Here is a 112,072-nt window from a genome sequence, read left to right as displayed (position 1 = left end):
TGTATTTTAGTATAAATTTGCGGGAAATGCAATGTAGGGGAGAACGGGTAAAAGTAAACAAAAAATAAGAGTAAAATTAGACGCTTTGCCAATAGATTTTTAAAAAGGAAAGTTTTATACTCTACTTACAGTTAAGACATAAACATAAGTAAAAGACATAAATAACGAAATGAACGAAAAAAAGGAGGTTCTATCATGAAATTAACAAGAGAAGGAATCAAAGAGCGTGAAGCATGGGAGAAAGCAGGCATCAATCTTCCAGGATACGATGTAGAGGCAGTTACTGAGAAAGCGAAGAAGGAGCCAGGCTGGGTACATTTCGGAATCGGAAATATCTTCCGTGTATTTATCGGAGGTATTGCAGATGGTCTTCTGGAAGGGGGAGTTCTTGACAGAGGCATCACATGTGTAGAGACCTTTGATTATGATGTAGTAGATAAGATTTACGCGCCATATGACAACCTTGGCTTAAATGTCATTCTCCACGGTGATGGAACCCGTGAATACAAAGTTCTTGGGGCGCTTGCAGAAGCAGTGAAAGCACAGTCATCTGATGCTGGACAATGGGACCGCCTGAAAGAAATTTTTGCGGCTAAATCCCTGCAGCTGGTTTCCTTCACTATCACAGAAAAGGGTTATGCACTCCAGAAAGCAGACGGAACATGGTTCCCGTTTGTGGAAGCAGATATTAAGAACGGACCGGATAAGGCAACGGGAGCAATGGCAGTTCTTGTGGCTATGCTGAATGAGAGATATAAAGCAGGGAAATATCCGATCGCCCTGGTATCCATGGACAACTGCTCACAGAACGGCGCCAAGCTTCGTGAGTCCGTGCTGACTATGACAGAGGAATGGCATAAAGCGGGCTTCGTAGATGATGGCTTCGTAGATTATGTAACGGACGAGAAGGTGGTTGCATTCCCGTGGACCATGATCGACAAGATCACACCTCGTCCAAGCGAGCAGATCGCAGCAGACCTTGAGAAGCTTGGCGTTGAAGACATGCAGCCGGTGATCACAGGAAAGAAGACATACATAGCACCATTTGTTAATGCTGAGAAGCCACAGTATCTTGTTATCGAGGACAGCTTCCCTAACGGACGCCCTGCTCTGGAAAAAGGCTTCGGCGTATACATGGCGGACAGAAATACCGTCAATCTTTCCGAGAGAATGAAAGTAACCGTATGCCTGAATCCTGTACATTCCGCAACCGGCCCTCTTGGTGTGGTACTTGGCTATGATCTGTTTGCACATATGCTGAACACCAACGAAGATATGATGAAAATGGCCCGTATGGTTGCTTATGACGAGGGACTTCCGGTAGTTGCAGATCCTGGAATCCTTTCCCCACAGGCATTTGTGGATGAGCTTTTTAATGACCGTTTCCCGAATGAGTATCTTGGAGATACCAACCTTCGTCTGGCTGTAGATGTGTCCCAGATGGTAGGTATCCGTTTCGGTGAGACTGTAAAAGCATATGTGAAGAAATTTGGAGATGCTTCCAGGCTGACAGCAATCCCGCTTGGAATCGCAGGATGGCTGAGATACATGCTGGCTGTAGATGATGAAGGAAACAAATTTGAGCTTGCACCGGACCCGATGAATGAGGAACTTCAGGAGCAGCTTGGAGATATCGTGATCGGAAAACCGGAGACCTTTAAGAATCAGCTGAAGCCGATCCTTTCCAATGAGAGACTGTTCTTCACAGACCTCTATAAAGATGGTGTCGGAGAGAAGATCGAGGACATGTTCCGTGAGATGATCGTCGGCCCCGGAGCTGTAAAGGCAACTATTCATAAATATGTAAAATAAAACCAGGGTTACGAGAACAGTTTATGTAAATATTGAATAAAGAGAAATGAGGTAAATGGAAAGATGACAGAACCGGTATTTGCGGCAGACCCGGCAAGACTGTTGATCGCGGCAGCAGCAGGAATTTTATTATTATTGTTACTTATCATAAAATTTAAGATCCACCCGGTTTTATCCCTGCTGATCGCTGCACTGGTTATCGGGCTTGGCGCCGGAATGCCGGTTCCAACGCTGGTAAGCACTGTGGAAAACGGCGCAGGAGAAACCTTACAGGGAATCATACTCCTGATCGGACTGGGCTCTCTGTTCGGTGGGATATTGGAAGTGTCCGGCGGCGCACAGTGCGTTGCTCAGACACTGATAAACAAATTTGGTGAGAAAAAAGCGGGAATCGCTCTTGGGATCACAGGACTTGTGGTAGGAACTACGGTATTCTTTGAGGCTGGCGTTGTGATCCTGATCCCTCTGGCATTCGGACTTGCGAAGAAAACAAAGAAATCTACTTTATATTATGTGATTCCTCTTCTCGCCGGACTTGCCACCGGATTTGCATTTATACCGCCATCAGCAGGATCTGTTCTGGTGGCAAATATGCTGAATGTGGATCTCGGAGTGATGATCGCGGTAGGTGTGCCTGTGGGCATTTTATCATTGATCTTTGCAGGAATCTTATGGTCCAAATTTATCGGCAAAAAGATCAATACAGGGCTGCCCTCCAATATCCAGGAGGTACGTGAGGAAGAAGAAGCCAATCTGCCGAAATTTTCTACAGTATTATGTATCATTCTTGTTCCGCTGGTACTGATCCTGTGCAATACAGTTTCTGAATACATTCCGGGAATCGACGCGGCACGTCCTGTTCTGGAATTTCTGGGAACACCATTTGTGGCACTGATCATAGCAGTATTGCTTGCCATGTATTTTCTTGGAAAGAAGCAGGGCTATAATGGAGAGCAGCTTAAGAAAATCCTGGATCGTTCTCTGAAGCCTACCGGACAGATTCTTCTGGTCATCACTGGTGGAGGTATCATCCGCTGGGTGCTGCAGGACTGCGGTATGGGAAATATTATAGGACCAGCCCTGGAAAAAAGCGGACTTCCGCTTGTACTGGTTGCATTCCTTATTGCAGCTCTGATCCGTGCATCGGTTGGTGCGGCAGTTGTGGCTATGACAATGGCAGCAGGAATTATGGCGGCTATGCCCGGAGTTGCAGACCTGTCACCGGTTTATCTGGCAGCAATGGTCTGTGCCATCAACGGAGGCGCAACGGCATTCAGCCATGTAAATGACTCCGGATTCTGGCTGGTAGGTTCCCTTCTTGAGATTGATGAGAAAACAACCCTGAAATCCTGGACAATGATGGAAACCATCGTAGGAGTAACAGGTCTGGTCTGTGCTGTTGTGATCAGCCTGTTTGCATAGGAGAGTAGACAAAAATGATAGTAAAAGTAATTTTAGGCACAATGCAGAATGCAAGAAAGCTGGTAAGTATTGCAGAATCCATCCCCTGTGATGTAGAATTATGTTATGGCCGTTATGTTGTAAATGCGAAGTCTATGCTTGGTGTCTTAAGTATGCCTGAGTTTGACGAGGGAGAGCTTCATATACATACAGATAATGAGAAAGAATGCGAGAAGATCTTTTTTCAGCTGCTTGATCAGAACCTTATTATGGACACAGGAGATGCTGTGAAAAGATCCATCTATGATATCACAACCTTTGGTGAGATCCTGATCGATTTTACATCTCAGGATATCAATGAGGATGGACAGATGCTGTATGCCAGAAATCCGGGCGGTGCACCAGCCAATGTTGCAGTTGCAGCCAGCAGACTGGGAGCTCATACTGCATTTATCGGTAAAGCAGGAAAAGATATGCACGGAAAGTTCCTGAAATCTGTTCTTGAGAAAGAAAACGTGGATACCAAGGGTATGCTCCTGGATGAAAATTATTTTACTACACTGGCTTTTGTGGAAGTCAGCGAGACTGGAGAGAGGACTTTCTCTTTTGCAAGAAAACCGGGAGCGGATACGAAGATCCAGAAGGAAGAAGTGGATGTGGATGTGCTGGATCATACCCATATTTTTCATGTTGGATCCCTGTCCCTGACGGATCAGCCTGCAAGAGATACCACGTTTTATGCGGTAAAAAGAGCAAAAAACAAGGGCAGCGTGATTTCTTACGATCCCAATTACCGTGCATCTCTGTGGCCGGATGAAAAGACAGCGAAGAAGCATATGAGAAGCCTGGTTCCCTATGTGGATCTTATGAAGATTTCGGATGAAGAGACAGAACTTCTGACAGATCATAAGGATGTCCGGGAAGCAGCAGAAGCACTGTACAGCCAGGGCGTGAAAGTTGTGGCAGTTACACTTGGCGGCGAAGGAGCCTATCTTTACGGCAAGGATGGCGGCTGTATGGTACCGGGATTTGCAGTGAAACAGATCGCAGACACGAACGGAGCCGGAGATTCTTTCTGGGGCGGTTTCCTGTACAAAGTCAGCACAGCAGAGAAACATCTGGACGAGCTGACCCAGGAGGATCTGAAGGAATTTGCCCGTTTCGGCAATGCAGTGGCCAGTCTCTGCGTGGAGAAAAAAGGTGCGATCCCGGCAATGCCGGAGCTTGCACAGGTGGAACGCAGAATTGCAAAGTGATCGTATTCATAAAACTGTAGCAGAGTTGAATCTAAATTGCGAAGCGATTGTGTTTATGAGTATGTCAGATTTATGAAAGGATGGGGTTTTGAAATGAATTTAAAAGATCAGATGAACGGAGTTCAGCACGTAGGTGTGCCAACCAATGATATTGAGACAACCATTAAATTTTATGAGGCACTGGGATTTAAGATCGCTTTCCAGACGGTGAACGAGGCTGCCAATGAGAAGGTTGCTTTCCTGAAGCTTGGAAATCTTGTGATCGAGACTTACGAGAACAAAGCAGCAAAAATGGAATCCGGCGCCATTGACCATGTTGCCATTGATGTGAAGGATGTGGAGAAAGTCCACGAGCTGGTGACAGCAGCAGGACTGAATACCACCAATGACGAGGTGCATTTTCTGCCGTTCTGGGAGAATGGTGTGAAGTTCTTTACTATTGAGGGACCGAATAAGGAGAAGGTGGAGTTCAGCCAGTATTTATAAAATGTGTAAGTCAGTTAAGTCTCCTGCAAGAATGTGGGTACCTGTCTTAATGGGAATTTACAATACAGTAAAAATACGCTAGAATAGAATACTGTTAATATTCATCTAAATAAAAAGATCTATAAGAACAGGAGTATATACATGCTGGGACTTAAACCAATAAAGACTTTACCCATAAGAGAAAAGATTGCGGCGAATCTCAGAGAGGCAATTCTTTCAAAAAAATTCCGGCGGGGGAAATTCTGACACTGGAAAGTACTGCGCAGGAACTTGGAGTGTCCATTACACCTACAAGAGAAGCCTTTCAGATTCTGGCAAGAGATGGACTTCTGGAACTGGAGCGAAATAAACGTGCAGTAGTTCTTGGAGTGAATGAAAAAACGATCCGCGAACATTTTCAGGTGCGGGCGGCACTGGAAAGTGAAGCCTGTGTTTTGTGTTGTGAAAATAAGATCGATCTTCAGAGGATTGATCAGATCCTCAAGGTTTCCAGAGAAGAGATAGAAAAAGGTGATTTTGAAAGTTATTCAAGTCTCAATCAGACTTTGCACATGGAATTATGGACAGCAGCAGGAAATGATAAACTTAAAAATATGCTGTCAGAACTGTGGAACGGACTGTCCAGAGGCGTACTGGTAAATGAAGAAGAGTACGTAAGAAAATCTCTGAAAGAGCATGAGGAAATTGTAGAAAGTATTCGAAAAGGTGATGCTATGGAATGTTATCTGCGTATGCAGAAACATATAAAAAGCAGTTGTGAGAACTTTGTGCAACGGTATAATTAGGCTGTAGAAATCACCATTTTTCTGTAAAAAGTATACAAAAACAGAACAGATAATTTTTACAAAACGCCGAAATTGTTAATTGTTATTGACAGTTACGGCGTTTTTCACTATTCTTTATGTATACAATATAAAAAATAAAAATAAAAAGTAAAAAAGTAAAGAAAGGCGCAATGAAATGAACGACAAGAACATAATTGTGAACAAGCCGGAACCGAAACCGGGTATACTTGAGCGTAGTGATCTTTTTGCGATCGCAGTAGGAATGGTAATCGGCTCCGGAATGGTAACTCTGATCGGATCGGCAATGGCTTATACCGGTTATTCTGTATGGCTTGCTTATCTGACAGCGATTGTCATGGGATTCTTTATGGTTTTTCCGTATATTATTCTTGGTGGGACCATGCGCGTGGCAGGAGGCCCGTATTCCATCGTAACGAACCTTTCCGGAGTCAGCACCGGAGGTCTGGTAGCTTATACGAAACTGGTAACGCCGATCCTCAACAGTTCTTTTGCGTTGGCACTGGGATTGTATTTGAATAATCTCCTCCCGGGAATTACAGTGAAAGCACTGGCAATCGCAGGTGTTGTTATCCTGTTTGTTCTGAATCTTCTGGGAATGGATATTTTTGCAAAGGTAAGCAAGATATTATCAACGGTTCTTCTGATCACAATGGTTCTGTATGTTGTTTTCGGACTTACACAGATCAGACAGCCGATCTTTAATTTTTCAGGAGATAAGATGTTTACCGGCGGCTTTAAAGGCTTTATGCTGGCGGCACTTCTTCTTATCAATTCCGCAAATGGTTACTACAATGTTCTGTGGTATGGTAAAGACGCGAAAAGAGCAACGAAAGATGTTCCGTTTGCGGCAATGTCCTGCGTGCCATGTCTGCTTTTTATTTATGTGGGCCTTGCGATGGTTACAGGTGGGGTGCTTCCTCACGATGAGGTTGCAGGTGTGGAAACAATCCTTCCGGCAGCACAGGAGATCCTTCCTGGTATTGTGTATAAACTTTTTATGATCGGCGGACCGATCATGGCAATCATCACTACTTTGAATGGTGTATTTAATGATGTACGATATCCGATCGCTCAGGCTGCCAAGGATGGATGGCTGCCGAAAGGAATTCTGAAGGAAAACCGTTTCGGAGCACCGTACCTGATCTATACCTACACACTGATCGTAGTGTTGCTTCCGATCATTTTTGATATGAGTATCGTGACGATCACAAATATTTTCCAGGTGATCACATTTTTTATGAATGTTACAGTTGTGTATGCAATTTCACGTCTTCCGAAGAAATATCCGGATACCTGGAAGAAGAACAAATTTCACCTTTCCAGTGCAGGACTTTACGTATTCTGTACCATCAGTATCATCATTTACACGATTATTTTTATAAAAGGAATTTTCAGTATTAAACTTGTATATGCAGTATCTGCTGTTATAGTTATGGTTGCATTGATCCTGATTGGTGTATATCTCACCAGAAAAGGTGGAATCCGTATCGAGACATCCATATGGCAGCCTGCAGAGGAGGAAAAAAATGAATGAATTAAATCCGTTCAAGCTGGCAAAAATGCTTGAGGAACTTGAGAACACCGTAGAATTACACAGTATTTCTGTACGGTATAAAGGAGAAAAGGTTGTTGAAGGAGCCTGGGCACCTTTCTCAATGGAAGAGCCGCAGATGCTGCATTCTTTATCAAAGATCGGAACAAGTATCTGTGTTGGATTTGCGGTGGATGAGGGAAAACTTCATCTGGAGGATAAATTTCTGGATTATGTGAGAGAAGATCTTCCGGATGAATATGATGAAGCCCTGGAAAATATTACCGTATATGATCTTCTTACCATGCAGGCCGGTTCCCCGGAATGCTGTAATAATGTATGGTTTTCCAGACTGGAAAAAGACTGGGAGAAGAACTGGCTTGGACAGCCTAAGCTGAAAGAAGATATCGGAAAAGTTTTTCATTATGATTCCGGATGCAGCTATACACTTTCCAGGATCGTGACCAAAGTTATGGGTGAAAACTGTCTGTCCATTATGCAGAAACGTGTTTTTGACAAACTTGGTTTTGGAAAGATCAACTGGCTTACAAGTCCTGAGGGACATAATACTGGCGGCTGGGGCATGTATCTGACCGCAGATCAGATTTCCACACTGGCACAGCTCCTTCTCCAGAAAGGAAACTGGAAGGGTGAGCAGCTGGTGCCACAGTGGTGGATCGAAGAGATGGGACAGTCAAGAGTCGTAATTCCCGGAGATGAGAAAAAAGCACTGACTCATTATGCATATCACATCAAAGCAGGAAAAGAGATCTTTGCGGCAGAAGGAGCATTTGGACAGTATTTGGTGTGCTTCCGGGAACTTCCGGTTGCCATTGGCATTACCGCAGGTGCGAGAGAATATCTTGCGGCAGATATCTGCCTTAAATATATGAAGGAAGCAGTTTCCATACCTTGCCCGGAAGAAAAACGGGAAGAAGGAGAGAAATATCTGGAAGCAAAAATAAAAAGCCTTTCTCTGCCACAGCCGGAAGGCAGACTGAAAACTGCGGAAAAAGAACTCAGTGGATTATTTAACCGGGAGATTATTTTTACAGAAAATCCGAGAAACATTGAAAGTGCAAAGATCATTCCGGAAGGATGTAAACTGCGTCTGGAAATGATAGTCCAGGGTGAGAAAAAGATTGCTTATGCAGGATTTAAGAGCTGGAAACAGAACGATCTTTATCCGGATGATTTTACAAAGAGATATCACAGCATTGCTTATGGAATGGATCAGGAAACGTTATATCTGTCTGTGGGACTGCTCAACACTTCCTACAGGGAAGAGTATTCCTTCTGGGTCAATTCTAAAGATACCGTGATCGCGACCTGGAGACCTAACGTTACCTATCTTCCGGAACAGCCGGATATGGTATGGAAGTTTACAGGAAACTTTAAATCCTGAAGAGAAAAAACTCAAAGTATAGACCGATAAAAATATAGCAATTCCTCCAACCTTATGATAAAAGAAACGAACAACCCGCAGGATACTGACTTGCCATCAGTGGTCCGATGGGTTGTTTTTGTTTGGAATAAGTCTACAATAGGAAACAGAAATTTTTATTATTGTGACATAGGGAAGAAAGTGTACGATGAAAATACATTACAGAATTAAAAATAATGCAATAGAGATCGTTCGGTGTTATGGTACCGATGACCGGATCGTGCTGCCGGAAGAGATCAATGGTCTTCCGGTAGTCAGTGCGGCGCCGTATGCGTTTTCTGCACATAAGGATGGAGAAGAAGATGCAGAAACCTGGGAGAGCGAAGATGTAATTTCGTTCGGAGAAGAGAGACTTCTTGCCGGAGAGGAAGTGCAAGAGATCGTTTTTCCCGATACACTGAAGGAAATCGGAAGATATATTTTTTATGGATGCAAAAAACTGGAACGGCTGGAATTTTCGGATACGCTGATGCAGGTGGGAACCGGGGCGTTTACGGGCTGCAGCGGGCTGAAGGAGCTTGTGATCCATCAGAAAAAAGGGCTCAAGTCCTGTGCAAAGGAGATCCTCGGTGAGCTGTGGCAGAAGATCGATGTGGATTTTTTGTATGAAAATGGTGAGGCAGGTGGAAAACGTGCGCATATGGTTTTTCCGGAGCATTATGATGAGGCGGTGGAGAATACGCCTGCGAGAATTCTGTTTACGGAGTATCATGGCTCAGGGACCAATTACCGGCAATGCTTCTACAGCAAAGAACTGGATTTCGCAGAGTATGACAGCCTGTTTGATATGGCAGTGGTAATGGATAAGCTGGAGGTTCTGGTTGATATGAGCTTTGGGCGGCTTCGTTATCCGTGGCAGCTGAGCGAAAAGGCGAAGAAACAGTATGAGGATTATATCCGGGGAAACCTTAAGGATATCGGGGAATTTCTGGTGGAAAGCGGAAGCTTAAATGGTCTGGAGCTGCTTTCTCGGGAAAAACTCTGGAACAGAGAGGGCCTGGAACATAGTATTGATGTGGCGGCCAGGAAGAAGGATATGGAGATTTCCGCATTTCTGATGAATGAACGCAGCCGGATGCTGAAGGAAGAGCAGAAGGTGGCCGGGGAGACAGAAAATGATGGGCGGCCAGCGAGACGGAGGAAGAAATTTCAGCTGTAAGTTGGAAGAGCCTGATGACAAATTGAGGAGATCTTGCGTAGAATGGTATACGAACATTTGCTTTATGCAGAAAAATTAAGTTTATAGAGTGTCTGAGAGAATATGAGAAAAATAAGCTACAAGTGAATTATGAGATTATGTGTAAACAATAATGGTAAATTAATGAAAAAAGAATTGCAACAGCAGATCAGAGGAGGTGGAAATCCTGAATGGCATAGAAACAACTGAAAACAATAAAAATAACTTCCTGCCCGGTCAGGGATCCAATCCCCAGGAGGCGGCCCAGCGTCTCCAGGACATCGGCAGCAGCATCCTCCGGGCGGCAAGAGACGAGCTGTATCTTGGCATGCGTTTTCTGGATGTGGCGCTGAGCAGCTTTATTTATCAGATGGATGGTTCGGTCAGTCCGTTTGGAACAGACGGGGCTGTGATGTACTTCCATCCGGCACAGCTTGGCGGGCTTTATAAAGAAAACAGGATTCTTGTGAATCGAGGATATCTCCATATGGTATTTCACTGCATTTTCCGGCACTTTGGGAAGCCGGGAATAGAGAAGCGTTTGTGGAATTTAAGCTGCGATATTGCAGTGGAGCATATGATCGACGGGATCTACCACCGCTCAGTCCGATATTCCAGAAGTCTTCTCCGGAGGGAAACCTACCGTCTTCTGGAAAAGGAAAAGAAGACGCTGAATGCAGAGAGAATCTACAAGATTCTGAAAGAAGAATTTCTGAAGGAAAAAGAACTGGCACAGCTTGAAAAAGAGTTCTACGTGGACGACCATAAATACTGGGCAAACCAGCAGCCCGACCGGAAACCCAATCCCCTGATGAGCAAAAAATGGGGAGATATCAGCGAAGGAATTGAGACAGATCTGGAGACCTTTTCCAGGGAGGCAGGAGCGCAGGACGGAGATTTTCTGGATCAGCTGAAAATAGAGAACCGGGAACGATATGATTATCGGGAATTTCTGCGGAAGTTTGCAGTATTTCGGGAAGAACTGACTGTAGATCCGGACAGCTTTGATTATAATTTTTATACCTACGGGCTTTCCCTTTACGGGAATATGCCGCTGATCGAACCCCTGGAAACCAGAGAAGTGAAAAAAGTTTCGGAATTTGTCATGGTGATCGATACCTCCATGTCCTGTTCAGGAGAACTGGTACAGAGATTTCTGGAGGAAACCTATGGGATCTTAAGCGACAGCGGGAATTTTTTCCAGAAGGTAAATATACACATTATCCAGTGTGATGAGAAGGTGCATTCGGATGTAAAGATCACCGGTGCAGAGGAATTGCAGGAGTATATGAACAGCCTGGAACTTTATGGTGATGGAGGTACAGATTTCCGTCCGGCTTTTGCTTATGTGGAAGAGCTGATGGAAAAACGTGAGTTTGAAAATCTGAAGGGACTGGTGTATTTTACAGACGGTTACGGTATTTTTCCGGCAAAGATGCCGCCATACCGGACAGCATTTGTATTTATGGAGCAGGAGCCTGAGGATGTGGATATCCCGGCCTGGGCCATGAAGCTGGTGATCACGGAGGAAGAATTGTAAAGAATTATATCCATATCTTATGTCATGAATCTGATATTTTAATCTTTTATTTTGTATATTGCTATCTGCATATCAGTTATAGTGTAGAAAATAGGTAACAGCAGACAATGTTACGGAAAATATACAGAACAGGAGATTGTATGGCATGAGATATGGGTATTTTGATGAAGAAAAAAAGGAATATGTGATTACCAGGCCGGACACACCTGCTCCGTGGGTGAATTATTTGGGATCGCCGGAATACGGAGCAATCGTTTCCAATAATGCAGGGGGATACAGCTTTGCAAAATCCGGGGCGAACGGCAGAATCCTGAGATATATTTTTAATCAGTTTGATCAGCCGGGAAGATATATTTATCTCAGGGATAATGACACAAAAGATTATTGGTCAGCATCCTGGCAGCCGGTTGGCAAAGATCTCAGTGAGTATAAAAGTGAATGTCATCATGGCACAGCCTATACTAAAATGATGGCAGATTACAGCGAGATACATTCAGAGGTGAGATACTATGTACCGCTTGGGCAGTCCTACGAGGTATGGAATCTGAAAGTTACCAACTGCTCAGACAGAAAACGTGAGATCAGTGTGACTGGATATGCAGAGTTTACAAATAACAGCAATTATGAACAGGATCAGGTGAATCTGCAGTATTCCCAGTATATTACAAGAACAGTATTCTGTGGAGATCGTGTACGTCAGATGATCCATGCGAATCTGGACGGCCTTAAGGATGGGGAAGAGGTTGATAACAAGAACGTGTTCAACCGATTTTTCGGCCTGGCTGGAGAGAAGGTTTCTTCCTGGTGTGGTGACAGGGAAAAATTCCTTGGAAGATATCACGGATACAACAATCCAGCAGGGGTTGAAGCTGGTGTATTATGTAATGAGGGAAATTATAATGAAAACAGCTGTGGAGCTCTTTCAGCTGTAATTACTCTGGAACCGGGAGAAAGTCGGGAAATGGCTTTTCTGGCAGGAATGAAGGAGGATAATGAAGCAGCGGAGATTATAGCACATTATGCAGACTGTGAAAAAACATGCGCGGTGGAGCTTGAAGAACTGATCAGTTACTGGCACGGACAGCTTGCACATTTTCAGATCAGAACACCAAGTCCGGAATTCGATACCATGATCAATACATGGAACGCATATAACTGTTTTATGACATTTATCTGGTCACGTGCAGCATCTTTTACTTATTGCGGACTTCGTAACGGATATGGATACCGTGATACTGTACAGGATATCCAGGGTGTGATCCATCTTGCACCCCAAATGGCACTGGATAAGATCCGTTTCATGTTGTCAGCACAGGTAGATAACGGCGGCGGTCTTCCACTTGTGAAATTCACACATAATCCGGGACATGAGGATACACCGGATGATGCATCCTATGTACAGGAAACCGGTCATCCGGCATACCGCGCAGATGATGCACTCTGGCTGTTCCCTACTGTATACAAATATATTTCAGAGACAGGAAATTTTGCATTCATCGATGAAGTGATCCCGTTTGCAAACAAGGATGAAGGAACTGTATACGAGCATCTGAAAAGAGCTATTGACTTCTCCATGAACCATCTTGGCAGACATGGAATGCCGGCCGGACTTTATGCAGACTGGAATGATTGTCTGAGACTTGGAAAGGATGGGGAATCTACTTTCGTTGCATTACAGTTCTATTATGCAATGACTATCCTGAAAGAGTTTGCAAAATACAAAAAAGATGAAAAATATATAAAATACCTGGAAGAAAAACAAGAGCAGCTTGGAAAATTGATCCAGGAACTCTGTTGGAATGAAGATCGTTTTATCCGTGGGTTTACGGAGCGGGGAGAGGTTATCGGAAAGAGAACTGACCCGGAGGCAAACATGTGGCTGAATCCACAGAGCTGGGCTGTGATCAGCGGCCTTGCAACAGAGCGGCAGGCAGATCTGGCTCTTCAAATGGTTTATGAAAGATTGAATACAGAATACGGTGCAATCCTTATGGATCCTCCATATCATGCAAATGCTTTCGACGGAGCACTTGCGGTTATCTACAATGCAGGAACAAAGGAAAATGCGGGAATCTTTTCACAGTCACAGGGATGGCTCATTCTGGCAGAAGCACTTTGCGGACATGGTGAGCGTGCATTTAATTATTTCCTGGAGAATGCTCCGGCAGCGCAGAATGACAGGGCTGAGATCAGACAGCTGGAGCCATACTGCTATGGACAGTTTACAGAAGGAAAAGCAAGCCCGAATTTCGGACGATCTCATGTGCACTGGCTGACAGGAACAGCATCTACTGTGATGGTAGGATGTGTAGAAGGAATTCTTGGCATGCGTCCGGATTTCTATGGCTTACGTATAGCACCATCGATTCCAAAAGAATGGGAGAAGTTTGAGATAAGCAAGGATTTCCGTGGATGTCATCTCCATATCACTGTGAAGAATCCGGGACATGTGGAAGCCGGATGTAAAAAACTCTATGTAAATGGAGAAGAACTTCCGGGTAATTATATTCCGCAGGAGAAACTTACCGGTGAGACAGAAATTGAATTCTATATGTCATGACATAATGGATATAAATTGCGAGGAGATCACATTTATGAATACAAAGTAAAATGGAATATAAATACCGTTTTATTTTGGCAGGAAGGAGATCACAGAATGAAATATATAAAATTTCAGGATAAAAATGGAAGCTTTTCCATAGAAAATCCGGAGAATTACAGCGGTTTATATATACCTCTGGCCGGAGAAAACGGATTGAAATCCGCGATCACCCCTTCTCTGGGAGGAGACAGCAAACTGGATCAGAATCATTTTCTGCTGGAACCGGTAAGCATTGAGAATCTTCATAATAATCGAAACACCAGAAATTTCTGGTGCAAGATAAAAGGAAAGGTTACTGGTCAGCATGCGGAGTTTCGGCAGAACAGGAATTTCAGAAATATACTGATAAACAGGATAAAAGCAGCCTGGAAGCCGGATTTATGTGGCAGAAGCTGCACAGAACTTCTGAGAAATACGGACTTCAGTCAGAGATTTTGTCTTTTGTGACAGTGAAAGGTGATGCGGAGGTCCATCTTGTAAAGATTACCAATATTGAAGAGGAAGAACAGGAGATCACACCGGTTGCTGTAATACCTGTATATGGAAGAAGTGCAGACAATCTCAGAGATCACAGGCATGTGACTTCCCTTTTGCACAGGATAAGAACAACGGAGTACGGTGTTGAAGTAAAACCGGTGCTTTCTTTTGATGAAAGAGGTCATCAGAAGAATAATACTGCATATTTTGTATATGGATCTGAAGGCGAGGGAACGGAACCGGAAAGCTTTTATCCTGATGTGGAAATGTTTATCGGAGAAGGCGGTTCTTTCCTGATTCCGGAGGTGGTCAGAGAAGAGAAAAAAGGTGTTCCGGCAGGAACAGAAATTGAAGGAAAGGAATCTGTCGGTGGTATTCGTTTTGCATCCAGGGTTCTGAGACCACATGAAACAGCTGTATATGTTGTGACAGCGGGAATATCTGAAAAAAATCAGCTGCCGGAGGAGACTGCACGGTTTTACAGAACTGAAAAACAGGTTGCAAGAGAATTTGAACATGTAAAAAAACACTGGACAGAAAAAGTGAACGTTTCTTTTGAGACAGGTGATGAGGACAGAGATAATTATCTGAAATGGATCTGTTTCCAGCCGATATTAAGAAGAATTTACGGTTGTTCATTCCTCCCGTATCATGATTATGGAAAAGGTGGAAGAGGCTGGCGTGATCTTTGGCAAGACTGTCTGGCACTTCTGATCATGGATCCTTCTGTTGTACGTCAGATGATCGTCGATAATTACGGTGGAGTACGCATCGATGGAACCAATGCCACGATCATCGGAAACAGACAGGGTGAATTTATCGCAGACCGTAACAACATTGCCCGCGTGTGGATGGATCATGCTTTCTGGCCATTTGTGACAACGCAGCTTTATATGGATCAGACCGGGGATATGAATGTCCTTTTTGAGAAGATTCCATATTTCAAGGATCTTCAGACAAAAAGAGGAACTGCGCATGATGAAAAATGGAGCAGTGCCTATGGAGAAAATCAGAAAACAGAATCCGGTGAGATTTATTACGGAACGGTTCTGGAACACATTTTGCTGGAAAATCTCTGTGCTTTTTATGATGTAGGAGAGCACAACGAGATGAAACTTCACGGGGCAGACTGGAACGATGCCATGGATATGGCATGGGAAAATGGTGAGAGTGTGGCATTTACCTGTGCATATGCTGGAAATATGAAGAACATCGCAGAATATCTGAGAAAACTTCAGGAAAAGGAAATGTTTGACAGGATTGAAGTTGCGGAAGAAATGGAAATCCTGTTTACCGGAGACCGTGAGCTTTATGAAAGCCCGGAGAAAAAACAGCAGCTTCTGAGACAGTACACAGAAAAATGTGCACATGATATCAGCGGAAATACTATTGTGATCCGTCTGGACCAGCTTAGCCGGAATCTGGATGAAAAGGCAGATTGGATGATGGAAAACATCCGCAGAAGAGAATGGGTAAAAGACGGAGAAAACGGCTGGTTCAACGGATATTATGATGATCATAAACGTCCTGTGGAAAGGGCAGAAAACAGCCAGGTACGTATGATGCTTACCAGTCAGGTATTTGCGATCATGAGTAAAACCGCACAGAAAGATCAGATTGAGTCTATCTGTAAAAGTGCGGATAAATATCTTTTTGACCGTCAGGCAGGAGGATATCGCCTGAATACCAATTTCCATGAAGAAAAATTTGATCTGGGAAGAATGTTCGGGTTTGCTTATGGAGAAAAGGAAAACGGAGCGGTATTTTCCCATATGGCTGTTATGTATGGCAATGCACTGTATAAAAACGGCTATGCAAAAGAAGGACATAAGGTTCTGGAAACGCTTCTGGACGCTGCCATGGATTTTGAGAACAGCAGGATGTATCCTGGAATTCCGGAATATTTTGATAATCAGGGAAGAGGATTGTATGCATATCTTACCGGTGCTGCAAGCTGGTATATGCTGACTATGATCACAGAGGTATTTGGCGTCAGAGGAGATCTTGGAGATCTGGTGATCGCGCCGGCACTGATGCCGGAGCAGTATAATGAGAATGGACAGGCATCTCTTACTATGGAATTTGCCGGAAGAAAGCTGGAGATCTGTATCTGCAATCTGGAGAAAAAACTTCCTTCAGAATATAAAATAAAAACAGTATGGTGCGATGAAAAGGAAATGAAAAACAAACAGAGTACCTGTGTACGTATAGATCGGGAACTGCTCGAAAAGCTTTCTGTAAAAGAAACACACAGGATCAAAGTGGAACTGATGTAACCGAAATCGGTTATACATAATTGTTAAATTACAGAAACAGAAGTATCAATAGGAAAACGGCATCCCACAGTTGTAAAAAGCTGCGGGATGTCGTTTTTGGTGCTGATAAAAAATATCAGCCATAATAATAAAGAGGTTTACCACATTGATTTGTAATATTTGTCACGGTACTTCTTTGGGGTAAGGCCGGTGAAGTTTTCAAAGATCTGGATAAAATGACTCTGTGAAGAGAAATTCAGATAATTGGCGATATCAACTACTGCTTTATCAGAGTATCGGAGCAGGTGAGTGGCTTTTTCGATTTTTTTCTCGCGGATGTAATCACTTATGGATACTCCAAGATTCTGTTTGAATACTCTGGACAGATAACTGGGAGAAAGCCCGGTATGTTCTGACAGATCCTGAATGGTGATACGCTCCTTAATGTGACCGTAAATATAGTCCACGCATTGCATGACCGGTCTGGAAAGAATAGAGCTTTTTTTCTGGAGGATCATTTTTTCGGTAAAATCTCTGGCCATAATATGATGCAGATCTGCAATCTGGCGTACAGTGGTGCAGGAATCCATTTTCAGAATGTAAAAATCGCTGAGACGATATGCCTGTTCAGGCTCCAGTCCACCGTCAATACAGTAACGGGTGAGCATGGCAGTAGTGACAACGAAATGATACTTCAGGTTGGTCAGAGGATTTTTGGAGAGGATACCGGTTCCCTTCAGATGAAGAAAAGAGTCTTCCTCGCAGTTTTTGTTTACAGCTTCCATATCACCGGCTCTTACGGCATTGTAAAAAGAATATTCCACAGAGGGAGAGCGATGAAGAGCTTCCAGTTCTGTATCTTCCAGTTCATTAGTAATCCAGTCTTGGGAAATGGACATATTGATATCCTCCTTATATGTTGATGTTTAAGGAATGCGTTGGTTTTTTATATTATGACATGAATTTGACATTTTGTTAAGATTAATAATATAATCGCAGATAAAAAAATGGTATATTTTTATCATCAAAGGTAAAGCATCGGGGATGCTACAGAAAAAGGAGGATTTATACTATGAAGAAAAGAGCGGTATCTATGATCCTTGCAGCAGCAATGGTTTGTGGAATGATGGCAGCAAATGTAAGCTGTGTATCTGCAAAAGGATCGGATGAGGGAAAAGTGATCAATATTTATTCCTGGAATGATGAGTTCCGTCAGAGACTGGAAGCTATTTATCCGGAAGTAGAGTCCACTTCCAAAGATGGTACAGTTACAAAACTGAAAGATGGTACAGAGATCCACTGGATCGTAAATCCGAACCAGGATGGCGTATATCAGCAGAAACTGGATGAGGCACTTCTCAACCAGGCTGATGCAAGTGCAGATGATAAGGTAGACATGTTCCTTTCTGAGACAGATTATGTATTCAAATATACAGACAAAGATGCAGATGTTGCAATGCCTCTTACTGATCTTGGCATTGATCCGGACAAGGATCTTGCAGATCAGTATGATTTCACGAAAACAACAGCTTCTGATGCGGATGGAGTACAGAGAGGCGCCACATGGCAGTGCTGCCCGGGTGTCCTTGTATATCGTCGTGACATTGCGAAAGATGTTTTCGGTACTGATGACCCGAAAGAAGTTGGCGAGAAGATGAAAGACTGGGATACAGCCAAAGAAACAGCAGCTCAGCTGAAAGAAAAAGGATATTATACATTTGCTTCTTATGCAGACACTTTTCGTTTATATGGAAACAGCATTGAGAATCCGTGGGTAGAGTCCGGTGATTCTGTGATCAAAGTAGATTCAAAGATCATGGACTGGGTAAAAGATTCCAAAGAGTGGCTGGATGCAGGTTATCTTAACAAAACTGTAAAAGGTCAGTGGAACGATGACTGGAACAAGGCAATGAGTTCTGAGTCCAAGGTATTCGCATTCCTCTTCCCGGCATGGGGTATCGACTTTACTCTGAAACCAAACTGGGATGGAGCAGAAGGTGACTGGGCTGTTACAAATCCTCCGCAGGAATACAACTGGGGTGGTTCTTACATTCAGGCTGCAACAGGAACAGATAATCCGGAACATGTCAAAGATATTATCCTGGCAATGACGGGAAATCAGGATAATCTTCTTAAGATTTCCAAAGAATACTCTGATTTTACAAATACAAAATCCGGTATGAAAGATGCAGCTACAAATGCAGATTTCGCATCTGATTTCCTTGGTGGACAGAACCCGTTTGAGTATTTTGCACCGGTTGCAGAGAATATCAAGATCGCACCGCTTTCCGCATATGACCAGGGTTGTGTAGAGCTGATCCAGAACGCTTTCAGTGATTACTTCCAGGGTAAAGTAGACTTTGACAAAGCAAAAGCCAACTTTGAGACAGCTATTCAGGAGCGTTATCCGGAGATCACAGAGATCCAGTGGCCGGAATAAATACCACATGAGGATAATTGTTGATGCTGCAGGATCTTTGGATCCTGCAGCTTGCTGGAAAGGAAGAGCATTATGAAGAAAAAGAGCGTTAATTACGGAAAATGGGGATACATATTTATTCTTCCGTTTTTTGTGATCTATTTTATCTTTTCGCTGATTCCGCTGTTTGATACAGTGAGATACAGCTTTTTTGAATATTTCCGTTCTGGAATCAAGCAGATTGGTCCTAATTTTATAGGACTTGCCAATTATGTCAGTCTTCTGCATTCTGACATGCTGAAATACGGACTGAATACACTGATCCTTTGGGTGATCGGATTTGTTCCGCAGATCGTTATTGCACTGGTGCTTGCATGCTGGTTTACTGATGCCAGGCTGAAGCTTCATGGCAAGCAGTTTTTTAAGGTTGTAATTTATCTGCCGAATCTGATCATGGCATCAGCATTTGCACTTCTGTTTTTTACCATGTTTTCCACAAACGGACCTGTAAACTCCATTTTGTGTTCACTGGGCTGGATAAAGGAACCGATTGATTTTCTGGGCTCTGTTCTGGGAACAAGATCATTAGTAGGTTTCATGAATTTCCTGATGTGGTTCGGAAACACGACCATCATGCTGATGGCAGCAGTAATGGGAATCAGTATGGATATTTTTGAAGCATCGGATCTGGACGGATGCAACAGCATTCAGCGTTTCGTCTATATTACGCTTCCACTGATTCGTCCGATTCTTTCCTATACTCTGATCACTTCCATCATCGGTGGCCTTCAGATGTTTGATGTACCGCAGATCCTCACAAACGGACAGGGTAATCCGGACAGAACATCCATGACACTGATTATGTTCCTGAACAGCCATCTGAAGAGCAAGAATTATGGTATGGCCGGAGCATTGTCTGTATACCTGTTTATTATCAGTGCAATCCTCTGCTTCTTTGTATATCGTATGACTAACGACAATGATCCGGACGGATCTAAGAAAGCAGCGAAAAAGAGAGCAAGAGCAGAAAGGAGAAAAACAAAATGATGAAAGATAAGACAGCCAGCAGGATCAGAAGTATCGTGGCACATGTGGTACTTATTATTCTTTCCTTTATGTGTCTCTTTTCTTTTATGTACTGATCGTGAATGCGTCTCATTCTCATGCAGAGCTTCAGAAGGGATTTTCTGCTCTTCCTGGAAAATATTTCTGGAAAAACCTGATGAATGTTGCAAATGACGGAAGCTTTCCGATGTTCAGGGGAATTCTTAACAGTATTATCGTGTCCGGATGCAGTGCAGTATTATGTACATATTTTTCCTCACTGACAGCATATGGTCTTTATGCCTATGATTTCAAGGCAAGGAATGTAGCGTTTACATTTATCATGGCGATCCTCGTCATGCCGACACAGGTAACTGCAATGGGCTTCCTTCGTCTGATCACAAAGATGGGATTATATGATTCCCTGCTTCCGTTGATCATTCCGTCTGTTGCGTCACCGGCCGTATTCTATTTTATGTACAGCTATCTGCAGTCCTCACTGCCGATGTCACTGGTAGAAGCAGCCAGAATTGACGGCTCCGGAGAATTCCGTACTTTCAACAGTATTGTCCTGCCAATCATGAAGCCGGCAATCGCTGTACAGGCGATTTTTACATTTGTAGGCTCCTGGAACAATTATTTCGTTCCTGCTCTGGTTATCCAGTCTAAAAGCAAGATGACTGTTCCAATCCTGATTGCAACACTTCGTGGAGCAGATTATATGAATTTTGATATGGGTAAGATTTACATGATGATCACAGTTGCCATTGTGCCGATCATTATCGTATATCTCCTTCTTTCCAAGTTTATCATCGCAGGAGTGACACTTGGAGGTGTAAAAGAATAACAAAAGGTAGCAGGTAAGATATGACAGTTAAGAAATGGAAACACAGCGGAACAAAGAAACACAGCATGTCAGACCGTGAAATACGAAACGGTCTTCTTTCGGAAAAAGCAGCAGAGGAGGGTATTGTACTGCTGAAAAATGATAAAAAAATACTCCCTCTGAATATTTCCACGAAAATAGGTTTATACGGCGCCGGTGCGGGAAAGACAGTGAAAGGCGGAACAGGTTCCGGTGATGTGAATAACAGAAGTAACATTTCTATTTATCAGGGACTGAAAGAAAACGGTATTCAGATCGTAAGCGAGAAATGGCTAGCCAATTATGAGTCAATATACGCAGAAGCACGCCGGGCATGGAAAGAAAAAATACTGGAAGAAGCAAAGTTTGTGGAAAATCCTTTTGATGCCTATGCGGAAAATCCTTTTGCAATGCCGGAAGGCCGTGCAGTCACAGCAGAAGATACTGTCGATGCCCAGACAGCAATCTATGTGGTAAGCAGGATTTCCGGTGAGGGAAAGGATAGGCGCAGGGTCGAGGGAGATTATTATCTGAGCAGACGGGAGCGGGAGGATCTCCGGTTCCTTGATGCACAGAAGATTCCTACAGTACTTATCCTGAATTCCGGCGGTCCGGTAGAACTGACAGATATTTTGGAAGAAACAGAAAATATCTGTGCTGTCCTGAATATTTCTCAGCTTGGACAAAGAGGCGGACTTGCCCTCGCCAATGTCCTTCTGGGAAAGGTAACTCCAGGCGGCAAGCTGACTGCAACATGGGCCAGAAGGTATGAGGATTATCCGTGTGCAGAGGAATACAGCTATCTTAATGGCAAGCTTGAAAGAGAAGAGTACAAGGAAGGAATTTATACAGGATATCGTTATTTTGATACTTTTGGTGTAAAACCGCTGTTTCCGTTTGGATATGGACTTTCTTACACAGAAATGCAGATACGCTTCCATGGGATGAAAACATCAGGGGATGGCGTTGAAGTTGAAGCAGAGGTAACGAATACAGGAGAAACTTTTTCGGGAAAAGAGGTCGTGCAGGTCTATGTGTCTCTTCCACAGAATGAATCAGGGAAGGAATACCGTCGACTGGCTGGCTTTGCAAAAACAAAACTTCTGAAGCCGGGGGAAAAAGAACTGCTGAAAATCAGGATCGACAGAAAGACACTGGCATATTTTTCCGAAGAGCAGCATGCCTGGATTGCTGAAAAAGGTTATTATGCTGTCTGGGTCGGAAACAGCATTGCATCGCTTACGCTGGCTGCAATGCTTGAAGTGCCGGAGAGTGTGATCCTGGATAAAACGAATATCCTTGAGAACCAGACTGATATTACTGAAGAAGTTTATGACCGCCAGAATCTTTCTGCCAGAACTCTGAAATGGAAAGAGAAGGCAGAGAATGAGAAGATTGGAAGATATATCTATTATCCTGAACCAGAGAAGAGAACAGAATGCACCTGCCAACCGGAAAATAAGATTCCTGCAAAGGATCTGCTCCCACTGTTTTATGGGAATATTGCTGGAATCTCCAGTAATCTGGGGGCGGCAGGAATCCGTGTTCCTGGCTCTGCCGGTGAGACCACGGCTGCTCTTTATGAGCAATATGGTGTTTCCTCACTGATCATGGCCGATGGGCCGGCAGGACTGAGACTTCAGCAGAATTATGAAGTAGACAGAGAAACAGACACAGTATATGGAATCGGTGTCCTTGGATCTCTGGAAAACGGATACCTGAGAACAGATGAGACTCACGAAAACGCAGACAGATATTATCAGTTCTGTACGGCATTTCCGGTTGGAACTGCACTGGCTCAGACCTGGGATACTGCCCTTGTGGAAAAAGTTGGAATAGCAGTGGCAGAAGAAATGGAAGAATTCCACATAGATCTCTGGCTAGCACCTGGTCTTAATATTCAGAGAAACCCTCTGTGCGGCAGAAATTTTGAGTATTATTCCGAAGATCCGCTGCTTTCCGGAACTATGGCAGCAGCCATGACAAAAGGAGTGCAGAGCAGACCTGGCTGCGGTGTTACCGTTAAGCATTTTGCCTGCAACAATCAGGAAGATAATCGTATGGGCGTAGATGCACAGGTATCAGAACGTGCCCTGAGGGAAATTTACCTGCGTGGTTTTGAGATTGCAGTTAAAGAAAGCAGACCAGTGGCAATCATGTCTTCCTATAATTTACTGAATGGTGTCCATGCTGCAAACAGTGTTGATCTCTGTACAGCCATTGCCCGAAAAGAGTGGGGATTTGACGGTGTGATCATGTCAGACTGGAATACAACGGTTCCGGAAGATGGAAGTATTCCGTGGAAATGCGTGACAGCAGGAAATGATATTATCATGCCTGGTAATGCAGCCGACGCAGAAAATATCCGAAAAGCTTTTGAAGACGGAAAGCTTTCGGAAGAAGTTGTCAGAATGTGTGCGGGACGTATTCTGAACCTGATACACACACTGACAGCAGAATAAAAAATATATATAGTAGTGAAAAACTTGCCTGAATTCAATTTTCGATTTATCATTGGATTCAGGCATATTTTTTGCAGATGTCGCGCAAGGCAACCCGTTTTAGGCGGAGGATCCTGCAGGCAGTTTTTTATATGCCGTGAAAAGGAGAATACCATGAACATAAAACGAGCAAAGCAGGAGATCAGAGATTCCATAGAAGCATATCTTTCAAAGGACGAATTCGGTGAGTACCGGATCCCGGCGATCCGACAGAGACCGATCCTTCTTATGGGCCCTCCGGGAATCGGAAAGACACAGATTATGGAACAGATAGCAAGGGAATGCGGGATTGCTCTTGTTTCCTATACCATTACCCACCACACCAGGCAGAGTGCTGTGGGACTTCCTTTTATTGTAAAAAAGAATTATGGTGAGGAAGAATTTTCTGTCACGGAATATACCATGAGTGAGATCATTTCGTCCGTTTACGACAAAATGGAAAAAACAGGTCTGAAAGAAGGCATCCTGTTCATTGATGAGATCAACTGCGTATCTGAAACACTAGCGCCGATGATGCTGCAGTTCCTTCAGGGAAAAACCTTCGGAAACCAGAAGGTGCCGGAAGGCTGGGTGATCGTCACAGCAGGCAACCCGCCAGAATATAACAAATCCGTCCGGGAATTCGATGTGGTCACTCTGGACCGTATCAAGAAGATCGATGTGGAGGCAGACTTTGATGTGTGGAAGGAATACGCCTATCAGCAGGGAATTCATCCGGCGGTGATCTCCTATCTGGAGCTTCGCAGAAAAAATTTCTACAGGGTGGAGAATACCGTAGACGGAAAGATCTTTGCCACAGCCAGAGGCTGGGAGGATCTTTCCCGTCTGATCCAGGTTTATGAGATCCTTGGAAAAACCGTAGACCGTGAGGTGGTCAGTCAGTACATTCAGCACAGGATGATCGCGAAGGATTTTGCAGGCTATCTGGCTCTTTATTATAAGTACAGAACGGACTATAAAGTGGAGGACATCCTGAAAGGAAAGTGGGATCCCATTACTCTGGGTAAGATCCGCACAGCCTCTCTGGACGAGCATTTGAGCATTGTAAGCCTTCTCAACGGAAAGCTCAGCGAGCTTTTTACAGAATGCTATCTTACCGATGCCTACATCACGAAACTGTATGATTATATGGTGTACTTCAGAGAAGATCAGGACAGCCTCACAGCAAAAAATCTCATGGAAAAAGCAGAGGCGGATCTTGAAAAGGACAAAAAGAGTGAGCTTCTTACAAAACAGCAGGAGCGTATACAGAAACGTGTTGTGTCATTTTTTGAAAATGCGTCCGGATCGAAATCAACCTCGGGATCAATTGGATCGAAATCAACCGGATCAGATAAAACCAGATCAGGCTCATATCCGGCAGGAGGCAGAAGTGCTGCAGCAGAATCGAAAGATCCATCGTCAAACAGGAACTATGAGTTTGTGAAAGTCCTCTTCGAATCCGAAACCGAAGCCTACGAAAACCGAACCGATGAAATATCTCTTACTCTTCAGAACGTCTTCGACTTCATGGAAGCTGCTTTTGGGGACAGCCAGGAAATGGTGGCATTTATCACAGAACTGAATGCCAACTATTATAGTCTCTGGTTCATTCGGGAGAACGGTTCTGACCAGTATTACAGGCATAATAAAGGTCTTCTTTTTGACGACCGCCAGAAAATGCTTCTGGGACAGATGGAGGAAGTGGAAAACATTCTCAATAATGGAATAAAATAATATTACTGTTCACTCCGTTCTCAGTAACACGCTTCGCGATGCACAGAATTTATGCTAATCGCATAAATTCGCGCGGTATGTCTCGGGTTTTCTGTGACCTTCGTTCACAAAAAACACCTCGCGGAATATTACCAGTGGACAGTAACAAAATAATATGTCTTACCAATTTATTATTTACTATTGATTAAATTGGGGAATTATCGTATAATATTTACTATAAAAGTCCGGAAAATAGAGAGGGCAAATAGTCAAAATGCACAGACTGGCTGAATGGCTGCAGAGCGATCATCTGGTGCAGAACTGCATGATGACTGAGAATGGTAAATATCCACTTGTCTATATTCCGGGATTTTTATGTAAAGGAAGGCAACACAATAATAAAGGAAGGCGGCCGAAACGGACGACATGTTTACAAAGATTACAGAAGAACGAGCATTTGACGGAATATTAGCGCAGATCATAGAAAATATCCGGCGGGGAGAACTGAAGCCGGGGGACACTTTACCTGCGGAACGTGTTATGGCAGAATCACTGGGAGTTTCCAGACCTGCTGTCCGTGAAGTCCTGCGGGCACTGGAGCTGATGGGAATTGTCACAACGGTCCGCGGCGGAGCCAACTATATTACCGAGAATATGGATCAGTGGCTTTCTGCACCACTGGCCCTTCTTTTTCAGCTGAATAACAGCCATGTACAGCAGGTACAGGAACTTCGTTCTGCGTTGGAGCAGGAGGCTGCGCTTCTTGCAGCCGGGAATTGTACGGAGAAGGATGCATTAGATCTGCGTTCCATCCTGGCACAGTTGGAGAGCTCAGAGGACGAGAAAGCCCGTGCAGGTCTTGATAAGAAGCTTCATACGAAGATTGGCAGGATCGCAGGGAATCCTATGATCTACAATGTCCTGGATGCGGCAGCGCAGCTGACTGAGGAGATCATTTCCGGCACCCGAGCCTATATTATGCAGAAACATAATTCCGCTCTGGAGGTGGATGAGCAGCACAGAAGGCTGGTGGAAGCCATTATTTCCGGAGACCGGAACCAGGCGGAGAAGCTGATGCGCGAACATATGGAAACCATTGAGAAATATATACTGGAGATTGCGCAGCAGCAGGGGGAGAACAGCCTTGTATTTCATCGCTGATCCACCTGAAAAAATTAAATAAAATTTCAGTAAAAATCCCGTTGATTTGGTAAGACCACTATTGATTTTGGTAAGACCGAGTGCTATAATAGGGACTGTATTGGTAATACCAAAAAGTTTGATATTATGGCAGCATCCTGAAGGCTTCATGACGAGACAGCGTAAGACGAGACAGCATAAGTTGAGACAGCATGAGATGAGACAGCATAAGTTGAGACAGCATGAGTTGAGACAGCATGAGATGAGGCAGCATAAGTTGAGACAGCATGAGATGAGACAGCATAAGTTGAAGCAGCGTTAGGTAGGACAGCGTAAGACGAGACAGCACAGGATGAAGGTTACTGTATCCCTGCGGTATTATATAAAGTATGCAGCAGGCCACAGCGTGGGCGGTAACCTGCCGGAAATATCAGGAGAAAGGACTTGCGATTATGGGATATGTAAAATGGAGTTATGACACACTGAACCATTTCTGCGGAGACGTTTTTAAAGCGTTTGGCTTTTCTGAGGAAGAAGGAAGCATCATTAAAGATGTTCTTCTGACTGCTGATCTGTATGGGATCGAGAGCCACGGAATGCAGAGGATGGTTCGTTACCATAAAGGAATCGAGAAGGGGACTATTCATCCCCAGGCGAAACCGGAAGTTGTTTTTGAAACACCGATTTCTGCTGTGATAGACGGACATAACGGAATGGGCCAGCTGATCAGCCATTTTGCCATGGAAAAGGCAATTGAGAAGGCAAAGACAACTGGTGTGGGAATCGTAAGTGTACGAAATTCCAACCATTTCGGTATTGCAGGATATTATGCGAACATGGCCTGCCATGAAGGCCTTCTTGGAATGGCATGTACCAACTCCGAGGCGATCATGGTACCGACTTTTGGAAGAAAGGCTATGCTGGGCTCCAACCCGATCGCAGTCGCTATGCCTGCAGACCCGTATCCGTTTTTCTTTGACTGTTCCACAACAGTTGTAACCAGAGGTAAACTGGAAATGTATAATAAGATGGGTAAGCCTCTTCCGGATGGCTGGGCACTTGACAAAAACGGTCATGCCAGCAATAATGCACCGGATGTACTTGCAAACATCGTAGCCAAGAAGGGCGGCGGAATCATGCCTCTTGGTGGAAACGAGGAAGTCAGCGGAAGCCATAAGGGATATGGCTATGGAATGCTCTGTGAGCTGTTCAGCTCCATTCTTTCCATGGGCGTTACCTCCGACAAATGCTGTACATTCCCGGACAAGACCGGTATCTGCCATGGATTTATGGCGATCAACCCGGCGGCATTCGGAGATCCGGATGCGATCCGCAAGCATTTTTCAGAATATCTTGAGGCGCTTCGGGAGAGTCCGAAGGCAGACGGTCAGGACAGGATCTATACACACGGCGAGAAAGAGGTAGCTGCTGAAAAAGACAGAAAAGAGAATGGCATTCCGGTCAACGACAATACCATGGTAGAGCTTGCTGATCTCTGCAGTTATCTGAAGCTTGATTTTGGCTCTTATTTTGAAGGCTATGAGCTTCCGAAGGACAGTAAATTCTTCAATGGTAATTATTAATTCAGGTAATCCTTTTGAAATGAAATATATCATAATTATCCAAGGAGGAAAAGAAAATGGATTATGCAAAAGAGTCATTAAGACTGCACGGAGATTGGAAAGGTAAGATCGAGGTTGTTACAAGAGTGCCGGTTGAGAATAAAGACGACCTTTCTCTTGCATATACACCAGGTGTAGCTCAGCCTTGCCTTGAGATCCAGAAAGATATCAATAAATCCTACGAGCTTACAAGAAGATGGAATATGTGTCTTGTTGTAACAGACGGTTCCGCAGTTCTTGGTCTTGGTGACATCGGACCGGAAGCCGGTATGCCTGTAATGGAAGGTAAATGTGTACTGTTCAAGGCATTCGGCGATGTAGACGCATTCCCGCTTTGCATTAAGAGCCATGATGTAGACGAGATCGTAAATACTATTTACATGATCTCCGGATCCTTCGGTGGTGTTAACCTTGAGGATATCTCCGCTCCGAGATGCTTTGAGATCGAGAAAAAACTGAAAGAGAAATGTGATATTCCGATCTTCCACGATGATCAGCACGGAACTGCAGTTATCACACTTGCAGGTCTGACAAACGCTCTGAAGGTTGTCGGAAAGAAGAAAGAGGATGTTCGTATCGTTATGAACGGTGCAGGTGCAGCTGCTATCTCTATCTGCAGACTTCTTCTGAAAGCAGGCTTCAAGGATGTTACACTCTGCGATAGAAAGGGTGCCATCTATGAGGGACGTACAGAAGGAATGAACCCGGTTAAGGAAGAGATGAGCAAGCTCACAAACCTTCAGAAGAAACAGGGATCTCTTGCAGAGATGCTGGTTGGCGCGGATGTATTTATCGGTGTTTCCGCTCCTGGAGCAGTTACAACAGAGATGGTTAAGACCATGAACAAAGATGCCATCATCTTCGCATGCGCAAACCCGACACCGGAGATCTTCCCGGATGACGCAAAAGCAGGCGGAGCAAAGGTTATCTCCACAGGAAGAAGTGACTTCCCGAACCAGATCAACAACGTTCTTGCATTCCCTGGAATCTTCCGTGGTGCATTTGATGTAAGAGCAAGTGATATCAACGATGAGATGAAGATCGCAGCTTCCAAGGCGCTTGCAGATCTGATCACAGATGAGGAGCTTTCTCCGGAGTATATCATTCCGAAGGCATTCGACAAGAGAGTCGGACCGGCTGTCGCAAAAGCAGTAGCAGAGGCAGCAAAAGCAACAGGCGTAGCACGTATCTGATCTTAAGCGCCTGATACGAACCAAAACAGCCCTTCATTAAGAAGAATATATCAGACACCCGTACTCTGTAACCCGGTACGGGTGTCTTTTTGTTTCCCGGCAGGTGGTATTACCCTTTGACAAATGTCCTCTCAGTGAGTACAATAGCAAAAGAATATGATAGGAGGTTAAGCACAGCATGAAACCATGGGAAGCTAATATACGAAAAGTAGTGCCGTATACTCCTGGCGAGCAGCCAAATGAGAGCGGCATGATCAAACTGAATACAAACGAGAATCCATATTCACCGGCTCCGGGTGTGGAGAAGGCGCTGAAGGCCCTTGATGCCGATACCCTGAGACTTTATCCGGATCCGACAGCAGGAGACCTGGTACACAGTATTGCCGCGTTCTACGGCCTGAAGGACGAGCAGGTATTTACAGGCGTTGGTTCCGATGACGTACTGGCTATGTGTTTTCTCACATTTTTTAATTCAGAGAAACCGATCCTGTTCCCGGACATCACTTATTCTTTCTATGATGTATGGGCAGATCTTTTAAGGATCCCATATGAGCGCCCGGCATTAGATGAGGAGTTCCATATCCGTAAGGAAGATTATTTCCGTGAAAACGGCGGAATCGTATTCCCTAATCCCAATGCACCGACCGGCGTGGAAATGCCTCTTTCTGAGATCGAGGAGATCGTGGCAAAGAATCCGGAGAGTATCGTGATCGTAGATGAGGCGTACGTGGATTTCGGAGCAGCATCCGCACTGCCGCTGATCGAAAAATATGATAATCTGCTTGTTGTACAGACCTTCTCCAAGTCCAGATCCCTGGCAGGAATGCGTATCGGATATGCTTTCGGAAATCCGGAGCTGATCAAATATCTCAATGATGTGAAATATTCCTTTAACTCCTATACCATGGATCGTACAACCATCGCGGCTGGTGTGGCATCTATGGAGGATAAGGTATATTTTGAGGAATGCTGCCATAAGATCATTACAACAAGAGAGTGGACAAAGGCAGAGCTCAGGAAGCTTGGATTTTCCTTCCAGGATTCCAGATCCAACTTTATCTTTGCCACACATGAGAGCTGTCCGGCCAAAGAGCTTTTCGCAGCACTGAGGGAGAAACATATCTATGTAAGATATTTCCCGAAGGACAGGATCGACAATCATCTCCGTATCTCCATCGGTACCGATGAGGAGATGAAAAAGCTGGTAGAATTCCTGACGGAATATCTGCAGAAATAACAGTTAAGGAGGTACTATGGAAGTACTGGTACAATGGTTTTCACACCACCTTGCACAGTTTATCTCTCCCGAGGGAGCTGTGTTCATCATTTCTATGATCCCGATACTGGAGCTTCGCGGCGGCCTTCTGGCAGCTTCTTTGCTGAAGATATCGGCTGCGAAGGCACTGCCGATCTGTATCGTGGGAAATATTATTCCGATTCCGTTTATCCTGCTTTTTATCCGGCAGATCTTTAAATGGATGAAAAAACAAAGACGTTCAGAGGTCTGATCACAAAGCTGGAAAACAGAGCTATGGGAAAGAGTGACCAGATCAAGAGATATGAATTTCTTGGACTTTTGCTGTTTGTGGGAATCCCTCTTCCGGGCACAGGAGCCTGGACAGGTGCACTGATCGCCTCTCTTCTTGAGGTGGATATCAAAAAATCCTCCATTGCGATCCTGTGCGGACTTTTTATGGCAAGTGCCATTATGTATATTGTTTCTTATGGAATTGTAGGAAATGTAGTGCATTGATCGATCGCAGAGAAGGAATGTCTTTTTGGTCGAAATCGGATTGAAAATAAAGAAATCCCTTACCGGATCTGTAAAATGATATGTGTTCTGTATTCAGGAAACATATCAGAGATCGGTAAGGGATTTCTTTATGTGTTTTTACATATCAGGCAGAAGTATACCGAGAAGATCCTTACATAAGTCTGCGCTTCAGCATGTCCGCGTTTAAAGCGTATTTCAGAGCTGTATCCCTGGTGATACGGCCTTTTTTATATAATTCCAGAAGGCTCTGGTCCATAGAACGCATCTGCTCCTGACCGGATGTGGAGATCACGCCTTCGATCTGGTGTACTTTATTGTCGCGGATCATATTGCGGATGGCAGGAGTCAGGCGCATGATCTCGAAAACAGGAATGTTGCGTCCGTCCACATCCGGGATCAGCTGCTGGGAGATTACAGCCTGAAGGACCATGGAAAGCTGGAGGGCAATCTGATGCTGCTGGGATGGTTCAAACACGTCCATGATGCGTTCGATGGTGTTGGCTGCTCCCAGAGTGTGCAGGCTGGAAAAGACAAGATGGCCGGTTTCCGCAGCGGTCATGGCAGTCTGGATGGTTTCATGATCACGCATCTCTCCAAGAAGGATCACATCCGGGCTCTGACGTAGTGTGGCACGAAGAGATGTCAGATAGCTTTCGGTGTCGGTACAGATCTCGCGCTGGCTGACGATACAGCGATCATGGCGGTGGAGATATTCCAGAGGATCCTCCAGAGTGATGATGTGGCCTTCCCGGGTATGGTTGATCCTGTCGATCAGACAGGCCATGGTGGTGGATTTACCGCTTCCAGCAGAACCGGTAACAAGGACCATGCCACGGGTATATTCGGAGATGTTCATCACATCCTCGGGAATGGAAAGCTCTGCAGGATCCGGCAGCCGGAAGGCGATCACGCGGATCACGGCAGCCAGGGAACCACGCTGCTTGTAGGCATTGACACGAAATCTGGAAACACCGGGAATGGAAAAAGAAAAGTCATCATCACCGGTTTCCATAAGACGGGATATATCGCGGTTTTCCGCAAGGCCGTAAATGGTGCGGAGTAAATTTTCTGTCTGATCAGGCATCAGCCTGTCACCACGGTCCAAAAGATGACCGTCGATCTTTTCGGCCAGGGGGCGGCCTGCGATGATAAAGATATCAGAGACACGCCGGTTGGCAGCTTCTGCTAAAAATTCAGGAATAGGGGTATCCATAGGTTTATTCTCCTTTAAATACATTCTGGTGGTTGTCAGGTTGCCAGGATCCGGTAAGCTCTGTGTTCCATTGCAGGATCTGATAAGCGGAAGAGCTTTTTTCCTGCGGGTAAAAAATCTCAAGCACTACAGAAAGCTGTTGTGTCTCGGAAATTCCAACGGAGAAGGAAAGGGTGTGGCTGTGGGAATCCCAGCTGAGATCGTTCCTTGTGTACGCAAGCTTTTGTATCATGGAAAAATATCTGGTCTCATCGGAAGCTTTTTCCCTGTATTGCTCCAGATCATCACGGATTTCTGAAACGGTTTCCGTGGCGCTTGCGCAGCCGGTGTAATAATTTTCGGTCTGTTCCATAGAATGTCTGGCTGTGTTAAGACTGGATCTGGAGCTTCCAAGAGTAAGCAGAGCAAGTACACAGAGACACAGCACAGAGAAGATAAGAAACAGGGAAGGAATGCCGACAGTTACAAAAAACGTATGCTTCTGTTTCAATGTACAGCCTCCCTTCTGTAGTCATCGACAGGAAAACGCAGGGTGATCCGGTAAAGCTCACTGCAGTTGGAAAGCTGCCGGAAAGAAAGCTCGCCGGATTTTTCTGAAGAAGAAATATCTGTTTCCAGGATCATTTCACAGGCGGCTTCTCCGGAAGAGCAGCTCTGCCAGTTACGGTCATAATACCAGATCAGGTTGGTGTTCTTTTTGATGCCCCCCGGAAGCAGAGAGAGGAACTGTTCATCGGTTCCGTCAGTGCCTTCCAGTATCTCGCCCACGGAGGTTGTGAGAGCCTGGATCTGGTTCCACTGTTCTGCCTGGAGCCGGTTTTTCCGTGCTGCCGCGAAGATCTGGATGCAGGCAGCTGAGGAAAGTGACAGAAACAAAAGGGCAAGGATCATTTCCATCAGAAAAAGGCTGGTACCGGAATTATGTCTTGATTCTTTCATGATGCCTCCTTTTTGTCAATGCGATGAAGCAGGAATTCCGAGCGGACTCCCGTGGTACTTTCCAGAGAAAAGTGGTAAAAACCATTTTCCATTTCCGAAAACCGGAAATCGGAAAGCTGTGAGATGACGGTTCCTGCATCGGAACTGGCCTGAGAGCCTTTTGCAGTGAAAAGCTCCATCAGACTGTCATTCTTCAGGTAAATATACGTGATATATTCTTTTCCTTTGATATCGTCCCGGAAACAAAGGGCAGGAATATCATCCAGAGAACCGGAAAAGATCTCATCGCCGCGGTCATGCTGCCGGAATTTGGTAGTCAGATAAGTTGCTGCGGTCCCAAGCTCGGAATCGGAGTCAGTCTGTTTCACAGTCTGCTGGTAAATCCGGGCGGAAAATAGCAGCATCAGTATAAGGAACAAAACAAAAACACCGAAAAGAAGAAGCGAAAAAAGAGAAGAAACGGAATGTCCGGTGTTCTTCCGGTGATTCATGAGGCATTCCCTCCTTTCGCACTGCCGGACAGAGCGATCACGCTGATAGACGGCAGGAGATTGGAACCGTTAGGAACATACTCTACTACGAATTTGGTTTTGTCATAAGTGATATGATAATCCGAGAGAAGCTGGGACAGGCTTTCGGGATATGTGCCTGTGAGGGCATAGGTGCGGATGGCACCGTTTTTCAGTGCCTGTTCCAGAGTATCCTGTTCTTTGTGTACGGCCTGGTCGGAGGTGCTGCTGACACCTGCCACAAACAAGGTGCAGGATAAAACCAGAAGCAGCGCCGGAAAGAGAAGAAAAAATGCTCTGAGAAATTTTGTTCTGCGGCTTTCAAAAAGTTCCATGCGGTCACCACCTTACATTGCAAAATCTGAGAGGATCCCCAGAAGCGGCATCATGACGGATAAAAGGACCAACCCCACAAGAAGAGACAGCAGGATCACGATGGTAGGCTCCACAATGGAGACTGCCTGTGAGATCAGATCTATGGATCTTTCGGTGTACTGCCGGGAAAGCCTGCGGAAGGTTTCGTCACTGGAACCGGAATAGAAGGATATCGTGATGAGACGGCCTTCCATGCCGCCGAACAGACCGGATTCTGTAAGGGCCCTGGAAAAAGTTTCTCCGCTATCCAGGATAGAGGAAGCCTTCCGGAGTCTTTCGAGTATCACCGGCTGTGAGATCAGATCCTTTGTAAGCTCCAGGCTGGTTTCCGGGGAAAGTCCGCTCCGAAGCCCCAGGGAAAGGCCCTGGGTCAGACGACTGTAATCCATGGCAACCGGGATCTCACGGAAAAACGGGAGATGGATGACCATTTTTCGCAGCTGGCTGTGACCTTTTTCCGTAAGACTGAAAAACAGGATGCAGCCAATGAGGGCTGCGGCGAGGATCAGAAAAACAGAGGAATACCGGCTGATTACGTTGCCTGCATTCAGAAGTCCCCGGGAAACCCCGTTCATTTCCATTCCCATCTGGTTAAATACCTGTTGAAATACCGGCAGGACTTTTATCAGAAGGACCAGGATCACAACAGCCATCATGCCAAGCATGAGCAGCGGGTAAGTGACTGCAGACCGTATCTGTCCTGAGATTTCTTCCTCCTGTTCATAGTGGGAACTGAGACTTTCCATGATCTCATCCAGGCAGCCGGTTTCCTCACCGGTCCGGACATAGGCGGTCATGGATGTGGGAAAGATCCCGGATTCGTCAAGAGCCCGGGAAAGAGAACCGTTTTCTTCCACGGAACGGATCAGGGGTGTGAGGATCTGCCGGTCTGCATCGGTCTTGCTTTCGTCACAGAGGATGTGAAGTCCTTCCGCTGTGGATATGCCGGAATGCAGAAGCATTCCCATCTGCCCGCAGAAACTGGATAATTCCCGGGCTGTCAGTTTGTTTTTCATAATAAGGTCTCCTTTAGTGGGTCAGCGCGTGAACTGTACCGTATAATTGCTTTCATCACCGATATATTCCTGGATCGCTTCATCACCATCACTGTTGGCGTCAAAGGTGGGATCCATCAGCTTCCAGGTGTCGCCGTCAAAAGATACTGCCTTTGTCACCCAGCCTCTGCCACGGATATAAACATCGATCCATGCATGCTTTACATCACCGGAATAGCCGATCTGAAGCTTGCAGGGAATGTCCTGGCTACGGAGCATTGCAGTAGTCAGTGCAGCGTAATCAAAACAGATCCCCGTGCCGGTGCTTAAAGTATCATCTACATCAGGAAGATAACCGGCTTCGACAGAATCAGCTTTGTCATAATCGTAGGAAATATGACTGGTAACATATGCATAGAAGGTTTTCAGGATGTCGATATCGGTCATGTCTTCTTTGACAAGAGAGGCTGCCAGTTTGCAGGCTTTACTTTTGGAAGAAAAGTCCACGTACTGGTTTGGATACAGAAACGGAAGAAATTCATTCTGAAGTTTTATTGTGAGCGTTTCCGTGTAAAGGGCGGCATACTGGTTTCCATCAACCTGCTGATAGCAGGTGATGAGATACTCACCGGAGCCTTCGGAAAAAGGAAGTACCGTCTGTTCATCAGGTTCCAGAAAATAGGAATAGACCACACCGGAGGGAGCAGTAAGCTGAATGTTCATGCGGGAATCATCGGAATCGGATTCTGCGGTCAGATACCCCTGATCCTGATTGGAAATATCCAGGATCAGAGGGGAACTGCCCAGTGTTTTTTGCCGGGGGCCTCCGGGGTGAGGACTCTGGTCGGAGAATATACCGGAGGTTCTTCATCGGAGGAAGGAGAATTTCCACAGCCTGCCAGCAGGATTCCGAAAAGCAGCCATACAAAAAAGAGACGGACTGGTAAAAATTTTGACATTGTTTCCGTTCTCCTGTTATATCATGCTTTCTTTTTGAACAGTATAGCAGATTCCGTGAAAAAAAGACAGGAGTAGGGCTCAAAATGCAGTGGAAAATGTTGACATTTCAGGGAAAAAAACATATACTCTATATATAAAGGCAAACCTGTTGAAAGACAGGGACGCAAAGCCATGGGTCTAAGGTCCGAAGGATGACTATGACAGCCGGTTGCCGCATTAAATTCCGATTTAATGACGTATTCAGATAACATCTATGAACAAGAATCTGTGTGTTAATGCGGCCGTTTATTTCGTTAGAATAAGCGGCTTTTTTGATGCCTAAAATCCGGTTTAGGTTGGAAACTGAAACGTCGGCTTTCAGAAAGGTGTGAATGATATGAAAAGAACAGATATCCGTAAAATTTTTACAGGCAGGAAAAAAGCTTTAGCAGGATGCCTTGCAGCTGTTATTGTACTGGCAGGTGGCTTTAATGTCTGGCAGTCGTCACAGGTTCCGGAATTTCCGGATTTTACAGATCCGGTAGTGGAGACTACCATCACAGAGGACGACACTCCACTTGCTTCAAAACCGAAGGTGACTACCAAAACGACTTCAAATACCAAGACAACCAGAAAAAAGTTAAGCTGAAAAAAGCGGCGACCAAGACTTATACCAAGAAGCTTCCGACTACCAATAAGAAGAGTACGACCACAAAGAAAACAAACAGAAATACAACCGTAAAAACATTAAAGACAGTTAAGACTGCAACAACACAGAAATACACAAAGAAATCAAAAACAGCCGTTCAGACACGGAAAGTAACTACAACCATTCAGACGACCACAACAGTCATGGCGGCTTCAGCTACTGCCGGCAAAGCGAATGCAGCTTCCACAAAAAAGTAGAAAGCATCAGCATGGACAGCAAATATTCAGTAAGCAATATTGCTTCCATTGCACCGAAGATGGACAGCAGGGTGCTCAAAGCCTACAAGAAGCTTGGATTTACTGTAACGATCGATCCGTCTGTTAACTACGGAGGCTGCTTTAACGCACATTCAAGAAGCATCATCCTTCGTTTTGAGAATGAGACAATCTACCATGAGCTGGGACATTTCCTTGCTTTTGTTGCGGGAAACGTAGACAGAACAAGTGATTTTGCCGCAGTTTATAACAGCGAAAAATCCAAATTTACAGGTATTAACAGAAGCTATGCAACGCAGAACAGTTCAGAATATTTTGCAGAATCAGTGCTTGAGTATGTAACAAGTCCGTCAATACTTAAGAGACAGAGACCAAAAACGTATGCAGCGATCGTGGCGGCTCTGAATAAAATTACCGATGAACGTATCCAGAGGGTCATGGATATATACGGACCGTTCTGGAGCTAAAAAAGAAGCATACAGGAACGTTGGATCTGTCCGGGAAGAGATCTCCCGGGCAGATTTTTTCTTTTTTGTGAGAAAAGTATAAAAAAATGTCGATAAATATTTCTTGCAATAGACTCTATAAGGTGTGTATAATGAAACATAAGCTGAAAACACGCTTTCATTCAAAAAAAGTGCAGCCATGTCAGGTTGTATCTGATTCCATAAACAACAAATATATAATTTATCAGATTTAAGAATAGAGGATTTAATATGAGAGAAAAGTATGAATCATTATCTCTGGCGGTGCTGAAGGATCTGGCAAAGGCGAGAGGGATGAAGGGAATTTCTACTCTGAGAAAACCGGCACTGATCGAGCGGATGCTGGAGGAGGACGTCAAAGAGTCCGACAGAGGAAATCCCGAAGAAGTACACAAAAGTACACCGGCAGAAAATACTGTAAAAGAAAAAAGCTATGATTCGGAAAAAACAGAATATCGTACCCGTCCGGCAGGGGAAGGACTTCAGGAGCAGCGGAAGGAATATCGTAGTGATAAGAATGAGCAGGAACACAGAAACACAAATCTCCGCAGAGAGTACAACCGTGAATATAACCGGGAAGCTACAAGGGAGAACGGGAATGTCCCGTCAGAATCCACCCAGCTGGACAGTGGCGAAAAGGCTAACGGGATCCTGGAGGTCCTTCCGGATGGATATGGCTTTATCCGATGTGAGAATTATATGCCGGGTGAGAACGACATTTATGTTTCTCCTTCCCAGATCCGCCGCTTTAATTTAAAGACAGGTGATATCATCCAGGGAAATATCCGCATCAAGACCCAGGGAGAGAAGTTCAGTGCCCTTCTCTACGTATCTTCCATTAACGGTTTCCATCCGAGTGAGGGACAGAGACGGTATAATTTTGAAGATATGACACCGATCTTTCCGAATGAGAGACTTGTCATGGAGCGTGCAGGCGGTACAACGGCCATGCGTATCGTGGATCTGATCAGTCCTATAGGAAAGGGCCAGCGAGGAATGATCGTATCTCCGCCAAAGGCAGGTAAGACAACCCTTCTGAAAGATGTTGCCAAGTCTATCCTCAGGAATAACAGAGATATGCATCTGATCATTCTTCTGATCGATGAGCGCCCTGAGGAGGTTACCGATATCAGAGAGGCGATCCAGGGACCGAATGTGGAAGTGATCTATTCTACATTTGATGAGCTTCCGGAACATCATAAGAGAGTTTCCGAGATGGTTGTGGAGCGTGCGCGCCGTCTTGTAGAGCATAAACAGGATGTGATCATTCTTCTGGATTCGATCACACGACTTGCTAGAGCCTATAATCTGATCATCCCGCCAAGCGGAAGAACCTTATCCGGTGGTCTTGACCCGGCGGCTCTCCATATGCCCAAAAGATTTTTTGGCGCAGCCCGTAATATGCGCGAGGGCGGAAGCCTGACGATTCTGGCAACCGCACTTGTGGATACCGGAAGCAAGATGGACGATGTTATTTATGAGGAGTTCAAGGGAACCGGTAATATGGAGCTTGTCCTGGATCGTAAATTACAGGAGAAACGGGTATTCCCGGCCATTGATATCCAGAAATCCGGAACCAGAAGAGAGGATCTGCTTCTCAGCAAGGATGAACAGGAAGCGGTTTATATTATGCGAAAAGCTCTCAACGGAATGAAAGCGGATGAGGCAGTAGAACAGATCCTGAATACCTTTGCCAGAACCAGGAACAATGCAGAACTGGTACAGACTGTAAAGAAACAGAAATTTTTATAAAGTCCTTGCATTTTACGGAAAGCTATGTTATACTTAGCAAGCTGTTTAAAATGGAATTCGTCAATTGAATACGAATAATATTAAATATATAGAGAGGTGAAAATCATGAGAGAAGGAATCCATCCGAACTACTATCAGGCAACTGTAACCTGCAACTGCGGAAACACTTTCGTAACAGGTTCTACTAAAGAGGACATCCATGTTGAGATCTGTTCCAAATGCCATCCGTTCTACACAGGACAGCAGAAGGCTACACAGGCTCGTGGACGTATCGATAAGTTCAACAAGAAATACGGCCTGAATAAGTAATTATTGCGAATACAGGAAATGAGAAGGTTGAGGTTGGGAAATCTCAACCTTTCTTTAACTGAAAAATTTTAAATTTGCACAGGAGAGAATGAATGAGATCATCGAATATCGGCGGACAGGCGGTCATGGAAGGCATCATGATGCGCCACAAGGACAAATATTCTATCGCAGTGCGCCGCCCGGACCAGGAGATCGAGCTGAAGGTAGAGGATTATAAATGTATCTTCGGAAATCACGCATTTCTGAAGAAACCGATCATCCGTGGTGTGGTAAGCTTTGTGGATTCTCTTGTGGTAGGCACGAAATGCCTGATGTATTCTGCGGAGATCGCAGGAGACGAGGAAGATGAGGAAACAGCCAGGAAGAATGAGCAGCTTACAGAAGAAGAGCGTTCTGCAAAGAAAGCCAAAGAGGATAAGCAGTTCAAGTGGCTTCTTTACATTACGGTAGCTATCTCCATGGTGGTTTCTGTGGCTGCTTTTATGTTTCTTCCGTATGTACTGGCCAGTCTGATCCGAGGGGTAGGTGCTTCGGAATTTCTGGTCACCATAGTGGAAGCCTTTGTGAAGCTGGCACTGTTTATGGGATATATGTTCCTGATCTCCAGAATGAAGGATATCCAGAGGACATTTATGTATCACGGTGCGGAGCACAAATGTATCAACTGTGTGGAGCATGGTCTGCCTCTGACGGTAGAGAATGTGTTAAAGAGCTCCAGGCTTCATAAGCGCTGTGGAACAAGCTTTCTGTTTCTGGTCATGCTGGTAAGTATTGTGCTGCATTTTATGTTTGTGGCGGTGCCGTTTTATTGGGTGAGACTGCTGGGAAGACTTCTCATGGTACCGGTAGTTGCGGGGATTTCCTTTGAAATCATCCAGTGGGCAGGAAGAACAGATAGTAAATTTGCGGACATTATGAGTAAACCAGGTCTTGCCATGCAGAAATTCACCACAAAGGAGCCTGCTGCAGATATGGCAGAGGTAGCCATTAAAGCAGTTGAGGCTGTTTTTGATTGGAGAGCTTATCTGAAAGAGGAATTTGACCTAGACATCCCATATGAGACAGAGGAGACAGAAAATGCAGACTCTTGAGTCCCTTCTGAAAAAAGGTACAACAATACTGAAAGATAACGGATTGGAAGAAGCCGGGCTGGATGCCTGGCTCCTTCTGGAATTTAAGACCGGAAAGAATCGGGCATATTATTTTGCGCATGGAGATGAACCGGTGTCTGATGAGACCGCAGCAGAGTATCTTACGCTGATCGACAGGCGGGCAGGACATATTCCTGTACAGCAGCTGACTCATCAGGCTTTTTTTATGGGCTATGAGTTTTATGTAAACGAAAACGTGCTGATTCCTAGACAGGATACGGAGACTCTGGTGGAAGAGGCATTGAAACACCTTGGGAATGTGGAAAAACCGGAGATCCTGGATATGTGTACCGGCTCCGGCTGCATCCTGCTCAGCCTTCTTCTGGAACGGCAGGATGCCTGTGGGACCGGTGTGGATGTTTCACCGGAAGCACTGGAAGTGGCAAAAAAGAATGCAGGTATTCTAAAGGTGGAGAACCGGGCGGATTTTGTGGAAAGCGATCTGTTCTCAGCACCGTATTTTTGTGAAAAAGGTGGAAAAGATAGTGGGAAATATGATATCCTTATTTCAAATCCGCCTTATATCGCAACAGAAGAAATTGAAACACTGATGGAAGAAGTCCGCCTTCATGATCCGAGGAAGGCCCTTGACGGAATGGAAGACGGGCTCTATTTTTACAGAAAGATCACCGCAGAGGCCGGAAGGTACCTGAAACCGGGCGGATGGCTTCTGTATGAGATCGGCTGCACCCAGGGTGAGGCAGTCAGTACAATGATGAAAGCAGCCGGTTTTACCGGGGTTCAGATCGTAAAGGATCTGCCGGGCCTTGACCGTGTGGTGCTTGGACAGAAACAGGAGGAAATACATGTTTGATAAACTGGATGATCTGCTGGTACGTTTTGAAGAGCTTCTCAATGAGCTGGGAGAACCGGGAGTAACCGACGATCCGGCACATTTTCAGAAGCTGATGAAGGAGCAGAGCGACCTGCAGCCAATCGTTGACGCATATAAAGAATATAAGAAAAATAAGGAAACCATCGAGGACAGTCTTTCCATGCTGGAGAGCGAGAAGGACGAAGAGATGCGTGAAATGCTGAAGGAAGAGCTTTCCGATGCAAAAAAGAGAGTGGAGGAGCTGGAGCATGAGTTGAAGATCCTTCTTCTTCCGAAGGACCCTAACGACAGCAAGAACGTTATCGTTGAGATCCGTGGAGGTGCAGGCGGTGATGAGGCAGCGCTTTTTGCAGCAGAGATTTATCGTATGTATGTGAAATACGCGGAGTCCCGCCGCTGGAAAACCGAGATGCTCAGCCTCAATGAGAACGGCATCGGCGGCTTTAAGGAGGTTACCTTCATGATCAAGGGTGAGGGTGCATATTCCAGACTGAAATACGAAAGCGGTGTTCACCGTGTACAGCGAGTACCGGAGACAGAGTCCGGCGGAAGGATCCATACCTCTACCTGTACGGTAGCGATCATGCCGGAGGCGGAAGAAATTGATTTCCATCTGGATCTCAATGAGTGTAAATTCGATGTGTTCCGTGCATCCGGAAACGGTGGTCAGTGTGTCAACACCACAGACTCCGCAGTACGTCTTACTCATATCCCTACAGGAATCGTGATTTCCTGCCAGGATGAGAAGTCTCAGCTTAAGAACAAGGATAAAGCACTTCGTGTGCTTCGTTCCCGTCTGTATGAGATGGAGCTTGCCAAGCAGCATGACGCTGAGGCAGAGGCAAGGAGAAGCCAGATCGGTACAGGTGACCGCTCCGAGAAGATCCGTACCTACAACTTCCCTCAGGGACGTGTAACAGACCACAGGATCAAGCTTACCCTTCATCGTCTTGAGAATATCCTTAACGGAGATCTGGATGAGATCATTGACAGTCTGATCGCAGCAGACCAGGCAGTAAAGCTGACAAAGCTGAATGAACAGGAGTAAGCGCTGATTACAGCTACAGAGTTCAAAAAATTATAATAAATCAGGAGGAAACGAAAATGAAAAAGACAGCACTGGTGATTATGGCAGCCGGTATCGGCAGCCGTTTTGGAAAAGGAATCAAGCAGCTTGCACCGGTAGGCCCGAAGGGCGAGATCATTATGGACTATTCCATCCATGATGCACTGGAGGCAGGATTCAACAAGGTCGTATTTATCATCCGCAAAGACCTTGAAGATGAATTCAAAAAAGTGATCGGAGACCGTATCTCCAACATTACAGAAGTTGCTTATGCATTCCAGGAGATCGACGATCTTCCGGGCAATTTCACAAAACCGGCGGACCGTACCAAGCCATGGGGAACCGGACACGCTGTACTGGCAGCAAAGAAAGTCCTTTCCGAGCCATTCGCTGTTATCAATGCAGATGACTACTACGGAAAAGAAGCCTACGTAAAGGTACATGACTACCTGGTACAGGATCATCCGCAGGATGGCCCGATGCACATCTGCATGGCAGGTTTCCGCCTTGGAAATACATTAAGTGACAACGGAAGCGTCACAAGAGGAGTGTGCCATATTGAGGACGGCAAGCTTGTGGGTGTTACAGAGACACATAACATCTTCAAGACAGCAGATGGCGCAGAGACAAGAAATGACGATGGTACAGCAGAAACACTGGATACAAAGAGCCTTGTTTCCATGAATATGTGGGGACTGACACCGGAATTTATGGAGATCCTTGAGAAAGGCTTCGTTGAGTTTCTTGGCGGGATCAAAGAGGGAGACATCAAAAAAGAGTATCTTCTTCCTGAGCTTATCGACCAGCTGATCCATTCCGGAAAAGCAGCGGTAGATGTTCTTGAGACAAAGGACGAGTGGTTCGGTGTTACCTATCAGGAGGATAAGGCATCTGTACAGGCTGCATTCAAAAAACTTACAGATGACGGCGTTTATCCGGAAGGACTGTATCAGTAATAAAGGAGAACATTATGGGTAAATATTTCGGAACAGATGGTTTTCGTGGTGAAGCAAATGTAAAACTTACAGCAGATCATGCATTTCGTGTGGGACGTTATCTCGGCTGGTATTACGGCAGAGATCACAAGGCGAAGATCGTGATCGGCAAGGATACAAGAAGAAGCAGTTACATGTTTGAGTATGCCCTTGCGGCAGGACTTACCGCATCCGGAGCAGATGCCTATCTGCTTCATGTAACCACAACTCCAAGTGTATCCTATGTGGTACGTACAGAAGATTTTGACTGCGGTATCATGATTTCCGCAAGCCATAATCCGTTTAATGATAATGGGATCAAGGTCCTTAATGAGAACGGACAGAAGATTTCCGCAGATATTGAAGCACGTATCGAGGCATATCTGGACGGCGAGATCGAGGAGCTTCCGCTGGCAACCGGAGAAGATATCGGCTGTACTGTGGATTTTGCATCCGGAAGAAACCGTTATATCGGACATCTGATCTCTATCCCATGCCATGATTTCAAAAATATCAAGGTTGGGCTGGATTGTTCCAACGGAAGCTCATCCGCCATTGCTAAGAGCGTTTTTGACGCACTTCGTGCAAAAACCTATGTGATCAACAATGAGCCAAACGGAACCAACATCAACCGTGGCTGCGGTTCCACACACATTGAAGTTCTGAGACAGTTCGTGGTAGATAAAGGCCTGGATATCGGTTTTGCATATGATGGTGACGCAGACCGCTGTATCGCCGTAGACCACCGCGGAAACATCATTGACGGTGATAAGATCATGTATGTGTGCGGCAAATATTTAAGAGAGAAAGGCCAGCTCAACGGAAATACAGTTGTAACAACCGTTATGTCCAATCTTGGTCTTTACAAGTCTCTGGAGCGTGAAGGCATCGACTATGAGCAGACTGCAGTTGGTGACAAATACGTTGCTGAGAACATGATGGAAAACAATTACAGTATCGGTGGTGAACAGTCCGGACATATCATCTTTAGCCGCTATTCCGCTACCGGTGACGGGATCCTGACTTCTCTTATGATCATGGAGGCATGTGTGGATCAGAAGGCCACACTCTGCGACCTTGCAAAGGAGATGAAGGTTTATCCGCAGCTTCTCCGGAATGTGCGTGTTTCCGACAAGAAAACAGCACTGGAGAACGAAAAGGTAAAAGCAGCCATTGAGGCAGCCGCAGAGGCACTTGGCGATGACGGACGTATCCTGGTACGTGAGAGTGGTACAGAGCCGCTGATCCGTGTTATGGTAGAAGCGGGAACGGATGATCTCTGCCATAAATATGTAGATAGTGTTGTTGATGTGATGGAAGCCGAAGGGCTTGTTGTAGAATAAGGAATTCCATGAAAAAAACAAAGACCGTATTGATTCTTGCAGCCGTTACAGGAGCCTTGCTTCTGGGCGGCTGCGGCAGTGAAAAAACAAAAATATATGAACAGGCCGGAAAGGATCTTTCCCAGGGAAGCTACAAGTATGCCCTGGAGGAGTACCAGAGCTCGATCCAGAACGGAGTGAAGCTGGCACAGTCCTATCGCGGGGCAGGTATCGCAAGCCTGCGTCTTGGCAAATATGAGGATGCGGTGAATAGCTTCACGGAAGCTCTGAACTGCGATAAAGTAAGCAAAAGCCTTCGTAAGGATATCCTGTCCTACCGGGCTACTGCAGAGCTGAAGTCTGGAAAATACGAGGATGCCATGGCAGACTGCCAGACACTTGGAGAAGATTTTTCCATGGATGCAGGCAGTTATTTTCTCACCGGAAAGGTTGCCCTTGCCATGGATTCCTACGAAGAAGCCGCATCTAACTTCAAACAGGCCTATGGAGAAGATTCCACCTATGATATGGCGATCGAGATCTATGAGGCATATCTGGACAAGGATATGGAAGCGGACGGAACCAGATATCTGGAAGCTGCTCTTTCTTCTGAGGCCAAGGATGCCCAGGACCACTGTGACAGAGGCCGTGTCTACTACTATATGGAAGACTACAGCAACGCAAAAAAGAGCTTCTGGAAGCAACCAAGAAGGATAATACGGAAGCATTGCTTCTTCTGGGAATGGTATATCTGGCCCAGGATGATGTGGAAAATGCTCAGGCAATGTACAAGCAGTATATTTCCGCAGTGGGTGATTCCGCCAAGGGCTATAATGGTCTGGCACTGTGCGATATCCGAAGCGGAGATTATGATTCCGCTCTTGATAACATCACAAAAGGCCTTCCGACAGCTACCACAGACGAGATGCAGAGTCTTCTGTTCAATGAGATCGTAGCCTATGAAAAAAAGCTGGATTTTGCTACTGCACTGACCAAGGTCCAGGAATATATTGAGATGTTCCCTGAAGATTCCGCTGCAAAAAAAGAGCGGGCTTTCCTGAAAACCAGAACGTCTTCGGAGGGCTGATATGGAATATTTTGAGGAAATACAGGACAGGGTTATCCTGATCGGTGTCCAGGCAGATCGGGGGGATGACATGGAGGAATCCCTGGATGAGCTTGGAGAACTTGCGGTTACGGCAGGTGCGGCGGTTGCAGGCAGGATCATTCAGAATCGTGAGGCCGTACATCCGGGCACCTATATCGGAAAAGGCAAGATCGAAGAGGTAAAAGGTCTTCTCTATGCCCTGGATGCCAATGGTGTGATCTGTGACGATGAGCTTTCTCCTGCCCAGATGAATAATCTGGAGCGGGAGCTGGAGTGCAAGGTTATGGATCGTACCCTGCTGATCCTTGACATTTTTGCGAAGCGTGCCGTCACAAGTGAAGGCAAGATCCAGGTAGAGCTTGCACAGCTTCGTTACCGGTCTGCACGTCTTGTGGGACTACGTTCTTCTCTTTCGCGACTTGGAGGAGGAATCGGAACCAGAGGCCCTGGTGAGAAAAAGCTGGAGACAGACCGTCGTCTGATCCGGAACAGGATATCCGCACTGAAGCAGGAGCTTTCCCAGGTAGAAAAGCACAGAGAGCTGATCCGTTCCAGAAGAGCTGTGGGAAATCTGAAGACAGCAGCCATTGTTGGCTATACCAATGCAGGAAAGTCAACGCTTCTGAATACACTGACAGGCGCTTCGGTGCTTTCGGAGGATAAGCTGTTTGCCACACTGGATCCGACTACCCGTCTTCTGACACTGGATGACGGACAGCAGCTTCTTCTTACGGATACCGTAGGCTTTATCCGCAAGCTTCCCCACAATCTGGTGGAAGCCTTCAAAAGTACTCTGGAGGAAGCCAAATATGCGGATTATATCATTCATGTGGTAGATGCATCCAATCCTCAGGCGGAGATACAGATGCATATCGTATATGAAACCCTGAAAGAGCTTGGGGCCCTTGGAAAAAAGACGATCACACTTTTTAACAAGCAGGACCGTGTTTCCGGGGAGAGCTTTCGGGATCTCCGAGCAGACCATACGCTGAAGATTTCCGCACGGACAGGAGAGGGGCTTGAGGAATTTAAGCAGCTTCTTTCTGAGATACTGGCAGAAGGACAGATTTATATGGAACGGCTTTTTCCTTATTCGGAGGCCGGTCAGATCCAGCTGATCCGTGAGTATGGACAGCTTCTTTCGGAAGAGTATACCGAAGGAGGGATTGCTGTAAAAGCAAGAGTTCCGCGGGAAATCTATCCGAAAGTCACATAATGTTAAAATATCTACTCAGTACCATATATAGTACCGTGAACAAAACGGGCACTATATATGGTACTTTTTATGTTGACGCAAAGAGGCGTGTCTGATACAATAAGCCTACAGCGCTTTGAACACAGATCGTGAAACGGAGTGTGTTCGTAAGCAGGCAAGTGAGGCGGAATGAAATATCCGCTTATAAATAAATGCATGAGGGAGGCATTTTCTTATGTTTCAGGTAGTAAAAAGAGACGGTGAATTAGACGAATTTAAAATGGGGAAGATCACTGCGGCAATTGATAAGGCATTTGATGCCAAAGGTAAGAATTACAGTTCGGATATGATCGATCTTCTGGGACTTCGTGTTACAGCGGATTTTCAGAATAAGATCGAGAACAACCGGATTTCTGTTGAGGATATCCAGGACAGTGTGGAGAACGTACTGATCCAGGCCGGATATTCTGATGTTGCCAAGGCGTATATCCTTTATCGTAAGCAGCGTGAGAAGATCCGCAATATGAAATCCACCATCCTTGACTATAAAGAAATCGTAAACAGCTATGTAAAGGTTGAGGACTGGCGTGTAAAGGAGAACTCAACGGTTACTTATTCTGTAGGAGGTCTGATCTTAAGCAACTCCGGAGCAGTTACCGCAAACTACTGGCTGTCTGAGATCTACGACAACGAGATCGCAGATGCACACAGAAATGCAGATATCCATATCCATGATCTGTCCATGCTGACCGGTTACTGTGCAGGCTGGTCCCTGAAGCAACTGATTCGAGAGGGACTTGGTGGTATTGAGGGTAAGATCACTTCTGCACCTGCAAAGCATTTAAGTGTACTCTGCAACCAGATGGTGAATTTCCTGGGTATCATGCAGAACGAATGGGCGGGCGCACAGGCATTTTCATCCTTTGATACTTATCTGGCACCTTTTGTAAAGGCAGACAACCTTTCCTATCCGGAGGTTAAGAAATGCATTGAGTCCTTTGTATATGGCGTAAATACTCCAAGCCGCTGGGGCACTCAGGCACCATTTTCCAACATTACACTGGACTGGACCGTTCCGGACGACCTTGCAGAGCTTCCGGCTATCGTAGGCGGCAAGGACATGGATTTCAAATACAAAGACTGTAAGAAAGAAATGGATATGGTCAATAAGGCATTTATCGAGACCATGATCGAGGGAGATGCCAACGGACGTGGATTTCAGTATCCGATCCCGACCTACTCCATCACAAAGGAATTCGACTGGTCTGATACCGAGAACAACCGTCTTCTCTTTGAGATGACTTCCAAGTACGGTACTCCGTATTTTTCCAATTATATCAACAGTGATATGAAGCCAAGCGACATCCGCAGCATGTGCTGTCGCCTCCGTCTGGATCTCCGTGAGCTCCGCAAAAAGAGTGGTGGATTCTTTGGCTCCGGTGAGAGTACAGGTTCTGTAGGCGTTGTTACCATCAATATGCCGCGTATCGCATACCTTTCCAGAACGCCGAAGGAATTTTATCAGCGCCTGGACCACATGATGGATATCTCCGCAAGATCTCTTCACATCAAGAGAGATGTGATCAGCAGGCTTCTGGATGAGGGACTGTATCCGTACACGAAGAGATATCTTGGAAGCTTTGACAATCATTTTTCCACCATCGGTCTTGTGGGAATGAACGAAGCGGGCTTAAATGCCTGCTGGCTGAAAAAAGACATGACAGATCCGAAAACCCAGAAGTTTACAAAAGAGGTTCTGGAGCATATGAGAAGCCGTCTTTCAGACTATCAGGAGCAGTATCCGGGAGAGCTTTTCAACCTGGAGGCAACACCGGCAGAGTCCACTGCATACCGTCTTGCCAAACACGACAGAAGCCGTTATCCGGATATCAAAACAGCAGGAAAAGAGGGCGACACTCCGTATTACACAAACAGCTCTCATCTGCCGGTTGATTACACTGCGGATATTTTTGACGCACTGGATATTCAGGACGATCTGCAGACTCTGTATACTTCAGGAACCGTATTCCATGCATTCCTTGGGGAGAAGCTTCCGGACTGGAAGGCAGCGGCAGCGCTGGTACGTAAGATCGCAGAGAATTATCGCCTGCCCTATTACACCATCTCACCGACCTATTCTGTATGTCAGGAGCATGGCTACATCAGCGGCGAGCATTTCACCTGCCCGAAATGTGGAAAGAAGGCTGAGGTTTACAGCCGTATCACAGGATATTACCGTCCTGTACAGAACTGGAACGATGGTAAGACCCAGGAGTACAAGAACCGTACCCTCTATGATATTACCCATTCCCATCTGAAAAAGGTCCATACCAGTGTGATGACCATGAAGGGTGACGAGTTGGAGATCCAGCCTGTGGAATCTCATAAATATCTTTTTACGACCAGCACTTGTCCGAACTGCCGTATGGCAAAGAAAATGCTGGAAGGCGAAGAACTGGAGATCATCGATGCTGAGCAGAATCCCGAGCTTGTCAAGCAGTATGGGATCCGTCAGGCCCCGACGCTTGTCATTACTGACGGGGCGAAGGTTAGGAAGTATGTGAATGCTTCTAATATACAGAAGTATGTAGACGAAGAGTTGGATTGAGTTTTTTGCCAAAATAACTGTAAGTAAAAAATGGATGGCTGGACGCATGTCTGTTGGATGTGTGTCTGGCCTTTTTTATATTGGGAATTTTATGTTATGATATTTTATGTTTGAGATTTGGGGCCTGGAAAAGATGGTTGACATTTCATGTCGAGATGGGTATACTTATACCTGAATTTAATGATTAAAAGCGTTACGCTTTAATGTATGAATGTATACGCAAAACGCTCCATCCCGGAAGGGCCCCGCTGGGGAAGGGATTCACTTCCACCAAATTTCATGCTAAAATAAAAAAGAAAATAAAAAGAATAACAGAAAAGAGGAAAATTATTATGGTAAAACAGAACATCGTCTTCGTAGAAAACACTCCAGGCAGTCTTCAGAAAGTTACAAAGATTCTTGCAGAGAATCAGATCGATATCTACGGTTTCGGCTGCTTTGACGCACCGGAGTTTGCAAACTTCCGTATGGTATGCGACAATCCGGAAAGAGCAGATGAGATCATGGCTGAGCATGGATACATGACTCGTATCACACAGGCTATCCTGGTAGACCTTCAGGATGAGATCGGTGGGTTAGACAAGCTTCTTAGTGTCATGGGCGACAGCAACGTAAACCTTCATTACATCTACACCTTCTTCCACAGAGGCCTGAAAGTTCCGGTAGCGATCATGCACTGTGAGGATCTTCTGGTTGCAGAGAGTGTTCTCCGTAACAATGGATTCCAGGTTCTGAACCGCCTGGTAGATCCGGATGGAGAAGCAGAGGCGTAATCAATCGCATAAAAGGGACAAACAGGAATGAAGTATCGTATTTTTATTGTAGAAGATGACGAAACAATCGCGAATCTTCTGAAAAAGCATCTCAGTTCCTGGGGATATGACGTTTTTCTGGCTGAGGATTTTTCCAATATACTGCAGGAATTTGCGGGGAAAGATCCTCAGCTTGTTCTTCTGGATCTGAAACTTCCATTTTATAATGGCTTTCACTGGTGTGAGGAAATCCGAAAGGTTTCCCAGGTGCCGGTGATCTTCATCTCCTCCGCAGCGGATAACATGAACATGGTCATGGCCATGAGCCGTGTAGCCGATGACTTTATTGCCAAGCCTTTTGATATGGACGTACTGGTGGCCAAGATCCAGGCAATCCTCCGCAGAACCTATTCCTTCGGAAACCCGGGAAATGTCCTGGAACATAAAGGCGCGGTTCTCAATCTTTCCAGAGCGACACTGACCTGGAACGGGGAGGAGACGGAACTGACCAGAAATGAACTGCGTATCCTGGAACTGCTTTTTTCCCAGGCAGGGAAACCGGTATCCAGAGATGCCATTATGACAAAACTGTGGGAAAGTGACAGCTTTGTGGATGACAACACCCTGACCGTAAACATTACACGCCTTCGCAAAAAACTGGAGGCGGCAGGCCTTGTGGATTTTATCATCACGCGAAAAGGTCTTGGATATATGGTGTGAGGTTTTTATGGAATCATTTCGAGCATATTTAAAACAGACAAAAATTTTTTCATCGCCTGTGTTTTTATGGCGGCTGTGTCGACAGCAGTGATCTGCCTGTACCAGCTTCCCCTGGAGGCGGCGGTCTATCTGGCAGTTCTGTGGCTGGGAGCAGGAGCTGCCGTTTTTTTATACGGTTATGCCTGTTACAGACAGAAGGTGCAGAACTTAATCCTGGTGGAAAAAGCTCCGGAGATTAATCTGGACCGGCTGGGCGAGACCACCGATGAGGTGGAGCTTCTTTACAGGGATATCATCCGGAAACTGGACGGCATGCGGATGGGTGCGGAGACAGAACGGCAGCGTTCTCTGGAAGAAATGACCGATTACTACACTATGTGGGCACATCAGATCAAGACGCCGATCTTTGCTCTACGCCTGCTGCTTCGGGAGGAGCCGGAGGAGAACCGGGAGTCCGGGGCACAGCTTTTTCGCATTGAACAGTATGTGGAGATGGTGTTGGGCTACCTTCGCACGGAGGACATGTCCGCCGATCTGAAGCTGACCCGATGCTCGCTGGATCGGATCATCCGGGAGCAGATCCATAAATACGCAGGGATCTTTGTGTCAAAAAAGCTTTCGTTATCATATGAGGGGACAGATGCGATCGTTCTTACCGATGAAAAATGGCTTGGTTTTGTCATTGGACAGATTCTTTCCAATGCGTTGAAATATACAAGAACGGGCGGCATTGAAATCTGGCTGGAGGATGAGCGTGGAAACAGGGTATCTGAGAATCCAAATTTGAAGCAGAATACGGCTCCGGGGATTTGTAATACGGCCCCGGCAACTCTGGTCATCGCAGACTCCGGCATCGGAATCCAGCCGGAGGATCTTCCGCGCATCTTCGAAAAAGGCTACACAGGCGTCAATGGACGGGAGGACAACCGTGCTACCGGGATCGGTCTGTATTTAAGCCGGAAGATCCTGAGAAAACTGGGTCACGAGATCACTGTGGATTCCCAGGTGGATAAAGGCACGGAAGTTCGGATGAGCCTGTGGAAAAAAGATCTGGAGATGTATTAACCTTACACAAATGTAAGCTTCCTCCGTAAAATGTAAGCCACTTCGATGGCAGCCGCCGGAGAATTTTCTTATACTGAAACCATAACATAGCGTTTCGGGTAATTCTTACATCAGGTTCGATCGCTTTAGAACATGATGCACGACTCCCTGGATCGCTGTAAATACAGATAAGAAAGGAATTAGCGTATGGCATTACTGGAAGTAACAAATGTAAAAAAGATATACAGCACCCGCTTCGGCGGAAATAAAGTGCAGGCACTTTTCAATGTGACATTTTCGGTGGAAGAAGGAGAATATGTGGCGATCATGGGAGAGTCCGGTTCCGGAAAAACAACACTTCTGAATATTCTGGCAGCCCTGGACCGCCCCACATCCGGCGAAGTGCTTCTGGAAGGAAAAAGCATTACTCACCTGACAGAAAAAGAAATTTCCGCATTCCGTCGGAAGAACTTAGGCTTCGTGTTCCAGGATTTCAATCTTCTGGACACCTTCAGCCTCCGGGACAATATTTATCTTCCTCTCGTGCTGGCAGGGGAAGATTATCAGGAGATGGAGCAGAAGATCCGTCCCATTGCAAAAGCCCTTCACATCAACCAGCTTCTGGAAAAATTCCCCTACGAGGTTTCCGGCGGACAGAAGCAGAGAGCAGCAGTTGCAAGGGCACTGATCACAGATCCGAAGCTGATCCTTGCGGACGAACCGACCGGAGCCCTGGATTCCCGTGCAGCCTCCGATCTTCTTTCCATGTTCAATGAGGTAAATCGGGAAGGCCAGACCATTCTCATGGTAACTCACAGCGCGCAGGCCGCCAGCCACGCATCCAGAGTACTTTTTATCAAGGATGGCGAAGTGTTCCACCAGATCTACCGTGGCACAAAAACAAGACAGGAAATGTACCAGATGATTGCAGATACCCTGACGATCCTTACGACAGGCGGTGAGACCTATGCGTAAAGGAATGTTTGGAAAACTGGCAGTGCAGAACATCCGGAATAACCGGAGCACCTATGTTCCCTATATGCTTACCTGCATTTTCTGCATTGCCATGATGTATATGATGGAATTTCTGCGGGACTGTCCCACATTGGAGAAAGCAGTGCCCCAGGCAGCAGAAGTGAGGATGATCGTAGGAACCGGTGAAGTGGTTGTTGGAATTTTCTGCGTTATCTTTCTGATCTACAGCAACAGTTTTCTCATGAAACACAGACAGAAAGAAATCGGGCTTTACAACATTCTGGGACTGGAAAAAGGCCATATCGGAAAAGTGATGTTTCTGGAAACAAGCATGACTTCGCTGCTTTCTCTGACGGCAGGGATCGGGATTGGCATCCTTGGAAGCAAGCTCTCCCTGCTTTTGCTTTTCCGTTTTCTTCATGTTCCGGCAGTGCTGGGATTTTATGTTTCCATTACAGGAATCCTGTTTTGCATCGCAGGATTTGGAGGGATTTTTCTTGTTATTCTGGCACTGAATCTTACCAGAGTAAGGATGAATAACCCCATAGAACTTCTGAGAGGCGGAAACACAGGAGAGAAGGAGCCCCGGGCAAAATGGCTCATGGCACTTCTGGGGATGATTTCTCTTGGAGTGGGATATTATCTGGCAGTAACCACGGAATCCCCAATCCAGGCAATTTTCATTTTTCTTCTGGCAGTGATTCTGGTTATGGCAGGAACGTATCTTCTTTTTACCGCAGGAAGCATTGTAATCCTGAAACTTTTGCGAAAGAACAAAAAGTTCTACTATAAAACCGGCAACTTTATCAGTGTCTCCGGCATGATCTATCGTATGAAACAAAATGCGGCAGGCCTGGCCAGCATCTGTATTTTAAGTACAGGAGTGCTCCTGCTTCTTTCTATGACTGTGTCGCTGTATTTTGGAATGGGTGACATCATGGTGAACCGGTATCCTTTTGATACGGATGCCAGGATTTCGGGCATCAGCCAGGAACAGAGTGAACAGATTCAGAAAGTTTTTGCACAGGCAATCAAAAATGATCAGGTGCCGGCAGAAAAAACAGTGGACGAAACTTATCTCGAGATCGGCTGCAGGCAGGAAAAAAACGGTATTATGATCGGACAGGCTTACAGTTACTCAGAAGATGGAAAATCCGTAGATCTGTATACGATCCGTCAGTCTGAGTATGAGAAACTTACCGGTGAAAAAACAGATCTTCACGACGGCGAGATCTTTGCCTGGTATCCGTCTGAAAAGGAAAAAGACATATTAAAAATTGATGACCGGGATTTTGCAGTAAAAAATGGCTGGAAAAAGCACCTTTAAGTGCCATGAACAATCTGGTATCCAATATGGCGGCAATTGTTGTGACGGATTCCGATTTCGAGTATATTGACGGGCTTCGGACAAAGATGTATGAAGGTCTTGATGCCTACGAGGCTGGAAAAGATCTCACAGTTCATTTGGGTGTAGATATCCGTGGCAGCGGGGAGGAAAAGATCCGGTATGGCCAGGCTGTTTATCAGGCACTGAAAGATTACTGCAGAAGCGGTGGCTTTTCAGAGAATACCATCGTGATCGGTGGTGTCCGCCAGAGTGAGTACGAAACGTATTATGTAGATAATGGAACGATCCTGTTTATTGGAATCTTTTTGGGAGCACTGTTCCTTATGGGAACGGCGATGATCATTTACTACAAACAGATCTCAGAGGGCTACGAAGATCAGGGAAGGTTCCAGATCATGCAGAAAGTAGGTATGAGCCGCAGAGAGGTGAAAGGAGCTATCCGCAGACAGATCCTTCTGGTATTTTTTATCCCGCTTGTGATGGCAATGGTGCATATTTCCATGGCATTTCCGCTGATCCGCCGGCTCCTGCTGCTGTTCGGAATGGCCAATACAAAATTGTACGTGGGCTGCACTGCGGGAACGGTTCTGGCCTTTGCGCTGGTCTATGGACTGATCTACTCCATGACAGCCAGATCTTACTATAAAATAGTGGAAAAAGCATAAAATCGGTGAAAAAGCACAGCTGTGTTTGCTGTGAAGTATTGAAGTTTTGATATGGCAATGCTACAATAAAGGGGCGTGTCAGGAAGCAGAAAAGTTTCCGGACACGCTCTTATTTACATGTACAACGAACTATAGCGATGCACTAATTTATTGGATCGCTGTAAGACGAGACGCTGGTGATCGCTGCACAGATCGGAGAAGCCTGCAAAGGTGCTTTTCATAGTTGCGTTTTATAACGGAATGTACATACAATGGAGGAAATCGATGAAAAGAGAAAGTTTCAGAAAAGGTATGAAGGATGGAGTTCCCATCGCTCTTGGATATTTTGCGGTATCCTTTACCTTTGGCATGATGGCTGTTGCCGGCGGCTTGCGTATCTGGCAGGCAGTTCTGATCTCCCTGACCAACCTGACATCGGCCGGTCAGTTTGCGGGACTGGACATTATTTTTGCGGGAGGCTCCATGTGGGAGATGGCAATGACCCAGCTGATCATCAACCTGAGATACTGCCTGATGTCATTTTCCCTGTCCCAGAAATTCCGGCGTGAGGAGTCCGGTATCCTGAAATACATCGCTGCTTTTGGTATCACCGATGAAATTTTCGGGATCAGTGCGGCCCAGGAGGGAAAGGTCAGCGTATTTTATAATTACGGAGCCATGTGCGTGGCAATTCCCGGATGGACTCTTGGAACTCTGGCAGGAGGAATCTCCGGAAGCCTTTTGCCGGATTTTATGCTTAGTGCGTTGAGCGTTGCCATTTACGGAATGTTCCTGGCCATCATCATCCCGCCGTCCAAAAAGAGCAGACCGGTTCTTGGGGTGGTTGTGGCATCCATGGCAGTCAGTACTGTTTTTGCGGTGACACCGGTGTTAAAACAGGTATCATCCGGATTTATGATCATTATCACAACACTTCTGGTAGCAGGCCTGGCAGCTTATTTCTGCCCGCTGGAAGAGAAAGGGGAAGCCGTTCATGAGTCATAATGTATATCTTTATATCCTGGTGATGGCAATTGTCACCTATCTCATCCGTATGCTGCCCCTTGCTCTTGCAAAAAACGAGATCAGAAGCCCGTTTATCAAGTCCTTTCTGTATTATGTGCCATATGCCTGTCTGGCAGCCATGACCTTCCCGGCCATCCTGAAGGCCACAGACAGCATCATCTCCGGTGCAGCAGGTTTCCTGGTAGCACTTATTGCTGCATATAAGGAAAAAAGCCTGATCACAGTAGCCCTGCTGGCGTGTGCGGCGGTGTTTATCGTGGAGAGGGTTCTGGTATTTATCTGAAAAGTATAATATGCAGGAGGGAGCTTCGAAAAGCTCCCTCCTTTTTCATTTATTCACCTAAAAATCCAAGATCGATCTCTCCGTCAAACACCGTAGTTGCAGGTCCTGTCATATATACAAGGTTTTCATCTCTTTCCCAGGAGATGTTTAAGTCTCCGCCAAGAAGCTGTACAGTAACCGGTTTGCTGCCGTCAACCTTGTCATTGAGGATGGAAGCTACCGTAACTGCGCAGGCGCCTGTGCCGCAGGCAAGGGTTTCTCCGGAGCCACGCTCCCATACACGCATCTTTACGGTGTGGCGGTCGATCACCTGAACAAACTCAGTGTTGACTCTGTCCGGGAAGCATACGTGATTTTCAAAGGACGGGCCGATCTTTTCCAGGTCAAGGCTGTTCACATCGTCTACGTAGATGATGGCATGAGGATTACCCATGGAAACTGCGGTCATGTGATATTCTTTTCCGTCGACGGTGATGGGAGCGTCGATCACCTGCTCGGTTTCGGCAACCACCGGGATCTCTTTTGCAGTGAGAATCGGGGAGCCCATGTTGACTTTTACCATGGAGGCCTTGCCGTCGCGGATAGTAAGATCCACATATTTGATACCGCTTCTTGTGGCGATGCTTAAAGAAGTTTTGTCCACAATGCCGTGGTCATAGACATATTTGGCAACGCAGCGGATACCGTTTCCGCACATGGCACCCTGAGAGCCGTCCAGATTGTACATATCCATCTCGCAGTCTGCAATCTCAGACGGGCGGATCAGGATCAGACCATCGGAACCAATGCCAAAATGACGGTCGCTGACAAATTTTGCCACTGCGGCCGGATCCTTAACAGTTTCCTCGAAACAGTTTACATATACATAATCGTTTCCAATGCCGTGCATTTTCGTGAATTTCATAATAGTAACCTCCTCTTGTTTCTGAATATTATACTTGTTTTTTCTGTTGGAACACAAGACCCCATGGAAAAAACACGCAGGTTTTTTCCATTTGTTGCCTTTAATAGTATAGTATATTGGACAATTGTTATCGAAAAGTGAATTTTCCCTGTGGAATTCCGGTAAATTAGAAGTGGATTTTCGTATTTATGGATTTTATGTGCTTGCATTTTGTCAGAAACATGGTATCATAAAACAAAGTAATATGCATGGAGATGTATAATTATGCTGTACATTACGAATTGGACTGACACAAGCAGAGAGACAGTTAACGTAAAGTACATAGAATTCAGGAGGAAGAAAAAATGAAGAGAAAATTTATGGCACTTGCACTTGCAGCAGCTATGACAGTTTCTATGACATCCGCTGTTTTTGCAGCAGATGAGATCAAGAGCGCAGATGATCTGGAGGGTAAGAAGATCGGTGTTCAGCTTGGAACAACCGGTGATGCAGACGCTACAGAGGTTAAAGACGCAACAGTAGAGAGATACAACAAAGGTAATGACGCTGTTATGGCTCTGAAACAGGGTAAGATTGACTGCGTAGTGATCGACAGCGAGCCTGCTAAGAAATTTGTTGAGAAAAACGATGATCTTGAGATCGTTGAGGATATTTTTGATAAAGAGGAGTATGCAATCTGTCTTTCCAAAGATAATGCAGACCTTACCAAAGAGTTCAACGAAGCGCTGAAGGAGCTGAAGGATGACGGAACTCTGGATTCCATCAGAGATAACTACATCGGTGATGATGCAGGTAAGACACCGTATGAGACTCCTAAGGATGCAGATCACTCCAAGGGAACTCTTACCATGGCAACAAACGCAACCTTCCAGCCATACGAATACTATGACGGAGATAAGATCGTAGGTATTGATGTTGATATCGCTCAGGCTGTCTGCGACAAGCTTGGATATGAGCTGAAGGTCGAGGATATGGAGTTTGATGCGATCGTAAATTCTGTTAAATCCGGAAAAGCTGATTTCGGTGCTGCAGGAATGACAGTAACAGAGGATCGTAAAAAGAGCGTTGATTTCACTGATCCGTACACAACTGCAGAGCAGGTTGTTATTGTAAAGAAATAATTTTGCACAGAGAAATCAGAGGATTCTGAACGGATAAGCTGAGAAACAGATATTCGTTGCAGGGTTCAGTAGCGAATGATCAGGTTCCGGATATCCGGGTATGTTTTCCGGATTTCGGAACCTGTAGTTTTGGAAAGGGTGGAAATTTTGAGTCTTATTGAACAGTTTCAGTTTAACTTTCTGGACGACAATCGCTGGCAGTTCATTTTGTCCGGTCTGAAAAATACCATCATCATTACTTTTTTGCTGTACTTCTTGGTATTTTTCTGGGATTTGTCATTGCTATTGTCCGTTCTACACATGATAAGACAGGTAAGCTTAAGATCCTTAATGTGATCTGTCGTGTTTATCTGACTGTGATCCGTGGCACCCCAACGATGGTACAGCTGCTGATCGTATTTTATGTTATTTTTGCAACCATAGATCCGGGTAAGATAGTTGTTGCCATTATCGCCTTTGGTATGAACTCTGCTGCATACGTGGCTGAGATCGTCCGTTCCGGTATCATGTCTATTGATCAGGGACAGTTTGAGGCAGGACGGAGCCTGGGTCTTAACTATACACAGACTATGATCAAGATCATTCTTCCGCAGGCGGTCAAGAACATCCTGCCGGCCCTTGGAAACGAGCTGATCGTACTTTTGAAGGAGACATCCATCAGTGGTTATATCGGACTTATGGATCTGACCCGTGGCGGAGACATTATCCGAAGCCAGACCTACAGTGCACTGTTCCCGCTGCTGGTAGTAGCTGCGATCTATCTTGTGATCGTTTGCTTCCTTACCTATCTGGTAGGAAGACTTGAAAGGAGGCTGAGAACCAATGAGCGTAAGTAATGAAGTGCTTCTGGATGTACAGGGACTTGAAAAGGCCTATGGCGGCAATCAGGTTCTCAACGGGATCACCACACAGATCCGCAGAGGTGAAGTAGTAGCCATTATCGGACCATCCGGCTGTGGTAAATCTACATTCCTCCGTTCCCTGAATCTCCTTGAGGAGCCGACCGGGGGAAAAATCCTCTTTGAGGGAACCGACATCACAGATTCCAAGGTGGATATCAACCGTCATCGTCAGAAGATCGGAATGGTATTCCAGCAGTTTAATCTTTTCCACATAAGACAGTAAAAGAGAACATTATGCTCGCACCTGTGACTCTGAATCTTATGAGTAAGGAAGAGGCTGAAAAAACGGCACTGGAGCTTCTGGAGCGAGTAGGTCTTCCGGATAAGGCAGATTCCTATCCGGACATGCTTTCCGGCGGTCAGAAGCAGCGTATCGCCATTGCAAGATCTCTTGCCATGAACCCGGACGTGATGCTATTTGATGAGCCTACATCTGCTCTTGATCCGGAGATGGTAGGAGAGGTTCTGGAACTGATGCAGGAGCTTGCAAGATCCGGCATGACCATGGTTGTGGTAACTCATGAGATGGGCTTTGCCCGCGAGGTGGCAACCAGAGTCCTCTTCATTGATGAAGGAAAGATCCAGGAAGAAAATTCTCCTAAGGAATTCTTTGCAAATCCAAAGAATAAGAGACTTCGAGAGTTTCTTTCAAAGACATTATAATGACATTATAAATATAAGAATATTAAAAACGGATGCTTTATCCTCCTGTGGAAATGCTGCAGGAGATAAAGCATCCGTTTTTTGTAGTGCTAGTTGCAAAAAAATCCTTTTTCTTTCCGCTGCTCAGTGGATTTCTTCACCGGCAGTTTTTTGTGCGGCTTTTATTTCGTTGTAACAGTATTTGATGATAGATTTTCTGGTTATGATCCCGATGAAGGAGCCCTGGTCATCTACCACCGGTACGAAGTTCTGATTAATGGCACGATCCAGGAGATCTTCCATATTGGAATCTGCATGGACCGGTTTGTAGGTGGCACGGCGTGGGATCGCCATGATCGGGATTCCCTCTGTTTCCTTGATGTCGTGGATATCTGCACGGCGCATGCCCCAGAGGAGATCTCCCTCTGAGATGGTGCCGAGATATTTGCCGTCCATGGTGAGGATAGGAATGCAGGAGTACTTGCGGTGCTCCATTTTTTCGAGGGTCTGGCGAAGAGTTTCATCCTCAAAGATGTAGGCTACTTCGCTTTTGGGAATCAGAAAAAACAGAATGTTCACGTTATTACCTCATTTCCGCGAAAATTATAAATAAATCTGTAGGCTGTTTTAGAGAAGCTGAAGTCCGTGTGTCTCTGCAGCATCTGTGATCTCCTTCGGCCAGAGAGAGACATGTACTTCTCCGATGTGTGCTTTACGAAGGAAGAACATACAGATCCTGGACTGTCCGATACCACCACCGATGGTGTACGGAAGCTCTTTGTTCAGGATTGCTTTCTGGAATGGAAGCTCTCTTCGGTCATCACAGCCTGCTTCGGTAAGCTGGCGGTCAAGTGCGTCCTCGTCAACACGGATTCCCATTGAGGAAAGCTCAAGGGCAATGTCAAGTACCGGATAGTATACGAGGATATCACCGTTCAGTTCCCAGTCATCATAGTCCGGGGCACGTCCGTCGTGGCGCTCGCCGTTGGTGAGGGTTTTGCCGACTTTCATAAGGAAGACAGCGCCCTTTTCACGGGTGATCCGATATTCACGTTCCTTCGGTGTGCAGTCCGGATACATGTCAAGAAGTTCCTGAGTTGTGATAAAGAAGATATCCTTCGGAAGGATCTCCTCGATGTAGTCATACTGTACAGCCATGTATTTCTCAGTTTTACGAAGGACACTGTAAATGGTGCGTACGGTTTCCTTGAGAGTCTCCATGGAACGTTCTTCTTTGGAGATGATCTTTTCCCAGTCCCACTGGTCTACGTAAACAGAGTGGATATTGTCCAGATCTTCATCCCGGCGGATGGCTACCATATCTGTGTAAAGACCTTCTCCGTGAGAAAATCCGTATTTTTTCAGTGCGTAGCGTTTCCATTTGGCAAGGGAGTGTACGATTTCGGCGTTGCTTCCTTCGATAGCCTTGATATCAAAGCTTACCGGGCGCTCTACACCATTAAGGTTGTCATTAAGGCCGGATTCCGGTGCTACAAATGTTGGAGCGGATACTCGAAGAAGGTTCAGCTTCTGTGAGAGTGTCTGCTGGAAGAAATCTTTTACTGTTTTGATCGCAATCTGTGTGTCATGGAGGTTCAGGTCTGCATGATAGGTTGCGGGGATTGTGATTGTATTCATTATCGGCTCCTCCTGATGATTTTTAGGCTTATTGCTCTGTGGGGTATTATAGCAGAAAATGGGTGGAGTGGCAATATAATGAGAGGGGAAGTCTTTTGGGGTATCGTAGAAAAATGCTGGGTATTAAATGCCTGGTGTGATATACTGAAAAAAGAATGCTTATGTTTACGACGGAAATATAAATATCCGTTTTGACGGATAGAATGGAGGGAGCTTATGGCAGGTCAAAGGTGTCAGGTTTGTGGGGGTAAGGTTGTAAATGGCAGGTGTTCATTATGTGGGATGCCTTACAGAAATGATGAAGTGTTATATCATTTGAATGAGCCCCGGGAGATACATTATAAACATGCTTCCGCCAAAGTGCGGGATATGATGCGGCAGTATGGACAGGATGCTGATCAAACAACACAACATAACGGAAACGTAAACCGGAATACGAACGTAAACCGGAATACGAACGCAAACCGGAATACAAACATAAATCGGAATACGAATGCAAGCCGCAATACCGATTTGAATCGGAATCTAACCAGAAGCCGGAATACAGGTGCAGCAGCCGGACGTAAGACTGCAGCGGCAGTTAATACCAGGAATAAAACAACGGTGGGCAGAAATCGTGCAGAAGTTTTAGATCAGGGAAAAAACAGCAAAAAAAGATCAGAAAAGCAGCGGGGCAGGCTGGATCATATGGTTTATAGTGACACTGGCCATTCTGCTTCCGAAATTATGGGATTTTCTTGCAGACTGGATCGGAACAAATTTGTGAGAATATTTCTGCAGTGAGATCAGGCAGTGCTAAGTGTCTGTATTTTCGTGTATACAGAAATATCCCTTTTCTTTTCTCCTCAGCTGTGTTATACTCATGCCTAGCACAACATATAGATGAAAAACAATATATAGAAGATATAGGTACTATATATAGTATTTTGCATAGCGACTTATATATAGCACAGGGAGGGATGAGCAATGTTATATGTGATCAAGAAAGACGGGACAAGAGAGGAGTTTAATCCGCAGAAGATCGTGGCTGCCGTGAACAAATCCGCAGAGCGTATTCTTTATACTTTTTCAGACGAGGAGAAGGATTTTATCTGCCGTTTTGCCCAGGAGCATGCGGATTCCCTTGGAAAGAATGAGATTGAGATCCAGGAGATGCACAATATCGTGGAGGGGGCTCTGGAGCGTGTGAATCCGGCAGTTGCCAAGAGCTACCGTGATTATCGGAATTACAAGCTGGATTTTATCCATATGATGGATGATGTCTATACCAAGAGTCAGGCGATCCGTTATATCGGTGATAAAAGTAATGCCAATACAGACAGCGCCCTTGTTGCCACGAAACGAAGCCTGATCTTTAATGAGCTGAACAAGGAACTCTATCGGAAGTTTTTTATGAACCGTAATGAGCTTCAGGCATGTAAGGACGGCTACATTTATATTCATGACCAGTCTGCACGTCTGGATACCATGAATTGCTGTCTGTTCGATGTGGCAGCTGTTTTAAGTGGCGGTTTTGAGATGGGTAATGTCTGGTATAACGAGCCGAAGACTCTGGATACAGCCTTTGATGTTATGGGGGATATCATTCTCAGTACAGCAGCACAGCAGTATGGTGGCTTTACAGTGCCGGAGGTTGATAAGATCCTGGCACCGTATGCAAAGAAGAGCTATGATAAATATATTTCCGAATTTATGAAATACTCGGACGAGAGCTGGAGTGGCCGTGAGGAGAGAGCTATTGAGTATGCTCTTGATAAGGTCCGCAGGGATTATGACCAGGGCTGGCAGGGAATTGAGTACAAGCTGAATACCGTCGGTTCTTCCAGAGGTGATTATCCGTTTGTTACGGTGACACTTGGTCTCGGAACCGAGCAGTTTGAGAAGATGTGTACGATTTCCCTTCTTGAGGTCCATCAGGGAGGACAGGGTAAGGCCGGACACAAGAAACCGGTACTTTTCCCGAAGATCGTATTCCTTTATGACAAAGAGATCCATGGTCCAGGAAAGTGCTGTGAGGATATTTTTGAGGCTGGTGTGGAGTGTTCCTCCAAAACCATGTATCCGGACTGGCTGTCTATGTCCGGCGCAGGCTATATTTCCAGTATGTACAGGAAATACAAGAAGGTCATCAGCCCGATGGGATGCCGTGCTTTCTTAAGTCCGTGGTATGAGCGTGGCGGTATGGAGCCGGCGGATGAGAATGATACGCCTGTTTTTGTGGGACGTTTTAACATTGGTGCGGTAAGCCTTCATCTTCCGATGATCCTTGCAAAAGCCAGAGCGGAGAGCAGAGATTTTTATGAGGTTCTGGATTTCTATCTGGAAATGATCCGTAACCTGCATATTCGCACTTACGAATATCTGGGACAGATGCGTGCATCCACCAACCCGCTTGCATATTGTGAAGGCGGTTTCTACGGCGGACATCTGAAACCGAATGAAAAGATTGGCAAGATCCTGAAGCCTATGACAGCTTCCTTCGGTATCACAGCGTTAAATGAGCTTCAGGAACTTTACAATGGCAAATCCATTGCCGAGGATGGGGCGTTTGCTCTGGAGGTCTTGAAATATATCAATGACAAGGTAAATCAGTACAAGAAGGAAGATGGTTATCTTTATGCGATCTACGGAACACCGGCAGAGAGTCTTTGTGGCCTGCAGGTAGAGCAGTTCCGTAAGATGTATGGAATCATTGAGGGCGTTTCTGACAGACCATATGTGAGCAACAGCTTCCACTGCCATGTAACAGAGGATGTGACTCCGATCGAGAAACAGGATCTGGAGGGACGTTTCTGGGAGCTCTGCAATGGCGGTAAGATTCAGTATGTACGTTATCCGATCGGCTACAATAAGGAAGCTATCCGTACACTGATCCGCAGAGCCATGGATCTGGGATATTATGAGGGAGTGAACCTTTCTCTTGCATACTGTGACGATTGTGGTCATGAGGAACTGGAGATGGATGTATGCCCTGTCTGCGGTTCCAGAAACCTGACCAAGATCGACCGTATGAACGGATATCTTTCCTACAGCCGTGTCCATGGAGATACCCGCCTGAATGAGGCGAAGATGGCTGAGATCGCTGAGCGAAAATCTATGTAAATGCTAGCTGTCCGATCAACTGTGGAACAGTGATCGGACAGCCAGATAATATAAAAATATCCCGCAGAGCTGCCGGTAAGACCAGCAGCTGTCTGCGGGATATTTTTATGTAAAGTGAAGTTTTATAGTTCACTTTGTATTCTGAGTCCGTAAAATGATCATTTAATGATAGTTCCGGTCTTCTCACGGTAGCCGTCTTTTGCATGGGCCATGTCTGTGATGATGGTACGGCGTCCGGTTCCCTTCTCCACGAAGGAAACACCTGCTTCGATCTTAGGAAGCATGGAGCCTGCCGCAAACTGTTTGCCGGCAATATATTTCTTGGCATCTTCTGTGGAAATAGTATCCAGATAAGATTCGTGATCCGTATTATGGTCAAGGCTTACTTTCTCGACGCTTGTAAGGATCATCAGAGTGTCAGCGTTCAGTTCTTCTGCAAGAAGTCCTGCTGCCAGGTCTTTCTCGATGATGGCGCTGGCACCATTCAGCTGAGTTCCCTGCTCAAGAACCGGGATTCCGCCACCGCCTGCGGCAATGACGATCTGCTCTGCTGCAGAGAGGACCTTTACGGTTTCAATCTCTACGATCTTCTGTGGCTTCGGTGCTGCAAGGATACGTCTGTACTGGCCCTCGCCCACCTTTGTGACAAAGTTTCCTTTTTCTTCTTCAGCTTCGGCCTCTTCTGCGTTAAGAACACGTCCAATGATCTTCTCCGGCTCTGCAAATGCTTCATCGTATGGATCGATGACAACCTGTGTCAGAACTGTGCTGACCGGTTTGTAGATCCCTCTGGAGATAAGCTCAGCACGGATGGCGTTCTGAAGGTCATAGCCGATATAACCCTGGCTCATGGCGGAACATACGGACATTGGTGCAAATGTATAATCAGGATGTGCCTTACCGAATTCATTCATTGCGGTGTGGATCATCCCTACCTGCGGACCGTTGCTGTGGGAGATCACTACGCGGGTTCCCTCCTCTACCAGATCTGCGATTACCTTCGCTGCGAGTTTTGTAGCTGTTTTTTGCTCTGGAAGTGTGGTGCCAAGTGCCCGGTGGCCTAATGCAACTACTACGGTTTTTTCGCTCATAGGAAATACCTCGTTTCTCTTAAAAATTGGAATGAAATCAGTTACTGTATCCAGTAACGAGTACATCGAAAACGACGTACGAGTATTATATTTTATTATAAAAGACCTATGTGGGAAATGCAATAGAAAATCGAGTGTTTTCCGAGACAGGAAAAACCGCCTGATCCAGTCAGACGGTTTGCTTCCTACTATTTTTTGAGGGGGGAGATAGAGAGTGGTTTTTCATCTATCCAACACCTATTATATAGAGAAAATATGTTTAAAATATGTCGTTAATCTAAAAGAAATGGAAAATTTATAAAGAAAGTTTAAACAAACTTTATAATTTTTATATCCGGTTGCGCATGGCCTGAAAATGTGATACATTGAAAAAGTCTTGATCCTGCATTCTGCGGGATCTGTTCACGCATCGTTTCGATGCAGAAATCCATTTTATTTTATCGAAAAAAATATTGATCATGCATCATTTGCCGGGGAGGGATGCCTTTGTCTGTGGAAAAGTAAGTTTCTGTAAAAAACATGTGTATAAGAAATGCCAGATCAGGCAGAAATGAGGAAGAGCCATGAAAAACAGAATATGGAAACAGATGAAGAAAGCCGGAATTGTGACAGTGCTGGCAGGAGCCATGCTGGGAGGAACAATAGAACCGGAGCTGACTCTGGGAGCAGATTTTTTGCCGGGACAGGCACCGTTTATCGATCAGAGTGTGTTCTGGAAAGACATAGAATCCGGACAGGCGGAGCTTGGGATCCGGATTCGCGGCCTGAATGAATGGCTGTCCGGGAGAAGGTTTTCGGAGGATAAGGAGAAAAATGAGAAGTGGGACGATGAACTTCAGAAGATTGAAGATCCATCGGTGGAGCAGGAAGAAGAGATAGAACAGGAGCTGCCAGAGAATGACTTGCAGCAGGAAAAGGAGTCAGAACAGGAGCTGCCAGAGGATGATTGGCAGCAGGAAGAAGAGCCAGAACAGGAACTTTCAAAGGATGAGGATGACTTGCAGCAGGAAGAGAAGGCAGAACAGGAATTGCCGGTGGATAAGGTTGTGGAAGGAATCGGAATAGAAATGGAGGAAGCATATGAGCACGTGGAGCAGCTGGCATCCGGGGAAACAGTACAGCCGGAGGATGAAGAGCAGGAGAAAACGGGTCCGCTCACACCGGAAGGAACGTCGACCGGAGGGGAAAATGTAGGGAATGAAGAGGAAAGTGAGTCTGAGGAGACGCAAAAGCTGACGCTGGTCACGTATATTTCGGAGTATTTTGTTCCGGAAACGGATTCTGTCCCGAAAAATATGGCTGCACAGCAGATTTCTGTAAGGAGCCAGAGCGGTGAAGCTACAGAGATCACAAAGCTGGAAAGCGTGCTGAACGTGGAGCAGAACGGGCAGGATGAGATCTTTTTCCGTATCCCGCTGATTCTGCGGCAGGAATACCGTTTTCCGGCAGAGAAAAGCAGTTATCCTGTGACTCAGGAGGAACCGCTCCAGAAGGACTGTACCGGTGCGGGAACCTTTCTCATGACAGAAGAAAACGGGGAAGAGCTGGTGATCGCAGAGGGAATCTCGCCTATGCTGGACGTGGAGGCTGCTGAGGCTGATATGGAATTGTCGGTAACTGCACAGAATGAAAAAATGAAAGCAGGGCAGACCATCCGTTATCAGGTAGAGATCGCTAATACCGGAAAGCTGGATCTTGCAGATATCCGTCTGACCAGCAGCCTTTCCTGCCCTAAGATCCGGCAGCTGTGGGAAGATGCAGAAGGCCTTCTGACAGAAGGAACTGTGGCGGAATTTGCAGAATTAAAAGCCGGAGAGAGCAGGAGCTTTTATATACAGGCGCCGCTTCTGGATGAACAGGAAAAAGATCTGGAGCACCAGGTGGAAGCAGAGGCCAGGGTGAAGGACAGAGCGGATGAAGTGATCCGGAAGAACGCCTCCACTATAAATGGTCTGGAGGCACTGAAGGCGGATCTTTCTGTAAAGAAAACTGCAGACAAAGAAACCGCTGCACCGGGTGAGACTGTGACCTATCAGATCTGTATCGTGAATACCGGTGAAAAAACGCTTCATTCGGTTGTGGGAACGGAGCGCTTTCAGGCAGCAGGGATCCATGCACAGTTTCTGGAGCAGGAAGGTGTAACGCTCAACAGCAGCCGTACAAAGGCAATGATCCAACAGATCCCGCCGGGAGAGGCAGTTTCTCTTCAGGCTGTGGTGAAGATCCCGGGAAAAACAGCGGATCAGAAGCTTTTTAACCAGGTGACGGTCACAAGCCAGGAAACCGGAGAGCGATTGATGGAGGCCTCCGCTTCTGTCATGGTAAAAGGAGAGGTGGCTATTACGCCGGAAGAAGGGCTGCCTTTGCAGGGAGATGACCAGGGTCCGGCTTCCGGTCAGATACAGATGGCAAGAACTGCGTCCACACATCCGAAGACCGGAGATGATACCAGGAGGGATTTGTGGACGCTTCTGGCAGTGACAGCTTTGGTGACTGTGCTGGGCGGCATCTGGTTCCGGAAAAAATATGCGGATATTTATGGAAAAAGCTGATGTTACTGAGAACGGAGTGAACAGTAACAAGCTGATATTTTACAAGGCGGCCGTACCTCAAAGAAACGTTGAAAACAGGGGGGAGGTGTGCTATTCTATATGGTATGTACAGAAAATAAGAACAGTATATTTCCCGCCTCCGGTGTGCTGCCCGTCAGACCGGAAAAAGGGAAGATGGAGGAGAAAAATGAATCTTTTATCCTTATTGGAACATCTTGAATACAAATGCCTTCAGGGAAGTACAGAGCAGGAGGTTTCTTCTGTTGTATATGATTCCCGCAAAGTAGAAGAAGGGAGCCTTTTTATCTGCATCAGAGGTGCGGTTGTGGATGGACATAAATTTATACCTGATGTTGTGGCAAAGGGTGCGAAGACACTCATCGTGGAAGAAGCGGTGGAGGCACCGGAGGATGTGACAGTGATCCAGGTAGAGGATACCCGTTACGCCATGGCCTTTATTTCAGCAGCATGGTTCGGACATCCGGCAGAAAAGCTCAAAACCATCGGTATCACCGGAACCAAAGGAAAAACAACTACAACCTATATGGTGAAATCAATCCTTGAGAATGCCGGATATAAGGTTGGTCTGATCGGAACCATCGAGGCTGTTATCGGGGAGAAGCATATCCCGGCAGCCAACACGACACCGGAATCCTATATGGTACAGAAATATTTTCATGATATGGTAGAAGCAGGCTGCGATGCGGTCGTTATGGAGGTTTCCTCACAGGGACTGATGCTTCACAGGACCCAGGGATTTGTGTTTGATTTTGGAATTTTCACAAATATTGAACCAGATCATATCGGACCGAATGAGCATAAGGACTTTGATGATTATCTGCACTGCAAATCCATGCTTCTCAGACAGTGTAAGGTTGGTATCGTAAATCGTGACGATGAACACTTTGACCGCATTATCGAAGGCCACACCTGTAAACTTGAAACCTATGGATTTTCCGAAAAAGCAGATCTCCGTGCAGAGGACGCCAGACTCGTTGGAAGAAAGGGCTATCTGGGAATTTCCTATCATGTTAAGGGACTTATGGATTTTCCTGTGGAGATCGATATTCCAGGTAAGTTCAGCATTTACAATTCTCTGACTGCCATTGCCATCTGCCGTCATTTTAAGGTATCCGAGGAGAATATCATCAAAGCTCTGAAGGTGGCCAGGGTCAAAGGCCGTATTGAGATGATCAAGGTATCTGACGAATTCACACTGATGATCGATTACGCACATAATGCCATGGCGCTGGAGAGCCTTCTCGGAACACTGAAGGAATATGATCCGCACAGACTGGTATGCCTGTTTGGCTGTGGCGGAAACCGTTCCAAGCTGCGCCGTTATGAGATGGGTGAGGTTTCAGGAAAGATGGCAGATCTGACCATCATTACTTCAGATAATCCGCGAGATGAGGATCCACAGGCCATCATCGATGATATTAAGATCGGAATGGCAAAAACAGATGGAAAATATGTAGAGATCCCGGATCGTAAAGAGGCGATCGCCTACGCGATCCATCATGGTGAGCCGGGAGATATCATCGTCCTTGCCGGAAAGGGCCATGAGGATTATCAGGAGATCAAGGGTAAGAAATATCCCATGGATGAGCGTGTACTGATCCGGGAGATCCTGGAAGAAGATCAGAAAGCGTAAATGGATGATCTATGCAGATGTGATCATTGATATTTCTCATGAAAAGCTGGACCGGGATTTTCAGTATCGTGTACCTGAGGAACTGGTGCAGGCAATAAAACCCGGAGTTGTGGTCACAGTGCCCTTCGGAAAGGGAAATACCCTTCGGAAAGGCTATGTGACCGGGATTTCCGGAACGGCAAAATATGATGCGTCAAAGCTCAAGGAGATCCGGGGAGTATCCACAGACAGTGAGACAACAGAATCCCGGCTGATCGCACTTGCGGCCTGGATGAAGGAGACCTATGGCTCCACCATGATCCAGGCGCTGAAAACAGTTCTGCCTGTAAAAGACAAGGTCCGTGCAAAAGAGAAAAGGCTGATTTTTTTTACAGGAAAAAGGAAGAGGGTCAGGCACTTCTTGGCAAGCTGGAAGGCAGCCGCTTTAAAGCACGTGAGCGGTTCCTTCGGGCAATCCTGGAGGCCGGGAGCCTGGATTATACCTATGCCTCTAAAGAGCTTGGAGCCGGCATTTCCGTTCTTGATTTTTTTGAAAAAAAAGGTCTGATAACTATTGAAAGTCAGGAAATGTATCGCATTCCCGAGGGGCTCGGCCTGGTGAAGGAGAACATGGAGCTGAGTCTGAACCAGGAACAGCTTTTGGCGGCAGAGCAGATCTTTCGGGAATGGCAGGAGCCGGACCCAAGGCCTGCACTTCTTTTCGGAGTGACCGGAAGCGGAAAGACCCAGGTTTATATGCGCCTGATCCAGAAGGTACTGGAGGAGGGAAAACAGGCGATCGTGCTGATCCCTGAGATCGCGCTTACTTATCAGACAGTCAGGCGCTTTTATGCCATGTTCGGAGATAAGGTTTCGGTTCTGAACTCCAGACTTTCCCAGGGAGAACGTTATGATCAGTTCAAAAGAGCAAAACGTGGTGAGATCCAGGTGATGGTAGGACCCAGATCCGCACTGTTCACACCGTTTTCAGATCTGGGACTGATCGTTATCGACGAAGAGCATGAACCCACCTACAAAAGTGAGAATACGCCAAGGTACCATGCACGTGAGACTGCCATTGAGAGGGCACGAATGGAACATGCCCGTGTGGTCATGGGATCAGCCACTCCGTCATTGGAAGCCTACAGTCATGCCTGTGACGGAGAATATCTTCTGGTAAAGTTAAACGCACGTTATGAGGAAAGGCCTCTTCCACAGGTATCAATCGTGGATCTTCGGGAAGAATTAAAGAAAGGAAACCGCTCGGTACTGAGTCTGGAGCTGAAGAGGGATCTGGAGCAGGTCCTTGAAAGAAGAGAACAGGCCATGCTGTTTCTGAACCGGAGAGGATATGCGGGCTTTGTTTCCTGCAGAGCCTGCGGTCACGTTATGAAATGTCCCCACTGTGATGTATCTCTAAGTGAACACAATGGCAATCGTCTGATCTGTCATTATTGCGGCTATGAGACTGTGAAACCGGAAATCTGTCCGTCCTGTGGTTCACCGCACATTGGTGGATTTAAGGCAGGAACCCAGCAGATCGAGAAGGTCATTGAAAAAGAATTCCCGAAAGCCAGGGTACTTCGAATGGATTTTGATACCACAAGGACCAAGGACAGCTATGAGAAGATCCTGGCTTCTTTTGCAAAGCATGAGGCAGATATTCTGGTGGGGACCCAGATGATCGTCAAGGGACATGATTTTCCGAATGTGACTCTGGTAGGAGTGATTGCAGCAGATCTTTCGCTGAATATGGATGACTATCACTGCGGGGAGCGTACATTCCAGCTTCTGACTCAGGCAGTTGGACGTTCCGGCAGAGGGAATCGGCCGGGGCAGGCGGTGATCCAGACATATCAGCCGGAGCATTACAGTATCCAGGCTGCGGCTATTCAGGATTATAAGAAATTTTATAAAGAAGAAATGGGGTATCGGATGCTTCTGGACTATCCGCCGGCAGCCCATATGATGACTGTTTTTGGCGCCTGCCAGGATGAAGAACTTCTGAAAAATGCCATGTATTATATAGAAGTTTTTATCCGCAGGGTAAGTCCGAAGGAAGAGCTTCACATGATCGGACCTGCAGCTGCATCGGTAGGTAAGGTAAAGGATGTTTATCGTCAGGTGATCCATCTGAAGCACAGGGATATCTGCTTTCTCACAGCAGTCAGAGAGAAGCTGGAGAAATATATAGAGATAAATTCCGGATTCCGGAAAATATACATTCAATTTGATATGAATTAAAGGAGAAGAAAAATGGCACTTAGAACAATCCGTGTACAGGGGGATTCTGTACTGACAAAAAAATCCCGGACAGTAGACAAAATGACACCGAGGATCGGGGAACTGATCACAGATATGCTGGATACCATGTATGATGCAATGGGTGTTGGCCTCGCTGCACCACAGGTAGGAATCCTGAAACGTATCGTTGTCATCGATGTAGGTGAGGGCCCGATCGTGCTGATCAATCCGGAGATCCTTGAGACAAGCGGCGAGCAGACCGGTGACGAGGGATGCCTGAGCGTTCCGGGAATGGCAGGACAGGTAACACGTCCGAACTATGTGAAGGTAAAAGCATTTGATGTAAATATGAACGAACAGATCTACGAGGGAGAGGGCCTTCTGGCAAGAGCGTTCTGTCATGAGATTGACCATCTGGATGGAAAAATGTATACAGAACTTGTGGAGGGAGAACTTCACAAGGTAACTTATGATGAAGAAGACTAAAGGCGGATACTATGAAGATTATTTATATGGGAACTCCGGACTTTGCGGTGGCGCCTCTTGCAGCACTGGCAGAGAACGGATATGAAGTGGAGGCTGTGATCACACAGCCGGACAAACCGAAGGGCAGAGGCAAAACTATGATGCCTACTCCTGTAAAAGAAGAAGCACTGAAACACGGGATCCCGGTACTGCAGCCGGTGAAGGTAAGAGATCCTGAATTTGTGGAAGAACTGAAAAATCTTGCACCGGACATCATCATTGTTGCGGCATTCGGGCAGATCATTCCAAAGAGCATCCTGGATATGCCGAGATTCGGATGTATCAATATCCATGCGTCTCTGCTTCCTAAATATCGTGGAGCTGCACCAATCCAGCAGGCGGTGATCGACGGTGAAAAAGAATCCGGCGTTACCATTATGCAGATGGGAACCGGTCTGGATACCGGTGATATGATTTCCAAGATCGTGGTTCCGCTTGCCAAAGATGAGACAGGTGGAAGCTTGTTTGATAAGCTCGCACAGGCAGGTGCAGAGCTTCTGGTACAGACTTTACCGTCCATTTTTGACGGAACTGCAACCCGCGAGAAACAGCCGGAGGAGAGTCCAACACCATATGCTGCCATGATCTCAAAAAAAATGGGGCTTCTGGATTTCAGCAAAAATGCGGAAGAACTGGAGCGTCTGGTAAGAGGCCTTGATCCATGGCCAAGCGCTTTTACCTTTATCAATGGAAAAACATTGAAGGTCTGGAAGAGCTCTGTTCTGGAAAAACAGGCACAGGAAGCACCGGGAACTGTGATAGCCGCTGACAAAGGAGGAATCCAGGTAGCATGCGGCCAGAAGGTACTCGTGCTTCATGAAGTGCAGCTGGAAGGCAAAAAACGCATGGAAGCGGATGCGTTCCTTCGGGGATATCAGTTGAAACCAGGAGACATGTTCAGAGATTCCAGGGAGTGATGAGTTATGTACGGATATGGTTATTACGGATGGGGAATGGACCCCACGATTCTTTTGCTCGTGATCGGAATGCTTCTTTCTCTTGCGGCATCTGCGAAGCTGCGCAGTACCTTTGCAGTCTATAAAAAGGTCCGGAGTCATTCAGGTATCACCGGTGCGGAAGCTGCACAGAGGATCCTGAGAGCGGCTGGGATCACAGACGTACAGGTGGTTCCGATCCGCGGAAGTCTTACGGATCACTATGATCCGAGAACGAAAACGGTTTCCCTTTCAGAAGATATTTATGGAAGAAATTCTCTGGCGGCTGTGGGGGTGGCAGCACATGAATGTGGCCATGCGATCCAGGATGCGATCAATTATGCACCACTGAATATCCGTTCAGCCATTGTACCTGCCGCAAATATTGGTTCCCAGCTTTCATGGCCGCTGTTTATCGCAGGACTGATCTTTTCCATTGATCCGCTGGTAACTCTGGGAATTGTTTTGTTTTCACTGGCAGTACTGTTTCAGCTGGTGACACTTCCGGTTGAGATCAATGCGTCTTCCAGAGCGCTTAAAATGCTGGAAAGTACAGGTATCTTAGGTGCAGATGAAAAAAAGGGTGCAAGAAAAGTACTTACAGCGGCAGCGCTTACCTATGTAGCAGCTCTGGCGGCATCTATTCTGCAGCTTCTGAGACTGATTATCCTTGCAGGAGGTAGAGATCGTGATTAGCAGCGGAGTAAATACCAGAGAACTGATCCTTGAGATCCTGTTACAGATCGAGGAGGAGGGTGAGCACAGCCATATTGCGATCCGGAATGCGCTTTCCAAATATCAGTTTCTTCCGAAACAGGAACGTAGCTTTATTACAAGAGTATGTGAGGGAACCCTGGAATACAGGATCTATATTGATTATGTCATCGATTCTTTTTCCAAGGTTTCTGTAAACAAGATGAAACCGCAGATCCGTGAGATCCTGAGAAGTGCGGTATATCAGCTGAAATTTATGGACAGTGTTCCGGACAGTGCAGTATGCAATGAAGCGGTAAAGCTGGCACAGCGAAAAGGCTTTTATAATCTAAAGCCCTTTGTCAACGGGGTGCTCCGTACGATCGCAAGAGAGATCGGTGATCTGGAGCTTCCTTCCAGGGAAGAAAACGAAGTTCGTTATCTTTCTGTGAAATATTCCATGCCGGAATATCTGGTAGAAAAATGGAAAGCAGCCTACGGAGTGAAGACTACGGAGAAGATCCTGGAGGATTTTCTGACAGAAAGACCGATCACAGTACGGTGCCGTACTCATAAGGCGTCTCTGAGAGAAATCGTCACCAGTTTGAAGTCTCAGGGAGTGACAGTAGAACAGGCTCCTTATCTTCCCTATGCACTGAAGATTTCCGATTACAATCATATTTTGACACTTGAGACCTTCCTTCAGGGAAAGATCCTGGTGCAGGATGTAAGCTCTATGCTTGTAGCGGAAGCTGCAAGTCCGAAAAAAGGTGACCATATCATCGACATGTGCGCTGCACCAGGTGGAAAAAGCATCCATGCGGCAGACAAAATGGGGGATTACGGAAATGTGGATGCCAGAGATGTAAGTCAGTATAAGGCAGATCTTATCAAAGAAAACATCCACAGGACCGGAGTGATCAATGTGGAAGCCAGAGTTCAGGATGCAACGGTATATGATCCGGATTCCGAACAGGCTGCGGATATTGTGATCGCGGATGTACCGTGCTCCGGTTATGGAGTTATCGGCAAGAAACCGGAAATCAAATACCGGGCAACTCCGCAGAAACAGGAAGAGATCGTAATGCTCCAGAGAATGATCCTGGATAAGGCTGCAAAGTATGTGAAACCGGATGGAACGCTGATCTTCAGCACATGTACCATTGCCCGGGAAGAAAACGAAGAAAATGTATTATGGTTTTTAAAGAATTATCCGTACCGGCTGGAAAGCCTGGATCCGTATATTCCGGAGGAACTGCACTGTAAGTCCACGAAGCTTGGCTATCTGCAGCTTCTGCCGGGAATACATAAGACAGATGGATTCTTTATTGCCAGATTCAGAAGGAAATAACAGAAAATGACAGATGTAAAATCCATGACCATGGAGGAATTGAAGGAATTCATGACAAAGATCGGTGAAAAGCCTTTCCGGGCGAAACAGATCTATGCATGGCTTCACCAGCAGCTGGTTACCTCCTGGGATGAAATGACAAATCTTTCCAAAAGCCTCAGGGAAAAGCTTTCGGCTTATCCGATCACAGCACTGACCCAGGCAGATGTAAGGATCTCAAAAATTGACGGAACCAGAAAATATCTGTTCCAGCTGGAAGATGGAAATGTGATCGAGAGTGTTCTCATGCGGTATCACCACGGAAATTCTGTGTGCATTTCTTCTCAGGTGGGTTGCCGTATGGGATGCAGATTCTGTGCATCTACCATCGGAGGACTGACCAGATGCCTGAAACCGTCCGAGATGCTGGATCAGATTTACCGTATCCAGGCAGATACCGGTGAACGTGTGGCCAATGTAGTTGTGATGGGAACCGGTGAGCCGATGGATAATTATGACAATCTTGTCCGTTTTGTCCGGATCCTTACCGACGAAAACGGTCTTGGGATCAGTCAGAGAAATGTGACGGTTTCTACCTGTGGGATCGTGCCGAAGATGTATGATCTGGCTGAAGAAAAGCTTCAGATCACTCTGGCACTTTCCCTTCATGCTCCAAATGATGAAAAACGACAGGAACTGATGCCGATCGCGAATAAGTATTCTATGGATGAGGTTCTGGATGCCTGCAGAAATTATTTTGACAAAACAGGCCGAAGGATCACCTTTGAGTACAGTCTTGTAGCCGGCGTCAACGACAGTGAAGAAGATGCGAGACAGCTGGCAGGCCGTATAAAAGGCATTAATTGCCATGTAAATCTGATTCCGGTCAATCCCATCAAGGAACGCTCCTATGTGAGGTCTACTCGACAGGCTGTGGAGAATTTCAAAATAAAACTTGAAAAATACGGAATTAATGTTACTATTAGAAGGGAAATGGGCAGCGATATCGACGGTGCCTGTGGACAGCTAAGAAAAAGTTACATGGAAAAAACAGAAAGCGAGAAGTGACATGAGGATATACTCAGCTACTGATGTAGGGCAGAAGCGGAAGATGAATCAGGATTACGTGTTTGCATCTGAAGGTCCGGTTGGAAATCTGCCTAATCTTTTCACAGTCGCGGACGGAATGGGCGGACATAACGCCGGTGACTATGCATCCTCACATGCAGTACGGATCCTTGTGGATGAAATCCGTGAAGATGCGGATTACAATCCTGTGAAGGTTATTCGTCATGCGATCGAAGCTGCGAACACGGAGATCAGAAACCGTGCGCAGGAAGACGAAAACCTCCGGGGCATGGGAACCACTATGGTGGTGGCGACTATTGTAGATCAGTATGCCTATGTAGCCAATGTGGGTGACAGCCGTTTATATGTGATCCAGGACGGGATCCGCCAGGTCACCAGAGATCATTCCCTGGTACAGGAAATGGTGAGAATGGGCGAGATCAGCGAAGCGGAAGCACGGAATCATCCGGATAAGAACATCATTACAAGGGCACTTGGCGCGGAGAAAACGGTGGATGTGGATTTCTTTGATCTGAAACTTGAAAAAGGATGTACGATCCTGATGTGTTCAGACGGTCTCAGCAATATGGTTGAAGATGAGAAGATCCAGGAGATCATATCCGATCCGGAAGCAGATATTGATCAGAAGGGCAGTGCGCTCCTTCGGGAAGCAAATCAGAATGGTGGTAAGGATAATATTGCAGTCGTACTGGTAGAGCCATTCACGAATGAGGTGGAAGCATGTTGAAGACGGGAATGATCATAGCCGAGCGCTATGAGATCGTAGGAAAAATCGGAACTGGCGGAATGGCAGATGTCTATAAGGCTATGGACCATAAGCTGAACCGTTTTGTTGCAGTGAAGGTCCTGAAACCGGAGTTTCGGGAAGACACCACGTTTATAAAGAAATTCAGAAGTGAGGCCCAGGCGGCAGCTGGTCTTACACATCCGAATATCGTCAATGTATTTGACGTAGGAGATGACGGCGGTATTTATTACATTGTTATGGAACTGATCGAGGGTATCACTCTGAAGGAATACATCTCCAAGAAGGGAAAGCTTTCCATTAAAGAGGCTACAAGTATCGCAATCCAGGTTTCTATGGGTCTGGAGGCGGCACACAGCCATGGTATCGTTCACAGAGATGTGAAACCCCAGAATATCATTATCTCCACAGATGGTAAAGTAAAGGTGACAGACTTTGGAATTGCCAGAGCTGCATCTTCCAATACGATCAGCTCCAATGTAATGGGATCTGTACATTACAGCTCACCTGAGCAGGTGAGAGGCGGATACAGCGATGAGAAGAGCGATATCTATTCTCTTGGAATCACACTGTATGAGATGGTCACAGGAAGAGTTCCTTTTGACGGAGATACCACTGTGGCGATCGCTATCAAGCATCTGCAGGAAGAGATGGTTCCGCCAAGTGTTTATACACCGGACCTTCCGTACAGTCTGGAGCAGATCATTCTGAAATGTACACAGAAAAGTGTAGATCGTCGTTACAGCCGTATGGAGGATGTGATCGCAGATCTGAAGCATTCTCTGATCGATCCCCAGGGTGATTTTGTAAAGCTTACTACAGTTGACAACGATGCCAAGACGGTTGTGATCTCAGAAGAAGAGCTTGGTGAGATCAAACATACACCGAAGCAGATCACAAAACCGGAGATCACCGCACTTGAGGAAGAAAAATACGACGATAACGATTACGATGATGCAGAGGAAGAATACAGACCGAGATCCGAGCATAGATCCGGAAAGAAAAAGAAGCATCATGGTTCCGGAAGAGGCCTGACGATTGCGGCATTGATCGGCGGGGCAGCCCTTCTGATCGTTCTTGTGGTAGTGCTTGGACGTGCCGCAGGACTGTTTGGAACCGGCAGCAGCGGAGCGGCAGACAGCAGCAAGGCAGAAGCGAAGCAGGAATCATCAGCTGACGGTCTGGCAACCGTTCCTGATCTTGTAGGCAAGACAGAGGAAGAGGCTAAAACACTTGCAAACGATGCACATCTGGGTGTCCAGATGGCTGGTGAGGAGGCATCCGATCAGGAAAAAGGCAGGATCTCCCGTCAGGAGACAGCTGCGGGAACACAGGTTGAAGCCAATACAACTGTGAAATACTGGGTAAGCACCGGAACAGCACAGGTTACGATCCCAGATCTGGATGGACGTACAGGAATCGATGCACAGCAGACTCTGGAAGATCTTGGACTTCAGGTAAATGTCCAGAAAGAATACAGCGACACAGATGACAACGGATATGCACTGGTAGATCCGGGATATGTTTACAATGTCGAGCCGGCAGCAGGTACTTCTGTGCAGGCAGGCTCTTCTGTAACACTGACAGTCAGTCGAGGGGTTGATTATGGCGATAATGCTGAGGTCCCGAGTGTTGTGGGAATGACCAAGGATGATGCGCTTACTACTTTAGGTAAATTTATTGATATCCAGATAACAGAACAGCAGAGTACAGAAGCTGCAGGTACAGTTATCGCACAGGATCCGGAAGCCTATGCGGCAGCAGACCCGGATCAGCCGATCAGCATTACCATCAGCTCCGGTGACAAGGCTCCATCCACAGATAGCGCAGCATCTGCAGATAGTACAGCATCTACAGACAGTACAGCATCTACAGATAGCACAGCATCTGCGGACAGCACAGTATCCACAACTACATCTACAGCAGATGTCAATGCAAACACAGGCTGGAAATGTACACAGACACTGGATACCCCGTCCGGCTACAATGGAGGCGCGATCCGTCTGGAACTGATCCAGGACGTAAACGGTGAGCCTAAGGCATCCACCATCATTGATGGACAGAATATCAGTTTCCCGTATCAGCTTGATATCTCAGGTGCTGAGGGCGTTACCTCAGGAACCATCTATCTCTATGAAGAGGTAGACGGGGATTATCAGCAGCTTGGAACCTACACGGTTACATTCAAGAAAGCTGAGTGATCATGCAGGGAAAGATAATCAAAGGTATTGCCGGATTCTACTACGTATATGCAGAAGACGGCAATACATATGAATGCAGAGCCAAGGGAATTTTCCGTAAGGATAAATTCAAGCCTCTGGTAGGTGACAATGTGGACATTACAGTTCTGGATGAAAAGGAACTGGAGGGAAGTGTGACGGAGATCCACAAGCGGAAGAATTCTCTGATCCGTCCGGCTGTGGCCAATGTAGATCAGGCACTGGTGATCTTTGCCATGGATAATCCGAAGCCGAACTTCATGCTTCTGGATCGTTTCCTCATTATGATGGAGAGGGAAGGTGTTCCGGCAGTCATCTGTTTTAACAAAAAGATCTGGCAACAACGGAAGAGCTGGAATTTCTCTATGAAACATACCAGAGCTGCGGCTATCAGGTGATCCTGTCAAGTGCCCTGAAGAGAGAAGGACTCGACGAGATCGAAGAAGTGCTTCAGGGCATGACAACTGTGGTTGCCGGCCCATCCGGCGTGGGAAAATCTTCTCTTACAAATTCCCTTCAGGAAGAAGTGGAGATGGAAACCGGTGAGATCAGCCGTAAGCTGAAACGGGGAAAACATACTACGCGCCATGCACAGATCATACCGGTGGCACAGGATACATTCCTTGTGGATACGCCGGGATTTTCCTCCTTATATATTGAAAATATGGAGGAGCAGGAACTGAAGGATTACTTTCCAGAGTTCCGAAGATATGAAGGACAGTGCCGCTTTCAGGGGTGCCGTCACATACATGAACCGGGCTGCGCTGTTAAGGAAGCCCTTGAGAACAATGAGATCAGCAGACTCCGATATGAAGATTATCTGGAGCTGCACCAGGAATTAAAAGAGAAAAGGAGATACTGAGTCATGGAATACCGATTGTGCCCGTCGATCTTATCAGCAGATTTTAACAGACTGGGAGAACAGATCAAAATTCTGGAAAAGGAAGGCGTTGAATATCTGCATATTGATGTTATGGATGGAGATTTTGTTCCCAGCATTTCTTTTGGAATGCCGGTGATCAAATCGATCCGGAAAGAATCCAACATGTTTTTCGACGTACATTTGATGGTAACAGAACCGGAAAGATATATCCGCGATTTTGTAGAATGCGGAGCAGATTCCATTACTGTACATGCGGAGGCATGTGAGGATCTGGAGCGTACACTGGAGCAGATCAGGGCAGCAGGGGTAAAGGCGGCAGTTTCAATCAAGCCATCCACACCGGTAAATGACATCAGCCATCTTCTTGAAGATGTGGATATGGTGCTGATAATGACTGTTCAGCCAGGATTTGGCGGACAGAAATACATGGACGAATGCACGGAGAAGATCCAGGAGCTTCGTGAGCTTATTGATGAAGAAGAGCTGGATGTTGATATCCAGGTAGATGGTGGTATCAATGATGATACACTGGAGACGGTTATGCGTGCCGGTGCAAACCTCATGGTCGCAGGTTCCTGGGTATTTAAGGGCGATGTGGCAGCCAATGTAAGACACATTACAGAAAAAATCCACAATATCAAAAAAGAGCTGGACTGAAAATGATCGATACAATAATAATCAGCGGGGGCAATATCCAGAATGGTTTTGCCCTCGATTTTTTAAAAAAGAATAGAAGAAAGCCGAGGAGAGAAAATCACTCTTGTTGCTGCAGATAAGGGGATGGAATGGTTTATGAAAAACCGGGAATTTATTCCGGATCTTGCAATTGGGGATTTTGACAGTCTTTCCGAAGAAGGCCAAAAATATATGGAAAGCCTGAAGGGACCGGAGATCATCAGGCTGAAGCCAGAGAAGGATGATTCGGATACACAGTCTGCGGTAAACCAGATGATCCGCAAGGGTGCAAAGGATATCCTGATCCTGGGAGCTACCGGCACAAGGCTGGATCATGTGCTGGCGAATCTGGGACTGCTTTCCATGGGTAAGGAACAGGGCGTTCGTATTGCGATCGCAGATCAGTGGAATTATATCACACTTGCAGAAAGCGGAACCATACTGCACAGAGAGGAGCAGTTTGGAAAATATGTTTCATTCTTTACTGTGGGAGGTGATGTGACAGGCCTCACTCTGAAGGGATTTAAGTATCCGCTGAACGGATATCATCTGACAGTAGAAGACAGTGGCCTGACCGTCAGCAATGAAATTTCGGAAGAAACCGCAGAGATCCTGTATGAAAGCGGGCAGCTTCTGATGATCATGTCCAGGGACTGACAGTAACAATAAATGCCTCACAGTTGCGATTTCAGGCTGTGTATGGTAATATGGGACAGGAATGGCCTGAAAAACGGAAAGGCCTGTTTAAAGAGTATCTGAAAAATACTGTAAATAAATATATTGAAAGGACGTATATAGAGAGATGAAATTAGGAATCGTAGGTCTTCCTAACGTAGGAAAAGTACATTATTCAATTCACTGACAAAAGCCGGAGCAGAATCCGCAAACTATCCGTTCTGTACTATCGACCCCAATGTGGGGGTTGTAACCGTTCCGGATGAGAGACTGAATCTTCTCGGAGATTTTTATAAATCAAAAAAGTAACACCGGCAGTGATCGAATTCGTCGATATTGCAGGTCTTGTAAAAGGCGCATCTAAGGGAGAGGGACTTGGAAACCAGTTCCTTGCAAATATCCGTGAGGTAGATGCTATCGTTCACGTGGTACGCTGCTTTGAGGATTCCAATGTTGTTCATGTAGATGGAAGCATTGATCCGCTCCGCGATATCGAGACTATTAATCTGGAGCTTGTTTTCTCTGATCTTGAGATCCTCGAGAGAAGAATTGCCAAGGTTACCAAGACTGCACGTATGGATAAGGAAGCTGCCAAAGAGCTTGCATTCCTTGAAAAAGTAAAGGCGCATCTGGAAGAGGGACAGCTTGCCATTACTCTGGAAACAGAGAACGAAGATGAGGATGCATGGCTTGCAACCTATAATCTTCTTACTGCAAAACCGGTGATCTATGCGGCTAACGTTGCAGAGGATGATATCGCAGATGATGGGGCGAACAATCAGTATGTACAGGCAGTACGTGAATACGCTGCCAAACAGAACAGCGAGGTATTTGTGATCTGTGCGCAGATCGAGGAGGAGATCTCCGAGCTGGATGAGGATGAGAGAAAGATGTTCCTTGAGGATCTGGGACTGACAGAATCCGGCCTGGAGAAGTTGGTGCGCGCAAGCTATCACCTTCTTGGCCTTATGAGCTTCCTGACAGCAGGAGAGGATGAGACAAGAGCATGGACTATCAAGATCGGAACCAAGGCACCGCAGGCAGCAGGTAAGATCCACACAGACTTTGAACGTGGATTTATCAAAGCAGAGGTTGTGAATTATCAGGATCTTCTGGATTGCGGTTCCTATGCAGGTGCCAGAGAGAAGGGCCTTGTACGTATGGAAGGAAAAGAGTACGTTGTACAGGACGGAGATGTGATCTTATTCAGATTTAACGTGTGATCACCAACGTCTGTGAAATACCGGCTGTAAGCTGAAAAATTATAACAGGTGATTTTATGGATATGTCAATTCGGTTTCCCGGATTAAATCTGGTTTTGGATCATGTGCCGAGATCCTTTGAGATCTTTGGCTTTGAGATCACGATCTATGGCGTCCTGATCGCGATAGGAATGCTTCTGGGAATCTTTTTTGTGGTACTGGAAGCCAGAAGAAATCATGAAGATCCGGATGCATATCTGGATCTGGCCATCATAACGCTGCTTTCCGGTGTGGCAGGGGCAAGGCTGCTTTATGCGGCTTTTTCCTGGAGTCTTTATAAAAATGATCCGGGACAGCTTCTGAATATACGGTCCGGAGGACTTATGTTTTATGGCGGACTTCTGGGCGGTGTGCTGGGTGGTGCGGTCTACTGCAGGATCCGAAAGAAATCCTTCTGGCAGATGGCAGATCTTGCCTGCATGGGACTTCTGATCGGGCAGATAATAGGAAAGTGGGGAAGCTTTTTTAACAGAGAATCTTTCGGGGAATATGCAGACAACATTTTTTCCATGCAGCTGCCGCTGACTGCGGTACGGGCAGGAGAGGTCACCACGGCTATGCGTGAAAAGCTTCAAACCGTGGACGGTGGTACCTGGATTTTGGTACAGCCCTTGTTTTTCTATGAAAGTCTCTGGTGTCTGCTTGTGCTTTTGATGCTTATGATGCTGCTTCGCAAAAAAGTATTTCAGGGAGAGATCTTTCTGAGATATCTGGCAGGCTATGGTCTTGGAAGAGCAGTGATCCAGTGGTTCCGCACAGATAAAATACTGTTTCCGGGAACCGGTGTGGATGTTTCACTGGTGATCTCGGTAATACTTTTTGTTCTTTGCACCGTGGTAGTTGCAGTGAAACGCGTGATGTCCAGAAAGCGGGCAAAAGTACGGATGAGAAGGATCGAGAAAGATCAGCAAGCAGAGAAAGAAGCGGAACAGCAACGGGAAAATGTAGCAGAGAATCTGGAAACAGAGACTGTACAGGGAGAAAAAAATGGATCAGAACGAGATACAGAAGAAAGAGGAATCTCTTCGGAAAGCGTCACTTTTGCGGCAGCTGCAGGAGGAACGGAAGAAGCTGGACAGCCAGATCAGGAGCAGGAGCGATCTTCTGAAGAATCTGGAGGCCAGCCAAAGAGTTGACCGTATTCTGGAATTATATTACGGAAACTGAGAGCAAACAGATATAGGATACAGATGCTTTTGTCTGATGGATCAGAATATAGGATACCGGCATTTGGCTGATAAGAGCAGCAGAAAACTGCCCTGCAGGAAAACGTCTTCTACGACGTTTCCGGCAGGGCAGTTTTTGTGCTGTGCAGTAGGAATATATCAGTACATCTTTCGGAAATCCAGAGGAGTTGTGCCTGTGACTTTACGGAACATGGCGATAAAGTGGCTGGCATCGGAAAATCCGGAAGCGCCGGCAACATCCTGGATCTTCATATCCGGTCTGGAAAGCAGAAGCTCACGTGCGCGGCTGATGCGGTACATGGTAACGTACTCGTAAACCGAGCAGCCCATAAAACGGCGGAACAGACGGGAAAGATACTGCGGAGAGACAAAAACGCTCCGGCTCAGCTGCGCTGCAGTGATATCCTGCTGATAACCGGTTTCGATTTCTTTTATTACCGGAATCACATATCTCTGGTAGAGAGGATTATCCTGTATCTTCGGAGAAGCTGCACAGTCTGTAAAATTCATAAGAAAATTATAGCAGTCGGAAGAAAGAGATTTCATATCCGGTGTGGGCTGATGATATTTACGCAAGGTAGAAGAAATCATTTTCCGGATACTGGCTCCTTGTTCCTTTTCGATAAGGATCACTTCCTGGTTGTCTGTCATGGAAGGAATGCTGCCTGCCAATGTTCCTGTGAAGGTGGCAAACATCGTGGTCCAGGAAGTAGACTCCCTGTGATAGGAATGAGGGACACCGGGGGCGATGAGGATGCCCTCGTTGGCTCCGAGAGTATAAAATTTTCCACGGACTTCAATGCGTCCGGTACCCTTTTCAGTCTGGAGGTAATGATAATACGGATATCCGTCCGGACGGAAGATATTAACCTGATTCCAGTGGTTCCCAAGAGACTCAAACATGAAGGGAGCACTGACCGGAGTGTTTCTGAAATAGATCGACATGATATTCACCTGTTTCTAAATGTTATATATTTTGGCGAAACATATTATACCATAATCCGGTGGATTATACTATAATGATCATAGCATAAAAAACGAAGGATCCGGCAGAAAAACAGAATCTGCCGGGCAGGAGGAAAAAATGAAAAAATTTGATCATTCTCTGTTAAAAGATCCCCGGTATTTCAGCGACGGAAGAATGGATGCCCACTCAGATCATACATATTATCGCTGTGAGGAAGAGAGAGAAGATGGGAAAACTTCTTTCCGTCACAGTCTGAATGGTCTCTGGAAGTTCCATTATGCACGGAATTATGCATCTGCTATCCCAGGCTTTGAGGAAGAAGCATATTCCTGTAAGGACTGGGAGGACATTTATGTGCCGGCACATATCCAGATGGAAGGATATGATGCACCGCAGTATGCCAATGTCCAGTATCCGTGGGAAGGCCATGAAGAACTTCATCCGGGACAGATCCCGGAACGTTTTAACCCGGTGGCAAGCTATGTGAGATATTTCCATGTGCCGGAGAGCATGAAAGGAAAAGAGTATTTGTTTCATTCCAGGGAGCAGAGAGCGGCCTGGCTCTGTGGCTCAATGGAAAATTTGTGGGATACAGTGAAGATTCTTTTACTCCGTCAGAATTCGAGCTTACGGAATATCTGAAGGACGGCGAGAACAAGCTGGCGGCACAGGTGTTTAAATGGACAGCCAGCAGCTGGTGCGAGGATCAGGATTTTTACCGTTTTTCCGGAATTTACAGAGATGTTTATCTGTTTACGGTACCGGATGTCCATGTATATGATCTCAGGATCCGTGCCATTCCGGATGAAACTCTCAAAAAAGCCGAGCTTGAGATCGTGACCAGTACCTGGGGAAAAGGAAAAATGAAGCTTACACTTTCCGGAAAGGGAGAGATCCTTTTGCAGGAGGAAAGATCTCTGAACGGAGAGGATACCTGTACCTGGGAGATTCAGGAGCCCCTTCTCTGGAGTGCAGAAGAGCCGAATCTCTATGATCTGGAGCTGGAAATCAGTGATGAAAGCGGAAAGCTCCAGGAGATCATCCCGGAGAAAGTCGGTTTCCGCCGTTTTGAAATGAAGGATGGTATCATGACCCTTAACGGAAAACGTATCGTATTCAAGGGTGTGAACCGCCATGAGTTCAGCTCTGTCACAGGAAGACATGTGTCCCGGGAGGAACTGCTCAAAGACATCGTGACCATGAAACAGAACAACATCAATGCGATCCGTACCTGTCATTATCCGGATGCATCTCCGATCTACCGTCTCTGTGATGAATATGGTATTTACATGATCGCAGAAAACAATCTGGAATCTCACGGAACCTGGGATATAGCAGAATTTACCGGAGATCACACGGATATCGTTCCGCACAACAAACCGGAATGGCTGGGCATGATGCTGGACCGTGTAAATTCCATGTATCAGCGTGACAAGAACCACCCGGCGATCCTGATCTGGTCCTGTGGAAATGAATCCTTTGGTGGAAAAGATATCTTTGAGATGTCTGAGTTCTACCACAAGAATGATCCTACAAGACTGGTACATTATGAGGGGGTTTTCCATGACCGCAGCTACAATGCCACCAGTGACATGGAAAGCCAGATGTATCCTTCCGTAGAAGCGATCCGGGAGTTCCTTGCAAAGGATGACAGCAAGCCGTTTATTTGCTGTGAGTATACCCATGCAATGGGAAATTCCTGCGGCGCAATGCATAAATATACAGATCTTACAGATACAGAACCGAAATATCAGGGTGGCTTTATCTGGGATTACATTGATCAGTCTATTTACAAAAAAGACCGTTACGGTAAAGAATTCCAGGCATACGGCGGAGACTTCGGTGAACGTCCTACAGATTATAATTTCAGTGGAAACGGTATCGCATACGGCGGAGACAGAGATGCTTCACCAAAGATGCAGGAGGTAAAATTCAACTACCAGAATATCACTGCGCAGGTAAGTGAGGATTCTGTTAAGATCATCAACAAAAATCTTTTTGTAAATACGGACACATTCCGATGTGAAGTGACTCTTGCAAAGAACGGTCATGTTCTCCGCACAGAGACACTGGATACAGCGGTGGAGCCTTTAAGCCAACAGACCTACAGACTTCCATTTGGAAAACAGCAGCGCCCGGGCGAATATACGGTAACCGTAGCCTTCCTTCTCAGAGAAAAAACACTTTGGGCAGAGGCAGGACATGAGGTTGCTTTCGGCCAGTATGTTTATCAGGTGGAAGGAACACCGGAAGCTCCTACGTGTGGCGTGGAGTTTGTGAGAAGCCTTCATAACATCGGCGTCCGCGGGGAAAATTTCGAAGTGCTGTTTTCTGTTCTCAATGGTGGTCTGGTTTCGTATAAATATGCAGGAAGAGAAATGATCGAAGCGATTCCGAAGCCCAACTTCTGGAGAGCACCTACAGATAATGATTGCGGAAGTCTGATGCAGATGCGCTATGCACAGTGGAAGATCGCCAGTATGTACGCAAGTCATAAGGATTACCGAAAAGGCATGTATGGTCCGGCCAATGCTCCGGAGACAACGGTTCACGAAAACAGCGTGGAGGTTGCTTTTACCTACATCCTGCCAACTACGCCTGCCAGTGAATGCCGTCTTGCCTATGAGGTAACCGGAGATGGAAGAGTAAAGACAACGCTGACCTATGATCCTGTAAAAGAGCTGGGCGATATGCCGGAGTTCGGAGTACTCTTTAAATTCAATGCGGATTATGATCATGTTCAGTGGTACGGCCTGGGACCGGCAGAGACTTATGCAGACCGGAAGCATGGCGCAAAGCTCGGCATTTATGAGAATCTCGTGACAGACAATATGGCACGCTATCTTGTGCCGCAGGAATGCGGAAACAAAGAGGAAGTACGCTGGGCAAAGATCACAGACAGAAAGGGTAGAGGAATGCTCTTTGAGATGGATAAAGAAAACGGCCCGATGATGTTCTCGGCACTTCCATATACTCCTCATGAAATGGAAAATGCCATGCATCCCTATGAGCTTCCGGCAATCCATTATACCGTTGTCCGTGCCGCAAAGGCGCAGATGGGTGTTGGAGGAGATGACAGCTGGGGTGCCCGCACCCATCCGGAATACCTTCTGGATACCAATGGAAAGATGAAATTTTCCTTTGCGTTCAAAGGCCTTTAAAATGTCATAAAATAACAGAACATAAAGTCAGAAAAAAGCTTCCGGCGACTGTCCGGAAGCTTTTTCATTTCATAATAATGCACAGAAAATAAACAGGTTGAAAAAAACCTGTGGATATTTCATGAAATGAAAAAACTTGGATATGCACTTGTTTTTCATGGTAAATAGTTTAGAATGATTACATAAGTGGTAGAAAGTGGTGAATAGTGGTAGCGAATGGGGATGAGTGGCAGAACACACCATTTGCACCCTGGAAGCACGAAGGGGAGAATCGTGTTTCACGAGAGTAGGTGGGTTTCATGTTCATGGGCGAGTATAATCATACGATCGACGCGAAGGGGCGTCTGATCATCCCTTCCAGGTTCAGGGAACTCTTAGGGGAAGAGTTCGTACTGACAAGAGGGTTGGATGGTTGCCTTTCTATTTATCCGATGGATGAATGGGTTGCTTTTGAAGAGAAACTCCGAGCATTACCACTTACAAATAAAGACGCAAGAACCTTTTCACGTTTCTTTGTAGCCGGAGCTACAACATGTCAGCTGGATAAGCAGGGAAGAATCCTGGTGCCGCAGACGCTGCGCCAGTTCGCTGGTCTGGATAAGGATGTGGTGCTTACGGGTAATCTGAACCGGATCGAGGTTTGGAGCAAAGAGAAGTGGAGCGAGAACTGCAATTATGATGATATGGACAGCATTGCGGAAAGCATGCAGAACATAGGAATCGTCATTTGAGCATAACGCAGGTAGAAATCCCACAGGAGACGGATATGGAATTTAAGCATAAATCTGTATTACTCAATGAGACCATTGACGGCTTAAGGGTAAAGCCGGATGGAATCTATGTGGATGGCACTTTAGGAGGAGCGGGACACGCCACAGAGGTGTGTAAGAAACTTTCTGCCAAGGGGAGATTTATTGGCATAGATCAAGACCAGGATGCGATAATTGCTGCGAGTGAACGGCTGTCAGCCTTTAATCAGGTGACAATCATTCGCAGCAATTATTGTTACATGGCAGATGAGCTGAGATCCCGTGGCATTGAGAAGGTGGACGGGATCCTGCTGGATTTGGGAGTGTCATCTTATCAGCTGGATAATGAAGAGAGAGGTTTTTCCTATCGGTACGATTCTCCTCTGGACATGCGAATGGACAGAAGACAGAGCCGTACAGCCGGTGATATAGTCAACGGTTATGAGGAACGGGAGCTGTATCGGATTATCCGCGATTACGGCGAAGATAAATTTGCCAAAAATATAGCGAAACACATTGTGGCTGCCAGAGAGCAGGCACCGATCCGGACAACCGGAGAACTGACAGAGATCATACGGGGTGCGATCCCCATGAAAATACAAGCTACAGGAGGACATCCGGCCAAGAGGACTTTTCAGGCAATACGTATTGAGCTCAACCGGGAGCTTGACGTGCTCCGGGATTCCCTGGACGGCATGATCGATCTCCTGGATGACGGAGGAAGGATCTGTATCATTACATTCCATTCTCTGGAAGACAGGATCGTTAAGACCATTTTCCGAAAAAATGAAAATCCCTGTACCTGCCCGCCGGATTTTCCGGTCTGCGTATGCGGAAAGAAATCCAAGGGTAAGGTGATCACAAGGAAACCGATCTTACCGGGAAAAGAGGAAATGGAAGAGAATCCGAGATCCAAAAGTGCGAAGCTTCGTATTTTTGAACGGAAAATGTAGTTGAGAGATGGAAGGTAGGCAAATGGCGAAGACAGGAAGAGGGACTACAGCCAGAAGAAATCGAAATACCGTCAGGAACAGCAGAGAAATGTATGTTCAGGGAAATGCGGTAAAACGGCTGCAGGAAGTTCCTCAGAGGACTGATCTGCCCGAGATACAGGAAAGGCGACGGCTGGCTCAGAAAAGAAAACAGAAATCCGCAGTACCTGTGACACCGGCAAAACAGGTGGTAAGCAGACAGGCACAGCGGAACCGGGAAAAGGCAATGGCCATGAACAAGGGGTTCGTTCTGTTTCTTACGGCAGTTTCCATCGCGGTACTTTTTACCTGTATCAATTATCTTCAGGTAAAATCCGAAATCACGGCGAGTATGAAAAATGTTGCAAATCTGGAATCTGAGCTTGCACAGCTGAAAGAAGATAACGATGCATATTACAGTCAGGTCACTTCTGCAGTGGATATCAGCGAGATCAAGAAAAAAGCTATCGGCGAGCTTGGAATGAAATATCCTTCGGAGGATCAGATACAGACCTATACCACGGAAGGAAACAGTTATGTGAGACAGTATCAGGATGTGGACACGCACAAGTAACAGAAGTACAGTTTTTAAGCAGGTGATCGATTGAGTACAAGAAGGCGCAGGCCGGTAAAAAAATAAATTACAGTATGAAGAAAAAGCTGGCAGTACTATTTTCCTTAGTATTGCTGGCTTTAGTCGGTTTGGTGGCAAGAATTACCTATATCAATGCCACCAGCGGAAGCAAATATCGAAAGCAGGTGCTGAGTCAGGCTCAGCAGAAATATGAAAATCAGACACTTCCGGCAAAAAGAGGAGATATCTATGACCGGAACGGGAATATCCTGGCAACCAGCAACAAGGTCTATAATGTGGTCCTTGACTGTCTGGAGGTCAATAAGGATCAGGATTCCGTGGAGCCTACCATAAAGGCTCTTGTGGAAGTCCTGGGATTGGATGAAGATGAGATGCGGAAGCTTCTCACCGACAGCAGTACAAAAAAAGTCAGTATCAGATCGTAAAGAAACAGATTTCCATGGACGACAAAAAAGCCTTCGAAAAATACGAAGATCCGGGAGACGACAGTGAACTGACTGCCACGCAGCTGAAAGAACGTTCCAGGATCACAGGTGTATGGTTTGAAGAAGATTATCTCAGATCTTATCCGTTTAATGAGACTGCCTGTGATACCGTTGGATTTACACTTTCCAGAGATGTGGCGGATGCCGGACTGGAAGGATATTACAATGCGACACTTACCGGCGTGGATGGAAGACAGTACGGATACATCAACAACAATTCCGACGTAGAACAGACGATCATCGAACCGACGGATGGCAAAAGCATTGAGACCTCGCTGGATCTGGGACTTCAGCAGATCGTGGAAAAATACGTAAATACCTTTGAAGAAAAGATGGGAGCCAAAAATGTAGGCGTGATCATCGAGGATCCGAAAACAGGAGAGATCCTGGCAATGGACGGCGGTGACCGTTATGACCTGAATAACCCGAGAGATCTTTCAAATGTGTATTCCCAGAGTGAGATCGCTGCCATGAACGATGAGGAAACCGTGGAAGCGCTGAACGGGATGTGGAGTAATTTCTGTGTGACAGATGCCTACGAGCCTGGATCGGTTGTAAAGCCTATCGTTATGGGCTCCGCACTTGAAATGGGAGCGATTTCCGAGAGCGATAATTTTGTCTGTGACGGCGGACAGTCTTTTGGAGCGGAAGGTGCGACTACTTTTATCAAATGTGCGGTATGGCCGGATGCTCACGGGACAGAAGCTCTTTCCGATGTCATTGCCAATTCCTGCAACGATGGTATGATGCAGATCGCAGCAAAGATGGGAAAAGATAATTTTCTTAAGACACAGAGCGTTTTCAATTTCGGAACAAGAACCGGTATCGATCTTCCCAATGAGGGAAGCGGTGTGATCCATACCAGCGATACCATGGGAGAAACGGAGCTTGCATGCTCTGCTTTCGGACAGGGCTATACACTGACCATGATACAGGAGATCAATGCAATGTGTTCTGTGATCAATGGAGGATACTACTATCAGCCTCATCTGGTGACGAAGATCAAGGACAGCAGCGGCGGAATCGTAAAAACGATCTCTCCGACACTGATGAAGCAGACGATTTCCGAGAAGATATCTGCAGATATCCGCTCCTACATGGCTGCCAGCGTAGACCATGGTACCAGCCGTACCTCCAAGGTGCAGGGCTACAGCTCCGGTGGTAAAACCGGTACTGCCGAGAAGCTTCCGCGAGGCAATGGCAAGTATCTGGTATCCTTTATCGGATTTGCACCGGTAGATGATCCGGCGCTTGTGATTTATGTAGTTGTGGATGAGCCGAAGGTAGATGATCAGGCAAGCAGTACGTACGCACAGTACATTGCACAGGGAATCCTTTCCGAAGCACTTCCGTATCTGAATGTACAGCCGGATGAGGCAGAGGATGGAGAAGTTCCGACTACAGAGCTGTGGGAACTTTTTAAGGGAATCAGCGATTCTGCAACAGGAACCGGCGCGGACGGGCAGAAGGAGGCAATTTCCGATGAGAATGTACCAAGTCCGCCGGAAGATGAGTCGGAGGACAGTGATACCGAAGATAATAACGATATGCAGAGCGAAGGTCTTACCAACGAGGAGGCCGGTCTGGAATAGATAAAAAGAATACCCTCTCAGAGGAACGTCATATATTACAGTGACGACCTCTGAGAGGGATTTTTTATGATCCGGACCATGGTTTATCACAGGAAAAAATATGGATGGTTTTTCTGATCTGCATAATGCTTCTTCTGGGACTTGTGGGAAGACTCTGGTATCTTATGAACGTTCGGGCAGAATATTATTCAAAAAAGGCGGAGGATCTTCATGAGAGGGAACGTGACATAAAAGCAGCCAGGGGAAAGATCCTGGACATCAGGGGAAATATTCTGGCAGATAACCGGACAGTCTGCACAGTATCGGTGATACACAGCCAGATCAAAGATCCTGAAAAAGTGATCCGTGTACTGTCCGGAGCATTGTCTGTAAAAGAAGAGGAAATCCGAAAAAAGTTGAAAAAATTTCTTCTATTGAAAGAATACAGACAAACGTGGAAAAAAGCATTGGAGACAGGATCCGGGAATATGACCTTGAGGGAGTGAAGATAGATGAGGATTATCGGAGATATTATCCTTATGGATCTCTCGCTTCAAAAGTACTGGGATTTACCGGAGGTGATAATCAGGGGATCATTGGTCTTGAAGTGAAATACGATGAGATCCTGAAAGGAGAGCCTGGAAAGATCCTCACAGTTACGGATGCACGTGGTGTGGAGATCGACGGAACCGGAGAACGGAGGAAGGAACCGGTGTCAGGAAATACTCTGCGTACCAGTCTGGATGTTAATATCCAGGAATATGTGCAGCAGGCAGCCGGTAAAGTCATGGAAGAAAAACAGGCGGAGAGAGTTTCCATACTGCTTATGAACCCTCAGAACGGAGAAATCTATGCCTGTGTCAATGTGCCTGAATTTGATCTGAACGATCCGTTTACTCTGAATACAGAAGAAACAGCAGCAGAGGGAGAAAAGAAGCAGGATCTTCTGAACCGGATGTGGAGAAACCCCTGCCTGAATGATACCTATGAACCTGGCTCGACTTTTAAGATCATCACTATGGCAGCAGGGCTGGAGGAAGGAGTGGTGTCAACAGAGGATCGCTTTTTCTGTCCGGGCTATAAGGTGGTGGAGGACCGGCGGATCCACTGTGCAAAGAGAACAGGACATGGTGCGCAGAGTTTTGTAGAAGGTGCTCAGAACTCCTGCAACCCGGTATTTATTGAGGTGGGCCTGCGGCTTGGAGCAGACCGTTATTACAAATATTTTAAACAGTTCGGACTTTTGAAAAAACAGGGATAGATCTTCCGGGAGAGGCAGGAACGATCATGCATAACCCCAAAAATATGGGAGAGGTGGAGCTTGCCACGGTATCCTTTGGCCAGTCGTTTCAGATCACACCGATCCAGCTTGCAACAACCGTCAGTGGGATCATCAATGGCGGAAACCGGATCACACCTCATTTTGGGATCAGCGTGGAAAGTGCGGACGGAACAAAGGTGCGGACACTGGAATATCCGGTGGAAAGAGGGATCGTGTCCGGTGAGACTTCCCGTACAGTACGTACAATCCTGGAAACTGTAGTTTCAGAAGGCTCCGGAAAAAATGCCGGGATCCAGGGGTTTTCCATTGGGGGAAAAACAGCTACCTCTCAGACACTGCCCAGAGGCTCCGGCAGATATATTTCTTCATTCCTGGGGTTTGCCCCGGCAGAGGATCCGAAGGTCCTGGCTCTTTGTATCATCTATGTACCTCAGGGTATGTATTATGGTGGGATTATTGCCGCACCGGTGGTACGCAGTATTTTTGAAAATGTACTTCCCTATCTTGGGATCGAGAGGACAGTTACGGAAACTCCATCCGGGGAAAACCGGGCAGATGGGGTTGATTAATGAGGATAAAAGCCTTATACTGTTGAAGAAGTATAAAAAACGAAAGAATTAGAGGTGTGAGGATGGAGTTTCATGTTGTGATCCCTGTGCTGATCTCATTTGCGATCAGCCTTGTATTAGGACCGATTGTTATCCCTTTTCTAAGAAGACTTAAAATGGGACAGACAGAGAGAGAGCTGGGTGTGCAGTCCCACCTGAAAAAGAACGGTACCCCTACTATGGGTGGAGTGATCTTTCTCATTGCAACAACTGTAACATCACTGTTTTATATCAGAGATTATCCGATGATCATCCCGGTACTTTTCCTGACACTGGGATTTGGACTGATCGGATTTCTGGATGATTATCTGAAGGTAGTTCTGAAGCGTTCTGACGGACTTCTGCCATGGCAGAAAATGGCACTGCAGATCGTTGTGACAGCTGTATTTGCTTTTTATCTTGTAAATTATTCCAACGTATCCCTGACTATGAAGATCCCGTTCTGGAGCGGACATTATCTGAACCTGGGATGGTTTGCGGTTCCGGTACTGTTCTTTGCGGTGATCGGTACAGTAAACGGAGTCAATTTTACGGATGGACTTGACGGACTGGCTTCCAGTGTTACCCTGATTGTGGCAGTATTCTTTACGGTGGTTTCCCTTGGAATGAACAGTGGTGTGGAACCGATCACCTGTGCAGTTGTGGGCAGTCTGATGGGATTTCTTCTGTTTAATGTATATCCTGCCAAGGTATTTATGGGAGACACCGGTTCTCTGGCATTGGGTGGCTTTGTGGCTGGTGTGGCTTATGCCATGCAGATGCCGCTGTTTATCATCCTGGTCGGACTGATCTACCTTGTGGAGGTATTGTCTGTTATGCTCCAGGTATCCTATTTCAAGGCAACACACGGAAAAAGAATCTTCAAGATGGCGCCTATCCACCATCATTTTGAGCTTTGTGGGTGGTCTGAGACACGAGTTGTTGCAGTGTTCTCTGTTGTAACTGCTATTATGTGCCTGATCGCTCTCCTGGCATTATAAGGAGGAACAGAAAAATGGATTTAAAAGGAAAAAAAGTTCTCGTTTTCGGAGCAGGAAAAAGCGGCATTGGAGCAGCTGATCTGCTTGGGAGTGCAGGAGCACAGCCGGTGATCTATGACGGAAACGCAGATCTTGATAAAGAGGCAGTTTTACATAAAACAAACGGAAAATACACCCCGGAGATCTGGGCCGGAGATTTTCCGGAGAGAGCGCTGGACAGTCTTGATCTTATAGTGCTAAGTCCGGGAGTTCCCACAGACCTGCCGCTGGTAAAGAGCTTCTATGAAAAGGGCCTTCCGGTATGGAGCGAGGTGGAGCTTGCCTATCGTACAGGCAAGGGAGAGGTTCTTGCGATCACAGGAACCAACGGTAAGACAACAACAACAGCACTTCTCGGAAAGATCATGGGAGATGCCCGTGAATCTGTATTTGTTGTAGGAAATATCGGAACTGCATATACATCCAAATCATTGGAGATGAGGGAGGATTCCGTAACTGTTGCGGAGATCAGCAGCTTTCAGCTGGAGACTATTGACCAGTTCCGCCCGAAGGTAAGTGCGATCCTCAACATCACAGAGGACCATCTGAATCGTCATCATACCATGGAGGAATACATCCGTGTAAAAGAGCTGATCACCAAAAATCAGGGACCGGAAGATGTATGTGTTCTGAATTACGAGGATGAAGTCCTTCGTAAATTCGGTGAAAATATCGTTCCGAAGGTGGTATATTTCTCAAGTCTTCGCAAACTGGATCAGGGAATCTATCTGGACGGAGACCAGATCATTCTCAAAACAGAAAAAGAAGAGATACCGATCGTAAAAACCGAAGAGCTTAAGATCCTGGGACGTCATAATCACGAGAATGTAATGGCCGCCGCCGCCATGGCATATTATGCGGGCGTTTCTGTGGAGAGTATCCGCAAGAGTGTCTGTGAGTTTGTGGCAGTTCCACACAGGATCGAGTATGTGACAGAGAAAAACGGTGTTGCATATTACAACGATTCCAAGGGAACCAATCCGGATGCGGCCATCAAGGGGATTCAGGCAATGAACCGTCCGACTCTTCTGATCGGCGGTGGCTATGACAAGGAATCCAGCTATGATGAGTGGATAGAATCCTTCGACGGAAAAGTCCGTTATCTTGTTCTCATCGGTCAGACGAAAGAGAAGATCAAAGCAGCAGCAGAACGTCTTGGATTTACAGATATCATCCTCTGCGAGGATCTGAAGGAAGCTGTCCGGGTCTGTGCGGAAAAAGCCAATCCCGGAGATGCGGTTCTGCTTTCACCGGCATGTGCGAGCTGGGGACAGTTTGATAATTATGAGCAGCGCGGCGACATGTTCAAGGAATACGTGAAAGCACTGTAATAATCCGAAAAATACATACATAAGCTGAAATAAAGACCACTGTGGAGGCCATGCATGAAGGCAGGACAGAAACAGACCGGAAAGACAGATACCGTTCTCTGGGTACTGGTTCTGATTCTGGTGGTATTGGGACTCGGGGCACTTTTTTCGGCAAGTGAATATAATGGCAGAGTACGTTTCCACGACTCTGCCTATTATTTTAAGAAGCAGCTCTTTGCCACGGCACTGGGGCTGCTTGTTATGTATCTGGCATCACGGGTAGATTACCGGCTGTCTGTAAAGCTGGCGCCGGCTGCCTATATTTTTTCGCTTTTTCTATCTGCTGCAGTCCTGCTTTTCGGACAGGAGATCAATGGATCGAAGAGGTGGCTGAACCTGGGGCCGCTTTCCTTTCAGCCGTCGGAGTTTTCCAAGGTGGCAGTGATATTGTTTCTGGTGTGGCAGATCAGCAATACAAAAAGCAAAACAACCGGATTCTGGTTTATCTGCAGGACTATGATGACGTTGCTTCCGGTAGCAGGTCTGGTGGGCTCCAATAACTTAAGCACAGCGGTGATCATTCTGGGGATCGGTGTGCTGCTGATCTTTGTGGCCAATCCCAGGTATCTGCAGTTTCTCGCACTTGGAGGTGCGGGGATAGGATTTATTGCGGTTTTTCTTGCCGCGGAGAGTTATCGTCTGGAACGCCTGGCAATCTGGCGGGATCCGGAAAAATATGAAAAAGGATTTCAGACCATACAGGGCCTGTATGCAATCGGAAGCGGAGGGATCTTCGGCAAGGGGTTCGGGAACAGTCTGCAGAAGCTGGGATTTGTCCCGGAAGCCCAGAATGATATGATATTTTCTATTGTGTGTGAGGAAACGGGGATACTGGGAGCCTTTCTGACACTTTTTCTGTTTGGTATTCTGATCTGGAGGCTTTGTATTCTGGCATTAAACTGCCGGGATCTGCAGGGAACGCTGCTGTGCGCCGGGATCATGGCACATATGGCGATCCAGGTAGTCCTGAATGTTGCAGTAGTAACGAATACGATTCCCAACACCGGGATCACTCTGCCCTTTGTAAGCTATGGCGGAACTTCTGTTGTTTTTCTTCTGGGGGAAATGGGGCTGGCCTTAAGTGTCAGCAGTCACAGACATGGAAGGATCACATAGAATAACAAGTAAGAGGCCCTTTTAGGAGTGGAATACTTGAATGAGATCGATGAGATCATCGTGACCGGAGGCAGGCCGCTACATGGAAGCGTCCGGATCCAGGGGTCAAAAAATGCGGCACTTCCGGTTATGGCAGCAGCACTCTTAAGCACCGGGACCAGTGTACTGCGGGGATGCCCGAGAATCAGTGATGTATATTTGATGGAAAAGATCCTGAAATATCTGGGGGCAGAAACCTGGTGGGAAGGTCAAGATCTTTATCTGGACTGCAGTCATGCGGACGGCACCATGATACCGGAGTGTTATTCCGGAAAAATGCGTTCTTCCGTGATCTTAATGGGAGCAATGCTGGGGCGGAGCAAAAAAGGCACAGACAGGATATCCCGGAGGCTGTGTGATCGGGAAGCGGCCGGTGGATCTTCATATCCAGGTTTTGCGCCGCCTTGGGGCAGCTGTGGTGGAAAACGGCGGGATGATCCGGGCATCCTGTGGAAAACTCCGAGGCGCAGAGATGTTTTTTCAAAAAAGAAGTGTAGGCGCTACAGAACAGGGCATTCTGGCAGCGGTCCTTGCAGAGGGGAAAACAGTCCTTAACGGCTGCGCCTGTGAACCGGAAATTTATTGGCTTTGCCATTATCTTACCGGAATGGGGGCAAAGATCCGGATTCGTGAAAATGGCTGTATCTGTATTGAAGGGGTGGAGAAGCTTGAAGCTGGCGATGACTGCATTCCACCAGACCGTATTGTCGCCGGAACCTATCTCATGGCAGCGGCGGCAACCAGAGGAGAGATCATCCTGGAAAATCCGCCTCTGGAGGAAATGGATGGAATCCTGGACGTATATCGGAAAATGGGTGGACAATGCCGCAGGGTAGGTGGTAAACTAATAGTCAACGGAAAAAATACAGGTTTTCCCCTGGAGCTTCTGGAAACAGAAGTTTATCCGGGATTTCCTACAGACCTGCAGTCTCCTGCGATGGCGGTACTGGCCACGATCCCGGGAGTGAGCAGGATCCGCGAGAAGATTTTTGAAGACAGATATAAAACAGCTTCATGGCTCTGTAAAATGGGAGCACAGATCCAGATCCGGGATGGAGTTGCTGTGATATACGGAGGGCAGCCCCTGACCGGTTGTACTGTGGAAGCAGAGGAACTTCGCGGTGGTGCGGCACTTGTGATCGCAGCACTTGCCGCGCAGGGGATTACCAGGATCCGGGGCTGTTGTTTCATAGAAAGAGGCTATGAACATATCTGTGAGGATCTGACCGCACTGGGCGGTCTGCTGATAAAGGACAGAGGAACTTTATGAAAACATCAAAAAAAAGCCACTGAAAGCAGTTGGCGGACTTCTTGTCCTGCTGCTGGCAGGAATTATTTTCTTTTTTACGTATTATCAGGTAGATGAAGTGCAGGTGATGGGCAGCAGCCATTATTCTGAAAAACAGATCAGGAAGATGGTGCTTAGGGGGCCGCTGGCATCCAATTCTGTTCTTGCACCGCTTCTTTATACTAAGCAGAATACAAAGGATGTTCCCTTTATAGAAGGCTATACCGTAACAAGGCTGAACCGGCACACCATCTGTGTCAGTGTGAAGGAGAAGGATATCGTTGGCTGTATCCCTTATCTGGACAGTTATATTTATTTTGACAGAAACGGTATTTTTGTGGAAGGATCCACGGAACGTAACGAAAAAATCCCGTTTTTTGACGGGATCAAAGTCAAAAAAGTGATCCAGAACGAGAAACTCCCCATCAAGGATGAAACGGTGATGAACACGGCAGTTGCTCTTTCTACTATTTTTGCAAAAAATGATAAGGTTCCGGATCACATTGAATTTGAAGACGACGGACAGATCAGTCTTGTTTACGGGGATATCACAGTTAAACTTGGAAAGGATGAATATCTGGAAGACAAAATGACCAGAGTTCTGGCTATCCTTCCGATGATTTCCGAAAAAAAGGAATTCTCCATGCAGAAAATGTAAATGATAATTCCAAGAACATTACCCTGGAGCAGGATCAGGATGAGAGCCAGACTTCCGCAGAAAACTGGACCGGAGGCTATGATGAGGAAGGAAATTACACCGGAGAAGGCGAATACGACGAAAATGGCAACTATGTAGGACCGAAACCGCAGACGGATCTGGAGTATGCGCAGGAAAACTGGGTAGGTGGCTATGATGAAGAGGGAGATTACACAGGCAGTGGTGAGTACGATGCCAACATGACCTATGTAGGCGAAGCCCCCACAGAAGAAACCATGGCAGAAAAAGGAAACTGGAAGGGCGGTTACCGGGAAGACGGAGGCTATGACGGAGTCAGTGAATATGACCGTGATGGCAATTATGTAGGCACTCTGGAGGATTATCAGGCTTCGGCAGAAAGCTCCGGAGACGGAACAGACTCCGAAGATCCAGATGCTCAGAGTACGGATACCGGAGATACAGAAAATGAAGAAGACTCTTCAGACAGCAGTACGGACAGCACCGAGGAAGAGGCTGATTACAGCAGTGATCAGGAAGAAGGAGCTGAGGATTATGATGAAAATTCGTACAGCGATTACAGTGATGAGTCCGATTATGAGTAAAGATAAAAAAGCTTTCTTAATATATAGTACCGGTATTTGGGCATTTTGCCAGAGATTGTTTTGTAAATGTTTCGGTTAATAGAAACAGTGCCGAAATTTAGTGAAAAAGTATAAAAAACAAAATTAATGGTTGATTAATTACCGAAAAAATAATATGATATAACTATGTGTATATGTAGCTTGGAATAGATTATTACACTGAATCGGATATCAGGTAGAAATAAAGGAGGAAGTACATTGTTAGAGATAATGACGAATGAGGCTGAGTCTTCTGCGAAAATTATTGTAATTGGAGTAGGCGGCGCAGGTAATAATGCGGTAAACAGAATGGTGGAAGAGGCCATTGGCGGAGTTGAGTTTGTAGGTGTTAATACCGATAAACAGGCTCTGACACTGTGTAAAGCTCCGACTGTACTTCAGATTGGTGAGAAAATTACGAAAGGTCTCGGCGCCGGTGCACAGCCGGAGGTTGGACAGAAGGCAGCTGAGGAGAGCATTGAGGAAGTTAAGAAGATCATCGAGGGAGCGGACATGGTTTTCGTTACCTGTGGTATGGGAGGCGGAACCGGAACCGGAGCTGCTCCTGTGATCGCCGGTGCGGCAAAAGAGATGGGTATCCTGACTGTCGGTGTTGTTACCAAGCCTTTCCGTTTTGAAGCAAAGACCCGTATGAACAATGCACTTGCGGGAATCGAAAATCTGAAGAAAGCAGTTGACACATTGATTGTCATCCCAAATGACAAATTACTTGAGATCGTTGACAGAAGAACAACCATGCCGGAAGCACTGCGTAAGGCTGATGAGGTTCTTCAGCAGGCAGTACAGGGTATTACAGACCTGATCAATCTGCCGGCTCTGATCAACCTTGACTTTGCAGATGTGCAGACAGTCATGACAGACAAGGGAATCGCTCATATCGGTATCGGTGAGGCAAGAGGTGATGACAAGGCTATGGAGGCTGTACAGCAGGCGGTATCTTCTCCGCTTCTTGAGACAACCATCAAGGGCGCTACTCATGTGATCATCAACATTTCCGGAGATATTTCTCTTATGGATGCCAACGATGCTGCAAGCTATGTACAGGAGCTTACAGGTGAGGATGCAAACATCATCTTTGGTGCTATGTATGATGATTCTGTTGCAGATTATGCGAGAATTACAGTTATTGCTACAGGTCTTACAGACAATAACCTTCAGAACACACCATTTGGAAACAGAGCTTCCAATTCTGTATTCGGAAACACCAAAAAAACAAGCCAGTCACAGCCAGGCGGTATGAACCTTAACATGCCAAGCTTCAGCCTGCCGACTATGAATTCCACACAGTTTGGAACAAAGGCTCCTACAAGCACTGTTCAGAAAAAGGACATCCAGATCCCGGATTTTCTTAAGAACAGATAATAAATGAACATGATAAGATCCGGCAGAGATTCCATCTGGAACGCTGCCGGATCTTTTTGACTTTCTGATCAAAAGAAACAGGAATGTCTGCTCTGTATGGAAACAGGATTTCTGTTCAGGATATCAGCATTCGCAGCTGAAAGTATCACATTTTGTATCACAGCAGCGATGTGCATTGTCACCGGATACATTGATGGAAGCTGCGGTGCATTTGCAGTGCTCATTGTAGGTGCAGTTGTGTGCTTTGCAGTCGATGTTAATGGTCTCGCACCCACAGCAGGGATCTGCGGAATTTTTTACAGCACACTCTTCCTGGTCACGGAAGCTTTCACAGGCGGTGTCGTCCGCATAACGAGCATCTGCACCTTCGACACTGATGGATCCCCTGGAGCAGAGAGAATTTTTGTTATAGCAGCAGTTGTGTGCGGAGCATTTAAGACTTGTCATAAAAGTGTCCTCCTGATAATTATGATTTTACCGGAAACCGTCAGCCTGCCGGAATGCGCATCCTGTCTGATCGTCAGCACTGCGGTAAGGCTTGACAGATTCCGATGTTGCATAGTATGTCCGGAAGAAGAAAAATTTATACTCAAAAAATAAATACATAATAATATAAAAAACAGTTGACAAATAGCAGACACCATGGTATCCTCTTAAAGTACGTAGCGAAAAGAAAGCAGAGTTCACTCTCACCTCAGCGCTGAAGATAAGCGACTCAGGTCAATATTGCACAGTACTGCGAACGGACCAACCATCAGTGCGCAGGTGTAATTATTTGAAGTGTGGACATCTGTCTGCGCTTTTTTTGTGCGGCTTAAGCTACATTAATGAGAAAGAAAAAATAATTCTATCATGTTCATGGAGGTGTACAACAATTAGCGGTTTAATGATTAACGAACAGATCAGAGACAGAGAGGTACGCTTGATTGGTCCGGACGGAGCTCAGCTTGGAATCGTGTCCGCCAGAGAAGCGATGGCGAAAGCGCAGGAGGCAGGACTTGACCTTGTAAAGATTGCCCCACAGGCGAAACCGCCGGTATGCAAGATCATCGATTACGGTAAATACCGTTACGAGCTTGCAAGAAAAGAAAAAGAGGCCAGAAAAAAGCAGAAAACCATCGATGTCAAAGAAGTGCGTCTTTCCCCGAACATTGATACGAATGATTTGAAGACGAAGGTAAATGCAGCAAGAAAGTTCCTTAGCAAGGGCGACAGAGTTAAGGTTACACTTCGTTTCCGCGGAAGAGAGATGGCACATATGTCCAGCAGTAGGCATGTGCTTGATGACTTCGCAGATCTTCTGTCCGATATAGCGACTGTAGAGAAGGCTCCGAAGGTAGAAGGCAGAAGCATGACTATGTTTCTGACTGAGAAACGGTAGATATCTCAGTCTTCACGGCAACAGCCGGGCAGAACGGGATGCTATATAAAATTTAGAAGTACCAAATCAAGGAGGAATTCATAATGCCAAAAATTAAAACTTGCAGAGCAGCAGCAAAGCGCTTTAAAAAACAGGTACAGGAAAATTAGTAAGAAATAAAGCCTACAAGAGCCATATCCTTACAAAGAAATCTCAGAAGAGAAAGAGAAATCTGAGAAAATCTACTGTTGTTGATTCTACTAATGTAAAGAGCATGAAGAAAGTATTACCATATTTATAAGATAGAGAAGACGAACAGGAGGAGAATTAAGAAATGGCAAGAATTAAAGGCGGATTAAACGCAAAGAAAAGACATAACCGTACATTAAAACTGGCAAAAGGCTACAGAGGAGCCCGTTCCAAACAGTATAGAGTAGCAAAACAGTCTGTAATGAGAGCTCTTACAAGCTCCTATGCAGGAAGAAAACAGAAGAAACGTCAGTTCAGACAGCTCTGGATCGCTCGTATCAACGCAGCAGCAAGAATGAATGGACTTTCTTACAGCAAAATGATGCACGGCCTTAAGGTTGCAAACATCGACATCAACAGAAAGATGCTTGCAGAGATGGCTGTTAACGATGCAGCAGGCTTCACAGCTCTTGCTGAGATCGCTAAGAAAGCAATCGCATAAGTAAAGTATTAAAAGACGAAGGAGTCCAGGGAATTTTTCCCTGGATTTTTTGTAAAAAATTCAGACAATTTGCCGAAAAACGACACAAGCTGTACAGCGGACAAGTGTCCGCGTTGTGCAATCAGACGAAAAACAACAGATAACTAAATTTGCCCTTGAAATAAAAAATATGCGATGCTATAATTTTACCATTAAACATTAGTAACGCGACAAAGCGCAGGAGGAGAGATTATTATGAAGAATTGGAAGAAAGTAATCGGCGTTGCATCAGCAGCAGCGATGACAGCAGCTATGATGATGCCTACATCAGTTTTTGCAGCAGATGAGACATTTAAGATCGGTGTGATCGGACCGATGACAGGTGATTACGCACAGTACGGTACTAACGTATACAACGCAGCCAAGATCGCAGCTGATGAGATCAACGAGAACGGTGGATTCAACGGATATAAAGTAGAGATTCTTGACGCAGGTGATGACCAGGGAGATCCGGAGAAGGCTGTTAACGCATACAATGACCTGATCGATAAAGGAATGCAGATGCTCTGTGGAACTGTAACATCCGGTTCCTGTATCGCAGTAGGAGCTGAGGCAGCTGAGGATACATTCCTCTTCACACCATCCGCAACAGCACTTGACTGTATCACAGCAGGAACAAACGAGTTCCGTATGTGCTTCACAGACCCGGCACAGGGAACCAAATCTGCTCAGTACATTTCCGAGCACAAACTTGCAACGAAAGTAGCAGTACTTTATGATTCCGCTGCTGACTACAACTCCGGTGTACATGACGCATTCGTTGCAGCAGCTGCTGATGACGGACTTGAAGTAGTTGCAGATGAGGCTTACACAACAGACAGCAACACAGACTATTCTGTACAGCTTGCAAAGATCAAGAAGAGCGGCGCTGAGCTTCTTTTCCTTCCGAACTACTATTCCGACAATGCGCTGATCCTTCAGCAGGCATCTGAGGCAGGACTTGACATTAAATTCTTTGGTGTAGATGGCATGGATGGTATCCTCAATGTAGAGAACTTCGATAAATCCCTTGCAGAGGGTGTTATGCTTCTGACACCATTCTCCGCAACAGCTACAGATGAGAAGAGCCAGAACTTTGTAAAAGCATACGGCGATGCTCACAACGGTGAGATCCCGAACCAGTTTGCGGCAGATACATATGATGTACTTTACGCAATGCAGCTTGCAGCTGACGATGCAAAGATCACACCAGATATGGAAAATGCAGACATCAGTGCAGCAATGAGCGCATCCATGGCAAACATCGAGCTTGACGGACTTACCGGAAAAGCAAAATGGACCGAGGATGGCGAGTGTGATAAAGAGCCGAAAGCATTCGAGATCAAAGATGGTGCTTATGTAGAGATGAAATAAGTAATTTCTGTTAACGTTAGGGGTCAGGGGACGGTCACCTTTAGTGGGAACCGTCCCCTTTTTCCCTTATCAATAAACAATTAAAAGAGGTGCGTTATGAGTTTTATATCTTATTTAAAAGACGGCATCAGTCTTGGCAGTATCTATGCGATCATCGCACTTGGATATACCATGGTTTATGGTATTGCCAAGATGCTGAACTTCGCACACGGAGATGTTATCATGGTGGGAGCTTATATCATCCTTACCTGTATCACAAGAGGCGGCATGTCACCGATCCTTGCTGTGATCCTTTCCGTTGTGATCTGTACACTGCTTGGTGTTGTCATTGAGAAGGTAGCTTACAGTCCACTTAGAAAAGCTTCCTCAAACCTGGCCGTTCTTATCACGGCTATCGGTGTCAGTTATCTGCTTCAGAACCTGGCACTTCTGATCTTCGGCGCAGATGCCAAGAGTTTCGTAGCTGTTATCAAAGTTCCGTCCATCACACTGTTTGACGGTGAGCTTACCATCAAGGGAATCACCATCGTAACCATCCTTGCATGTATCATCATCATGGTGGGACTTTCCCTCTTTGTAAAAAAGACAAAACCTGGCCGTGCCATGCAGGCGGTTTCCGAGGACAGAGATGCGGCACAGCTGATGGGAGTTAACGTCAATGCGACAATTTCCCTCACATTTGCCATCGGTTCCGGACTTGCAGCGATCGCAGGCCTTCTGCTCTGTCAGACTTATCCGACACTGACTCCGTACACAGGAGCCATGCCTGGTATCAAAGCTTTCGTAGCTGCTGTATTCGGTGGAATCGGTTCGATTCCGGGAGCTATGGTCGGTGGCATCCTTCTGGGAATCATCGAGATCTTCGGAAAAGCTTATATTTCTTCCCAGGTTGCAGATGCAATCGTATTTGCAGTCCTGATCGTCGTGCTTCTTGTAAAACCTACCGGACTGTTCGGCAAGAACATCCAGGAGAAAGTGTAAGGTGGCCGATATGAAGAATATGAAAAACAAAACAACAAAAAATAACATGATCAACTATGGAATTGTCATTGTGCTCTTTGTGATCGTACAGGCACTTTCCTCAACTGGAAATCTTTCCAGACTTCTTATGGGACTTCTTGTTCCCCTTTGTGTTTATACCATTGCATCAGTTTCCCTGAACCTGGTAGTCGGTTTTTCCGGTGAGCTGAGCCTTGGACATGCGGGCTTCATGTGCGTGGGAGCTTTTTCCAGTGCCCTGTTTTCGCAGGTTGCTGCAGACTCCATTCCGCAGGTTCCTCGCTTTATCCTTGCAATCCTTGTAGGTGCGGCAGTTGCAGCACTGTTCGGTGTGATCATCGGTATTCCGGTACTTCGTCTCCGCGGTGACTACCTGGCTATTGTTACACTGGCTTTTGGTGAGATCATCAAGAACCTGATAAATGTACTTTACATTGGCGTGGATGACAAAGGACTTCACGTTGCAACCAGTGCAGCCGGTCTTCATATGGATCCGGGCGGAAAGCAGATTCTCAAAGGTGCCCTTGGTATTTCGGGAACAGCAACTCTTTATAAAGATATCAAGAATTACTTTTTCCTGATCGGCGTGATCCTGCTTCTTCTCACATTGTTTATTGTACAGAACCTTGTAAACTCCAGAAGCGGACGTGCTATTATGTCAACCAGGGACAACCGTATTGCAGCGGAGTCTGTAGGAATCAATATCACCAGATATAAGCTGCTGGCATTTACCATTTCTGCAGCCCTTGCAGGAGTTGCAGGTGTGCTGTATGCACATAACCTTTCTCTTCTTAAGGTTTCTGTATTCGATTACAATATGTCCATCCTGGTACTGGTATATGTAGTACTTGGCGGAATCGGAAATATCAGAGGATCTATCATCGCGACAATTATCCTCTATGCACTGCCTGAACTTCTCCGTGGATTCGCAAACTACCGTATGCTGATCTACGCAATCGTGCTGATCATCATGATGCTCTTTAACTGGGCACCTGCAGCAAGAGACTGGAGAGCGCGCATGGTAGAGAAATTTAAAGGCAAAAAAGCGAAAAAGGAGGTGGCCTGATCATGGCAATGCTGGAAGTAAATAATCTGTCTATCCAGTTCGGCGGTCTTCGTGCTGTTGACGGCTTTAACATGACCATTGAGAAAGGACAGCTCTATGGACTGATCGGACCGAACGGTGCCGGTAAGACAACGGTGTTCAACCTTCTCACAGGCGTATACAAGCCAACAGAGGGAATCATTAAACTGGACGGCCAGGACATTACAGGAAAAAGCACCATCGAGATCAACAAGGCCGGAATCGCAAGAACTTTCCAGAATATCCGTCTTTTCAAGGATATGCCGGTTCTTGACAATGTAAAAGTAGGACTTCACAATCATCATCCATACTCCACACTGACCGGAATCTTAAGACTGCCGAAATATTATAAGGTAGAAAAAGAGATGAACGAACGTGCCATGGAGATCCTGAAGGTCTTTGACCTGGATAAGGAAGCAGACACTCTGGCAGGCAACCTGCCTTATGGTAAACAGCGTAAGCTGGAGATCGCCAGAGCCCTTGCCACAGATCCGAAGCTTCTTCTTCTGGATGAGCCGGCAGCCGGCATGAACCCAAATGAGACGCAGGAGCTGATGGATACCATCCGTTTTGTGCGGGAGCATTTTGATATGACAGTCCTTCTGATCGAGCATGACATGAAACTGGTCGGTGGTATCTGTGAGGAACTGACGGTTCTGAATTTCGGTCAGGTACTGATCCAGGGTGAGACATCTGCAGTACTGAAAGACCCGACTGTTATCACTGCATATCTGGGAGAGTAAGGAGGAACGAGACAATGGCAATGTTGGAAGTAAAGGACCTCCAGGTCTACTATGGTGTGATCCAGGCTCTGAAGGGAATTTCTTTTCATGTAAATCAGGGAGAGGTTATTGCGCTGATCGGTGCCAATGGTGCCGGAAAGACAACCACACTTCAGACACTTACCGGAATTCTTTCTCCGAAGTCCGGAAGCATTGTGTTTGAGGGAAAAGACCTCACAAGAACACCGGCCCATAAGATCGTAGAGATGGGTATGGCACACGTTCCGGAGGGAAGACGTGTATTTGCGGATATGTCCGTTTATGAGAATCTGCTCCTTGGAGCCTATACAAGAAAGGACAAGGCAGAGATCGCAGAGAGTCTTGCAGGTGTATACAAGAGATTTCCACGTCTGGAAGAACGTAAAGGACAGCGTGCCGGAACACTTTCCGGTGGTGAGCAGCAGATGCTTGCCATGGGACGTGCACTGATGAGCAGACCAAGGATCATTTTGATGGATGAGCCGTCCATGGGTCTGTCGCCGATCTTTGTAAATGAGATTTTTGACATTATCCGCGAGGTAAGTGAGAGCGGAACTACAGTGCTTCTGGTTGAGCAGAATGCGAAGAAGGCTCTTTCCATTGCGGACAGAGCGTACGTTCTGGAAACAGGAAGCATTACTATGGATGGAAAGGCAGAGGATCTTCTGAATGACGAGGCCGTTCAGAAGGCATATCTTGGAGAGTAGGTGGAAAGACATGGATAATTTCGTAATTACCATTGCAAGACAGTATGGAAGCGGTGGACGTACCATCGGAGAGGAGCTTGCAAAGAAATTAGGGATTTCTTACTATGATAAGGATATCATCCGCATGGCATCTGAGGAGAGCGGCATTCATGAGCAGCTTTTTGGAAGGGCAGATGAAAATGTCAGCACAAAGCAGAGATTTTTTGCAAAGTCCGGAATCTACAAGGGTGAGCTGATCCCGCCTCAGAGCAAGGATTTCACATCCGATGAGAACCTGTTCAATTATCAGGCAAAAATCATCCGCCAGCTGGCAGAGACAGAGTCATGTGTGATTATCGGACGTTGTGCAAACATGATCCTGAAAGACTATTCCAATGTTCTCCGTGTGTTTGTTTACGGAGACTGGGATTTCCGTATCCGCGAGGCAAGCAAGAAGCTCAGCGGAACCACAAAGGACATTGAGAAATTCATGCATAAAGATGACAAACGCAAAGAAGACTTCTGCAAACGTTTCATGGGTGTTGACTGGGCAGACATGACGAAATATAATCTGTGCCTGGATAACGGTACCCTTGGCTATAAAAAATGCGTGGAAGAGATCGAGAGTGCACTTGAGATCCTGAAAAAATAAGACATATATCAGAGAATATTCCCCGGGAAAGAAAAGCCAAAAGTCTTTTCCCGGGGATTTTTTCATATATTGTGGAAAAGTATATTTGATCCGGCGGGAAATATGGATAAGCGAAAAAAATATTTCTGTGTAGTGGCAATGGTATTGATCCTGCTCAGCGGATATGGAAAAATCTCAGACAGTGCATTTCGGATGCGGGTGACCAGAATGATCGCCGGTGAGGGGATGTTCCGGCTGGTGGCGGCGCAGTACAGACAAAAAGTAGCAGAACCGGTGGCTGAGACAGCCTCTGACAGAAGCGAAAAAGAGGATCGTCCACGTGTGGCTCTTACCTTTGATGATGGACCGCATGCAACATATACACCTCTGCTTCTGGATGGCCTGCGGAAGCGTGGGATCCATGCCACATTTTTTCTTATGGGAAAAAATATCCGGGGAAATGAGGAGATCGTAACGCAGATGCAGAGAGACGGTCATCTCATCGGTAATCACACGTATGATCACGTGCAGCTTGATAAGCTTCCCGGTGACCAGGCCTGTCAGCAGATCATAAAGACGAATAATGAGATCTACGAGATCACAGGAGAGTATCCCATGTATCTTCGCCCGCCCTACGGTGCCTGGCCGAAGGATCTGGAGCTCTGTGTGACCATGCTGCCGGTATTCTGGGATGTGGATACCCTGGACTGGAAATCAAAAAATGTCCGTTCTGTGGAAAATATCGTAAAAAGACAAGTGAAGGATGGCTCCATTATCCTGATGCATGACAGCTTTTCTACCTCCGTGGAAGCGGCCCTGGAGATCGCGGATATGCTTACGGAAGAAGGATATGACCTGGTAACTGCAGATCATCTGCTGGTGATGTAACTGTGATTTGCCGAAAAGGCAGAAACGATTGCTTTTTTATGTGCAAACAGGTAAAATTATAAAAATAAGGAATCTGTCCGTATGCCGGAAACAAATGAAACGATCGTTGCCGGATACAGATCTATGAAAAGAATACGGATCGTGAATATCCGCTTTTTACAGAAAATACAGGAGTGAAAGCCATGGATTTATTTGAATACGCAAAGTCAAAAACGCTGGATCAGGAGTCACCTCTTGCATCCAGGCTGCGTCCGCGAACGCTGGATGAGGTGGTGGGACAGCAGCACATCGTAGGAAAAGATAAATTGCTGTATCGTGCCATAAAGGCGGATAAGCTGACATCTGTTATCTTTTACGGCCCTCCGGGAACCGGAAAGACCACCCTGGCAAAAGTCATCGCCAATACCACAAGCGCCAGCTTTACCCAGATCAATGCAACCGTAGCAGGGAAGAAAGATATGGAAGCAGTTGTAAAGCAGGCACAGGACGATCTCGGCATGTATGGAAAAAAGACCATTCTGTTCATCGATGAGATCCATCGTTTCAACAAAGGCCAGCAGGATTACCTTCTTCCCTTTGTGGAGGACGGAACCATCATTCTTATCGGGGCCACAACAGAGAATCCATATTTTGAGGTAAACGGAGCGCTTCTTTCAAGATCGATCATCTTTGAATTGAAGTCCCTGGAGATACCGGAGATAAAGGAACTGATCCTGCGTGCGGTTAACGATCCGGAACGTGGAATGGGAAGCTATGGGGCGGTGATCGAGGAGGATGCTCTGGAGTTTCTGGCAGATATGGCAGGAGGAGACGCCAGAAGCGCCTTAAACGCCATAGAACTGGGAATCCTCACCACACCTCGTGATACAGACGGTAAGATCCATCTGACCCTTGAGGTGGCTTCTGAGTGTATCCAGAAGCGGGTGGTGCGCTACGATAAGAACGGGGACAATCATTATGATATCATTTCTGCCTTTATCAAGAGCATGCGAGGCTCCGACCCGGATGCGGCAGTCTATTATCTGGCAAAAATGCTCTATGCAGGAGAAGATGTGAAATTTATCGCAAGAAGGATCATGATCCTTGCTTCCGAAGATATCGGAAACGCAGATCCCCAGGC

97 protein-coding genes, 9 pseudogenes and 1 riboswitch (1 of these 107 running past the window's edge) are annotated in these 112,072 nt (G+C 46.2%); of the genes and pseudogenes, 91 read left to right on the top strand and 15 right to left on the bottom strand.

Annotated elements, in window-relative coordinates:
* The first annotated feature begins 195 nt into the window (after positions 1-195).
* From CK1_RS10270 to CK1_RS10220, 11 genes are all read left to right on the top strand, one after another.
* Positions 196-1,812 carry a mannitol dehydrogenase family protein gene (locus CK1_RS10270; RefSeq protein ID WP_015526184.1) on the top strand — a complete coding sequence of 539 codons (1,617 nt, stop codon included), beginning with the start codon at positions 196-198 and terminating at the stop codon, positions 1,810-1,812.
* 63 nt (positions 1,813-1,875) lie between these two features.
* Positions 1,876-3,234, top strand: a complete 1,359-nt coding sequence (locus CK1_RS10265) for a GntP family permease (RefSeq protein WP_015526183.1) — start codon at positions 1,876-1,878, stop codon at positions 3,232-3,234.
* Between the two features lie 14 nt (positions 3,235-3,248).
* Positions 3,249-4,469: a PfkB family carbohydrate kinase gene (locus CK1_RS10260; RefSeq protein ID WP_015526182.1), complete on the top strand. Its 1,221-nt coding sequence runs from the start codon at positions 3,249-3,251 to the stop codon at positions 4,467-4,469.
* A gap of 93 nt (positions 4,470-4,562) precedes the next feature.
* Positions 4,563-4,955 (top strand): VOC family protein, encoded by a 393-nt coding sequence (locus CK1_RS10255; RefSeq protein ID WP_015526181.1) that lies wholly within the window; start codon positions 4,563-4,565, stop codon positions 4,953-4,955.
* 275 nt (positions 4,956-5,230) lie between these two features.
* Entirely contained in the window at positions 5,231-5,740 is a 510-nt protein-coding gene (locus CK1_RS10250; protein ID WP_306288863.1) for a GntR family transcriptional regulator, read from the top strand.
* Between the two features lie 175 nt (positions 5,741-5,915).
* Complete coding sequence (locus tag CK1_RS10245; RefSeq protein WP_015526179.1) at positions 5,916-7,295, top strand: APC family permease; 1,380 nt, start codon at positions 5,916-5,918, stop codon at positions 7,293-7,295.
* Positions 7,288-8,697, top strand: coding sequence for a serine hydrolase domain-containing protein (locus CK1_RS10240; RefSeq protein ID WP_015526178.1), 1,410 nt, complete (start codon positions 7,288-7,290; stop codon positions 8,695-8,697). The genes CK1_RS10245 and CK1_RS10240 overlap by 8 nt, the downstream gene beginning before the upstream one ends.
* Before the next feature lie 187 nt (positions 8,698-8,884).
* The gene (locus CK1_RS10235; protein ID WP_015526177.1) at positions 8,885-9,895 is read left to right on the top strand and encodes a leucine-rich repeat protein; all 1,011 of its coding nucleotides are present in this window, start codon (positions 8,885-8,887) and stop codon (positions 9,893-9,895) included.
* 196 nt (positions 9,896-10,091) lie between these two features.
* Entirely contained in the window at positions 10,092-11,453 is a 1,362-nt protein-coding gene (locus tag CK1_RS10230; RefSeq protein WP_353611165.1) for a vWA domain-containing protein, read from the top strand.
* A gap of 145 nt (positions 11,454-11,598) precedes the next feature.
* Positions 11,599-14,013 (top strand): glycoside hydrolase family 94 protein, encoded by a 2,415-nt coding sequence (locus tag CK1_RS10225; protein WP_015526176.1) that lies wholly within the window; start codon positions 11,599-11,601, stop codon positions 14,011-14,013.
* A gap of 314 nt (positions 14,014-14,327) precedes the next feature.
* The gene (locus tag CK1_RS10220) at positions 14,328-16,808 is read left to right on the top strand and encodes a GH36-type glycosyl hydrolase domain-containing protein (protein ID WP_502685101.1); all 2,481 of its coding nucleotides are present in this window, start codon (positions 14,328-14,330) and stop codon (positions 16,806-16,808) included.
* Positions 16,809-16,945: 137 nt separating this feature from the next.
* Here the strand turns inward: CK1_RS10220 and CK1_RS10215 are convergent, their stop codons facing one another.
* Entirely contained in the window at positions 16,946-17,686 is a 741-nt protein-coding gene (locus CK1_RS10215) for an AraC family transcriptional regulator (protein ID WP_015526174.1), read from the bottom strand.
* 173 nt (positions 17,687-17,859) lie between these two features.
* Here CK1_RS10215 and CK1_RS10210 point away from each other — a divergent pair, with 173 nt between their 5' ends.
* From CK1_RS10210 to CK1_RS10165, 10 genes and pseudogenes are all read left to right on the top strand, one after another.
* A complete protein-coding gene (locus tag CK1_RS10210; protein WP_015526173.1) occupies positions 17,860-19,227 on the top strand; it encodes an ABC transporter substrate-binding protein in 1,368 nt (455 codons plus the stop codon).
* A gap of 72 nt (positions 19,228-19,299) precedes the next feature.
* Complete coding sequence (locus tag CK1_RS10205; protein ID WP_015526171.1) at positions 19,300-20,253, top strand: carbohydrate ABC transporter permease; 954 nt, start codon at positions 19,300-19,302, stop codon at positions 20,251-20,253.
* Positions 20,253-21,097, top strand: a pseudogene (locus tag CK1_RS10200) (carbohydrate ABC transporter permease). The gene CK1_RS10205 and the pseudogene CK1_RS10200 overlap by 1 nt, the downstream one beginning before the upstream one ends.
* Before the next feature lie 20 nt (positions 21,098-21,117).
* Positions 21,118-23,577, top strand: a complete 2,460-nt coding sequence (locus CK1_RS10195; protein ID WP_015526169.1) for a glycoside hydrolase family 3 protein — start codon at positions 21,118-21,120, stop codon at positions 23,575-23,577.
* 153 nt (positions 23,578-23,730) lie between these two features.
* The gene (locus tag CK1_RS10190) at positions 23,731-25,332 is read left to right on the top strand and encodes an ATP-binding protein (protein ID WP_015526168.1); all 1,602 of its coding nucleotides are present in this window, start codon (positions 23,731-23,733) and stop codon (positions 25,330-25,332) included.
* Between the two features lie 405 nt (positions 25,333-25,737).
* Positions 25,738-26,472, top strand: a complete 735-nt coding sequence (locus CK1_RS10185; protein WP_015526167.1) for a FadR/GntR family transcriptional regulator — start codon at positions 25,738-25,740, stop codon at positions 26,470-26,472.
* Between the two features lie 431 nt (positions 26,473-26,903).
* Positions 26,904-28,034, top strand: coding sequence for an Ldh family oxidoreductase (locus CK1_RS10180; RefSeq protein WP_021652098.1), 1,131 nt, complete (start codon positions 26,904-26,906; stop codon positions 28,032-28,034).
* A 56-nt stretch (positions 28,035-28,090) separates the two neighbouring features.
* Positions 28,091-29,266, top strand: a complete 1,176-nt coding sequence (locus CK1_RS10175) for an NAD(P)-dependent malic enzyme (protein WP_015526165.1) — start codon at positions 28,091-28,093, stop codon at positions 29,264-29,266.
* Positions 29,267-29,444: 178 nt separating this feature from the next.
* Positions 29,445-30,503: a histidinol-phosphate transaminase gene (hisC, locus tag CK1_RS10170; protein WP_015526164.1), complete on the top strand. Its 1,059-nt coding sequence runs from the start codon at positions 29,445-29,447 to the stop codon at positions 30,501-30,503.
* Positions 30,504-30,519: 16 nt separating this feature from the next.
* A pseudogene (locus CK1_RS10165) lies at positions 30,520-31,019 on the top strand (COG2426 family protein).
* Positions 31,020-31,191: 172 nt separating this feature from the next.
* Here CK1_RS10165 and CK1_RS10160 read toward each other — a convergent pair.
* The 8 genes from CK1_RS10160 to CK1_RS10125 all read right to left on the bottom strand — a co-directional run bounded on the left by CK1_RS10160 (position 31,192) and on the right by CK1_RS10125 (position 36,030).
* A complete protein-coding gene (locus tag CK1_RS10160) occupies positions 31,192-32,253 on the bottom strand; it encodes a type IV pilus twitching motility protein PilT (protein ID WP_015526160.1) in 1,062 nt (353 codons plus the stop codon).
* 4 nt (positions 32,254-32,257) lie between these two features.
* The gene (locus CK1_RS10155; protein WP_195635025.1) at positions 32,258-32,743 is read right to left on the bottom strand and encodes a hypothetical protein; all 486 of its coding nucleotides are present in this window, start codon (positions 32,741-32,743) and stop codon (positions 32,258-32,260) included.
* Positions 32,740-33,192 carry a hypothetical protein gene (locus CK1_RS10150; RefSeq protein ID WP_015526159.1) on the bottom strand — a complete coding sequence of 151 codons (453 nt, stop codon included), beginning with the start codon at positions 33,190-33,192 and terminating at the stop codon, positions 32,740-32,742. The genes CK1_RS10155 and CK1_RS10150 overlap by 4 nt, the downstream gene beginning before the upstream one ends.
* Positions 33,189-33,683 (bottom strand): DUF4860 domain-containing protein, encoded by a 495-nt coding sequence (locus tag CK1_RS10145; protein WP_015526158.1) that lies wholly within the window; start codon positions 33,681-33,683, stop codon positions 33,189-33,191. Before CK1_RS10145 ends, CK1_RS10150 begins: the two co-directional genes overlap by 4 nt.
* On the bottom strand, positions 33,680-34,036 hold the full coding sequence (locus CK1_RS10140) for a hypothetical protein (RefSeq protein WP_015526157.1): 357 nt from the start codon (positions 34,034-34,036) through the stop codon (positions 33,680-33,682). Before CK1_RS10140 ends, CK1_RS10145 begins: the two co-directional genes overlap by 4 nt.
* Before the next feature lie 12 nt (positions 34,037-34,048).
* Positions 34,049-35,092, bottom strand: a complete 1,044-nt coding sequence (locus tag CK1_RS10135; protein WP_015526156.1) for a type II secretion system F family protein — start codon at positions 35,090-35,092, stop codon at positions 34,049-34,051.
* Positions 35,093-35,113: 21 nt separating this feature from the next.
* The gene (locus CK1_RS10130) at positions 35,114-35,794 is read right to left on the bottom strand and encodes a transglutaminase-like domain-containing protein (RefSeq protein ID WP_015526155.1); all 681 of its coding nucleotides are present in this window, start codon (positions 35,792-35,794) and stop codon (positions 35,114-35,116) included.
* A 65-nt stretch (positions 35,795-35,859) separates the two neighbouring features.
* Entirely contained in the window at positions 35,860-36,030 is a 171-nt protein-coding gene (locus tag CK1_RS10125; RefSeq protein WP_306288862.1) for a hypothetical protein, read from the bottom strand.
* Between the two features lie 129 nt (positions 36,031-36,159).
* A riboswitch (cyclic di-GMP riboswitch) is annotated at positions 36,160-36,247 on the top strand.
* A 160-nt stretch (positions 36,248-36,407) separates the two neighbouring features.
* Between CK1_RS10125 and CK1_RS10120 the strand changes: the two genes are divergently transcribed.
* The 20 genes from CK1_RS10120 to CK1_RS10020 all read left to right on the top strand — a co-directional run bounded on the left by CK1_RS10120 (position 36,408) and on the right by CK1_RS10020 (position 56,531).
* Positions 36,408-36,659 carry a hypothetical protein gene (locus CK1_RS10120; RefSeq protein WP_015526154.1) on the top strand — a complete coding sequence of 84 codons (252 nt, stop codon included), beginning with the start codon at positions 36,408-36,410 and terminating at the stop codon, positions 36,657-36,659.
* A gap of 268 nt (positions 36,660-36,927) precedes the next feature.
* Positions 36,928-37,401: an anthrax toxin lethal factor-related metalloendopeptidase gene (locus CK1_RS10115; RefSeq protein ID WP_015526153.1), complete on the top strand. Its 474-nt coding sequence runs from the start codon at positions 36,928-36,930 to the stop codon at positions 37,399-37,401.
* 249 nt (positions 37,402-37,650) lie between these two features.
* Positions 37,651-39,171 (top strand): transcription termination factor Rho, encoded by a 1,521-nt coding sequence (gene rho / locus CK1_RS10110; RefSeq protein ID WP_015526152.1) that lies wholly within the window; start codon positions 37,651-37,653, stop codon positions 39,169-39,171.
* Between the two features lie 105 nt (positions 39,172-39,276).
* A complete protein-coding gene (rpmE, locus tag CK1_RS10105; RefSeq protein WP_015526151.1) occupies positions 39,277-39,480 on the top strand; it encodes a 50S ribosomal protein L31 in 204 nt (67 codons plus the stop codon).
* A gap of 92 nt (positions 39,481-39,572) precedes the next feature.
* Positions 39,573-40,571: a DUF1385 domain-containing protein gene (locus CK1_RS10100; protein ID WP_015526150.1), complete on the top strand. Its 999-nt coding sequence runs from the start codon at positions 39,573-39,575 to the stop codon at positions 40,569-40,571.
* Positions 40,558-41,445, top strand: coding sequence for a peptide chain release factor N(5)-glutamine methyltransferase (gene prmC, locus CK1_RS10095; protein ID WP_015526149.1), 888 nt, complete (start codon positions 40,558-40,560; stop codon positions 41,443-41,445). The genes CK1_RS10100 and prmC overlap by 14 nt, the downstream gene beginning before the upstream one ends.
* Complete coding sequence (gene prfA / locus CK1_RS10090) at positions 41,438-42,514, top strand: peptide chain release factor 1 (protein WP_015526148.1); 1,077 nt, start codon at positions 41,438-41,440, stop codon at positions 42,512-42,514. Before prmC ends, prfA begins: the two co-directional genes overlap by 8 nt.
* A 56-nt stretch (positions 42,515-42,570) precedes the next feature.
* A complete protein-coding gene (locus CK1_RS10085) occupies positions 42,571-43,488 on the top strand; it encodes a nucleotidyltransferase family protein (RefSeq protein WP_015526147.1) in 918 nt (305 codons plus the stop codon).
* Positions 43,489-43,502: 14 nt separating this feature from the next.
* Positions 43,503-44,849 carry a phosphoglucosamine mutase gene (gene glmM / locus CK1_RS10080; RefSeq protein ID WP_015526146.1) on the top strand — a complete coding sequence of 449 codons (1,347 nt, stop codon included), beginning with the start codon at positions 43,503-43,505 and terminating at the stop codon, positions 44,847-44,849.
* Positions 44,850-45,753: 904 nt separating this feature from the next.
* Complete coding sequence (locus CK1_RS10070; RefSeq protein ID WP_015526144.1) at positions 45,754-45,915, top strand: hypothetical protein; 162 nt, start codon at positions 45,754-45,756, stop codon at positions 45,913-45,915.
* A 1-nt stretch (position 45,916) separates the two neighbouring features.
* Positions 45,917-47,152, top strand: coding sequence for a GTPase HflX (gene hflX, locus CK1_RS10065; protein ID WP_015526143.1), 1,236 nt, complete (start codon positions 45,917-45,919; stop codon positions 47,150-47,152).
* Between the two features lie 214 nt (positions 47,153-47,366).
* On the top strand, positions 47,367-49,739 hold the full coding sequence (locus tag CK1_RS10060) for a ribonucleoside triphosphate reductase (RefSeq protein ID WP_015526142.1): 2,373 nt from the start codon (positions 47,367-47,369) through the stop codon (positions 49,737-49,739).
* Between the two features lie 332 nt (positions 49,740-50,071).
* On the top strand, positions 50,072-50,512 hold the full coding sequence (locus CK1_RS10055) for an ACT domain-containing protein (RefSeq protein ID WP_015526141.1): 441 nt from the start codon (positions 50,072-50,074) through the stop codon (positions 50,510-50,512).
* 27 nt (positions 50,513-50,539) lie between these two features.
* Positions 50,540-51,211 (top strand): response regulator transcription factor, encoded by a 672-nt coding sequence (locus CK1_RS10050; RefSeq protein ID WP_015526140.1) that lies wholly within the window; start codon positions 50,540-50,542, stop codon positions 51,209-51,211.
* A 75-nt stretch (positions 51,212-51,286) separates the two neighbouring features.
* Complete coding sequence (locus CK1_RS10045) at positions 51,287-52,276, top strand: sensor histidine kinase (RefSeq protein WP_306288861.1); 990 nt, start codon at positions 51,287-51,289, stop codon at positions 52,274-52,276.
* Positions 52,277-52,462: 186 nt separating this feature from the next.
* Complete coding sequence (locus tag CK1_RS10040; protein ID WP_015526139.1) at positions 52,463-53,230, top strand: ABC transporter ATP-binding protein; 768 nt, start codon at positions 52,463-52,465, stop codon at positions 53,228-53,230.
* Positions 53,223-54,557, top strand: coding sequence for an ABC transporter permease (locus tag CK1_RS10035; protein ID WP_015526138.1), 1,335 nt, complete (start codon positions 53,223-53,225; stop codon positions 54,555-54,557). Before CK1_RS10040 ends, CK1_RS10035 begins: the two co-directional genes overlap by 8 nt.
* 5 nt (positions 54,558-54,562) lie before the next feature.
* Positions 54,563-55,243 carry an FtsX-like permease family protein gene (locus CK1_RS10030; RefSeq protein WP_015526137.1) on the top strand — a complete coding sequence of 227 codons (681 nt, stop codon included), beginning with the start codon at positions 54,563-54,565 and terminating at the stop codon, positions 55,241-55,243.
* 264 nt (positions 55,244-55,507) lie between these two features.
* On the top strand, positions 55,508-56,227 hold the full coding sequence (locus CK1_RS10025; protein ID WP_015526136.1) for an AzlC family ABC transporter permease: 720 nt from the start codon (positions 55,508-55,510) through the stop codon (positions 56,225-56,227).
* Entirely contained in the window at positions 56,217-56,531 is a 315-nt protein-coding gene (locus tag CK1_RS10020; RefSeq protein ID WP_015526135.1) for an AzlD domain-containing protein, read from the top strand. Before CK1_RS10025 ends, CK1_RS10020 begins: the two co-directional genes overlap by 11 nt.
* A 49-nt stretch (positions 56,532-56,580) precedes the next feature.
* Here CK1_RS10020 and dapF read toward each other — a convergent pair whose 3' ends face one another.
* Positions 56,581-57,435: a diaminopimelate epimerase gene (gene dapF / locus CK1_RS10015; protein ID WP_015526134.1), complete on the bottom strand. Its 855-nt coding sequence runs from the start codon at positions 57,433-57,435 to the stop codon at positions 56,581-56,583.
* A 344-nt stretch (positions 57,436-57,779) separates the two neighbouring features.
* Between dapF and CK1_RS10010 the strand changes: the two genes are divergently transcribed.
* From CK1_RS10010 to CK1_RS10000, 3 genes and pseudogenes are all read left to right on the top strand, one after another.
* On the top strand, positions 57,780-58,556 hold the full coding sequence (locus CK1_RS10010) for a transporter substrate-binding domain-containing protein (RefSeq protein WP_015526132.1): 777 nt from the start codon (positions 57,780-57,782) through the stop codon (positions 58,554-58,556).
* 147 nt (positions 58,557-58,703) lie between these two features.
* A pseudogene (locus CK1_RS10005) lies at positions 58,704-59,392 on the top strand (amino acid ABC transporter permease).
* Positions 59,379-60,121, top strand: a pseudogene (locus CK1_RS10000) (amino acid ABC transporter ATP-binding protein). The pseudogenes CK1_RS10005 and CK1_RS10000 overlap by 14 nt, the downstream one beginning before the upstream one ends.
* Positions 60,122-60,244: 123 nt before the next feature.
* On the opposite strand, the gene CK1_RS09995 reads toward CK1_RS10000, so the two are convergent.
* Both CK1_RS09995 and asnA read right to left on the bottom strand, forming a co-directional pair.
* A complete protein-coding gene (locus tag CK1_RS09995) occupies positions 60,245-60,679 on the bottom strand; it encodes a CBS domain-containing protein (protein ID WP_021651604.1) in 435 nt (144 codons plus the stop codon).
* A gap of 48 nt (positions 60,680-60,727) precedes the next feature.
* The gene (gene asnA, locus CK1_RS09990) at positions 60,728-61,738 is read right to left on the bottom strand and encodes an aspartate--ammonia ligase (RefSeq protein WP_015526128.1); all 1,011 of its coding nucleotides are present in this window, start codon (positions 61,736-61,738) and stop codon (positions 60,728-60,730) included.
* Positions 61,739-61,954: 216 nt separating this feature from the next.
* Here asnA and CK1_RS09985 point away from each other — a divergent pair, with 216 nt between their 5' ends.
* Positions 61,955-62,521 carry a hypothetical protein gene (locus CK1_RS09985; RefSeq protein WP_306288860.1) on the top strand — a complete coding sequence of 189 codons (567 nt, stop codon included), beginning with the start codon at positions 61,955-61,957 and terminating at the stop codon, positions 62,519-62,521.
* A gap of 183 nt (positions 62,522-62,704) precedes the next feature.
* Entirely contained in the window at positions 62,705-64,840 is a 2,136-nt protein-coding gene (nrdD, locus tag CK1_RS09980) for an anaerobic ribonucleoside-triphosphate reductase (protein ID WP_015526126.1), read from the top strand.
* A gap of 158 nt (positions 64,841-64,998) precedes the next feature.
* Here the strand turns inward: nrdD and arcC are convergent, their stop codons facing one another.
* Positions 64,999-65,931 (bottom strand): carbamate kinase, encoded by a 933-nt coding sequence (gene arcC / locus CK1_RS09975; protein WP_015526125.1) that lies wholly within the window; start codon positions 65,929-65,931, stop codon positions 64,999-65,001.
* Between the two features lie 563 nt (positions 65,932-66,494).
* Here arcC and CK1_RS09970 point away from each other — a divergent pair.
* The 17 genes and pseudogenes from CK1_RS09970 to lgt all read left to right on the top strand — a co-directional run bounded on the left by CK1_RS09970 (position 66,495) and on the right by lgt (position 84,527).
* A complete protein-coding gene (locus CK1_RS09970) occupies positions 66,495-68,483 on the top strand; it encodes a COG1361 family protein (protein WP_015526124.1) in 1,989 nt (662 codons plus the stop codon).
* Positions 68,484-68,670: 187 nt separating this feature from the next.
* Positions 68,671-70,137, top strand: coding sequence for a UDP-N-acetylmuramoyl-L-alanyl-D-glutamate--2,6-diaminopimelate ligase (locus CK1_RS09965; protein ID WP_044961562.1), 1,467 nt, complete (start codon positions 68,671-68,673; stop codon positions 70,135-70,137).
* 4 nt (positions 70,138-70,141) lie between these two features.
* Complete coding sequence (locus CK1_RS18315) at positions 70,142-70,684, top strand: primosomal protein N' family DNA-binding protein (protein WP_015526122.1); 543 nt, start codon at positions 70,142-70,144, stop codon at positions 70,682-70,684.
* Between the two features lie 50 nt (positions 70,685-70,734).
* Positions 70,735-72,360: a replication restart helicase PriA gene (priA, locus tag CK1_RS09960; RefSeq protein ID WP_353611163.1), complete on the top strand. Its 1,626-nt coding sequence runs from the start codon at positions 70,735-70,737 to the stop codon at positions 72,358-72,360.
* 12 nt (positions 72,361-72,372) lie between these two features.
* Complete coding sequence (gene def / locus CK1_RS09955) at positions 72,373-72,846, top strand: peptide deformylase (protein ID WP_015526120.1); 474 nt, start codon at positions 72,373-72,375, stop codon at positions 72,844-72,846.
* Positions 72,847-72,857: 11 nt separating this feature from the next.
* Complete coding sequence (gene fmt / locus CK1_RS09950; RefSeq protein WP_015526119.1) at positions 72,858-73,802, top strand: methionyl-tRNA formyltransferase; 945 nt, start codon at positions 72,858-72,860, stop codon at positions 73,800-73,802.
* A gap of 6 nt (positions 73,803-73,808) precedes the next feature.
* Positions 73,809-74,516: a zinc metallopeptidase gene (locus CK1_RS09945; protein ID WP_015526118.1), complete on the top strand. Its 708-nt coding sequence runs from the start codon at positions 73,809-73,811 to the stop codon at positions 74,514-74,516.
* On the top strand, positions 74,509-75,864 hold the full coding sequence (gene rsmB, locus CK1_RS09940; RefSeq protein WP_021651616.1) for a 16S rRNA (cytosine(967)-C(5))-methyltransferase RsmB: 1,356 nt from the start codon (positions 74,509-74,511) through the stop codon (positions 75,862-75,864). The genes CK1_RS09945 and rsmB overlap by 8 nt, the downstream gene beginning before the upstream one ends.
* 6 nt (positions 75,865-75,870) lie before the next feature.
* Positions 75,871-76,911 carry a dual-specificity RNA methyltransferase RlmN gene (gene rlmN, locus CK1_RS09935; RefSeq protein ID WP_015526117.1) on the top strand — a complete coding sequence of 347 codons (1,041 nt, stop codon included), beginning with the start codon at positions 75,871-75,873 and terminating at the stop codon, positions 76,909-76,911.
* A gap of 1 nt (position 76,912) precedes the next feature.
* A complete protein-coding gene (locus CK1_RS09930) occupies positions 76,913-77,659 on the top strand; it encodes a Stp1/IreP family PP2C-type Ser/Thr phosphatase (protein WP_021651617.1) in 747 nt (248 codons plus the stop codon).
* Positions 77,653-79,878 carry a Stk1 family PASTA domain-containing Ser/Thr kinase gene (gene pknB / locus CK1_RS09925; protein WP_015526115.1) on the top strand — a complete coding sequence of 742 codons (2,226 nt, stop codon included), beginning with the start codon at positions 77,653-77,655 and terminating at the stop codon, positions 79,876-79,878. Before CK1_RS09930 ends, pknB begins: the two co-directional genes overlap by 7 nt.
* A 2-nt stretch (positions 79,879-79,880) precedes the next feature.
* Complete coding sequence (gene rsgA / locus CK1_RS18865; RefSeq protein WP_015526114.1) at positions 79,881-80,294, top strand: GTPase RsgA; 414 nt, start codon at positions 79,881-79,883, stop codon at positions 80,292-80,294.
* Positions 80,231-80,758: a ribosome small subunit-dependent GTPase A gene (gene rsgA / locus CK1_RS18860; protein ID WP_502685133.1), complete on the top strand. Its 528-nt coding sequence runs from the start codon at positions 80,231-80,233 to the stop codon at positions 80,756-80,758. Before rsgA (CK1_RS18865) ends, rsgA (CK1_RS18860) begins: the two co-directional genes overlap by 64 nt.
* A gap of 3 nt (positions 80,759-80,761) precedes the next feature.
* Positions 80,762-81,436, top strand: coding sequence for a ribulose-phosphate 3-epimerase (rpe, locus tag CK1_RS09915; RefSeq protein ID WP_015526113.1), 675 nt, complete (start codon positions 80,762-80,764; stop codon positions 81,434-81,436).
* Between the two features lie 135 nt (positions 81,437-81,571).
* A complete protein-coding gene (locus CK1_RS09910; RefSeq protein WP_015526112.1) occupies positions 81,572-82,111 on the top strand; it encodes a thiamine diphosphokinase in 540 nt (179 codons plus the stop codon).
* Between the two features lie 145 nt (positions 82,112-82,256).
* Positions 82,257-83,352, top strand: a pseudogene (gene ychF / locus CK1_RS09905) (redox-regulated ATPase YchF).
* A gap of 56 nt (positions 83,353-83,408) precedes the next feature.
* The gene (gene lgt / locus CK1_RS09900) at positions 83,409-84,527 is read left to right on the top strand and encodes a prolipoprotein diacylglyceryl transferase (RefSeq protein ID WP_015526110.1); all 1,119 of its coding nucleotides are present in this window, start codon (positions 83,409-83,411) and stop codon (positions 84,525-84,527) included.
* A gap of 189 nt (positions 84,528-84,716) precedes the next feature.
* Here the strand turns inward: lgt and CK1_RS09895 are convergent, their stop codons facing one another.
* Complete coding sequence (locus CK1_RS09895; RefSeq protein ID WP_015526109.1) at positions 84,717-85,523, bottom strand: helix-turn-helix domain-containing protein; 807 nt, start codon at positions 85,521-85,523, stop codon at positions 84,717-84,719.
* 139 nt (positions 85,524-85,662) lie between these two features.
* On the opposite strand from CK1_RS09895, the pseudogene lacZ reads away from it, so the two are divergent.
* The 17 genes and pseudogenes from lacZ to ftsZ all read left to right on the top strand — a co-directional run bounded on the left by lacZ (position 85,663) and on the right by ftsZ (position 102,460).
* Positions 85,663-88,706: pseudogene (lacZ, locus tag CK1_RS09890) on the top strand (beta-galactosidase, LacZ type).
* Between the two features lie 299 nt (positions 88,707-89,005).
* Positions 89,006-89,437: a division/cell wall cluster transcriptional repressor MraZ gene (gene mraZ / locus CK1_RS09885; RefSeq protein WP_021651636.1), complete on the top strand. Its 432-nt coding sequence runs from the start codon at positions 89,006-89,008 to the stop codon at positions 89,435-89,437.
* Between the two features lie 35 nt (positions 89,438-89,472).
* Positions 89,473-90,408, top strand: a complete 936-nt coding sequence (rsmH, locus tag CK1_RS09880) for a 16S rRNA (cytosine(1402)-N(4))-methyltransferase RsmH (RefSeq protein ID WP_015526106.1) — start codon at positions 89,473-89,475, stop codon at positions 90,406-90,408.
* Between the two features lie 22 nt (positions 90,409-90,430).
* Entirely contained in the window at positions 90,431-91,000 is a 570-nt protein-coding gene (locus CK1_RS09875; protein ID WP_015526105.1) for a hypothetical protein, read from the top strand.
* A gap of 131 nt (positions 91,001-91,131) precedes the next feature.
* Positions 91,132-91,446, top strand: coding sequence for a hypothetical protein (locus tag CK1_RS09870; RefSeq protein WP_306289091.1), 315 nt, complete (start codon positions 91,132-91,134; stop codon positions 91,444-91,446).
* Positions 91,447-91,460: 14 nt separating this feature from the next.
* Positions 91,461-93,098 carry a peptidoglycan D,D-transpeptidase FtsI family protein gene (locus tag CK1_RS09865; RefSeq protein ID WP_015526103.1) on the top strand — a complete coding sequence of 546 codons (1,638 nt, stop codon included), beginning with the start codon at positions 91,461-91,463 and terminating at the stop codon, positions 93,096-93,098.
* Between the two features lie 104 nt (positions 93,099-93,202).
* Positions 93,203-93,750, top strand: a pseudogene (locus CK1_RS18305) (peptidoglycan glycosyltransferase); the annotation flags it as partial.
* Between the two features lie 114 nt (positions 93,751-93,864).
* Positions 93,865-94,338 carry a penicillin-binding transpeptidase domain-containing protein gene (locus CK1_RS18855; protein ID WP_502685132.1) on the top strand — a complete coding sequence of 158 codons (474 nt, stop codon included), beginning with the start codon at positions 93,865-93,867 and terminating at the stop codon, positions 94,336-94,338.
* 26 nt (positions 94,339-94,364) lie between these two features.
* Positions 94,365-94,928, top strand: coding sequence for a penicillin-binding transpeptidase domain-containing protein (locus CK1_RS18295; protein WP_015526101.1), 564 nt, complete (start codon positions 94,365-94,367; stop codon positions 94,926-94,928).
* Positions 94,929-94,990: 62 nt separating this feature from the next.
* On the top strand, positions 94,991-95,947 hold the full coding sequence (mraY, locus tag CK1_RS09855; RefSeq protein WP_015526100.1) for a phospho-N-acetylmuramoyl-pentapeptide-transferase: 957 nt from the start codon (positions 94,991-94,993) through the stop codon (positions 95,945-95,947).
* A 14-nt stretch (positions 95,948-95,961) separates the two neighbouring features.
* A complete protein-coding gene (murD, locus tag CK1_RS09850) occupies positions 95,962-97,317 on the top strand; it encodes a UDP-N-acetylmuramoyl-L-alanine--D-glutamate ligase (RefSeq protein WP_015526099.1) in 1,356 nt (451 codons plus the stop codon).
* 54 nt (positions 97,318-97,371) lie between these two features.
* Positions 97,372-98,472: an FtsW/RodA/SpoVE family cell cycle protein gene (locus tag CK1_RS09845; RefSeq protein ID WP_015526098.1), complete on the top strand. Its 1,101-nt coding sequence runs from the start codon at positions 97,372-97,374 to the stop codon at positions 98,470-98,472.
* A gap of 27 nt (positions 98,473-98,499) precedes the next feature.
* Positions 98,500-98,778: pseudogene (locus CK1_RS09840) on the top strand (carboxyvinyltransferase); the annotation flags it as partial.
* 88 nt (positions 98,779-98,866) lie between these two features.
* Positions 98,867-99,781: a UDP-N-acetylglucosamine 1-carboxyvinyltransferase gene (locus CK1_RS09835; RefSeq protein WP_353611161.1), complete on the top strand. Its 915-nt coding sequence runs from the start codon at positions 98,867-98,869 to the stop codon at positions 99,779-99,781.
* Between the two features lie 97 nt (positions 99,782-99,878).
* On the top strand, positions 99,879-100,457 hold the full coding sequence (locus CK1_RS09830) for a cell division protein FtsQ/DivIB (protein ID WP_353611160.1): 579 nt from the start codon (positions 99,879-99,881) through the stop codon (positions 100,455-100,457).
* 239 nt (positions 100,458-100,696) lie between these two features.
* Complete coding sequence (locus CK1_RS09825; RefSeq protein ID WP_015526095.1) at positions 100,697-101,059, top strand: hypothetical protein; 363 nt, start codon at positions 100,697-100,699, stop codon at positions 101,057-101,059.
* Between the two features lie 237 nt (positions 101,060-101,296).
* Entirely contained in the window at positions 101,297-102,460 is a 1,164-nt protein-coding gene (gene ftsZ, locus CK1_RS09820) for a cell division protein FtsZ (RefSeq protein ID WP_330364150.1), read from the top strand.
* Between the two features lie 123 nt (positions 102,461-102,583).
* Here ftsZ and CK1_RS09815 read toward each other — a convergent pair whose 3' ends face one another.
* The gene (locus tag CK1_RS09815) at positions 102,584-102,907 is read right to left on the bottom strand and encodes a DUF1540 domain-containing protein (protein WP_015526093.1); all 324 of its coding nucleotides are present in this window, start codon (positions 102,905-102,907) and stop codon (positions 102,584-102,586) included.
* Between the two features lie 439 nt (positions 102,908-103,346).
* On the opposite strand from CK1_RS09815, the gene infC reads away from it, so the two are divergent.
* From infC to CK1_RS09760, 11 genes and pseudogenes are all read left to right on the top strand, one after another.
* On the top strand, positions 103,347-103,841 hold the full coding sequence (gene infC / locus CK1_RS09810; RefSeq protein ID WP_015526092.1) for a translation initiation factor IF-3: 495 nt from the start codon (positions 103,347-103,349) through the stop codon (positions 103,839-103,841).
* An 83-nt stretch (positions 103,842-103,924) separates the two neighbouring features.
* A pseudogene (rpmI, locus tag CK1_RS09805) lies at positions 103,925-104,121 on the top strand (50S ribosomal protein L35).
* 33 nt (positions 104,122-104,154) lie between these two features.
* Positions 104,155-104,511: a 50S ribosomal protein L20 gene (gene rplT, locus CK1_RS09800; RefSeq protein WP_015526090.1), complete on the top strand. Its 357-nt coding sequence runs from the start codon at positions 104,155-104,157 to the stop codon at positions 104,509-104,511.
* 234 nt (positions 104,512-104,745) lie between these two features.
* Positions 104,746-105,903, top strand: a complete 1,158-nt coding sequence (locus CK1_RS09795) for an ABC transporter substrate-binding protein (RefSeq protein WP_015526089.1) — start codon at positions 104,746-104,748, stop codon at positions 105,901-105,903.
* 96 nt (positions 105,904-105,999) lie between these two features.
* A complete protein-coding gene (locus tag CK1_RS09790) occupies positions 106,000-106,884 on the top strand; it encodes a branched-chain amino acid ABC transporter permease (RefSeq protein WP_015526088.1) in 885 nt (294 codons plus the stop codon).
* Between the two features lie 10 nt (positions 106,885-106,894).
* A complete protein-coding gene (locus tag CK1_RS09785; RefSeq protein ID WP_021977872.1) occupies positions 106,895-107,968 on the top strand; it encodes a branched-chain amino acid ABC transporter permease in 1,074 nt (357 codons plus the stop codon).
* Positions 107,969-107,970: 2 nt separating this feature from the next.
* Positions 107,971-108,729, top strand: a complete 759-nt coding sequence (locus tag CK1_RS09780; RefSeq protein WP_015526087.1) for an ABC transporter ATP-binding protein — start codon at positions 107,971-107,973, stop codon at positions 108,727-108,729.
* Between the two features lie 14 nt (positions 108,730-108,743).
* The gene (locus CK1_RS09775; protein ID WP_015526086.1) at positions 108,744-109,454 is read left to right on the top strand and encodes an ABC transporter ATP-binding protein; all 711 of its coding nucleotides are present in this window, start codon (positions 108,744-108,746) and stop codon (positions 109,452-109,454) included.
* Positions 109,455-109,464: 10 nt separating this feature from the next.
* Entirely contained in the window at positions 109,465-110,085 is a 621-nt protein-coding gene (locus tag CK1_RS09770) for a cytidylate kinase-like family protein (protein ID WP_015526085.1), read from the top strand.
* Between the two features lie 102 nt (positions 110,086-110,187).
* Positions 110,188-110,952: a polysaccharide deacetylase family protein gene (locus CK1_RS09765; protein WP_173739725.1), complete on the top strand. Its 765-nt coding sequence runs from the start codon at positions 110,188-110,190 to the stop codon at positions 110,950-110,952.
* 182 nt (positions 110,953-111,134) lie between these two features.
* Positions 111,135-112,072: the 5' portion of a replication-associated recombination protein A gene (locus CK1_RS09760; protein ID WP_015526083.1), read on the top strand. Its footprint extends 385 nt past the window's final position; 938 of the gene's 1,323 nt are visible here — the first part of the coding sequence; the start codon lies at positions 111,135-111,137; its stop codon lies beyond the right edge, outside the window.

Origin of the sequence: Ruminococcus sp. SR1/5, assembly GCF_000209835.1 — a bacterium.
Classification (GTDB): Bacteria; Bacillota; Clostridia; order Lachnospirales; family Lachnospiraceae; genus Blautia_A; species Blautia_A fusiformis.
The sequence above is the reverse complement of the archived record's forward strand: the minus strand, read 5'-3'. Positions and strand labels throughout refer to the sequence as shown.

What these genes read in the sequence shown, in the direction of transcription:
- CK1_RS09770 (WP_015526085.1), top strand. Translation starts at nt 109,465, where the DNA reads ATGGATAATTTCGTAATTACCATTGCAAGACAGTATGGAAGCGGTGGA.
- CK1_RS18315 (WP_015526122.1), top strand. Translation starts at nt 70,142, where the DNA reads ATGATCTATGCAGATGTGATCATTGATATTTCTCATGAAAAGCTGGAC.
- CK1_RS09865 (WP_015526103.1), top strand. Translation starts at nt 91,461, where the DNA reads ATGGACGACAAAAAAGCCTTCGAAAAATACGAAGATCCGGGAGACGAC.
- prmC (WP_015526149.1), top strand. Translation starts at nt 40,558, where the DNA reads ATGCAGACTCTTGAGTCCCTTCTGAAAAAAGGTACAACAATACTGAAA.
- hflX (WP_015526143.1), top strand. Translation starts at nt 45,917, where the DNA reads ATGGAATATTTTGAGGAAATACAGGACAGGGTTATCCTGATCGGTGTC.
- CK1_RS10235 (WP_015526177.1), top strand. Translation starts at nt 8,885, where the DNA reads ATGAAAATACATTACAGAATTAAAAATAATGCAATAGAGATCGTTCGG.
- CK1_RS10175 (WP_015526165.1), top strand. Translation starts at nt 28,091, where the DNA reads ATGGATTATGCAAAAGAGTCATTAAGACTGCACGGAGATTGGAAAGGT.
- CK1_RS10255 (WP_015526181.1), top strand. Translation starts at nt 4,563, where the DNA reads ATGAATTTAAAAGATCAGATGAACGGAGTTCAGCACGTAGGTGTGCCA.
- CK1_RS10060 (WP_015526142.1), top strand. Translation starts at nt 47,367, where the DNA reads ATGTTTCAGGTAGTAAAAAGAGACGGTGAATTAGACGAATTTAAAATG.
- CK1_RS10025 (WP_015526136.1), top strand. Translation starts at nt 55,508, where the DNA reads ATGAAAAGAGAAAGTTTCAGAAAAGGTATGAAGGATGGAGTTCCCATC.
- CK1_RS09945 (WP_015526118.1), top strand. Translation starts at nt 73,809, where the DNA reads ATGTACGGATATGGTTATTACGGATGGGGAATGGACCCCACGATTCTT.
- nrdD (WP_015526126.1), top strand. Translation starts at nt 62,705, where the DNA reads ATGTTATATGTGATCAAGAAAGACGGGACAAGAGAGGAGTTTAATCCG.
- glmM (WP_015526146.1), top strand. Translation starts at nt 43,503, where the DNA reads ATGGGTAAATATTTCGGAACAGATGGTTTTCGTGGTGAAGCAAATGTA.
- CK1_RS10265 (WP_015526183.1), top strand. Translation starts at nt 1,876, where the DNA reads ATGACAGAACCGGTATTTGCGGCAGACCCGGCAAGACTGTTGATCGCG.
- CK1_RS10130 (WP_015526155.1), bottom strand. Translation starts at nt 35,794, where the DNA reads ATGAACATTCAGCTTACTGCTCCCTCCGGTGTGGTCTATTCCTATTTT.
- CK1_RS09965 (WP_044961562.1), top strand. Translation starts at nt 68,671, where the DNA reads ATGAATCTTTTATCCTTATTGGAACATCTTGAATACAAATGCCTTCAG.
- CK1_RS10260 (WP_015526182.1), top strand. Translation starts at nt 3,249, where the DNA reads ATGATAGTAAAAGTAATTTTAGGCACAATGCAGAATGCAAGAAAGCTG.
- arcC (WP_015526125.1), bottom strand. Translation starts at nt 65,931, where the DNA reads ATGAGCGAAAAAACCGTAGTAGTTGCATTAGGCCACCGGGCACTTGGC.
- CK1_RS10190 (WP_015526168.1), top strand. Translation starts at nt 23,731, where the DNA reads ATGAACATAAAACGAGCAAAGCAGGAGATCAGAGATTCCATAGAAGCA.
- CK1_RS10225 (WP_015526176.1), top strand. Translation starts at nt 11,599, where the DNA reads ATGAGATATGGGTATTTTGATGAAGAAAAAAAGGAATATGTGATTACC.
- CK1_RS10240 (WP_015526178.1), top strand. Translation starts at nt 7,288, where the DNA reads ATGAATGAATTAAATCCGTTCAAGCTGGCAAAAATGCTTGAGGAACTT.
- mraZ (WP_021651636.1), top strand. Translation starts at nt 89,006, where the DNA reads ATGTTCATGGGCGAGTATAATCATACGATCGACGCGAAGGGGCGTCTG.
- CK1_RS09785 (WP_021977872.1), top strand. Translation starts at nt 106,895, where the DNA reads ATGAAGAATATGAAAAACAAAACAACAAAAAATAACATGATCAACTAT.
- CK1_RS09775 (WP_015526086.1), top strand. Translation starts at nt 108,744, where the DNA reads ATGGCAATGTTGGAAGTAAAGGACCTCCAGGTCTACTATGGTGTGATC.
- CK1_RS09970 (WP_015526124.1), top strand. Translation starts at nt 66,495, where the DNA reads ATGAAAAACAGAATATGGAAACAGATGAAGAAAGCCGGAATTGTGACA.
- CK1_RS10215 (WP_015526174.1), bottom strand. Translation starts at nt 17,686, where the DNA reads ATGTCCATTTCCCAAGACTGGATTACTAATGAACTGGAAGATACAGAA.
- CK1_RS10020 (WP_015526135.1), top strand. Translation starts at nt 56,217, where the DNA reads ATGAGTCATAATGTATATCTTTATATCCTGGTGATGGCAATTGTCACC.
- dapF (WP_015526134.1), bottom strand. Translation starts at nt 57,435, where the DNA reads ATGAAATTCACGAAAATGCACGGCATTGGAAACGATTATGTATATGTA.
- CK1_RS10185 (WP_015526167.1), top strand. Translation starts at nt 25,738, where the DNA reads ATGTTTACAAAGATTACAGAAGAACGAGCATTTGACGGAATATTAGCG.
- CK1_RS10150 (WP_015526159.1), bottom strand. Translation starts at nt 33,192, where the DNA reads ATGAAAGAATCAAGACATAATTCCGGTACCAGCCTTTTTCTGATGGAA.
- CK1_RS10205 (WP_015526171.1), top strand. Translation starts at nt 19,300, where the DNA reads ATGAAGAAAAAGAGCGTTAATTACGGAAAATGGGGATACATATTTATT.
- pknB (WP_015526115.1), top strand. Translation starts at nt 77,653, where the DNA reads ATGTTGAAGACGGGAATGATCATAGCCGAGCGCTATGAGATCGTAGGA.
- CK1_RS10125 (WP_306288862.1), bottom strand. Translation starts at nt 36,030, where the DNA reads ATGTCAAAATTTTTACCAGTCCGTCTCTTTTTTGTATGGCTGCTTTTC.
- CK1_RS10050 (WP_015526140.1), top strand. Translation starts at nt 50,540, where the DNA reads ATGAAGTATCGTATTTTTATTGTAGAAGATGACGAAACAATCGCGAAT.
- CK1_RS09795 (WP_015526089.1), top strand. Translation starts at nt 104,746, where the DNA reads ATGAAGAATTGGAAGAAAGTAATCGGCGTTGCATCAGCAGCAGCGATG.
- CK1_RS18855 (WP_502685132.1), top strand. Translation starts at nt 93,865, where the DNA reads ATGGAAGAAAAACAGGCGGAGAGAGTTTCCATACTGCTTATGAACCCT.
- CK1_RS09930 (WP_021651617.1), top strand. Translation starts at nt 76,913, where the DNA reads ATGAGGATATACTCAGCTACTGATGTAGGGCAGAAGCGGAAGATGAAT.
- CK1_RS10195 (WP_015526169.1), top strand. Translation starts at nt 21,118, where the DNA reads ATGACAGTTAAGAAATGGAAACACAGCGGAACAAAGAAACACAGCATG.
- CK1_RS09765 (WP_173739725.1), top strand. Translation starts at nt 110,188, where the DNA reads ATGGATAAGCGAAAAAAATATTTCTGTGTAGTGGCAATGGTATTGATC.
- CK1_RS09845 (WP_015526098.1), top strand. Translation starts at nt 97,372, where the DNA reads ATGAAGGCAGGACAGAAACAGACCGGAAAGACAGATACCGTTCTCTGG.
- CK1_RS09790 (WP_015526088.1), top strand. Translation starts at nt 106,000, where the DNA reads ATGAGTTTTATATCTTATTTAAAAGACGGCATCAGTCTTGGCAGTATC.
- hisC (WP_015526164.1), top strand. Translation starts at nt 29,445, where the DNA reads ATGAAACCATGGGAAGCTAATATACGAAAAGTAGTGCCGTATACTCCT.
- CK1_RS10040 (WP_015526139.1), top strand. Translation starts at nt 52,463, where the DNA reads ATGGCATTACTGGAAGTAACAAATGTAAAAAAGATATACAGCACCCGC.
- CK1_RS09985 (WP_306288860.1), top strand. Translation starts at nt 61,955, where the DNA reads ATGGCAGGTCAAAGGTGTCAGGTTTGTGGGGGTAAGGTTGTAAATGGC.
- rplT (WP_015526090.1), top strand. Translation starts at nt 104,155, where the DNA reads ATGGCAAGAATTAAAGGCGGATTAAACGCAAAGAAAAGACATAACCGT.
- CK1_RS10145 (WP_015526158.1), bottom strand. Translation starts at nt 33,683, where the DNA reads ATGAATCACCGGAAGAACACCGGACATTCCGTTTCTTCTCTTTTTTCG.
- rpe (WP_015526113.1), top strand. Translation starts at nt 80,762, where the DNA reads ATGGAATACCGATTGTGCCCGTCGATCTTATCAGCAGATTTTAACAGA.
- def (WP_015526120.1), top strand. Translation starts at nt 72,373, where the DNA reads ATGGCACTTAGAACAATCCGTGTACAGGGGGATTCTGTACTGACAAAA.
- rlmN (WP_015526117.1), top strand. Translation starts at nt 75,871, where the DNA reads ATGACAGATGTAAAATCCATGACCATGGAGGAATTGAAGGAATTCATG.
- CK1_RS09910 (WP_015526112.1), top strand. Translation starts at nt 81,572, where the DNA reads ATGAAAAACCGGGAATTTATTCCGGATCTTGCAATTGGGGATTTTGAC.
- CK1_RS10270 (WP_015526184.1), top strand. Translation starts at nt 196, where the DNA reads ATGAAATTAACAAGAGAAGGAATCAAAGAGCGTGAAGCATGGGAGAAA.
- CK1_RS10010 (WP_015526132.1), top strand. Translation starts at nt 57,780, where the DNA reads ATGAAGAGAAAATTTATGGCACTTGCACTTGCAGCAGCTATGACAGTT.
- CK1_RS10030 (WP_015526137.1), top strand. Translation starts at nt 54,563, where the DNA reads ATGAACAATCTGGTATCCAATATGGCGGCAATTGTTGTGACGGATTCC.
- CK1_RS10055 (WP_015526141.1), top strand. Translation starts at nt 50,072, where the DNA reads ATGGTAAAACAGAACATCGTCTTCGTAGAAAACACTCCAGGCAGTCTT.
- CK1_RS10180 (WP_021652098.1), top strand. Translation starts at nt 26,904, where the DNA reads ATGGGATATGTAAAATGGAGTTATGACACACTGAACCATTTCTGCGGA.
- CK1_RS10035 (WP_015526138.1), top strand. Translation starts at nt 53,223, where the DNA reads ATGCGTAAAGGAATGTTTGGAAAACTGGCAGTGCAGAACATCCGGAAT.
- asnA (WP_015526128.1), bottom strand. Translation starts at nt 61,738, where the DNA reads ATGAATACAATCACAATCCCCGCAACCTATCATGCAGACCTGAACCTC.
- CK1_RS09875 (WP_015526105.1), top strand. Translation starts at nt 90,431, where the DNA reads ATGGCGAAGACAGGAAGAGGGACTACAGCCAGAAGAAATCGAAATACC.
- rpmE (WP_015526151.1), top strand. Translation starts at nt 39,277, where the DNA reads ATGAGAGAAGGAATCCATCCGAACTACTATCAGGCAACTGTAACCTGC.
- CK1_RS10140 (WP_015526157.1), bottom strand. Translation starts at nt 34,036, where the DNA reads ATGGAACTTTTTGAAAGCCGCAGAACAAAATTTCTCAGAGCATTTTTT.
- CK1_RS09815 (WP_015526093.1), bottom strand. Translation starts at nt 102,907, where the DNA reads ATGACAAGTCTTAAATGCTCCGCACACAACTGCTGCTATAACAAAAAT.
- lgt (WP_015526110.1), top strand. Translation starts at nt 83,409, where the DNA reads ATGGATATGTCAATTCGGTTTCCCGGATTAAATCTGGTTTTGGATCAT.
- CK1_RS10160 (WP_015526160.1), bottom strand. Translation starts at nt 32,253, where the DNA reads ATGGATACCCCTATTCCTGAATTTTTAGCAGAAGCTGCCAACCGGCGT.
- murD (WP_015526099.1), top strand. Translation starts at nt 95,962, where the DNA reads ATGGATTTAAAAGGAAAAAAAGTTCTCGTTTTCGGAGCAGGAAAAAGC.
- CK1_RS18295 (WP_015526101.1), top strand. Translation starts at nt 94,365, where the DNA reads ATGCATAACCCCAAAAATATGGGAGAGGTGGAGCTTGCCACGGTATCC.
- CK1_RS10120 (WP_015526154.1), top strand. Translation starts at nt 36,408, where the DNA reads ATGAAAAGAACAGATATCCGTAAAATTTTTACAGGCAGGAAAAAAGCT.
- CK1_RS09780 (WP_015526087.1), top strand. Translation starts at nt 107,971, where the DNA reads ATGGCAATGCTGGAAGTAAATAATCTGTCTATCCAGTTCGGCGGTCTT.
- CK1_RS09825 (WP_015526095.1), top strand. Translation starts at nt 100,697, where the DNA reads ATGACCTATGTAGGCGAAGCCCCCACAGAAGAAACCATGGCAGAAAAA.
- rho (WP_015526152.1), top strand. Translation starts at nt 37,651, where the DNA reads ATGAGAGAAAAGTATGAATCATTATCTCTGGCGGTGCTGAAGGATCTG.
- rsmH (WP_015526106.1), top strand. Translation starts at nt 89,473, where the DNA reads ATGGAATTTAAGCATAAATCTGTATTACTCAATGAGACCATTGACGGC.
- fmt (WP_015526119.1), top strand. Translation starts at nt 72,858, where the DNA reads ATGAAGATTATTTATATGGGAACTCCGGACTTTGCGGTGGCGCCTCTT.
- CK1_RS10085 (WP_015526147.1), top strand. Translation starts at nt 42,571, where the DNA reads ATGAAAAAGACAGCACTGGTGATTATGGCAGCCGGTATCGGCAGCCGT.
- CK1_RS10115 (WP_015526153.1), top strand. Translation starts at nt 36,928, where the DNA reads ATGGACAGCAAATATTCAGTAAGCAATATTGCTTCCATTGCACCGAAG.
- CK1_RS10135 (WP_015526156.1), bottom strand. Translation starts at nt 35,092, where the DNA reads ATGAAAAACAAACTGACAGCCCGGGAATTATCCAGTTTCTGCGGGCAG.
- CK1_RS10070 (WP_015526144.1), top strand. Translation starts at nt 45,754, where the DNA reads ATGCAGAGTCTTCTGTTCAATGAGATCGTAGCCTATGAAAAAAAGCTG.
- infC (WP_015526092.1), top strand. Translation starts at nt 103,347, where the DNA reads ATGATTAACGAACAGATCAGAGACAGAGAGGTACGCTTGATTGGTCCG.
- rsgA (WP_015526114.1), top strand. Translation starts at nt 79,881, where the DNA reads ATGCAGGGAAAGATAATCAAAGGTATTGCCGGATTCTACTACGTATAT.
- prfA (WP_015526148.1), top strand. Translation starts at nt 41,438, where the DNA reads ATGTTTGATAAACTGGATGATCTGCTGGTACGTTTTGAAGAGCTTCTC.
- CK1_RS09895 (WP_015526109.1), bottom strand. Translation starts at nt 85,523, where the DNA reads ATGTCGATCTATTTCAGAAACACTCCGGTCAGTGCTCCCTTCATGTTT.
- CK1_RS10100 (WP_015526150.1), top strand. Translation starts at nt 39,573, where the DNA reads ATGAGATCATCGAATATCGGCGGACAGGCGGTCATGGAAGGCATCATG.
- CK1_RS10210 (WP_015526173.1), top strand. Translation starts at nt 17,860, where the DNA reads ATGAAGAAAAGAGCGGTATCTATGATCCTTGCAGCAGCAATGGTTTGT.
- mraY (WP_015526100.1), top strand. Translation starts at nt 94,991, where the DNA reads ATGGAGTTTCATGTTGTGATCCCTGTGCTGATCTCATTTGCGATCAGC.
- CK1_RS10245 (WP_015526179.1), top strand. Translation starts at nt 5,916, where the DNA reads ATGAACGACAAGAACATAATTGTGAACAAGCCGGAACCGAAACCGGGT.